Origin of the sequence: Enterococcus sp. AZ101, assembly GCF_050499005.1 — a bacterium.
GTDB classification, from domain to species: domain Bacteria; phylum Bacillota; class Bacilli; order Lactobacillales; family Enterococcaceae; genus Enterococcus_L; species Enterococcus_L ureilyticus.
In genome coordinates this window covers 576,716-692,058 of the sequence record NZ_JBMHEZ010000001.1, presented here as the reverse complement: position 1 = coordinate 692,058, position 115,343 = coordinate 576,716, and the positions used below count along the sequence as shown (strand labels likewise).

Genomic DNA, 115,343 nt, shown 5'->3' with positions numbered 1-115,343 from the left:
AATCACGCATGGAATGCTGCACGACTGCGGCCATAAGATAACCAGATAAAAATTGTGCCACACAATAACCGATCCCTACAATTAAAATCCAAATCAAACACTGGATGATATACGAATAATTTAGTCCTGCCCCTTCAGCCACATTCTTACTAATCTCGGTGATTGGAAGTCCAGAAACATAAGGTAGAGCCGCATTAAAAGCAACTGTTAAAACAGTAAAGATAATCACTAATATAAACGTTCCTTTATATGGATCGATATACTTACCTAAACGTCTAATGGAAGAAAGTGCGTTTTTCATGCTAATTCCTCCTCTGACAATTGAGAAGCGGCAATATCATAATAGATAGGACAATTCTCAAGTAATTCGCGGTGGGTACCGATACCAACAACATCGCCTTCGTTCAAGACGATGATTTTATCCGCATGCATAATTGTTCCAACACGTTGAGCAACGATCAAAACAGTTGATTCTGTTGTTTCCTTTTTCAAACGAGCTCGTAAATTCGCATCAGTTTGGTAATCTAGTGCTGAAAAGCTATCATCAAAAATATAAACTTCCGGGCGACGGATGACAGCTCTAGCAATCGCCAACCGTTGTTTTTGTCCACCAGAAAAGTTTGCTCCGCCTTCTGAAAGAAGCTCGTCATATCCTTCAGGCTTTTGTGAAATAAATTCCGTTGCCTGAGCAATATCCGCTGCTTGTTCCATCTCTTCAATCGTAGCATCTTCTTTACCATAACGCATATTTTCTGCAATCGTTCCAGTAAATAGCAACGCTTTTTGCGGAATATAACCGATTTTTTCACGTAAAGTACTTAGTTTATAGTCACGAACATCTACCCCGTCCAACAAAACTTGGCCTTCTGAAACATCATAGAAGCGAGGGATCAGTTGGATCAATGTTGATTTTCCGCTCCCTGTACTACCAATAAAAGCTACTGTTTCACCAGGAGATGCTGTAAAGCTGACATTTCGAATCACTGGGCTTTCTGAATGCCCTGGATAAGCAAATGTTACATTTTTAAATTCTAAATAGCCTTTTGTTTCTGTTTCAGTTATACCTGCTTCATTTTCACGAATCACAGGCTCCATATCAAAGGCTTCTTGAATTCGGCGAGCAGAAACGGCTGCACGAGGATACATCATGAAAACACTAGCAAATAACATAAATGAAAATAGTGCATGGAAAATGTATTCAATAAATGCTATCAAGTCACCCACTAATAAACTGCCTTGATCGATTTGGAGTGCCCCATTCCAGATAATCAATACCATCACGATATTAAAGAGGAAGAAGAAGCCTGGTTGAGCCGCTGCCATCAAGCGAAAAAGGCTCTTAGAGCTTTTAGTATACTCTTCATTGACTTTACTAAAGCGACTTTCTTCAAATTTCTCATTAACAAACGCACGGATTACTCTTAATCCAGAAAGATTCTCTCTTAAAATTCCGTTGATCCCATCTAAGTTTTTTTGCTGCTTGTTCGATAGAGGTTCTGATATCTTAGCAATTAATACCACTGCTGCCAAAAGAAATGGCAAGGCCCCTAAAACAAACCAACCTAAGGACGGACTCGTCCGCATGACCATGTATAAGCTGACAAAAAACATCATTGGTGTCATGAAACCGATTCGCAAAATATTCCCCATAAACAACATGATTTGATATGCATCATTGGTTGTTCTGGTGATCAATGATGATACACCGATCGTTTCATATTCACGATGGGAAAAAGTCTGTACTTTTTCAAATAAATCATCACGAATATCACGAACAATATTTGTTGTCATGCGTGCGCCAAAATAGCCCAACATAATATTCATTGCTACACCGACAACAGTGATTCCTATCATCAACAAACCTTGCTGCTTTACATAATTATAATCATTGTTTTTGATCCCAACATCGATCATTCGTGCTAAAATCGTTGGTAAACCAAGTTCTATCAATATAAATCCAAACACACAAATGAAATCTAAAAATAATAATTTTTTATATCTCATCGTGTAACGCCACATCAATTTCAATCAATCATCTCCTATCCCAATTTTTAATCCAGTACTCCCACTATAGCATAAAACTAATAGTCAGGTAAATTATATTTAAATAAAAATCAGAGACTTTTCTTCAGAAGAATAAACTGGACAATTTTTACTATGTTATAATAGTAATTACTTTATTTTTTCCAACAATTATAGAATGAAAGTGATGGTTCAATTTAATGAAGAAAATACTTTATATGGCTTTAGGTTGTCTGACCTTCGGACTGGGAACATTAGGCATTTTCCTACCGATTTTACCCACAACGATTTTTTATATTTTGACTGCATTCTTTTGGATGCGCAGCTCTGACTTTTTGTATAGTAAATTTATTGAATCAACTTATTATAAAAAATACATTCAAGAATCAATCATAGAAAAGAAAATCACACCCTTTGGCCGAGTGAAATTATTTTCAACTTTGTTTGTGATCTTTGCGATTCCTTGTTTGCTCGTTCGTAATCTATTCATGACAACGACTTTAGCTATCGTTTTTTTAGCTCATCTGATTGGTTTAAATTTGTATTTTAATAAAAAGAAAATCACACCTTTAAAAGAAGCTAATAAATAATAAGGTTTTCGTTAAAGCAACAAGTCTGATTCTATACTTATTCATTGTTTTGTGATAAAATACCTTTAATTGTTGTACAACACAACACAAGGGACGGTTGAAAGAAAACAAGTTTCCATAAAACAAGTAATGTGGAGCAAAGTCGAGGCTTCATTTCATCATTAACTCCTGTTTCTGATGACAATTGTTTTAAAGGTGGACAACCACCTCGTTTTGTTGTGTTCAAAATTACAGTAAGAAAATATAAAAATAAATATCAACTGCTTTGGCAGATAAAGGAGAAAAAAACTATGATTTATAAAGTTTATTATCAAGAAACAAAAACAAGAAACCCAAAAAGAGAAGATACAAAATCGATTTACGTTGAGTCAGAAAGCGATGTTATCGTTCGTCAACAAGTAGAAGAAAATACCCCATACAATATTGAATACATCCAAGCTCTTGATGAAAATCACTTGGCTTATGAAAAAGAACATGCGGAATTTTCTTTAACGGAGTTTTAACATGAAAGTAAATATAAAAAACAATGAAACCGGCGTTTTTGCAATAGGCGGTTTGGGCGAGATTGGGAAAAATACTTATGGGGTTCAATTTCAAGATGAGATCATCATTATTGATGCTGGGATCAAATTCCCAGAAGATGATTTGCTTGGGATCGACTATGTTATTCCTGATTATAGCTACATCGTTCAAAACTTGCACAAAGTAAAAGCCTTGGTTATCACCCATGGACACGAAGATCATATCGGAGGCGTTCCTTATTTATTGCGCCAAGCCAATATACCGATCTACGCTGGACCTTTAGCTTTAGCTCTGATTACAAACAAATTGGATGAACATGGTTTATTGCGAGATGCTGAGATGCATGAAATCAATGAAGATACTGTGATTCGTTTCCGCAAAACAGCAATCAGCTTTTTTAGAACGACTCATAGTATCCCTGACGCTTTAGGTGTGGTTGTGAAGACACCTTCTGGTAATATCGTTGCAACGGGCGATTTTAAGTTTGACTTTACACCAGTTGGTGAGCCAGCTAACTTGCATCGAATGGCAAAATTAGGTGAAGAAGGTGTTTTGTGTCTTCTTTCAGATAGTACAAATGCTGAAATTCCAACTTTTACCAAGTCAGAAAAAACGATTGGTTCTTCTATTTTAAAGATTTTTGAAAAAATCGAAGGTAGAATCATCTTTGCAAGTTTTGCTTCCAATATTTTCCGTCTACAACAAGCAGCGGATGCAGCTGTGGCAACGGGACGAAAAATTGCAGTATTTGGCCGTAGCATGGAAAATGCAATCGTTAACGGCGAGCAGCTTGGCTATATTAATGTACCTAAAGGAACGTTTGTTGATGCTAGTGAGCTGAACCAATTACCTGCTGGCGAAACAATGATTTTATGTACTGGCTCTCAAGGTGAACCGATGGCCGCTTTAAGCCGAATTGCTAACGGAACTCACCGCCAAATTTCAGTCCAACCGGGAGATACAGTCATCTTTTCAAGTTCACCGATCCCTGGAAATACAACAAGCGTTAACCGTCTGATCAACTTGCTTTCAGAAGCGGGTGCTGAAGTTATTCATGGAAAGATCAATAATATCCATACTTCTGGTCATGGTGGTCAAGAAGAACAAAAATTAATGTTGAGTTTAATGAAACCTAAATATTTTGTACCAGTTCACGGTGAGTTTAGAATGTTGAAAATCCATGCATCCTTAGCACAAGATGTCGGTGTTCCAGCAAACAATTGTTTCATCATGGAAAATGGTGATGTGTTAGCTTTAACTGCTGATGATGCTCGTATCGCTGGGCATTTCAATGCCAATGATGTCTATGTAGATGGTAACGGTGTTGGAGATATCGGTAATGTCGTCTTGCGTGACCGCCGAATTCTATCTGAAGAAGGTTTGGTTTTAGCAGTTGCTACAGTCGATATTAAAAATAAAGAAATTTTGGCTGGTCCAGATATTTTATCTCGCGGATTTGTCTATATGAGAGAATCTGGCGAAATGATTCATGAAGGGCAGCGTTTATTATTCAATGCAATTCGTGAAGCTCTACGTGATGAAAATTGTACAGAAGCAAAATTATGTGATGCGATAACTGCTGCATTACAGCCGTTCTTGTTTGAAAAAACTGAACGTCATCCAATGATTTTACCAATGATCATGACATCTTAAAACTTAGCTAAAGTAAAAAAGCCTGAAACATAACTCAAAAAGCTATGTTTCAGGCTTTTAGTATCCGAATAAACAGTTGGCGCAGAAGCAACTTCTTCTGTCCCAACCTTTTACTTACTGATATTTTTTAACACAAACATTTGTAAATTTTTATTTCCAAGCTTTTCTCTTCCTTCATCGTAATATCTTCTAGTGCAATGAGACATTTTCTTGAGTATGTATAAGATCGAGTATTTGTCACACTGCTATTCTTTATTTAAAAATTTGCCTATTTCTTCTGCAGCTAATCTACTTCCCTTAATTTCACCAAGCTCTTGCTGCAATTTTCTTGCTTGGACAGTGTAACGTTGATTTTTTAATAGTTCGTTGACTTTTTCTTTGAATAGAACGTTGTTTTTTAATTGCTTTTGTTTCATTGAAAGAGCATTTCCATATTCAACGCAACAGCTAATATTATATTCCTGTTCTTTTTGTAAACCAATACCTAAAAAAGGTTTTCCTGATACGCAGGCAGTTTGTACCGTTCCTTCTCCACCATGAATAACAGAGGCTGTAACGGCTTGTTGTACTTCTCTTGCTGGCAACCAATCATAAAGATGAACATTTACTGGAAGTAATGCTATTTGTGTCTCCGTTAAATAACTTTTCATTGGACTGATCACTTCGACTGAAATGCCCGCAAAACTTTTCAATAAGTCAACAATAAGTTGACGATTTGCTGAACTGCCCATACTGCAAAAGATTAATGGTTTTTCAGATGATCCCAGTAACGTTTTTAAACCTAATGGTATTTCTTTTTTTAAGTTCGCGAAAATGGGTCCAACATAAATAGAATTTTTTGGTACGTCAGGGTTTCGAGTCAGGATTACTGGCGTGGTGATGCAATTTAGATCTGCATCTAATACAGCTAACGTATACTTGAATCTATGCTTCACATCATACTCTTTTACAAGTTTTTTGATACTTTTGGGCAGCCATCTTAGGTTTAAAAAGATTGATTGGACTGCTTTCCTGCAGTATTTAGTTGAATGTTTTAGAAATAATGGACTTCGTACATGAGCTTGAGTGTAAGCATACGGTTTTACATAAATCAATGGTGTCTCTTTGACGCGAGCACTTATCAGTAAACTCATTGTAGAGCCAATTATGATCCCATCAGGTTTTAGTTCTTCGATCAATTGAATTTCATTTTCTATTCTTTCTTTTAACATACCGTATGAGAAAGGGAGCTTTATTGTTTTCATTTGATCAAATTTCATAATCATTTTAATCTGCTCTTCCGTAAGCTGAGGTGCTAATAATCGAAAAGAAAACCCCTCAGCTTCTATAAATGGTACAAATTTTGTACTATAGCCCATAAAAATACAATGCGCATTTTCCTGACACTCTTTTGCTACTTCGATCATTCTAGTCGTTTCAGCTAAATTGAATGTTTCAGGCGCAAATAATAATGTTTTCATTGAGTGTCTCCATTTGCTACAATCGTTTGGTAAATTTCTTCAATGCAACAATCGATCTCGCTTTCCTCTTCGTTAGTGAAATTTATTATGTCTGGAATTTTATCAAATAGAGCGACCATTTGTTCATAGTAATCGATTTTATCTTGGAAAAGCTTCTTCTTGGCCGCTATTAATTATTCTGTTTTTTCAATGCAAACACTCGTTGGGTCAATTTGCATCGTATTTAACACTGTCTGCATTTCTTCAAGACTAAATTCACCATATTTCATAACTAATATGTATTTGATCATTAATAGATCACTTTCTTGGTATACTCGATAGCCATTTTCTTCTCTGCTTGGTTTTAGTAAGTCAACTTTGTCGTAATATCTTAATGTTGATTTTGGGATACTAAGTTTTTTCGCTACTTCTTTCACATTTTTGCCCATCATTTCACTCCTCTAATTTCTTTGCTAGTACTATAACATGAAACCAAACTTTAATGTCAATGGCAAAAAAAAGAGACTGTGGCATAACTCTACGAGTCATATCTCAGTCTCCAGGAATCTGACTAAACGGTGGGAGAAAAAAACAGGTCTATTCTTATGTTTCGAGGTTAAAGACTTCTGTCCCATCCTAGTTTTTGATGCGTATTACAAATTTTAAACTACATTATTCACGACTAAAACATTGGCTTTTGTGTGATTAACAACATAAGAAGTCGTTGAACCGACCATCAACCGTTCAAAACCATTCAATCCTGTTCTCCCGATTACAATTAGGTCTATCGGTTCTTTTGACTCTGTAAAATCAGCGATCAACGATTTTGGATAACCATACAGTACATATGTGAAAACTTGAGCTACTCCTTCTTCAAGGGCCTTTGCTTCTCGGTCTTTCATCTCTTCTTCTTCTTTTGTCCGAAGATCTTCCATCAGTGTTCCCATCGACATTGTCAGTTCGCCAAAGTAATTGCCCATCTCTTCAATGACAGATAAAATGTGTAATGCAGCACCGTTGCGCTTCGCAATTTTTATTGCTTCTTGAAATGCTTTATCTGCCTGATCCGAACCATCTACAGCGACTAAAATATTCTTATACGATTCTTCCATGATAAAAACCTCCTTCTCTCTTCATTGTACTACTTAAAACTGCTTTCAACAAAAAATACTGCTAAGTTAAAACTTTCCTCTTTACACATCAAACAAGTCATGTTATAGTAATCATGGAATTTCGTTATCAGATATCGTCGCCTTTCATTAAGAATCAAGAAAGGAGAATTATTATGACATTTGGTAATAAAGTATTAAAATACCGTGTAGCACTTGATACAGAGAAAAATTTGTTTATGGCTATCGATGCAAATAACCAAGCAAATATTGCTTATGGTATCACGATTACACAAGCAGTAAAAGAATTGAAAAAATCTATTTAAGGAGTTATCAACCTAAATGAGCGATTCAAGTTCTAATACGATTTAAAGGCATCCTGTGAATGGTAAATCACGGATGCCTTTTTTGTTTTCTTAAATTTCGCTTAGCCATTCCTCTTATTTTTTAGTGTGGAACATCATTTTGGATAATTAAGATAAATCATTATTAAGCTAACTGCTAACAATACAAAGCCAAATGCGCCTAGTGGAACCACCATACCATTCCACGCTTTTTTATTAGTAAAGGCTCGCCAACGATAGAGAATACTTGCTAACCCAAGAAATGCCCAAGATACAAAAAAGATCGCCAAAGAAAGATTTAACATATTTATCACCTCTTAATAAAGAGTTTACAACTTCTAAAAAAAAAAGATAGTAACAAAAATGTAAGGAAAACCTAAGTTGCTCATCCATCAAACGAATGAACCTTCTCTCCCTTCGTTCGACAAGTACTTTGTATCCTCAGCTCTGCAAGTAGTCGCTTTGATTTAAAATAAAAAAAACACTTAGCAAATTTGCTAAGTGTTTTGGAATGGATGAATTAGTTTTTTACAACGTTAACTGCTTGAGGTCCACGATCTGAATCTTCAACGTCGAAGCTTACTGATTGACCTTCTTCGATTGTTTTGAATCCTTCTCCTTGGATAGCTGAGAAATGTACGAATACATCGCTACCATCTTCGCGAGAGATAAATCCAAATCCTTTTTCTGCGTTAAACCATTTTACTGTTCCTTGTTCCATTCTTTGTTCCTCCTCGTGCTTAAGCACTAAATATTGTAACATTGCCCGTGTACGATAGAGGGTTTTAAAATTAAAACTTCTATATTGTCCCAAACAAGATTACAGATATATTGTACATGTGAACCTTCATTTTTGCAAGAATTCTAGTCAGTCTACAGCAAAAAAATTTTCTTCTCTCATGCTGATGTAAACTTGCTCTCCAATGATGATATGATCCAATACTTCGATCCCCATCATTTTTCCACATTCCTGCATTCTTTGAGTAAAGTGTATATCACTTTCAGATGGTGTTGGATTACCACTTGGATGATTATGTGCGAGGATCAAACGAGCGGCTGAACATTTCACTGCGCTACGGAAAATTTCTCTCGGATGAGCTACTGACTGGTTCAAGGAACCTTTAAACACCGTCTCCTGCTTGATCACTTCATTTTTTGTATTCAAATATAAACAAACTAAATGTTCTTGCTGAAAATCTTGTAATTCATAGATTAAATTTTGAGCAATTTGATAACTAGACGACACCTTGCCAAATTTCAGTTGGGTACTTTGCTGAATTCGATACCCAAACTCAATAGCTGCTCTTAGTTCAATTGCCTTAATTCTACCAACCCCTTTGATTTCCATCATTTCAGTAAGTGTTGCATTTTTTAATTCATATAAATGATTGAAATAATTCAGGAAGTTTGAAGCCACTTCCATAACATTTATATTCTTTGAGCCCGTACGTAATAGAATGGCCAATAACTCTTGATTAGACAATGCCTTCTCTCCTACAACTTCCAAACGTTCACGAGGCAGACAATCTTCCGGCATTTCTCTAATAAATAGTTTCTCTTCTTTAATCAAAAAATCACTCCTTTATACGCTTCTACTACAAGATACGCAAAGGAGTGATTTTTTTATTTTTTTAGATAAGCTGGAACTTGAGTCAAACTATCAAGAATTTCCAGTGTTTTTTCTTTGATTTCATCAGTTGGTGCCAATAAGTCTGGAACCATAATCACAGGAATCCCTGCTGCATCTGCTGCTGTCACGCCATGAAACGAATCCTCAAAGATTAAGGTGCTATCAGCCTTTGTACCGAGATTAGCTAATGCTTTTTGGAATATCTCAGGATCTGGTTTTGCTCGGGTCACATCTTCTGCCGAAACAATTCCAGAAAAACGTTCCTTGATTCCAGCACCTTCTAATAATAACTCGATTGCTGGACGAACATTGCTTGAAGCAACGATTCTTGGAATCTCTTGTTGATCAAGAAAATCGAGTAACGCTAAGACACCCTCTTTTAATGGAACTTCGCCTGACTTAAATACTTGATAGGTCTCGTCATAGGAACGGTTTATAAACTCATTCACTTTTTCCTTACCGAAATCTTTATAGATTCGATGATAGTTTTCTTGGACTTCTTCATCAGACACACCTAAAAACTCTAAATACAACTCTTTACTATAAGGAAAACTCATTGCATCTGCTATTTTTTGAGTTGATTGATAGTAAATCAACTCAGTGTCAAACAATAAACCATCCATATCAAAAATCACACCGTCAATTTTTTTCATCTTTTCCTCCTGATAATCATTAATGAGCAACATTAGATATTTAGTAATAATTCACGTACTTGTGAAACAAAATAAAGCGAACCTGTGACTAACATTAAATCCTCAGAAGACATTTTTTCTAAAATTTCTCCTAAGCCAAATTGCCATAATGAAACAATTTCAGTCTTCTCATCTTCATAATGGGCCATTTTTGTTAATTCGACCGCTCTAGGATAGTCAAAGGTGGTCAAGTATAAATGGACATTCGGTACCTTACGCAAAATAGCAATCATTTGATCGATATTTTTTGATGATAGAGCGGAAAATAGAATGTGGATCTCTCGATTTGGAAATTCCTTTTTTAAATTCTCAGCAAGGCGGCGCATCGCATGATCATTGTGAGCACCATCCAAGATGATCAATGGTTCATTACTGATCTTCTCCATCCGTGCTGGCCACTGTGCTTGAGCTAGTCCGTGATACACATCTCTATCGGTAAAATTGATTTGCCGCATTTGACAATAGAGGTAAAATAATTGAATCGCAACTGCGGCATTTTCTACTTGATGGCGACCTAACAATGGGACTTTGACCTTAGGTAATTTGCCCACTTCTCCATAAAAATCAAAGATTTCACCCCAATTTTTATCTGGATGTAGATAGTTGGCTTTGTAGTCTTGTTCATAACGATAGATTGTACTATTTTTTTCAGTAGCGACTTCACTGATCACGACGAATGCTGTTTCTTCAATATTCCCTGTAACAACAGGAATCTTCTCTTTAATGATCCCAGCTTTTTGAAAGGCAATTGCTTCGATTGTTTCACCTAGAATTTCGGTGTGGTCTTTGCCGATGGTCGTAATCGCTGTTAACATTGGTTTGACCACATTGGTGCTATCTAACAACCCACCAAGGCCAACTTCGATGATGGCAATATCGACTTGTTCATCAAGAAAGTAATCCAAAGCCATTACTGTCAATGTTTCAAATTCTGTTATCCCTGCACTTTCAGGATGCTGATCCATCTCTTTGATCAATGCTTGATATTTTTCTACATACAGGATGATCTGATCATCTGATATCCCTCGTCCATTAATCGCGATTCGTTCATTGAACTGTTCGATATAAGGAGATGTAAACGTACCTACCTTCAAGCCTAGCTCTTCTAGCATGCAACGTAAATAAGTAACCGTAGAACCTTTACCATTCGTCCCTGCAATATGGATCGTTGGCACTTTTATTTCAGGATTATCGACTCTTTTTAATAATTCTTCTACTCGATCAAGCCCTGGTCTAGAGCCAAACAGCAATCTACTATGAATCCAATCGATTGCTTCTTCTATCGTTAATGACATCTTATCAACTCCTCATTCTCTATTATAGCGAAAGCTTGCGTGCTTTTCACTAATTACAATCTTTAATTCCATAAATAATTCATCTACTTAGAAAAGTCATTCTCTAAAAAAGAGTAAAAAATTCTCACAATCCTTTTAAATGACAATGGTTGTGATAAAATAAACAAGACTATATGTATGAAGCACGCAGTGTTTCTTTTACATACACCTTGAATCCATGATAGACTATAAACTTAGAGAAATATTGGATTTATTATTCATTAGTTCTGAATCATATTATTGTTGCAGGTAGTTCGTTTGATTTCGCAAGATTGATTGGACCTTTATCCTAAAACAGTTACAAATTATTAGAATAGAGGAGCAGTTTAAATTATGTCAAAAGTAAAAAAATATGCATTGATTGGTGGAAGTTTTTTGCTGCCGTTTTTATTATTGATCGTACTCTGGTCGATTTTGGGCTTAGCGCCTTTTGGGAATAACAATCTCTTAGTTAGTGATCTAGGTTCACAGTATATGCCTTTTTTAAGTGCCTTTAAACAATTTTTCCAAGGAGAAACGCATTCTCTGTATTCATTTTCTGATGCACTTGGCGGAACGATTTTGCCTTTAAGTGCGTATTATTTGCTAAGTCCCTTTAATCTTATCGTTTTGTTGTTTTCATATGAACAACTACCGATTGCTATATTATTGATCATTACACTCAAGATTTCACTTATGGGGACCTCTATGTTTTATTACCTTCAAAAAACGTATCAACATGCTACAGTTGCCGCTTTACTTTTTTCGACTTCCTATAGTTTATGTGGCTTTGTGACTGTTTATTGTTTGAATTTCATGTGGTTAGACGCATTGATCTTATTGCCTTTACTGGTACTGGGTATCCAACGTTTATGGGATCATAAAAAATATGCGCTATATGCAGCGATCTTGTTTCTATCGATTGTGACAAACTACTATATGGGCTATATGCTCTGTATTTTTGCAGTTTGTTATAGTCTGTATTGGTATTATCAAAAAATAGATGACGCTAAAAAAAAGTCTCTTTGGCAATTTATTGAAAAGGGTCGATTATTTTTTGTCACTTCTCTTCTTACAGGAATTAGTACTAGTTTTATTCTGATTCCAGCTGTTGAAGGCATGTTGGCAACAAAGAAAACAAGCTTTGATTGGCATACGTTTTTACCCACACCAAATTTCGGGTTAAATTTTCTTTCTCAGTTTGGTTTAGGGAATGTTAATTTTGAGTGGCGTTTGGAACATTTACCAACTATTTTTTCTGGGATTCTGATGGTTCTATTGTTCATTGCGTACTTCCAATTATCAAGTATTACTAAAAAGGAAAAACTCGGAGCTGGCTTTTTAATCGGATTTATCTTTTTAAGTTTTTGGTTGGAATTAGTTAATACTATCTGGCATATGTTTCAAAGTCCTGCAGGCTTTCCTTATCGAAATACGTTTATCTTTAGTTTTTTGATAATCAAGTTTGCTTATGAAGCCTTTCTTAAATTAGAGCTTGGGGCAAAAATACCGATTGCTGTTCCGCTTATTTTTTCTGGATTACTGACGATTGGGTTTATTGCTCTAAAATTTTCAAAGGAAAAAATTTATCTGCTATCCGATCATTATTTTATTCTCTCACTATTAGGTATTTGGTTGATTTTCACTTTAATTTTCTTCCTTCAGAACCAAAATGGCGCTAAAAAAAATGGGCTCTATTTTCTACTATTTTTTGTCGTTTGTTCTGAATTAGTGTTTAATTTTTGGATCAGTGTTAAAGATATTCCTTTTGGTAACCAAGAAAAATTTGCCGAGACTTATCAAATTCAAGATAAACTTATTTCAGATTTGCATAATGAAAATAACCATTTATTCCGTATAAAACAAACGATCGATTCAGATGAGGCCGGTTATAATGAAAAAAATAATGGGTATAATAATCCAATTTTATATGGATATGCTGGTGTTTCAAGCTACACTTCTACGCTGGATGCCAAAACACAAGATACATTGCATGCTTTAGGTCTTTATCAAAAAAATGATCGTAGAATCGCATATGTAGATGAATCGAAAGTGATCAATTTTCTTTTAAATGTTCATTATCAACTAACACCAGAAAATAAATTTCCTCAAAAAAACAGGTCAAGTGAACCGTCAACAAATATCTATGAAAATGCTGAAGCGATCGGGATGGGGTACTTAGTCCCACAAGATTTTGCTACTCTAAAACTAGCAAAAAATCAGCCCTTGAAAAATCAAGAAATGATTTTACAACAGATACAGAAAAAACAACAACACTACTTTGAAGAAACACAAAGAATTGTTTGGAGTGAACAACCAGATAATTGTTATACTCTTACTACTAAAACAACAGCCGACGGCGAACTTTATCTCTATGCACCAGAAATCAATTGGAAAAAAATCACCTCATTTAAAGTAAACGGGCAAAAAATCCAGCCGGCTGTTTATATTGTAACCAACCAATTGTTTAATTTGGGCTACTTTGAAAATGATGCCACCGTTCAAATTCAGATCGAGTCTGAAGCTGAACTTGAAGAAAAAACAATCGACTTAAAAACATTACAGCAAGAAGCGTTTGATTCTTTCATTGATAAGCAAAAGTCCCGAGCCATTCAACTTAATGAGGAAGTTTCTGGAAAATTGACTGGTGAAATTACGGTTGATGCTTCAGAAAATTCATTACTTTATCTCGCTATTCCTTATGATAAAAACTGGCAAATCACAGTGGATGGAAAAAAAGTCAAAGCTATCGCTGTATTAGATAATTTTATAGGCATCAACTTAACTTCTGGAAAGCATCAAATCAGGATGGTTTATCAGCAGAAAAATTTTCTTATAGGCGTTTTGATTAGCATTTCTGTTCTTTTGGGCGTATTATTTTATCAACTACTAAAACATTTTGTGTTACGAAAAACAACGTAACAGCGAAAGGAAACTGCAGTCATGGGGAAAAAAATTCTGAAACGAATTATTTATGTCCTGCCTATTCTAGGTGTCCTTTGTTTTACTACTTTAGTGATTTATGGCTATTCTAAAGGTGTTTTTCATTCAGTTCAGTCTTTACAAGATTTTATCAAGCAGTTTGGTGAGTATGCTGTATTCATCTTTATCTTTTTACAAATACTCCAAGTTATTGTGCCGATTCTTCCTGGAGGGATTTCGACGGTTGTCGGTATGCTGATATTTGGTAATATCCCTGGACTACTTTATAGTTATGCTGGCTTGATTATAGGTGAGATCATCGTTTATTGGTTGGCACGCTACTATGGCAAGCCCTTTGCGCGATTGATTTTGACCAAAAAACGCTATTTAAAATTTGAGAAAATGTTGGATCGGCCTGAAAAAGGAATCAAGAAATTAATGATTGTCACGTTATTAGTCCCTTTTGCCCCTGATGATTTAGCTTGCTTAGTTGCAGGACTTGCAGACCTTCCTTTCAAGGAATATATGAAGATTTTGCTACTCTTTAAATTTTGGTCTGTTGCCAGTTATGGCTATGCCATCTTGTTCTTGTTTAACCATTTTTTGATCTATTAGAAATTCACATACGAAAAAACAGCAAGCAGCTCTCCTAGCTTGCTGTTTTTTTGTATTGCTTATATTCCCCCTCACCCCTTAAAAATTCAAAAAGAATAATTTAAATTACTTTAAATATGTTATGATTAACATTGTATGTTTAATTAAGGAGGTGAAAAGATGAAAAAAGATTGGAGAGTTATTGGTATAGTTTTTTTATTACTCGTCTTTATGAGTGCTTGTACAGCAAAAAGTCAAACAGCCACATACAAACTTAGGCAAGATGATGAAAATGTAACGATTCAAAATAGTTACAAAAATGATACGCTACTAAAACAAACGATTACCACCATTATTCAATACGAAACAATGGGGGTAAAAACGAAAAAAAAGGCAGAAAGCTTATTAAAGCCTAGTAAAGAATTATATGTTGATAAAAAAGGACTGAACTATTCAATTATCTTTAAAGAAAAAGAAGCAGTAGAAACGATTGAAGTAGATTTAAAATTACTTTCTAAAGATGATGCCAAAATGTTGCCATTGATCTCTTTACCTGACGGGGATTTTGATTCAGCAAGTGAAAAAGCAAATGCGGAAAAATTAACAAATTTAGGATTTGAGAAAGAAGATTAAGTTACCTAAGGAGGAAATATGAAAAATAACTATCTGATTCAAGGTCTTATACTTGTTGGATTGATTGGGAGCATCGGGTATTCCTCTTCCTCTGTTTTAGCAGAAGCATAAGATAAAACTGTGGAAGAAACGAATTCTAACGAATCAACCGCCTCGGAACAAACGGAAGACACAAACGAAATGGTTCCGACAACAATAGAAATTTTAAGCGAAAAAACTACACTAGAAGTCAATGAGAGCCTTACCTTAACTGCTAAAATCACCTCAGAAAGTAATATCAAAACCGCTATATGGACAACGAGTGATGAAACGATTGCGACTGTTTCTTCTACTGGAATCGTTATAGGGAAAAAAGTAGGAACTGTCTCCATTACAGCAAGCACTTCTAATAAAAAAAGTGTTTCAATGCTTTTGACCATCACTGAGAAAAAAGAGGCCGTTACAGGTACTTATGGAACGGTTCCTTGGACTTGGAACTCGGAAACACAAACGCTTACTTTTGGAGAGGGCAATTTTCCTAGTTCAGATTGGCTAAATGGTATCTTACCCAAAATAGAAAAACTTAATCGCCTAGAAGGAAAAAAAATCAAAAATATAATTTTCACGAAGCCTGTTATGGCCAATAGAAACTCTGATTATCTATTCTATGAGTTAGGAGAATTAGAGTCAATTGATGGATTAGAGCAATTAAACACAAGTAATGTTTTAGGAATGTCTTATATGTTTGGTGCAGGTTTCGGACCTGGAAATAAACTAAGCACAATAAATGTGAGTAACTGGGATACCAGTAAGGTTACGAATATGTCTTATATGTTTGCTTCTGCTGGCAACCTGACAACTCTCGACGTGAGTAACTGGGATACCAGTAACGTGACAAGTATGTTTGCTATGTTTAGAGAGGCAAGTAGTTTAACAACGTTAGATGTCAGTAAGTGGAATACCAGTAAAGTCGCACACATGGCTGATATGTTTCGTGGTGCAAGTAGCTTAATCGCACTTGAGACAGGCAACTGGGATACAAGTAATATAACAGATATGTCTTATATGTTTGCTAATACCAAGAATTTGACAACTCTTGATGTCAGTAAGTGGGACACCAGTAATGTGACAAAAATGTTCAAAACGTTTAATTTTGCTAGTAGTTTGACTGTTCTTGATGTCAGTAAGTGGAATACCAGTAAAGTAACTGACATGACAAACCTATTTTATTGTACAAGCAGTTTGTCCACTCTTGATGTGAGCAAGTGGGATACCAGTAATGTCACGACTATGCCTTACCTATTTGGCTGGACAAATAGTCTGACCGCTCTCGATGTGAGCAAGTGGGACACGAGTCGTGTCACAAATATGCAAGCAATGTTTCTTCACACAGAAGGTCTAACAACACTTGATGTCAGTAAGTGGAATACCAGTAATGTTAAAGATATGTCTTATATGTTCAGAGGGGCAAAAAATTTAGCAATTCTCGATGTGAGCACTTGGGACACAAGTAGTGTCTACGATACCTCTTTTATGTTTTATAATGTAAAAAATTTACCAACGCTTGATGTCAGCAGTTGGAATACAAGCAATATTGTTTATATGCAGAATATGTTTAACTTTGCATCAAGTCTAACAACATTAAATACGAACTCTTGGGATACAAGTAAAGTGAAATACATGGACCAAATGTTTGATCAAACAACCAACTTGACAACAGTTGATGTAAGTAATTGGAACACAACTAATGTACAAAATATGACTAAGATGTTTTACAATACGCGAAATCTAACCGCAATTGACATAAGTAAATGGGATACCCGTAATGTGACAAAAATGGAGCAACTATTTGCTTATACAAATTCATTAAATACCTTAATTTTAGGTGCAAATACAGGAAATATTCTAAAAACAGCTAGCTTTCCAGAGAAAAAAGATACTACCTATACTGGAAAGTGGAGGTTAGTTTCTCCAGATACACAAAATAGTTATTCCAGTAGTGCAGACTTAATGGCAAACTATGATGGAACAAAACCTGGGAAATATGTTCGAGAAAAAGTTGGAGACAGTCTAAAAGTAACTGGGATCGAGTTAACCCCTCCTTCTATAGAATTAAGTGTTTCTGAAGAAATAACCTTGCAAACAAAGATTACACCTGAGACTTCAAAGAATAAAAACGTCACATACACCACGTCAGATAACTCTGTAGCAACTGTCTCAGCAACTGGTGTAGTGAAAGGGCTAAAAAAAGGAACATCTGTGATTACTGCAACAACAGAAGATGGCGGTTTTAAAGCAAGTAGTACTATTACTGTTACAGAGCAGAGTTCTTTCTTACTCGATACCTTCTACTTAGGAATTGACGACTATGTAATTGGGAGTATAGATACTAGTTCTTCAGCAAAAAAAGTCCAATTAGTCATCAATGATGAACTGATTACTACCTCAACAATTTTTAGAGATGGCAGTTTTGAATTAGACACAGATGGACTGATCAAAAATGTAACGGATAAAGTCGAAGTAATCGCATTAGACCGGAAAAATAAGGAATTAGAGCGAGCAACTATGGCTATCGAAGAAAAAGCTTATTCTTTGACTGTGAATCCTTACACCTTATATGAAGATACAACAATCACAGGTGGAACTGATTATTTTCATACGCATGTCGCTTTGGTGATCAACGGCGAAGAAATCGAACGTAAGTTACTATCTTCAACCAGACAATTTACTTTTGATGTTGAAGGTTTGATTGACTACACAGATGACGAAGTAGAAATCGTTGGTTATCGTTATGAAGATGAAATCACTCGAAATGACGTAGGGATTCAAGAACCTACGGTAGAGATGACACTAAGCCCATACAAAATAGATGATACTTTTGTAACGGGTAAAGTAACAGGCAAGTCCGCTACAACTGTTCGTCTCTATGTAAATAGAAGACGGCAACAAACAGTGAAAATAGCCGAAGATGGCACATTTAGCTTATTAGGTGTTGCTATTACCTCACCTACAGATAAAGTTGAGCTAGCTGTATTGAATGATGCTGGTATTGAGATTCAACGATTTACTGTTAAGGTGACGAGCTAGTAATTGAGTGTAAAGAAAAGTGGATCGTTAATCAGATTTTTTTCTGACTAACGATCCACTTCTTTATAATTAATTCACTGTACGCAGTTGCGCAATTCGTTCCTTCACAACCACTTGTTTTTCTAGATAATCTTTTTCTTTTGCTTTCTCAGCTTCTACAACATCATCTGGTGCGTTAGAAACAAAGCGTTCATTAGCTAATTTCCCTTGTACGCGTTTGACTTCTTGCGTCCATTTGTCTAATTCTTTCTCTAAACGGGCAATTTCTTCTTCTACGTTGATCAAACCTGCTAATGGTAAATATAACTCTGCTCCAGTTAGAACCGCTGACATTGCTAGTTCTGGTGCAATGATATCACTTGCAATCGTCAACTCTTCTGGATTACAGAAACGCTCGATATAATTGGTATTGTCGATCAAGAATTTATCCACTGCCTCATCACTTGTTTTGATCAATAATGTGATTGGTTTAGAAAGTGGGGTATTCACTTCCGCACGAATATTACGTACTGCGCGAATCACTTCTTTTAAGACTTCCATTCCACGAGCGGCTGTTTCATCTGAAAATTCTTCGTGCACGACAGGATACTCAACAACAACTAGCGATACACCTTGATGTGGAATGTTTTCCCAAATTTCTTCCGTCACAAATGGCATGATTGGGTGTAGTAAACGTAAAATTTGGTCTAATGTATAGACTAAAATGCTACGAGTTGTTTGTTTAGCCCCTTCATTTTCACCGTACAGAATTTCTTTACTCATTTCAATATACCAGTCACAGAAATCATCCCAGATAAAGTTATATAACTGACGACCCGCTTCACCAAATTCAAAACGATCGAACAAGTCCGTTACACGAGCAACCGTTTCATTTAGACGTGTTAAAATCCAGCGATCTGCTACGGTTTTTTCACCACTGAAGTCAATCTCATCATAAGACATTCCTTCAACATTCATGATCACAAAACGGCTGGCATTCCAGATTTTATTGATAAAGTTCCAAGAGGCATCCATTTTTTCATAACTGAAACGCATATCTTGACCAGGTGTTGAACCATTGGACATAAACCAGCGCAACGCATCTGCCCCGTATTTATCGATGACTTCCATCGGATCGATTCCGTTTCCTAGCGATTTACTCATTTTGCGTCCATCTTCTGCTCGGATCAAGCCATGCATCAAGACATTTTTAAATGGTGCTTGTCCTGTAAATTCTAAACTTTGGAACATCATGCGGCTAACCCAGAAGAAAATGATATCGTAGCCTGTTACTAATGTGCTAGTTGGGAAATAACGCTGATAATCAGCTGCTTCTTCATCAGGCCAACCCATTGTTGAAAATGGCCATAAAGCTGAACTAAACCATGTATCTAATACATCTGAATCTTGAGTCCAATTTTCCGGATCGGCTGGCGCTTCCATGCCAACGTACATTTCACCTGTTTCTTTATGATACCAGGCAGGAATTTGATGACCCCACCATAATTGACGTGAGATCACCCAGTCGTGGACATTTTCCATCCAACGCAAGAATGTTTGATTAAAGCGTGGTGGATAAAATTCTACCGCATCCTCTGTGTCTTGATTTTTGATTGCTTTTTCAGCAAGTGGTGCCATTTTAACAAACCATTGTGTGGATAAACGAGGTTCAACGACAACGCCGGTACGTTCTGAATGACCGACACTGTGATTCATTGTTTCGATTTTAATGAGGCGACCCATTTCCTTTAGATCAGACACGATCAATTTACGTGCAGCGAAACGATCCATTCCTGCATATTTACCTGCTAAATCATTCATAGAACCATCTTCATTCATCACATTTACACGAGGTAAATCATGACGATTGCCCACTTCAAAGTCATTTGGATCATGGGCTGGCGTGATTTTTACGACACCTGTTCCAAATTCCATATCTACATACTCATCCGCAATAATCGGGATTTCTTTGTCTACTAATGGCAATGTGACTGTTTTTCCGATCAAGGCTTGATAACGCTCATCATCTGGATGAATAGCAATCGCTGTATCGCCTAACATTGTTTCAGGACGTGTTGTTGCGATTTCCACAACGCCTGTTCCGTCAGTCAGTGGATAACTCATATGATAAAAGGCCCCTTCGATATCTTTGTGGATAACTTCGATATCAGATAAGGCTGTTTTGGCTTTTGGGTCCCAGTTGATGATGTATTCCCCACGGTAAATCAGGTCTTTTTCGTATAAAGAAACGAAGACTTTACGAACAGCTTGAGATAATCCGTCATCTAAAGTAAAACGTTCACGGCTATAATCTAGTGATAAGCCCATTTTTGCCCATTGTTCACGGATATGAGAAGCATATTCTTCTTTCCAATCCCAAACTTGCTCAACAAATTTTTCACGGCCTAAATCGTAACGAGAAATATCTTGTTCAGCTAATTTTTCTTCAACTTTTGCTTGGGTTGCGATACCTGCGTGATCCATTCCTGGCAACCATAAAGTATCAAAGCCTTGCATTCTTTTTTGGCGGATGATCATATCTTGTAAGGTTGTATCCCAAGCATGACCTAAATGAAGTTTTCCCGTAACATTTGGCGGCGGAATCACGATCGAATAGGGTTTTGCATCTTTGTTGCCATTTGGTTTGAATAGATCTTGATCTAGCCATTTTTGATAACGGCCCTGTTCTACTGCTGTGGGTTGGTATTTAGTTGGCAGATTTTTTTCTTCTGTCATGTAGATTCCTTCTTTCAGTTTTAATTTAAATGAATGGTGAAACGACAAACTAAGGTGACAACGTTTCTTATTAGTCGCCTTGTACTGTTCAACATCAGATTGCTTCACAATCTGTGATGAACATGTAAAAAGCCCTAAAATACTTTCGTATTTTAGGGCGTAAACTTCTGTACGCGGTACCACCTAAATTGTGTCTGACGATCCAGACACCGCTTCATTCGTGAGGTAACGATCACTACTCGAATCATTCTACTCCATTCAAATCATTGACTCCCAAGCTACCTTCTTACTGGTTATGTGAAAATCTTCCACCAAGTGATTTTCTCTCTATAACGATGCCAGTCGTACTCCTCTTGATCATGGTCTTTGGTTTATTTTAACATTGAATAGGAATATAAGTCAATTTGAAAAAAATCAACGAGCTGCTTTGGCTTGTTCTAACGCTTTATCATAATCTGGCTCTTCCGAAATTTCAGTGGAAATTGCTTCATAAGTGATTTTGCCCTCTTTATCGATCACAAAAATACCTCGAGCTAAACGTCCCATTGCCGGAATAAATAAACCATAGGCATTCCCAAAGGTTCCATCTGTATCGTGTAAAATTTCCATATCTACACCTTCAGCTGCACACCAATTCGCTTGTTCGTCTTTTGTATTATTTGATATCGTGATAAATTTAACGCCAGCAACAGTCGCTGCTTCTTGATTGAAACGTTTCGTTTGTAATGAACAGATTCTAGTATCAATATCTGGTACAACGCTGATCAAAACTGGCGTACCAGTGAAATCTGACAAGTTTACAATTTCATCGTTTAAATTTTTTAGTGAAAACGCTGGGGCCTTAGTCCCTACCTCAGGTTGAACACCAATGATTTCTACTACTTCGCCTTTTTTTGTTACGTTCATTATTTTTTCCTCCTCTAATTTAAAAACTGAATACGTCACTTATCATCGAAGAAACATAGGAAAATTCGGCTGTGACATTCTTTGTCACATTCATATTTTATCTTTTTTCCGAGATACAGACTCATAAAGCTAGATATTTAAGTTTCAAGAGCTCAACAAATGACAATTACTGCTCTCTATTTAGTATAGAGGAAGGAGGGCCAGATGACAAAGTTCTTGCCTTCTAAGCTTTTTTACTAGAAAAAGTCTCATCAAAATAAATCAATGTCTGTAGTTCTGTTGTTAAATCAATGTATTGTACATTCACGTTATGTGGAACTGTCACACGGTCAGGTGCAAAATTTAAGATTGCTGTAATACCCGCATCAACAATTTTATCGATTGCTTCTTGTGCAAATTGACTTGGTACAGTTGATATCGCAACTGTTACACCTGTTCGTTTGATCTCATCTTCTAATTTTTCCATTGGCTGAATAACGATATCATCGACCGATAAGCCAATTAATTCTGCTTCTGTATCAAAGGCACAAACAATATTTAAATTTTCATTGCGCCTAAAATTATTTTTTATCAGCGCTTTCCCTAAATTACCACAACCAATCAAAGCAATCCGTTTCTCTTCTTGTGTATTTAAAATATGACTGAACACTTCAATCAAATAAGGGACATCATAACCATAACCACTTCGGCCTAGCTCCCCTAAATGCGAAAAATCACGACGGATCGTAGCAGATGGGACTTGAATCACATCACTGAATTCTTTAGATTTGATTCGAGTCACACCAGAATCACCTAGCATTTTTAGATAGCGTAGATACAACGGCAAACGTTTAGCAGTTGCTTTTGGTATTGTTTTTTCTTTATGTAATTCTTTCATTTCCCGACCTCCTTGTTACTCATTTCACATATATAGTTTAGCATGCTTCGTTACAAGGAGCAACTTGTTTGTGAAATAAATAGCAGATATTAGAAAAACCTAATAATGAAAAGAACAGACTCGATAGCGTTATCAAGTCTGTTTTTTCAACTTTTATAGTAAATCGGAAAATTCTTCATTTTTTTCACTCAACTCAGTTATTTCACTAACTTTTAAGCCAGCTATCGAACGAGCTATTAAACCTTCAATATCTAATCGCGCTTCATATGCTTGGGCCTTGTCTAGTTTTGGTCTTGTTTTGGGTTGAGGGGGAGCAAAAATTGTACAGCAATCTTCAAAAGGCTGGATTGCTAATTCAAAGGTATCAATTTTTTCTGCGATCTCAATGATCTCCCCTTTATCCATTGAAACGACAGGACGAATAATCGGTGTAGTAGTTACTTCATTGATTGCTACCATACTTTGCAATGTTTGAGATGCAACTTGACCTAGTGATTCACCGTTGATGATCACCAATCCTTTTCTTAATTCACGGATAGTATCCGTTAGACGCAACATCATCCGACGCGTCACCGTCATTAGATAGCCTTCAGGTACAACTCGCTTGATTTCTTCTTGAATCTCAGTAAAAGGAACTTCGATGAATTGAATACTACCAGCATACGGTGCAATTTTTGCTGCTAAATCCTTTGCCTTTTGCAATGCTTGTTCACTTGTATATGGCGGACTAGCAAAATGGACAGCCTCGACTTCGACCCCACGTTTCATCGACAAATAGCCGGCAACTGGTGAATCGATGCCTCCAGAAAGCATTAGCATACCACGCCCACTAGTCCCAACTGGTAAACCACCGGCACCACGAAGCGTCTCATATGAAAGATAGGCACCTTCTTTACGGATTTCGACACGAATATTTATATCTGGTTTTTTCATTTGCACAGCAATTTCAGGGAAGACTTCAAACACAGCCCCACCTAATTCTCGATTTAATTCATTTGAATCCAATTCAAAATCATGATCCGAACGCTTAGACGTGATTTTAAACGTTTGCCCTGGTTGATAGGCAGATTGGATGATACTTTGGACCATTTCACGAATTGCCGGCATTGTTTTTTCTACTCGGACACTAGGAGAGAAATTTTGAATACCAAACACTTTTTCTAATTTCGGCATGATTTGTACGCTGTCTTCACCATTTAATAATAGATGCATCCGATCTCGGTCAGCATGTATTTTAACAGCTGGAAAATCACTTAGTACTCTTTTGACATTTTGTGCTAATTGGGAAATAAATAATTTTCTATTTTTCCCTTTTGTTGAAAGTTCCCCGTAGCGAACCATGATTTCAGTATATTTCACAATTTTTCAATCCTTTTCTATGAAGCTTGATTTTTCAACCTATTCTTAGCAAGTCTTTCATCGCCACGTTTAACATTACCTGTTAGTCTTGCATCTATCTTATTGTTGCTCTTCGTCACAAGTCATTTGTAAATCTTCTCCTAGATGTTGAGCTTCTGTTCTTTTGACGATCATCACTTGTTTTCCATCAAAACATTCTATTTGCGACTAATTTATTTAATCCCATCATCTTCACCCACTAAATACTCATTGTTCATCCATTTAACACTAAAAATTTTTTATAGAGTTGATTAAAAATAATCATAAATTGTTCAGCCTCTGCGATTGTATTACTTTCGTCTAAGCTGACACGAACCGCAGATGTCGCTAAAGAGTCTGGTACTTTCATCGCATGTAGCGTACTACTCGTTAGTTTTTTACGGCTTGAACAAGCACTTGTCGTTGAAGTGTAAATTTGCTTTTCTTCCAGCGCATGGACTAAAACTTCCCCACGAATGCCTTTTAAAGCAAAACAGATAATATGAGGAGCAAAATCTGCTGTTTCTTTTGAAAAGACGGTCACATTCTTGTACTCTTTTAAGGCTTCAATCAAATAACGGCGAATAGTTGCCGTATGTTCTGGTTTGTCCATTTTTTTATCTACATATAATCGTAAGGCTTTCGCCATTGAAACAATCCCAGCAACATTTTCAGTGCTACTCCGTTGATTGCTCTCTTGACCACCACCATTTAATAAAGGGGCAAGTTTACGTCCATGTTTCCAATAAATAAAGCCTACACCTCGTGGACCATGAAATTTGTGTGCAGAAAATGTAGCAAAGTCAACACGCGGTGTCAACCACTGCTCTTGGCTTACTTTACCAATTGCCTGAACCGCATCTACATGAAAATGAATCGTTGGGTATTCAGTCAAACAGTCACTGATTGCTTGAATCGGTTGGATCGACCCAATCTCATTGTTCACAGCCATGATCGAAACTAAAATCGTATCCTTACGAATTAATTTAGCTAATTCAGCCACCTTGACAAATCCACGCTCATCAACAGGTGCAACAGAAACCTCAAACCCATTTTCGGCTAGTTGGCTTGCCGTTTCAGAAACAGCCGGATGTTCAATATCTGAAATAATGATATGGCGGCCAAATGCTTTTTTTTCTATAGCTGTGCCTTTTAATACCCAGTTATCGCCTTCGGTTCCGCCACTCGTAAAATAAATCTCATTTGACTGAACTTGAATTAACTCAGCTATTTGCTTGCGTGCTTGTTCTAACAAACGATTTGCTTGATTGCCTAAGTCATGTAAGCTGGATGGATTACCAATAATACGTTGACTAACTTTTACAAAGGTATCTAAAGCTTGGGGATAAATCGGCGTTGTTGCACTGTTATCAAAATATATCATTTTAAAAACCCTCTTCTTTTGAAATTCTTTCCTATTATATACTTTCTATTTTTGTAGTTCAACCTCACAATCCTTCAAATCAAAATAAAAAGGTGAGACACTTGTCTCACCTTAGATGATTAAATCGCATCAAGATTATTGAAGTAAAAATCTTCGATTCTTCTAAATGCACCTGGCTCCACTCTTTCAAGTGCAGTGCCGATCTCATCCAGAGCATCTTGATATCTGTATTCTTTTGAAAATAGTTCTAAGCTATTTTCCATCGCTACACGAATGGCTTCGTGTGTATGACGGTAACGATTAGCGTATTGCATCATTTGTTCTGTTAATGCAGCCGAATTAACTAAATCATTTGTTTTCTTATCTAGTAGTTCTAAATCTTCATTACAAAGATCAGAAAGTTTTTTGATTTCTTCCATGTTGATACGAATTCTGTTTAAAGCTTTACTTAATTCTTCAATGCGGTCTGTCGCAACGAAAAAGAATTCTAAGTAATCAGCTGGTAATCCAGGTAAACGTTGCTTTTCAACATGACGTTTGATATTGCGTAAACGGAAATCATATTGATCAACTTTTTCTTGAGCAGCTTTTTCACCTTTACGTAATTCTTTTAATGAGTCATCGATTTCAAGTTGTTGATTTTCGATGTCATCTAATATTTTGTAGCAATCCTTGAAGAATGCTTGAACTTCTGAAAATGGAATTGTATGCTCTTTTAATTTTGGTTCAAAATCTTCATAGCGGCGAATCAATTCTTCGATTTCCGTTTGGAAGCCTCTTGAGCGACCTAACTCATTATGATTCAACGTATAACTTTGAGATGTATGATCTAATTCGATCATCAATTGACGATTATTTTTCAATGCATGGGCAATATAATCTCCAACTACCTTGTGATTCGTCATGACATATTTCTTAGCGTTGATCTCACGTTCCATGATTTCATACAATGCATCAATTGCATTCGCAGTGTCACGGTTTGCAACTTCTACAGCGTCGACTTCAGTCTTCTCCAAATCAACAGTTGAATTTTTCACACGTTTTTGAACACGTCTTAACTCATCTTCGAAATTCTTTTCAGGGAAAACATAATGATCTGCTAAGAGACGTTTGTATCCTTCTTCGATCTCTTTTAGTTGATCTGGGAAAGTCCGATTCAATTCATCATAAAGTGGTGGAATACGTTTCATCACATCATCTAATTCATAGGTGTGACGTTCAGCATTTTCCAACACCTCACGCGCTTCGATCGGATCGCCTGATGTATTCAATGTAACAAACTGTGTGAATTCGATCTCGATATTTTTGATTTGCTTTTGCAACTCAGGGTAAGCTGAACCAAATTCTGATTTTTCGTCGTGAAGTAATTTACTGATCTCTTCATAAACATCTAGCGCTTTTTGTACTTCAAGTGAATTACGTTCTTCACTTTCACGCAGCTCTTTCAAGCCATTACGAATGATTTCAACTTCTGACTCCATTTCAGTCATCGTCTCGTCAGCTTCAGCAACTGCTTTTTTTGCTTTCATAAAACGGAAGGTTTCATTTAAATTTTCAACTTCAAAAATCTGACTTTCTAACTCTGCAAAAGAGCGAGTATAAATCTCGGTCCAACGTTGATTCCATTCTCTAAACGTGTTCTGACTTTGTCCGACCATGTGCATTTTTTTTACATCGTCGACCTCTTCGATCACAGGCAAGTCGAACAGCGCTTCTTTCCTCTTTTCCAGATCATCGAGTTTCATTTGATTTTTCTTTCTCATAAAATAACCAACTAAATACAAAACAGCTGCGATGATTATTATAGCTAAAACTACGATAATGATCAGATTATTCTTCATCCATGGTTCCTCCGTTTATTAGTCCATATATGATATGCAACAGCGGATAAATAACAAAAACACGACTATCTGCTCTCACAATATTCTCTTATCTACTTAAATTTCTATAAAAACACCTACAGAAAATTATAGCACAAACCACTCAATCAAGCACTAACAATTTATAATTTTTTAAGAAATGTTTTGACTTTGTAATATTGCAACAAATCCGTGCCGACTATTAGTCAGTTTAACCGATTCGCTCTGCTTTTTGCAACTTTTTGCACACATCGCTCAATGTATCTAGTTTTAAATCAGCCAATTGTTGATTCATACCAAAATGAGTATCTTTCAAAGCCCAGACTGCTAGACCAGCATCATGAGCTGAACGAATCCCTTTTTCAGAATCTTCGATTGCTACACAATTCTGAGGTTCAATGCCTAACTCTTGCGCTGTATATTCGTAAATTTCTGGTGCTGGTTTACTTTGTTTAAATTGTGTACCGCTGACGATCACATCAAAATAGCTAGTTAATTGGCCGACCTTCAAGACTTCTTGTATCACATCCATGGCTGAGGAAGAAGCAAGACCAATTCGATAACCATTTCGTTTAAGAAACTGCAAAACGCGTTTTACATCTGGATCGATCAAGTTACTATAATCAATCGGGTACTGGCTTTTGTATTCCTGATATTTCTCACTTAAAAAAGCTTCATCATAGATTGTATCATTAACAGCCAGAATCAGCTCCCATAGACTCCGCATATCTGCTCCGATAAATAGAGGGATTGGAATTTGCTCAATCGATAGATCATACTCTTTAAGAAACGCTTTTCTACGTTGATAATAGAACTCTTCACTATCGACCAACACGCCATCCATATCGAAAATTATGCCATTGTATTCTTGCATTATTTTGGTGCTCCTTTGTGTGACTATTCTTGTTCAGCTCTACTAGTCTAACAAAAGTTTGAAAAAAAATGAAGAAATTTGTTGAAAAACAATTGAAAAGATCGAATAATTGTCATTTTTACGGTTGCTTTTCCGTCTATATTTCGGTATTCTTTTACTATTATAATGAAAAATCTATTAAAATTAGGAGTGAAAAAAGTGAAAGTCATAAAATTTGGAGGCAGTTCTTTAGCATCTGCTACGCAATTAGAAAAAGTTTTACAAATCGTAAAAGAAGACGTTTCACGAAAGTTTGTCGTCGTTTCAGCTCCTGGTAAACGTTCTTCGGATGATATCAAAGTGACTGATTTACTTATTGCGTATTACAATGCTTATTTAAATAACGAGAACACCACCGAAATCATTAGTAAAATTGTTGGTCGCTACGAAGGGATTTTAGATGCGTTAGGCATTAACAAAACCGTTCTAACTGATATCCAACAAGCAATCGAACATTTAGCAACGTTATCTAAAGAAGACAATCCTCATCTTTTTGATGCTTTTTTAGCTAGTGGTGAAGATAACAATGCTAAGCTTGTTGCTTCTTTCTTCCAACAACGAGGCTTAAATGCCTATTATAAGAATCCTCTAGACCTAGGAATCATTGTATCAGACGAGCCTGGCAATGCACGGATTTTACCGTCTTCTTCAAGTAAAATCAATCAATTTAAAGAAACGGAAGAAATTTTAGTAATCCCCGGTTTTTTCGGTTTTACAAAAGCTGGCGATATCTGTACATTTTCTAGAGGTGGTTCGGATATTACTGGCTCGATCGTTGCCGCTGGTGTGCAGGCCGATATTTATGAAAACTTTACAGATGTCAATGGGATTTTTGTTGCTCATCCTGGGATCGTTCATGAACCGAAAACAATCAAAGAATTAACATATCGAGAAATGCGTGAATTAGCTTATGCTGGTTTTGCAGTGCTTCATGATGAGGCATTGATGCCTGCTTATCGTGCGAATATCCCTGTTGTCATCAAAAACACAAATAATCCGGACCATCCTGGTACTTTGATCACAACATCAAGAACTGTACAACATGATCCTGTGGTCGGGATTGCCAGTGACCAAGGATTTGCCAGCATTTATATCAGTAAGTATTTAATGAATAGAGAACTAGGTTTCGGTCGTCGTTTATTACAGATACTGGAAGAATTAGGTCTTAGTTATGAGCATATGCCTTCTGGAATCGATGATATTTCGATTATTTTGAGAGAACGGCAATTAACTATTGAGATCGAAGAAGAATTGATGAAACGTTTGGAAAACGAGCTTGAACCTGATGAGTTGCGAATCACTCATGGCTTATCTATGTTAATGGTGGTAGGTGAAGGCATGCGCCAACGAATTGGTGTCATGGCAGATAGTACGGCTGCTTTAGCTTTCAACAAGATCAACTTGGAGATGATCAATCAAGGTTCTTCTGAGGTGAGTATCATGTTCGGTATTCGGGAAGATCAGGAGAAAAAAGCAATCGAAGCGTTATACCGCACATTCTTTGAAAAATAGTCAATGAGAAACGTCGAAAGAGACCACACCTAATCTAGGTTTGCTCTTTCGACTTTTTACATACTCTTAACATGATTTCACCCCAAAATACTGTTTACCTGTGCTTGTCCTTTTACAGAAAGCATTTCCTTCATTAAGAGTCTGGAGTACAATAAGAATATATGATAACAAAGAAAAGGTGGGAAAGATGATGATTGAATTAGTAAGAGTTAGTAAAAGTTACGGAACAAAACAAGCACTAAATGAGTTGAGTTTAACAATTAGACAAGGAGAAATCTTTGGCTTTCTTGGTCATAATGGCGCTGGCAAATCAACAACGATTAAAAGTTTAGTTAGTATTATTCAACCTTCTAACGGCACTATCACAGTAGATGGTTTAGACTTATCAGAAAATCGGCAAGCAATCAAGAAAAAAATTGCTTATGTTCCTGATACACCTGATATTTTTTTACAACTGACTGCTGGAGAATATTGGGATTTGATTGGGGCAGCTTATGATCTTGATTCTGTCCGAAGTCAGACTCGTTTGAATGAGCTAGTTTCTTTATTCGACATGCAAAGCCATCAAGAGGAAACCTTAGCGAGTTTCTCTCATGGGATGCGGCAAAAAACGATCATCATCGGCGCTTTATTGCCTGATCCTGATATCTGGATTTTAGATGAACCCTTACAAGGCTTAGACCCTCAAGCGGCATTTGATCTTAAAGAAATGATGAAAAGACATGCAGCCAAAGGGAAAACGGTTATTTTCTCGACACATGCATTAGACACTGCCCAACAATTGTGCGATCAATTAGCAATCTTAAAAAAAGGAGAACTCATCTATAATGGTTCTGTGGATGAATTGTTAGCGCAATCGCCAAATGAATCGTTAGAAACGATTTACTTGAAAATGGCTGGACGTCAAGCTGACACACAAGGCTTAGACACTATTGAAGGTGATTCCTATGAATAAAAAACAGCTGCTTGAACTGACACGTGTAAATTTGCGTTATGCTAATCCTCAAGTAACTGAACGTGCTCGCAAAAAAGGGAAAAGCGGAAAAGCATTGACCAGATCCTTGATCAATCAATATCTGCTCTCCGGTGTGTTGTTCTTGATGATTTATGGCGTAACAATGTTCATGATAGATTTTAGTCAGATGCCTGGTTTTTTTACCTATTATGTCGCTTTATTTGCTATTTTAGCTTTTTCACAAGGAATAACGGTTATTTATAATGTTTTTTTTGAAAGTCAGGACTTACCTGCTTACCTTCCTTTACCCTTTCGACAAAGTATGATTTTTACAGCTAAAATCCTGGTCGTGGCGTTGACTGTAGTGCCCTTTGTCTTTCCGATGCTGGTTGTGTTTCTACTGACTGGATGGCGGTCTGGGGTTTTGTTACCAATTACAATTATTTTAGCAATTTTACTTTTCTTGTTAGTTCTAGCTGTGATCTTTGCTTTTTGTTGTCTAATCGTTTTTGGTTTGACAAGAACGACTTTCTTCAAAAAACATAAAAAAGTCGTAACTAGTTTATTATTGGGCATTTCAATGGCCATTGCGATTATCGGGATTATTATGATGAACGGCCAAACCTCTTATTCAGAGACGACTCAAATGGATCGTGTGCCTATTTATCTATTCATTCCGCTTTTCCAAATCATCTCTGAGCCGTTTTCACCAACGGGTCTGCTCAGTTTCATTGCTCTGTTAGGTTTATTGCTACTATTATTACTAGCGATCAAGCTCTTTATCTTGCCTAAACTTTATGAACAATTGACTGATGCTTCTACCGCTAAAGTAAGCAGTCGCCGAAAACGTAAAGAAAATCAAAATTTGAAACAATTGCTTATAAATTATAATACGCAATTAATAAAAGAACCCAACTTAATTATGCAAGTTTTGTCTAATTCTTTATTGATGCCGTTGATTTTTATCGTTACATTTGCACTTGGCGGCTCGCTGAATTTAAATACTTTAGAATTTCGGTTTATTGGAGTCGTTTTTTTAACAGGGATTGCTTTAGCTTGGATGACCATTAACCAAACTTCTTTTATTAGTAATTTAATTTCTCTTGATCAGGAAAATTTCAACTTTATCCAGTCATTGCCTCTTTCAATGCATGGATATATGAAGCAAAAGTTCTTTGTTGGGCTTATCGTTCAATGTCTATTGACGAGTGGCGTTGCTTTGATCGGTGGGATTCTTTTTAAACTGCCATTTTTATTTATCATCAGTTTGCTGCTAGGCTCGCTTTTGGGAAGTTACCTTCTCTGCCTTCGTTTTTTTGCAAGGGATTATCGGTTTATTTTATTAGAGTGGACTAGTATTAGCCAACTATTCAACCGTGGTGGGGGCAATGTGGGGTTAGTCTTAACGATGCTGGGATCGATTTTTGTTAGTTTGATTGTTCTTGTACTTTATGGTGTTGCTGCGATGTATTTACCGTTTTGGCCACTTAATTTATGTGTTTTAGCTCTTCTTAGTCTGGTATCTATTCTGTGGATTCGTTATTACCGAACTCATTTTTGGGCTCTCTTCTCTTAAAAAAACGGATTAGAAAAGGAATTCCTTTTCTAATCCGTTTTTTCATTTACTCAATCTCAGCAGCTCTTTTTTGTCGCTCTAACTCTGCTTTGATCTTTGGCTCTGGAGCAAAGTCTGCCTCCCAGTTGTCAGGTTTTAACACTTTATGTGTAACGGGATGATAATGCGGTTTTCCATCTGGAAAAATTTTCCCCATATTCGCCTCATGAACAATTGAGAAAATCTCTGTTGGATCGACACCTAACAAAGAAAAAGAGCCATACGTAAAATATAACAAATCAATCAGCGCATCAACCTGTTCTACTAAAGGATCCGTTACCTCTTTTTGTTTACTTAGAACTTTTTCTTCTGCTTGATCCACAGACTCTTTCAGTTGATTGACTAACTCTTTAAACACTACTGGATCATTATTGGCTGCCCCAAATAAAAATTCTACTAATTCTTCTGCTTTAAAACCAGCTCTATCTGAAGCTTGTTTAGCAAAAAATGCTGTTGGGATTCTAGGTTTTCTATTATCAAATTTCTGATGAAAGACTTCTGTTTTTTCAAATGGATTCTCGATTTTCATGGGGTTCCTCCTAATCATAAAAGCCTAGCCCATGGAGCTAGATAATTTTATAATACTTCATCGCCTGGTAAATGCCATCTTTTGCATTTGTTTGCGTCACATATTTTGCAATTGCCTTAACTTCACTTTCTGCGTTTCCCATTGCAACCCCAAAGCCTACACCACTCAACATCTCTAGATCATTCCAACTATCACCAAATGCTAGGACTTCATCTAATGTGAAACCAAAATATTCCACACATTTTTGAATTCCAATCAGTTTAGAACCTGACTGTGGAATAATATCTACGGTATAAGGATTAGAGCGTGTGATATGACAATCTGGCAATTGCTCTTTTAACGTCTGCGTCTCTGATGTTGGACTTAATAAAACGCACTGATAAATGGGTTCTTTTACTATTTCTAATTCACGGTAACGTTGTTCTTTCCTGTGAATTGAAAAACGACTGATCAGATTTTTTACAAGCGTGGTGGGAAAGTATTTTGGTAAATATCGTACAATTCTTTTTGCCCATTTATTTTGACCAAAACGCATCAATGAGCTCCCATCTAAACTTCGTCTTGAACCAAACATGATTTGCCGATGATAACGGTCAGAAAAAGAGATGATTCTATTAAGCGTTTCATCTGAAAAATGTGCTGCGTGAATGGTTTCTTCTTGCGTATAAACTAATTGACCATTGTAAGTCACAAAAAAATCAAAGTTCAACGCATCGATTTGCTGGCTCAATTGTACGGGGCCACGTCCAGTTGCAACACCACAGAGAATTCCTTTTTCTTGTGCCAGGGCAATTCCTTTTTTTGTTGATTCCAATGCTTTGCCGTGGTCATTTACTAGTGTGCCATCGATGTCAAAGAATATCGCTTTTATCATGTTTGGTATCCCTTTCTCTATGCAACTTTTTTATGATTAAAACAAGCCCATTTGTTTAGGGTTTAACTGCTCGTATTCTAGGCCTAGAGCTGCTTTCATTTCTAATAGATTCCCTGCTGCATCTCCACCAGAATTATTGTTGAAGATCACCCCGACTTCTTTAGTTTCCCGAGCTATTTTTCCGACGGCTTCACTCAACTCTGCGATTTCTTCTGCGTTATAGCGATAGAGTGTCCGTTTTTTGCGCCAATCTTTATCATTTGCCATCCAACCAGCTGCATTGCGCCCGTGAAAACGAAACAATGCAAATTGATCATTTGTCGCATAAGGAAAAAATGGGACCGGATTAGTTGGAATTTGCGGTTCATCTACAACTACTAGTGAAAAATCATTCTTTTTCATAAATGATAGGGTTTGTTTGATATATTTAGCGGAATACCACGAACCATTCCGTAATTCTATAGCAACTGGAAATCCTGCAAACCAGTGACGAATCTTTTCCAAATATTGGACATTCTCTTTTGTACAACTGAATGTTGCAGAAAATTGAATCAAAAACGCATACAGTTTGCCACTTTCGTACATAGGCGCCATACTTGTCAAAAAGGCCTCAACCATCTCTTCTTCGCTTTGGTAATACTGCTGCCACTCGCCTTGACAGCTGATACCACTATATACTTTCATGACAAAACGAAAATTATTAGGAACTGATTTTGTCCATTCTCTAACAGAATCTTGTTTTGGGATTCCATAATAAGCAGTATCCATCTCAACTAAGGGTAAATATCCTGCATATTCATATAATGTAGAACGTTTTTTCCCAGTTAGCTTATCATGTTCATTAAAAGAAGTTAACCCTAAACGAATCATAATCTCTTTCGTCCTTTCTCTTCCTATTAAAGCAATATTATGTACATATAGTTAAAACAGTCATGCTATGCTTTTATTCTATACCAAAAAAGACTAAGACAAAACAAAAAGTTGTCTTAGTCAAAAAAATAATTTAACCCCATCGTTTATTGACTTTTTTTCCAGTTCATATTCGCTTCACAATAGGTTTGACCAGCGATTTTAATTTCGTGTCGGGTTGCTTTACCGTTTTCAGTATCCAACATTTCATAGTGGCTTTCTACTACTTGACCGTATTCCACTTCCTTATCAAATTTTACATTGATAAATGTTGGTTCATGTGAACTTAAAAAATCGTAGCCTAAAACATCTAGTAACCAATTAAAATAAATGGCATTGTTTACGTGTTGGTTGCCATCAATATCAAAATAACGGACACGATAAGGTAAAAACTCACCGTTTTCAACTTTTTCGATTTTTTCGCCGCGATAAATTTTCTTGATTTTTTCACTTTCGTACGGTTCTATGATTTCGGGTAGCACACTGCTCATTTTGCGATTTTCTTTATCCATCAAGACAAACGTCGACTTGATCAAGACGCATTCGTTTCCTAGCTCGTCATGAATCCAAAAGTTTCGATAACAGAAATACTTATTATAAGCGATCGCTTGAGTCGTAATCGCAAGCTTTTCACCAACTATAGGTAGGCGTGTGATGTGAATCTCATAATTGGTAATGACCCAGCCGAGACCAAACGAAGCGACAAAATCTGCCCCTCGATCTAAGGCATCGCTTTGCTCTTCGGAAGTTTTGATCACAACAGCCAACATTGACGGAATCGTCATTTTTCTTGTAATATCGCCATCATAATAAGCTACTTCATATGGAGTTGTAAATTTTTTTGCCACTGGATCTCCTCCTTTTTGTTGTCTAACTAGTTAAATTATAACATAAGATATCTGACACATAACAAGAATATTGTATGAAAGGATGTTTGTCCCAACCTCCTTCATTTTTCTGTTATACTTTACATAATCATAGTTATTTGGGAGGAGTTCATGGAAAAAACAAGTATTGTGGGGAAACTTCAGGATCTCGTTATTTCCACAACTGAAGGAAATATAAATACGACTATTGCTCGCGTATTACTCAAAAAAGTTGGCCATGATGCACCTGATATTACCATTGAGTCTTTAGCAGATGAGTGTTTTACCTCGACTGCTAGCATCAGCAGATTTTCGAAAAAAATAGGGTACTCAAAATTTTCTGATATGAAACAAGCATTTATCGAGTATCAATCGGACACGGCAAAATTTATCAATAAAAATAATTTTGAGTTGACGATTGGTGAAGCCGATAGTGAGCGTTCGCTTAGTCATTATATCCAAAAAATAGCTCATTCTTTTTTATCATTAGAAGAAAATCTTGATTTAACGCAGATCGATGCCTTATGTCGGCGAATCCATGATACTGAAGATGTTTATTTTTTTGGTACGCACAGTTCCGGCTTATTATTAGAACAATTTCAATATCAATTATTTTCATGCGGAAAATACGTTACATACTTTAACGGGCGGATGAATCAACGAAAAGCCTTCCAACAGATCACCAAAAATAGTTTAGTGATTATTCTTTCTACGGATGGTAATTACTTTTTAAAATTCAGCGATCTTTTATTTGACTTATCTTCAAAGGACAATTACACAGTCCTCATCACACAGAATATTCAGATGAGAATCGCAAATATTTTTGATGAAGTCCTTTATTTGGGACAAAGCTCTATTAAAAAGGCTGCTCCTTATCAAGCCCAATTATTGATTGATATTCTTTATTCTCGTTACTACCACCTTTATTCATAATGATGATTGTTTACTATAAATGACGTAGCTTTTCGTGGGTCATCACGGCCTGTTTATACATCTGCTCCATTGGTCGCAATGACTTTTTGATACCATGAAAAGCTATCTTTTTTATAACGTTTACGGCTACCTTTGCCTTCATTATCTAAATCGACATAAATGAAGCCGTAACGTTTTTTCATTTCACCAGTTCCGGCACTAATCAAATCTATACAGCCCCAAGTGGTATAACCTATTAATTCAACACCATCTTTTACAGCCTCAGCCATTTGTTTGATATGCTGACTAAAGTAATCGATGCGGTAGTGATCATGGATCTGTCCTTCAACAACTTTATCTTCTGCACCTAACCCATTTTCAACAACAAATAGTGGTAGTTGGTAACGTTGATAAATTTCATTGATAGTAATCCGAAAGCCTAATGGGTCGATTTGTCTGCCCCAGCCTGCATCCTTTAAATAGGGATTGCGGACACTTGCCATTGCATTTCCTTCGATAAGATTCTTTCGCAATTCACTATCACTAGTCTCTAAACGACTGGTATAATAACTAAATGCCACAAAATCAACCGTATGTTTAGCTAACAAATCAGCATCTTCTTTTGAAATCGACAGTTGAATGTCGTGCTCTTCAAAGTAACGTTGCGCAAAGTAAGGATAGGTCCCATTGACTTGAACATCAATAAAAAAATACTGTTCTCTCGTACGCTCAATCGCTGCTTGAACATCTTTAGGATTGCACGTATATGAATACACACTCCCTGCTGCCAACATACAGCCTATTTGCATGTTGGGATCAATCTCTTTTGCTACTTTGGTTGCTTCCGCTGATGCAAGTAGCTGATGATGTGCTGCTTGAAAAATGTGATTTTGTCTCTCGCCTTTTTCAGTATCGATCAAGCCGCCTGCTAAAAAGGGATTGCGTAAAATCATGTTGATTTCGTTGAACGTTATCCAATAGTTTACTTTCCCTTGATATCGTTTAAAAATTGTCTCGCAGTATCTTTTATAAAACCCAACTAATTGTTTGCTTTGCCAACCGCCATACTCTGTTGCTAAATAGAGCGGTGTATCAAAATGATTGATCGTAACAATTAGTTCAATCTTATAATTTAAACATTCATCAAAGACCGCATCATAAAATTGAAGCCCGGCTTCATTTGGCTCTAATTCATCCCCATTTGGAAAAATCCTAGGCCAACTGATTGATGTCCGCAAACACTTGATTCCAAGTTCAGCTAAAAGTTTTATATCTTCTTTATAGTGATGATAAAAATCAATGGATTGATGACTAGGATAATAATCGTACGTTTGTTCAAGTGCCTGCAAGGGATCTTTTAACCCACGTTTGCGCGGGGCGCCCACTGGTAAAATATCAATGATCGAAGGACCTTTCCCATCTTTTAAATAGGCTCCTTCTGATTGATTGGCAGCTAATGCACCACCCCATAAAAAATCCTCTTTAAATCTCTGCAATTGAATTCCCCACCTTATCTTCTTCATTTACTGTTAATTCTGTATCAAGTTGTTTTTCTTCAAGCAAGGCCTGCTTATCCGCAGCTTTAAAAAAAGGTAACCACAGAATAATTTGGACCACAATCAATATCGCTTGTACAAGTAGAATCGGCAGTCCTCCTTCTAACCAACCATAGGCCAAAGCGGGTGTTCCAAGCGGCAGCTGAATGCCTCGCAATGTTTCGATTACATGAAAAACCTGTAGTAAATAGGGAATCACAAACATCACGATAGGACCAATGATAAAAGGAATGAAAAAGACTGTGTTCAGTACCATTGGTATGCCAAAGATAACAGGTTCATTGATCCCAAAGAAAGTAGCAGGCAAAGCCATTCTTCCTAACTTTTTATAGCGGTCACTTTTCGCCGTAAAAGCCATCAGAATCGCTAATCCCAGCAAGGCGCCAGATCCGCCTAAATTAGCATAGGTTCCATAGTGTTGATATGTAATCGCATTTGGCAATTGCTCTCCTGCCTCAAAAGCCGTTAGATTTATCAAACTTAATGGAATAAAAACGGTTTGTAAAATAGGACGAATGATCATGTATCCATGGATACCGAAAAACCATAATAGCTGAGCAACAATAATTAACATGATAAATGAAAATGGGCTATTTCCTAATGTTTGTAACGGTCCACCTAAAATAGAGTAAATAAAGTTATTCGCATCTCCATATGAAGTCATTTCAAAGCCGAAACGTACGACTGAAAAAATACCTGTAAGAATAAATGCTGGTGCTATAGAAGCAAAAGATTTGGCAATGGTTGGTGGAACGCTTGCTGGCATTTTAATAATAATTCCTCGCCTAATAATGCCACAATAGATTATCGGAACAATGATCCCTATAATAAGTCCCATAAACATTCCCTTGGCACCTAAGTATTCCGTTGCCAGAGCATTTGAAATAGGGACGATCTCTCCTGTATTCAATTGATGGTCTACTCCATTGGGTAACAACAAGAAAAATAAAACAAGTGAAATCAGTGCTGAAGAGAAAGCATCTTTTTTAAAACCAAGCTTTATCGTTAAATTGTACGCTACCGCGCATACCACATAAAGAGCGATCATATCTGTCGTCACTTTTGATGTGTAGCTTAAAATAGTTGCTAAGTGGGTTACTTTTAGAAAACTTTGATACCATTCAAACTGCATACTTGAGAACAAAGTAAAAATGGCTCCTAGCATCGTAATCGGTAAAATCATTGAAAAACCATCTGAAATTGCGCTCATATACTTATTATTTTGAATGTTCATTGCGACTGGCATGAGTCGCTCATTGATTATCTTTTCAATTTTATTCATTTCCTTCTCCTTTAACCATTTTTTGTAATCGATTACAAAAAACAGCATATCATAGCACTATTGCACTTGTGAGAGCAAAATTTGTACAATTTACAGAAGCTGTTCTTTTTACAAATTTTGAAAGTGAGTGAAACTATACAGTGAGAAAAACTACATCCTATTTTTTAGATAAAATAAAAAAACTTTTCAAATTTAAAGAGTAAAATCTCTCCACTTGAAAAGCTTTCATGCTTAAGCTATTTGTCAAAAAAACACTTCTATTCACTATTTTTTTTACACTAGACGTGCCCAGTATTTCCGTAGCGGATCACTTCATCCAACAAAATTAAAAGCGCTTTCATTTTTATCCCTCCAAAAATTCAGTTGATTCTAAGTGGATAATACCATACTATTATATAAAACTAGAACAATAACGCTTAAACATAGAGGGGAAAAATATGAGAATCAAAGGAGACATCATCCGTTCAGTAAGAAAGCAAAAAAAAATGTCGCAAGTCACTTTGGCTGCTGGAATTTGTACACAGGGAACTGTTAGTAACATTGAAAATAAAAATGTCTGTGATAGTCTTGAGATCCTTGATGCAATCTGCAAAAGATTAAACCTCAGTCTGGAAAGTGTATTAGATGATAATGACGAGAAAAAACTAACGTCCCTATTAAATCATGTAGAAGAATTATGTAATACATTTAAACATAAAGAAGCTTATTCACTTTTACAAGAAAACTCGATTGACGTAACGAATTTCCAAAATAAAGAACTAAAGGTTCGCTGGTTCTATTTCATGGGGATCACTAATTTATTAGGCTACAACAATACAACCGATAGTTTGTATTATTTCTATAGAGCCGATGAGCTTGGTGATTCAAACTCTGTTTACGCGATTCTTTCAGTCAATAGTTTAGGAATCGTCTATGAAATGGTCAATGAATTAGACAAAGCGCAAGTTTACTATGAAAAATCCATCAATATGCTGAAAAAAATGACGGTTAAAATGCCGATCGAAGCCACTAAGATTTTCTTCAATACTGCGAAATTTTACTCATTGATCGAAGACTACAACACAGCTTTTGATCTAGCATGTGAAGGAATGATTTTGAATCGGACCTACCAATCCTTATATATGTTGGACCTTTTGGCGTATGAAGCCGCATTTAACGACTTTATGCGCTCCTCAGATTTGACAGCACCTGATTTTAATAGTGCGAAGGCTTTTGCCACATTCAACGACAATCAAAGCTTGTTAAGTGTGATTGCAAATGATGAAAAAAATTTGAATCGTTAAAACAATAAATGTCAGAATGAATTGAGCTCAATCCATTCTGACATTTTTATCTTTTCATCACATATATATTATTTTAAAAATAATTTCATATCATTTGAACAATACGAAACAACATGATATATTTACCAATGTAAGCGCTACAAAAAATACTTTTAGGAGGAATCACATTGAAAAATACAATGCTCAAAGCAGTCCTTGCACTTGGTTTATTAGCTGGAGGGTTATCTGTTTCATCGACTATTACACATGCTCACGGATATGTTTCATCCCCGGGAAGCCGCGCCTATTTCGGCAGCGCCCAAGGTGGAAAAGTAAATAAGAATGTTGGTCGTGCTGAGTGGGAACCTCAAAGTATTGAAGCCACTAAAAATACATTTACTCCTGGGAAATTAGCTAGTGCTGGGGTTAGCGGTTTTGAACCATTAGATACACAGACCACTGATCGGTGGGTTAAATCGGATATCGCTACAGGTCCACTTTCAATCAAGTGGACACTGACTGCTCAACATCGAACTTCGACATGGGATTACTATATGACAAAACAGGGATGGGATCCAAATCAACCATTAGCGATCAACAACTTTGACTTGATTGGGCGTGTTGATGATAAAGGAACTATTCCTGAAGCTACGGTCAATCATACCATCACAGTACCAACAGATCGTAAAGGCTATCACGTGATTTATGCAGTTTGGAATGTTTTTGATACAACAAATGCATTTTACCAAGTCCTCGATGTTAACGTAAAATAACTAGTTAAGGGCAACTGGAAGGAGCGGCAGAAAGGACTAATGACCTGGTCAGCCAACTGGGACATTGGGACAAACGTAAATGGTGTTTCTTATAATAATGAGTTTGCTACAAGATATACACAAATTGTACAGTAAAAAAGGAAGAGAGCGGCACAAAACTAAAAACAGTTTTGTTTCGCTCTCTATATCCGTATAAACGGCGAGAAAAAAGTAGACTACGCTACGATCCTCTTTTCACTAGCCAATTAGTTTTAAACCGATAACAGACCCTAAAATAACTCCAATAAAAATAATTCTACGCCAATCCTTCGATTCCCCATAAAAAAGCATTCCTAAAACTGCTCCGCCAGCTGCTCCTATCCCTGTCCAAATCGCATAAGAAACACCCATTGGTAGAGTTTTCATAGCTAAATACAGAAAAACGAAGCTTGCGCCAAACGTTAAAAATAACAGAAATAAAGACTGTTTATCTTTTTTCAAATTAAAACGATTGATCGATCCAACTCCCAGCATTTCAAAAGTTCCCGCAATAATCAAAAAGATCCAACTCATTTTTGACTCGCTCCCTTCTCACCTGTAACAAATTTCAAGCCCATCACACCAATAAGTAATATGATGATTAATAGAATTTTAGATAGTTTAAATTCTTCGCCGAAAAAAAGAATGCCTGTAACCACAGTCCCAGCTGTACCTAACCCAACAAACACCGCATACGCTGTTCCAACCGGCAGTGATTCTCCTGCTTTTATCAATGCGTAGAAGCTGATGAGAATGCAAATAACCGTTACTAAAATTTCCCACCAAGTATTACTATGCTTTATTCCAATGACCCACAGAACCTCAAAAAATGCACCAATCATTAATTTTATCCAATCCTTACTCATCTAAAAACCTCCTAAATTTAAAAGCATTGCAGACTCGTATAATCTTATGCAACTAAACGACATAAATAAAAAAAAGTGTCCATCAACAATTCCTTCTAAGGCCTAAGAATTGTTGATCTACACTTTTGCTGATAAATAGCCGGCGCTACCTATCAAAGTTAGTTGATTTAATTTTATTATTTCAATGTATTAACGTCACTTTTCATCCTACTACACAATCCATGATTTGGCAATAGTCGTTCTCTATCTAATTAATTAAATAAATTTTAACAAATAACCTGTCTTACCCATAAAAATAGTCAGAAGTGCTTTTATTTTAGATACTTCTAATTAAATGTCCAAAAACCCAAGCATTTTAGAAAAATTTCTTTCAACAATTCTTCATTAGTTTATTTTAACTTATTAAAAAAACAAATTAATCGAATAATTCTAAAAATATTTGTCTTACGATTTTGTAAATCTAATCAACATATGATACACTTAACTTATCAAAAAAAGATTCCTAGTGAATCAGTTAACGTTGATATTACTTACTTTAGGCGGTAGTAATATCAGCGTCTTTCTTTTGTCTATACAAATTATAACACACTAAAATCTTTTTGAAAATATGCGCATACTTTGGGTAACAAAAAAATCCTAGCTCGGATGAGCTAGGATTTTTTTCTATTTACGCCAAGGCACCCATTGGGTCCCAAGGTGCTAACACTGTTGGCTCTTGTTTCCAGACATTTTGCAATTCTTTCGATAATAATTCTTTCCGGACAACGATTTGATACGTATACTCATCCATCCAAGCATCGCTCATTACAAAGAAACCTTTATCACCGACTTTTTCACCCCAGCTGTTTTCAACTTTCCATTTAGTCGATGCGCCGTCGATCATATCGACACCTGTCAAGACCATTGCGTGCGTCATTAAACTTTCACCAAAATCTAGACGTTGTGCTTTCGTCATTGTAAAATCGATATCAAATAGATCATTCATATCATACGCATCTAAAGACATGATCCCACTATCTCTTGTAGAGGATTGACCAACATCGCAGCCAAACCAAACCGATTCTCCTTGTTCAAGTTGAGCAATAGCTAATTTTTTGAAAGTGGTCATATCCACATTGATGTATTTAACCTCTTTACCACCAACGACATTCCCTAACATTTCGACTGTATAGGTTTGATTATAAGGTTTGTCTGCTGTTGGAGCATTGATTATACTTACATATTCATCTAGATCTACGCCAACGTATTTGTCATAAAATGATTGGGGCGTTAAGTTTTGATCTAAATGGTATTTTTTCTCTTCGTCACGGTATTCAAAATCAAAAGTTTCAGGCGGCGTACCTAATGAAATTGCCAAAAAGTTGTAAACCTCACCCAGCATCGCTTCTTTAGCTGTTTGAATGTCTTGCACTGGTTTGCCACTAGCAATTAACTCACGCAAAATCGTTGCGTCTTTTCTTAATTTTTTGTTTAAATAATTATTCAAATCACGAGAGTTTGAGCTATTGTTGCTTTCAGGCATGGCTGTTTTAGGAACAACACCATATTTTTGGAAAAGTGATACGATCATATCCCATTGTCCACCATCTTGTTGAGGTGTCGTTAATAGGAACGCCACTTTTCTACTATCTAACGCTTGATCAGCCGTCGCAATTATATTTTCATAGAAGTAATTTGATTTTTCATATTTATCCCAGAAAAAAGTATAATTTTGAGATAGTTCAAAATCTTTTAGATTAAAGCTGTTGATCATTTTGTGTCTAAATGTATTTAAGGCTGCAAACATCCAACAGCGGCCACTTTGTTTTTGATTGGCCACTTTTCCAGTTGCAAGATCCACTGAAAAAACAGGTACATTATTGACCTCAGCACGTTGATTTTGTGCCGAAGCTGCAATACCATTTTTTACTACTCCGCGTTGTAAGGCATTTTGTTTATTATTTTTTGTAAATGTATCATGAAACTTTTCTGTAACAGTTGGTTCAATTGCTGACATATTCATTCATCCTTTCACACATCACGTTTCTTTTCTATTATATGCCTGAATTTTCATTCTCTCAAGCATTTCATAAAAATATCATTGCTTTTTTGCATCACGTGTATTATTATATGTAATACAAAGTGAAAAGAGGTGAAATGATGTTATTAGAAATAAATGCCCAAAGTCAGATCCCTATTTATCAACAGATCTGTGATCAATTGATCCTTGGGATTGCCACAAATAAGTTGCAGCCAGGCGAACTTCTGCCTTCTGTTCGACAAATGGCAGACGAAATCGGAGTGAACATGATGACTGTTTCAAAAGCCTACACTTTATTAAAAAATGATGGTTACATTTTGACTGATCGCCGAAATGGAACAAAAGTAGCTGAAAAGCAAGTCAATGAACCGTCATTTCAAAAACGGTTTTCAAAAAGATTGGAACTGTTGTTAGCTGAAGCCCAGATTCATCAGCTATCGGAAAACGCAATACAAGACGAGGTCAAACAGATTTATCAAAAATTTGAACAGTAAAAGGTGTGTTGAAAATGAATTTCTTTCTCTATTTACTACTTGTAGGTGTCAATTTTTTAATGGCTCTTTCTGGCAGAATACCTGCAAATCCGCATAAAAATGTTATTTTGGAAACAACTTTACCGAAAGATAAGCTTCAAGATGAACAAGTTCTTGCTGTTAGTAGGACTTATAAAAAAAGACTACTTCAAGGTGCTTTTATTTTTACTATTCTAGCCTTACCGATTTTAATCATTCCTTACGATTCATTGACGTTGATTTACTTTATCGTGAACGTATTCAGTTTTATTGGTGCATTTTACTATTTGGAAATCTTGTCTATTCGAAAAATGACCGCAGTGAAAGTGAAAAACAATTGGGTATTGCCCGTTCGTCCGATTTTAGTGGATACAAAACTTGTGGCAAATAAGAACCGGAAATTAATTTCTATCTGGTGGTTTTTACCCAGCCTTTTAATCGTTCTTTCGGGCTCTATTTATTCATTCGTAACACTTGGAGCAACAGGTGGGACTTGGCTTTTCTGTCTGCTTGCTGTTCTTATGATGGCGATGTTTTGGCTTTTCTATTATTTTATTGCACGTTTTCCAGTCAAGGCTGTGACAAGTGATGAAGCGATCAATCAAAAAGTCAATGATTCCATGCGCCACCATTGGTCCGTTCTAATGGCTCTTTCAGCTTTTGCTCTAAGTCCACTTGCTTTCATTTCAACGATTTCGATTGTTCTGCCTTATGAGCAAATGCTGATTGTATCCTTGATCTTTGCACTTTTGATTTTGTTTTTTGTGCTCTTTACTTTTTATTATTTGTTCTCCGCTAGAAAAAAACAAGATCAATTGATTGCACAAGCCAAGGAATATCGTTACAGTGATGAAGATCAATATTGGAAGTATGCGATTTATATTAATCCAGATGATAAAAGGATCCTTGTACCGGACCGTGTCGGCATGAATATCTCAACTAATTTAGGTAGACTTGGCGGAAAACTGACGATGGGCATACTGGCCGTTATTGTTATATTTGCTTTGATTGGTGTCAGTATCCCTATGCTGATCAGTGACTTTACTGCTAATCCCTTTCAATTAAGCACTTCTCATATTGGTATTCATTTATCTGCACCGATGACTCAAAGTAGAAAAATCGAGTGGGACGATGTTGAATCTGTGGCATTGATCGACACATTGCCTAAAGATAAAATCCGTCTCTATGGCACAGCGACAGAAAATTATTTAACAGGAGAATTTCGGGTCGATAACAAGCCTGCTTATTTATTGGTTTTAACGCATGAAAAACCAATTTTAGAAATAAGAACGAAGGATAAATTGTACTATTATACGAATAAAGACAGCCACAAAACAAAAAAATATTATCAGGATATCCAAACAATTCGTGGGAAATAGGGTGAGGGTAGGAAAAGTGACTTCGCTTTTCCTACCCTTTTTCTTTATTTTTCATCTGCCTAAGTAATCTTTTTCTATTCTTAAGAGCTTATTTTAGTAAAAACTGAATTTTTTCCAAATTATACTTTGACATATTTCTTTTATGTGATTAAACTAAGCTTAATGAATAGGAGTGAACAAACTAATGACTGGATTCAATTTGAGAAATTACCAGAAATCTGACTTAGAAACGTTACTTGCTTTATTTAACGGAACAATCCAAGCAATCAATAAAAAAGATTATACCCCCCAACAAATAGAGCAATGGGTTCAGCTAACACCTGACTATGAAAAATGGCATGCCAAACTTGACACAAACTATACCGTCGTTGCACAAAATAGAATGCAAATACTTGGCTTCGGAAGTATTTCTGATTCAGGAAAGCTTGATTACTTATACGTCGGTAAGGAATGGATCGGCTACGGTGTCGGAAAATTAATTGCGAACGATCTGATTGCTCATGCATTTAAGGCTGGCGCTAAAGAGATTACGGTCTATTCGTCGATCACAGCTAAGCCCTTTTTTGAATCACTTGGTTTTGAATCGAAAGAACAAAAAATCAATTACCGCAATGGTGTATTGCTGATGAATTACTTAATGGTTTACCGTAAAGATAACGAATAATCGGTTATTTTTACCAATAGAAAACAAAGAGACCCACCATTTTTTTGGGGAGTCTCTCTGCTTTCTATTTATTTTTTTTGCTTTGAACTTTCTTTTTTAGATAGTCGATCAACGACGTGTAATCGACCTTCTCATAATCAGTGACATCTACTTCATGAAGTTCTCCTAATTGAAATTGATCGTATTTTCTTGTTTGAGTGATTTGTTTGAAGTTTTCCTTCGTAATTAGATTGTCTGCCTGACTTCGATCCTCTAATCTGTCTGAAAAATGATAATGAGACATGAGATGGCTGAGATGGCGATCTGGTTCTAAATCTCGTCGGGCTCTTCTTTGCCATAATACTTCAAAATCAGCTACCAACCGGATCGTGATCACTTCATACGCATAAGTATCTGCCAAGTTCGCTAGTGTTTCTTTTTGTTTATCACTAAAAGGATACTCTGAAACAATCACTTGCTTGCCTGCTTCCATATAGAGCGCTAAAACACCATAGTAAAAATGCCAAACTTTTTTCTCCAGCTGCGCTTTTTCGGCAAGCGTATCAAACCCGATTGAATCTGCAAACAATTCTTTTCCTTCATCTGGTGTAATTAGAAAAAGATCAGGAATCTGTTCGCGGATTTTTTGAATGAGATAGCTTTTACCTGTTGCTGGGCTGCCTGCCAGTAGAATTAAATACTTTTTCATTAATCTACCTTACTTGTAATGGACTGTTGGTATTCATAAACAAACCGATTTTGTGTTTCACAATGTCGTGACAAACTTCATTGGCGGGAATCACATTGTATCGTAATGATTTATTTACAGCAGTCTCTTCAAATGACTCTTTGGCCATCTTGGTCCAATTCACTAAAAGTTCCGTCCCAACATTAAATTTGCGGATACCATTATTGATCAGTTCTGGATAATCTTCTTCTTTAACGCCAGTTCCGCCATGAATAACTAATGGAATATCAACAATTGCGTGGATTTCTTTAAGCAGAGGTAGGTTCACTTCGGTTTTAGATTTAAATTGTCCATGATTTGTTCCAATCGCAATGGCTAAGGCATCGATTCCAGTCGCTTCTACAAATGCTAGTGCATCCTCTGGTTTAGTGTAAACTTTGTCATTTTCTGCCACATGGATTCCTTCTTCCGTTCCACCAATCGTACCTAATTCTCCTTCAACAGAAACACCATGTTTATGAGCATATTCGACTACCGCTTTGGTTTTTAGAATGTTTTCTTTGAAAGGGAGGTGTGAACCGTCGTACATAACAGAGGTGTACCCTTGATCGATTGCTTCTTTAATGTCATCAAAATTCCGCGCATGGTCTAAATGAAGGACCGCATCAACCATTTCGTTTTCAGCCATTGTTTTCACCACAGAAACCAAGACCTCGTAGCCAATATACTTTGCTGTATCGACACTAGTTTGGATAATAATCGGAGCCCCCATCTCTTTTGCTGCCCGAATCATTTCAGGCAACATTTCCAAATTATGGGCGTTAAAAGCCCCTACTGTAAAATTCAATTCTGTTGCTGTTGCTGTTACTTCTTTTAAGGTTGTATACATGTGTCCGTCTCCTGTCTATTGATTTTTATTTGCCACCAATCGTAACTTGTTTTGCAATTTGTCGCATCTCATCCATTTTGTTCATCCAGTGATCGATTCCCCCATCATCTCCATTTCTGGCAGCTTCTGCACGTTTTTGATTGTATAAATTGAGCAACTTTTTATAGCCTGCTCCGATACTTTTTTTATAGATTTGGCTTTTTTCTAGCATAGCAATCGCCTGCTCGTCTTCTTTTAGTTGGGCCAATAATAGCCCAAGTTCCTCATATTTTTCAGCTAATTCTTTATCCGCTAATTCTGGAGTATCGATTTCTCGTTTTATTTGTTCGATTTTTTTGCGCATTTCATCTTGCTGCTCTTCTGTTAGTTGCGCTTCAGATTCTGTTTTCACAACAGTTTTCTTTTTGAGAAAATTAAACATGCTGTTCCCTCCTATTGTTAAAAGGCTCTCATGATTGGACTAATGATCCAAGCATATAGAAGCGCTGCGGTAACGGTGTCTACATCGGTCGCTGTGGCATTGACAAAGCCCATGCTGTTGAAGATCGTGACTAACAAGGCTGGTAATAATGTGATGAAAAAGCCATGGGCAATGCCACCAATGATCGCGCCTCTTCTTCCACCTACCGCATTTCCAAAAATCCCAGCAGTTCCACCGGCAAAAAAGTTCGTCAACATACCTGGCAAGATCATTGCTAAGCCAAATGTCGGTAAAATGAACATTGCTAAGACAGCCCCGATCGTAGTTGTAATAAAGCCTAAAATCACTGCATTTGGGCTATATGGGAAAAATACAGGGCAATCTAATGCTGGAATGGCATTTGGTACAAGTTTCATCGCGATCCCTCTAAAGGCTGGTACGATTTCTCCAAGTAATAAGCGTACACCAGCTAATAAAACATACACTCCAACAACAAATTGGATCGCTTGTAGGAAAGCAAACATGATATAATTTTGGTTACCTGATAATGTCGAAGCAAATGTTTCTCCTGCGAATAACACCGTCACGATATATAATGGCACCATCACAACCATTACAGACAAATAGGTATCTTGAAGAAATTCAAAGGATTTCGGTAATTTAAGATCCTCTACTGACTTCTTATTTTCACCACGTTCACCAAAAATCCAAGCGACTCCTGCTTCAAATAGATAGCCAATTGTACAAAAATGACCTAAAGCAATATCATTTGAGCCAGTGATTTTTCTGATAAAAGGCTGCGCGATTGCTGGCATTGCAACGGCGAAAACGCCACCGATAAAGCCACCTACAATGATCAAGGCTATTCCACGAAGACCGGCAAAGTAACCAAAGACTGTCGTCATCGTTGCCATCCATAATATCGCTTGGCCTGTTAAGAAAATATATTTCCATTTTGTAAAACGGGCAATGAGAATATTAAAAACAAAAATAGCTAGAAAGGTCAACGCAATGTCTCGACCTAACCCCAGTTCATTCATCGCTTGGCCGTTGATTGCCTCGATCGATGGAATGATTCCCTGCATATGAAACCCTTCTGTAAAAATCTCACCAAAATACGTCAAACTCCCTACGATAATGCTAGAACCTGAACTCAACACCTGAAACCCTAACAGTGTTTTCAATGAGCCCGATAAAACTTGGCCAATCGATTTTTTTTGTAAGATCAATCCTAACATTGCAATCAAACTAATTGTAATCGAAGCCTGTGTTAAAATATTTTCGATGATAAAATTGACTACCCCCATGTTAAAATCCCTCCATTAATTTTTTGTCGCTAAATTGCGCCTTTTGCTTGTAAAACGGGTGTGATTTTTTCATCAATTTCCACTTTTGATACAATATTTTTCAAATAGATGATCGCTGTTTTTTCCTCATCAATGCTAAATTTCTCGAATTGTGATTGGAAATTTTGAGCAGTGATAATGATATCCGGATTCATAGAAACAGCCGATGAGATATCCGTATGCTCTAGTTTTGCCTCGACTCCTTTTTGATTTAACACATCTTCTGCCGCCATTTGCGCTGCAAAACTACTCCCCAATCCTGCACCACAAACAAATAGAATCGTTAGTTTTTTCATGATGATTTGCTCCTGTCTTGTTTATTTTTGTGTTTCTTTCATACTTTCTTCATACAAAATCGTTTCAAATTCTGTTACAGTCGTACACTGAGCTAAACGGTTTATCTTCGTCTCGTCATTGATCAATTCAATCAAGCTTTTCATAATATTCAAGTGAGAAAATGAATCGACTGCAGCTAAACAAAAAATAATACTTACCGGATCATTCTCCTCATTTCCAAATACAACGGGTTCGGCCATGGTCGCGACACTGATTCCTAGTTTATTCACGCCATCATCTGGTCGTGCATGAGCCAAAGCTAAATGTTTTCCGATCACAATATATGGACCAAACTCTTTGACTGAGGCAATCATAGCCTTGACATAGGATTCTTCAATACTCTTGTCTTTTAACAATGGACGCGCAACGCTTTGAATCGCACACTCCCAATCTGGACATTTTTCTAATAATAAGATATCGCTTTGTTTTAAGACATCTCTCAGCATCGGCTGCAACTCCTTTTTATTTATCTTTAAATTGTTCTTATCAAATGCTTCTTCTAAACTTTGATAAATTTCACTAGAAACGATCCCGCCACTTGTCTTGATCAAATCAAGTACTGCATAAAATAAGTCTGTAGAATCCTTCCCATTATTGATCAAGCGTTGAACTTGTTTATTTCGTTCTAAAAATTCTTGAATGTTTTGACGACTTTCTTCTTTAATGATCGGATCTAAAACTAGAATCGGTAATTCTTGATAGGTCAAGTTGACTGTTGAAAAAATCAAATCGACATCTAGTTTTGAGATCAGTTCCATTTCTCCAGAACTTAAAACAGCTACTACCTCAATGTTGAATAACTCTTTTAGATTTTCTGCTAATAATTTTCCTGTTGCTATTCCGTGGTTACAGATCACAACTGCTTTGTACGTGTATTTCAACTCTTGATTGATCGCACTAACCGATGTAGAAAAATGAATCGTCAAAAAGGCAATTTCATCATCACTCAATTCATTTTTCGTAATAGCTTCGATCGTTGGTGCAAATTTTTTTATGGCTAAATATATCGAAGCATAATAGCGCTTGATGTTTTCTTTTAAAGGATTTAAAAGTTGAATTTCACTTTTGACCCTATTGATCAAACCAGCCATGTGGCGATATAATCCTTCGTGTAGTGATTCTTCTTTTTTTGAAAAGGGTATTTTTGTCGCTTGTTCGACAGATTGAATGAGCTGGATCGATAGCAATTGTGCTTGGACCCATTCAACAGAAGTACTCATACTGCCTGTTTGAATCGTCTCTAACATAAACACAATATAATTTATTTCAGCTGTTGGCGGTCTAACTGCAAGTGTTCGGCATAATTGATCTATAAAAGACCGAATCTTATTTTGAACACTATCCGCTATTTCCCAAGATGACGTCACGATCAACTCCTGCCTAAAATAACGACTCAGCCAAACTGCAGTGAACATAACAGAATGATTTCGATAAATATCTTCTCGTGGAGAAATTGATTGATGGTAGACTTGATCTATTTTTTTTAGTATATTTTTAGGCATGTAACGAAATAACTGCTTTTCTGAAGTTGTCAGTCCCATCTCACTTTCATCAATAAACTGTAAATTGTCTATCGCTTGATTGATCACATCATAAATCATCGTACGAATGGTTCGCTCTGATCCTTTTAAGACGATTCCTTGTTTTGGCATACTCAAAACTTCGATACCATACCTCAAAAGAATCGTTCGAACTCTGCGCATATCTTCATCCATCGTACTTTTCGAAATTTGGTACTCACTTTCTTTTTGGTATAAAAAAATAGGTTGTTCAGACAAAGAAAAAGCCAAAATCAAGTCGAAAATCCTTTCTTCCCGATTTAAATAATCAAATTCATTTTTTTCATCAATCAGAGGTTCCAACTTCGTTCTTTCCTTTAATTGTAAGGCTAAAAACATTCCTCTTTTTCTGATTGTTTTTATTTCTGGTAGTTTTTGATTTGCTAGAAATTCGTTAATTTCCTTAATTTCATTTCTGATAGTTCTGTGACTAATTCGAAAATCTTCACTTAGCTCATCTAAAGTCACTGGATAGTCTGACCAAATAAAGCGTTTTAAGATTTGTATCGTTCGATCCTTCATCTGTTTCTCTCCTTGTCTGATTTCAGTATATAGCTGATTGCTGCAATTGATTAGTAGAGATTGTTGCAACATTTACTTGCAAAAATGTAAGCGCAACCATATTTAAGCAAATAAAAAAAGCTAATTTTAGTATACAAAAAAGAGCATAAAAAAAGTCTAGTTCCATTTTTTTCGGAACTAAACTTTTTTTGACTGTTCGTTACGCTACAGTAAATTTTGTTTCAGAAAGCGAACGCTGTAGCTCATCATTTGAAATTTCTTTGTCACTAATCACGACGGCTGATTTATTTTTTAAATCAACACTAGCTGATTGGACACCTGCAATTTTTTCAAAATTTTCTTTGACGATCGTTACACAACCATCGCATTTCATTCCGTTGATCGTTACTGTTTTTTCCATTGGTAAACACTCCTTATCCTTGTTTTAATTGTACTGCTTTAACTCACTAAATGACACTGACACTGACCAGGAATACAGTTGCAAGGTACTTCTTTCACTGCGGTTTTCTGTTTCTCCTTAAGCAGTGTTTCTAATCGGGTAATATCGTCAACACTCAATAAACTGTCATTGATGATGGATTCAAGAACTTTACCGACTTTTTTGCTACAAACTTTTGTCAACAGCTCTTGTGAAAGTATTTCAATGCTAGAGCGTTCTTCTACTAAAGGAAAATAAATAAACTTATTCCCAGTCCGCTTTGTGCCCAACATTCCTTTATCGACTAAACGGCTTAGCAACGTTTTAACTGTCGTACTTTTCCACTCAGTCTTTTCATTCAGAGCTGCAGTGACTTCTTTACTCGTCGTTTCTTTCGTTGTCCATGCAACACGCATGACTTCCCACTCTGCATCTGTGATCTTTAATGATTTTTTCTTTTCTGACATAAAAAGTCTCCCTTTTACTATTCTCTTGCTTAACAGCACAAAGAACTACATCCGTAGTCAATCACTAAATTAATAATAACTCTTTTTTATACATTTGTCAAAGAGGAGAAAGTCATTTGTGAATAGACAAAAAACTTCTGTTAAATTTTCAGAAGTTTTTCAATCTTGTTTTATTGAAAAGAGAGTTTCTTTATTGTTTCAATCAAATGCTCAGCAGTTAAGCCATATTCTTTTTTCAGTAATTCTGGATCCCCAGATTGGCCAAATCGATCTTGAATTCCGATTTTTATCACTTTTGTTGGATAATGTTCTGAAAGATATTCACAGACAGCTGAACCTAAGCCGCCGATTACGCTATGTTCTTCTGCCGTAATCAGCCAAGGTGTTTCTTTAGCTGCTTGTAAAACAAGCTTTTCATCTAGCGGTTTAATCGTAGAAAAGTTTAAAACTCGAAGATCAATTCCTAACTGTTTCAATTTTTCAGCAGCAATCAAAGCTTCTTGTACCATCAAGCCTGTTGCTATAATGGTTCCGTCAGAACCTGTTGTCAGTGTTTCTCCTTGCCCAATTTTAAACGTATTTTTTTCTGCGTGGACTCTGGTCACCGGTAACCGACCTAAACGTAAATAAACTGGTCCAGTATGTTCCATGATTGCTTCTATCGCAGCTTCTGTTTCTAAATCGTCCACAGGATTGAGGATCGTCATGCCCGGAATCACTCGCATCAATGCAATATCTTCAATTGCTTGGTGTGAGCCCCCATCTTCTCCCACAGTTACGCCTGCATGCGTCGCAGCAATCGTGACACTCAACTGCGGATACGCCACACTATTGCGAATCTGTTCATAGGCCCGACCAGCTGCAAAGATAGCAAAACTACTCGCAAAAGGACGTTTTCCACCTAGTGCTAGACCAGCCGCTGTACCGATCATATCCGCTTCTGAAATCCCCATGTTATAAAATTTGGTAGGACTCTCTTTTGCAAAAATTTCTGTTTTTGTTGCCGCAGATAAATCTGCATCTAGCACAACTAAATCTGGATGTTCTTTTAGTTTTACCAACGTTTCACCATATGCTTGTCTTGTTGCTTTTTTCATTTTATTCAGCTCCCATTAACTCTGCCAAGGCTAATGCTGCTTCTTCATGTGAAGGAGCTTTTCCATGCCACCCGACTTGATTTTCCATAAAACTGATTCCTTTACCTTTGATGGTTTCACAAACAATTACGCTTGGTGACTCAGTTTCTTTTTTTGCCATCTGAATCGCTTGAGCGATAGCTGATATAGTGTGTCCATTTACCTGCTGTACATGCCAATTAAAACTAGCAAATTTTGCTCCAATATCATTAACGCCCATAATCGCCTCGTTGGTCCCATCGATCTGTAAGCCATTATGATCAATCAGCACAATGAGCCGATTCAAATGATAATGAGCTGCACTCATCGCCGCTTCCCAAACTTGCCCTTCTTGAAGTTCTCCGTCACCTAGCAGCACAAAGGTAAAACAGTCACTATCGTTACTTCTTTTCGCTAATGCTAGCCCATTGGCAATTGATAGCCCTTGACCTAATGAACCACTTGATGCATCAACGCCATAGGTTTTATTTTTATCTGGATGTCCTTGTAAGTGACTGCCAAATTTACGTAATGTCATTAAATCACTTTTTGGAAAAAAACCATTATCTGCTAATATCGCATATAAGGCTGGGGCACCATGTCCTTTGGATAAAATGAAATGATCTCGATCTCGTTGTTCATAGTTCTGCGTATTAATCGTCATTTCTTGATAATATAAGGTTGTTAAAATGTCGATTGCTGATAAGGAACCACCGGGATGTCCTGACCCTGCAGCCGCTAATGATTCAATAATCATCCTTCTCAATTCTTGCGCTTTTTTTTCTAACTTTTCCATGCCACACATCCTGCTTTAGTTATTCTTTTTCATTTCTTCGTAAAAAACGTTCAGCAACATCCAAGAAGATTCAGCACCAGGATCTTTGTGCCCTATTGCTCGTTCACCAAGGCGCATTGCCCGACCTTTTTTAGCGATTAATGGAGTAGTAGATTCGGCTCCTTCTTGCATTATTTGAATTGCTTTTTCCATGACTGTCAGATAATCTTCCTCATTTTTATGGGCTTGTAGATACTCAATCCCTGGCAGCAGTGCATCTAACATTGTCTTATCTTGTAGTTCTGCTTTGCCTCGGGCTTGAATGGCATCAATACCAGACTGAAGCATCTCTACAAATTCTGGGAAGGTTACTTCTGTTTTCCCTTCAACCTCTTTGCCCATTTTTATGAAAAAGCTGCCGTATAAAGGTCCTGATGCTCCGCCTACTTTAGACAGTAAAATCATCCCAGATTTTTTGAGTAATGAATGAATATCTTCTGTTGTCTGATCCAGCTCTTCGATTTCTTTAGAAATACCGCGAAAGCCAATGCTCAAATTGATTCCGTGATCCCCATCTCCGATGTTCGAATCCAAAGAAGTCCAATAATCTCTTTGCTCTTCTGATAGCTCTGCCATCTTTATAAGTGAGTTTTTAAAAAAGGTTTTATTTGCGATTACTTCTGTTGTCATAGCTCATTACTCCTATCTAAAATAAAATTCTTTTAGGTATTAAGTAATAATCAGTTAAAACAATTATTACTCAATACCTAGGTCCTTATTTGATCGTATACCCGCCATCGATCACAAGGTTTTCTCCAGTGATCAAGTTTGATGCATCAGCTGCTAAAAAGAGTGCACAAGCTGCCACTTCTTCTGGGTAGCCAAAACGTCCAGCAGGGATTTGTTTTTTCATCTCTTCACCAACTTGACCTGCCCAAGCTTTTTTCCCTAATTCCGTCAAAATCACCGTGGGAGAAATACAATTCACATTAATATCATATTGCGCCCATTCATAGGCCAGCACTTTTGTCATCGAAACGATGGCTCCTTTGCTTGCACAATAAGCGACATGATTATCTAATGCCACGACTGCTGCTTGTGAAGCCATATTGATGATTTTCCCACCATTGCCACTGATTAGTTCATTTCCAACTGCCTGTGCGACTAAAAAGCTGCCTTTTACATTGATCGCAAATGTTTTGTCCCAATATTCTTCAGACAGATTTTCAGCATCATCTAGTAAAGCGACACCAGCCGAGTTGACGAGCATGTCGATTTTGCCGAAATGACTTTTTGCTGTAGCAACAGCTTGGATTACATTCTTTTTATTGGTGACATCTACTTTGATCCCAAGGCCATTTTCTTTGAATTTTTCTGAAACAAGTTGTTCTGTCTCGTCTTTTATATCAAAAATAACGATTTTAGCCCCTTTTTGTGCAAAAAGCGCTGCGATTGCTTCACCGATTCCGCTTAACCCTCCAGTGATGATCGCTACTTTATCCGTTAAACCAAAATTAATATCATATCCTTTATACTCCATTTTTTGTACTCTCCTTTTTTAAAGTTTCATATACGGCGTATCACATGACATATCCAACAATTCTTTCAATTCTTCATCTAATCTAACGATTGTGATCGACATTCCTACCATATCCATTGATGTTGCATAATTTCCAACTAATGGTCTGTGGAGAACGATGCCTTTCTCTGTTAATACTTCTGCCACGTGTCGATAACAGACATATAAATCCATGACAGGTAGCCCGCCTAAGCCGTTGACCATGACATGGTACTCTTCACCAGCCTTCGCCTGTGCATCTTCTAAAATATAGCGCAACAGCTGATCTACGACTTTATCAGCTGGTTCTAATTTACTTCGTTTGATTCCTGGCTCACCATGAATCCCCATGCCAACTTCCATGTCTCCTTCATCCATTTCAAAAATAGCTTTTCCTGTGACTGGTAAGGTTGAAGAGGATAAGGCAACGCCCATCGAATAAGTGTTACTATTCGCCTTTTCTGCTAAAGCTTTGACTTTATCCAAATCGTAGCCTTTAGCAGCTGCTGCTCCGGCAACTTTAAAGACCGGTACATCCCCTGCAACACCACGACGATCCGGTACATTTTTAGCGGAATAGACATCATCTGTAATCAGGACTGTTTCTACTCTGATTCCATCTTCTGCAGCTAATTCTACACCCATATCAAAGTTCATCACATCACCAGCATAATTACCGTACATGAATAAACAGCCTTTGCCACTATCTACAGCTTTGACCGCATCATAGCAGGCATCTGGGGCTGGTGAAGTATTGATATTACCAACAACCGAAGCATCTGCAAAATTTTCTCCAACATAGCCGATAAATAAAGGTTCATGACCAGAGCCACCGCCGACAATCACACGTACTTTAGGTTCTTCACTCATTTTTTGACTAACTAATACTCTTTTATTATCAGCAAATCGAACATACTCTTCATGTGCAGCACAGTAACCTTCTAACATTTCTTCGACAACTTCATAGCCATCGTTTACTAATCTTCTCATCTAAATCTCTCCTTCATTTTATAAAAATAATGACAATAAGAATCCACCAAGAATACCGCCAGAAACAGCTGCTAAGACATTTCTATACGACTTTTTCACATTGCCTCCAGTTAAAGCTGACGCAACCCAAACACCAACTCCGGCTGCTAACCCCATATCGACCCAGGCTGTTCCAGATTGTGTGATCATCGGTGTCGAAATCCCATGATTGATACACCACACAGTTCCCACAACAAATGCCGCTGCCATCCAACCACCAATTGCACCCCACTGATCAACCATTTTTCCCCAGATCATTCGAACGGCAAATGGAAATAAAAAGCCGCCTAAAACTGTTGCAATCCCTAAACTAATCGTCATGTTTGATTCCCTCCTTTATTCTGTTTCTGCTAAACGATCTAATTCTTTTTCTGTCATGCCAGGTTCTGGCGCAGTTGCTTCATGTTCGGTCTCTTTTGCCATGCTTTTTTCAATCGCTGCTGCAACAATTCCACCAATGACAGCCCCAATAATAACTAAACCAATTGTTGGTAACGAAGAGACGAGGCTTTCTGTCCCATTCATAAATGTGTCTCGCATAATACCACAGACCCCAATTGCTAATCCCATATCAACAAACGCCGCATCATCTTCGTTTCCGACTAAGTTAACGAAATGATTCATAAACCACATCGGACCAATAATGATAAACGCGGCTAAGTAGCCACCAAAAATGCCGAATGCCCCCAATTGTCCCCAAACCGCCATCACTATCATGCCCGCAATCGTGTAGCCGATCAATCCTCGTATGAACTTCATTGTTTTGCTCCTTTTCTTTATAAATGACTTAACTCTGCAACAACTAGTTGTTTATTTTGTGAAACGGATGCTTGAACCGCAGCAGCAAAGGCTCCTTCTACTAAAGGGCAATCCATGATTTCTACTTTATCTTTTAGCCCTTCATCCTCAATTAAATCGATCGCTGTTTCCGAACTCAAAATAGCGCTTCCAATATCACAAAAAATTAAAATATGTTCGCAATCCCGACAACTCTCTATATAGTCCATAATCATCACTGAATTTGTTCCTAAACGTCCATCGCCTGTCCCACCTGCTGAAATAACCCGCACACCGTCTAATTCACCTGTCATCTCTTCAATCATTTCTTTTGTGCCATCTGTAATTTTTTGACTATGGGAAACCAAAATTATTCCAAACATCCTTTACCCTCCTTGATCATTTTGACGGTCTTCACAATATTCGCATAGCGCTCAGGATCATGACCAAATCGTCCGACAAAAACCCCATCAACATTTTCATCTGAAACAATCAACTGAACATTTTCTTGAGAAACAGAACCCCCATAAATGATTCGTGTTTTTTGAGCTGTTTCATATGAATATAACTCTGTTAGACACTCTCTAATAATTCCATGAACTGCATGGACGTGAACAGCACTTGCTGCCAACGTTTTTCCGACTGCCCAAGCTGGTTCATAGGCTAGAATAACTTTTTCAGCTTGTTTATGCGGGACTTGATTCAATGCTAGGAATAATTGCTTCAATAACAAATTTTTGATTTCTTCATAATCCTCACTATGTTCCGACTCCCCAATGCAAAGAACGGGTATTACTTTTTTTTCTAAGGCCAATAACACTTTTTGATTGATCATATCATCACTTTCACCAAAAATCCTTCGTCGTTCGATATGTCCTAATTCGACGTAGGTTCCTTCCATATCCAGTAAAGAATCAATCGAAAATTCTCCTGTATAGGCGCCATAAGCAACCGGTGCCATATTTTGTGCACCTAACCCAATGTTCGTTTCACGGAGCAATACAGAGACTGGATAAAGAACCCCCATACCCGGACACATAAATTGCTCAACTGCCTCGACTTGTCCCGTTAACTCAGAGATTTTTTGAGCAAAATGTTGCGCTTCTTTTAATTGATTTTGATACATTTTTAAACTGATTCCCACAATCGGTTTTCTTTTCGTCATCACTCGCTCCTCCTTTCTTTTCATTCGGAATCCTTAAGCTGTCATTACTTAAAGATTCCGAATTCGTTTCTTACTTAGTAAAATTTTCCCAGTCTTTCATAAAGGCTGCAATGCCTGCATCTGTTAATGGGTGTGACCACAGTTTTGGAAAAATACTGCCAGGAATCGTGGCAATGTCTGCCCCTAATTCAGCAACCTCTTCAACATGTTTCAAATTGCGAATACTAGCGGCGATAATTTCAGTAGAATAACCATATTGATCCAATACATTTCTTAAATTTTTGATCAAGGCTAAACTATCTGTTCCAATATCATCCAGTCTACCTACAAATGGACTAATAAACGTTGCCCCTGCTTTGGCTGCCATCAATCCTTGGGCAACGGTGAAAACAAGCGTCACATTGGTTTGGATATTTTCTTTACTCAGAATATGAACCGCTTTCAAACCTGCTTCTGTCATAGGAATTTTTACCACAACATTCTCTGCCCATTTGGCTATATCGCGGGCTTCTTTGAGCATTCCTTCTGTGTCAAGTGCAATGACCTCTGCACTTACAGGACCTTCTACAAGTTCACAAATTTCTATGATGACTTCTTTAAAATTTCGGCCTTCTTTAGAGATGATTGTCGGATTTGTTGTTACTCCATCCACTAAACCCAATTCATTGATTCTTTTAATTTCATCAACATTGGCTGTATCAAGAAAAAATTTCATCTGTCTCGCTCCCTTTCTTTGTGGGTTTACTTGCTAAATTCGGATTCTTTTTGCATAATTTGATCGATTTTTCGTGCAGAATTTCCACCTTCGAATTTTACCGAAAGATATTCTGATACAACTTTTTTTGCCACTTCTATGCCAATAACTTTTGACCCCATGGTAATGATTTGCGCATTATTGCTTAATTGCGCTCGCTCTGCTGAATACGTATCGTGGCATTGCGCTGCTCTAACTCCCGGAACTTTGTTTGCAGCCATCGCCATGCCGATACCTGTTCCACAAACCAAGATGCCACGTTCAATTTTGCCCTCATTAATGCCTTTGGCTACCTCAAAAGCAATATTCGGATAATCTACTTCGTCTGGTGAAAAACAGCCAAAATCGATTACTTCTATTCCTAAGGTTGCAATATAGTCTTTTAATTGATTTTTCATTTCAAATGCATTGTGATCTGAGCCGATCCCGATTTTCATTTTCTCCACCTCTTTCGTTGTCTACATTCATATTAGCTTTTAACCTTCACTTTGTCAACGTTTATTTTCGTTTGTTTTCGTTTTTAATAAAAAAGAAAGTTATCGAAAACAAAAATTAAAAGTAATCTGTCTAGAGATTAGGTCAATATAGCCTTTTTCAGAGAGAACAATTAAACTTTTAGAGTGAATGAATTGTTTCATTTTTTCTTATAAGACAAAAAACGAAAGTAAACGACAACAAATTTGTCATTTGACCCTTAATCCTGTATACTTTAGCTAACATAAGGAGTTAAGGAGGAATAAAAATTGTATACAGACCAAAGAAGAGAGAAGATTTTGTCCCTATTGCAGGAACAAGAGTCTGTATCTGTTAATGGATTAACAGAAGTTTTAAATGTCTCCAGAGCCACGATTCGCTCTGATTTAAACTATTTAAGTAAGAATAATCTTTTGATTCGTACACATGGCGGAGCCATTCGCAGCAAAGAGGATGAAACGCTTAAAATAGACAAAAATTATGATATTCGCAAACAAAAGAATATAGATAAGAAAACACAGATTGCCAAAAAAGCCTTAGCTTATATTCAACCTGGTGAATGTATTGTGTTAGATGCTAGCTCAACTTGTTATGAGTTGGCAAAATTGATCGATCAATCTGATTTAAAATTAACGATTTTAACGAATGGTATCCGGACAGCGTCGTTATTGAAGGAAAATTTTAATTTGACGGTGATTTTAATCGGTGGTGTTGTTAAGGGCTCTTCCAATGCGGTTGAAGGAATTCTAGGGATTGAGATTTTGAAGAAGCTAAATATCGATACCTTGTTTACTTCGGCATACGCGATTTCTTCCTCTGAAGGTTTATCTGATTTTAATTTATATGAAGTGGAATTAAAAAAACGTATGGTAGAAATTGCACCACATACGATCGCATTGATCGATAGTACTAAATTTGAGAAAAAATCAATTGCAACATTTGCTAAATTAAATCAATTAGAAGTGTTGATTACGGATGATCAATTATTGGATGACGTTAAAAAATATTATGAAAATGATGTTAAAATTTTGTAAATCAATTTTTTTATTCGTAATAAAATACCTAGCTTTTGCCTTTGATAGACAGGAGCTAGGTTTTTTTCATATTTGAGAAAATACCTTGAATTACAGTGTTGCTATAACCTATGAATGAGCTTTTGTTGAATAGGTAGTATATACCAGATCATTTTTTTCATATACATGCTCAACTTGTAAACTAACCGGTCCATTCAACTCATTGAATAACCGAATCCCTTTTCCTAAAATCGTTGGGATTGTTGTCAGAATATAGGTATCAATCAAGTTTGCTTCCACTAAAGGTGCAATAATACTAGCGCCACCAACGACCCAGATTGCTTTTCCCTCTTGTTCTTTTAATTCCTGAATCAACTTTACGGGCCCTTGATTTGTAAAAAACAGCTTGTCTGTACTTTTATCTGGATGACTCGTGATGACATAAGATAGCTGTTCTTCATAGGGATACTGCTCTGGAGATAATTCATTGACTACTTGATCATAAGTCGTTCGCCCCATCACCACTGTATCGATCTTTTCCATTAATTCTTGGTAACTAGTATCCTCTTCTACTAATTCAATCCCGCCACCTAAAAAATCAATACTACCATCTGGCTCTGCGATATATCCATCAACACTTGCTGCGATATATAAAATAACTTCTCTACTCACAAAAAAACCTCCATCTCAATTAAACGTTCTCTTACCTCGAACTATTTATTGTACCTGTTTTAACGCTTTCGTCAACTACTTTGTCTAACAAAAGAAGCATAGTTGAGAGGAAGTGCATGCCTTCTTTCAACTATACTTCTCTGCTTTTTTGATTATTGCTTCGTAACCATCTTTTAAAATAGCTTGTCTTGTTGTTTCACCTAAACAGTATAGCATCGGCATTTCTTTTAAGGTTGTATTTTTAAAAACTGCAAAAAAACGTTGCCATAAGGACGGACTTGCTAGATAAACTGAGGTTATTTTGTCGGCCAATAAAAGTGTTTTTAGCTTTTGTTGATTTTTCTGAGGAACGTAATTGTCATACAGAATGGGTGTAAACAATTGATGCCCCTTTGCTATTAATTCGCTTTCGCCAAGGTTATCTGCTAAATTACTTTTTGGATATAAAATTGATGTCGGCTCTCTATTACAAGCTGCCCAAGCTTCAAATAGATGCTTTTTTGTTGGGCGTGGTGCTTGAAACATTAATTTTACGTTATTCGCTAAGAGGACTTGAGCAGTCTTCTCACCGATCACAGCAAATTTTTTCTGTTCAACATCTCTTTTACTTATTTGCTGAAAAAAGAATTCCGCAGCATGCTGACTTGTTAGAAAAACCCACTCACTCTGTTTTAGCATTACTTCAAAAGATTGCCCCATTACTCGTCTTTTTAACTCAAGTAAAGGAATTTCCACTGTTTCAAACCCTTTTTGCTGAAAATAAAGACAATCGTCGACATTATCCTGCGGCAACCGTGTTAGAAGAATCTTTTTCATCGTGATGCCTGATCCATTTCGTTTAGCAAGTCAGCTGCTACTTGCTTTCCAACACCGACTAATTCTTGTACAACAATACTTTTAGTGAATGACTGTTGTAATTCTTTATCGCCTAAGAACCCTGAAAAGTGATAGCCGTTTTGTTTTTGAACAGCATAGGCTCCAATCGGGATGTCACAATTTCCATTTAACATTGCTAAAAAAGCCCGTTCTTCCATAACTAATCTTCTTGTTGATAAATCATCGATTGGTCTTAAAAAGTCGTTCATCGCTTGATCCTGACTGCGACATTCTACCGCTAAAGCTCCTTGTCCTACAGCTGGAATACATTGTTCGCACGTTAAAATATGATAAGGGTGCGTAGGATCAGCAAACCAATTCAATCGCTTTAACCCTGCAACAGCTAAAACAATGCCATCTAGTCCTTGCTCTTCCATTCGTTTCAAACGAGTCCCCACATTCCCTCGAATCGATTCCACTTGAATATCTTCGCGTAAATTTTTCATTTGAAATTCACGTCGTAAACTACTCGTTCCGATTCTAGCAGTGTTGGGCAACTCTGCTACAGAGCTAGCTTCTCTAAAAATCAGACAATCAGCTGGATCACTTCTTTCTGGAATCGCAGCTAGTGTCAAACTATCTGCAACTTTTGCAGGCATATCTTTTAAACTATGGACCGCAAAATCGATCGAGCCTTTCAATAAAGCCTGCTCTACTTCATTGATAAATAATCCTTTTCCACCGATTTTAGACAAACTAACAGAAAGCATTTGGTCTCCTTTAGTTGTCATTGGAACAATTTCAACTGGAAAATCACCATGAGCCTCTTTCAGTAAATCTAATACGATCATTGTTTGTTTCATTGCTAAAGGACTATTTCTGGTACCGACACGGACGGTTTTCATTCAATTTACTTCCTTTTTCTTGACTTCTCTTTTTATCATACTAGATTTTATTTTTTTGACAACTGGCCAGTGCCAACTTTATATGCTAAGAAATAAAGCCCTGCTACAAAGAAACCTCCGCCAATGATATTTCCCAGATAGACACTCACCATATTTTGCCCAAAAGCCGACCAAGTATTGCCGCCTAAAAGAATCCCCATCGGAATCAAAAACATATTTGCCACAACATGTTGGAAGCCACAAATCACAAAGCCCATGATTGGTAGGAAAATCCCTACAATCTTACCAATGAAATCTTTTGCCGCAAAATTTAAATACACGGCTGTGCTGACTAAGAAATTACAGGCAATCCCTGAAAGAAATCCTTGTAAAAAAGTATCTTTGGTTCGACCAAGTGAAACTTGAATTGCTCGTTCAGCAAAATCCCCTTGTAAAGCGCCGCTTAAATAGCCAAAGAAGTAGGCTACAAATAAAGAACCGATCAGATTGAAAAGCGTCACGATCACAATATTTCTCAGCCATTCTTTGCCACTGATTTTTCTAGCAAATAACGCCATCGAAACAACCATCATGTTTCCCGTAACCAGTTCTCCCCCAGCTAACAATAAACAAATCAGCCCAAACGGAAACACAGCTGCACCGATCACATTTACCAGCGACCCCCATTCCTTTGGCATCGTTCCCATTGCTCTAATCATCGCAATCCCTGCAACAGCGATAAAAACACCTGCTAAAAATCCTAATACTGCTAACGTCAAAAAACTAGCACGCGCTTTTTGCACGCCTTTTTCAATTGTAACATCCACTATTTCTGGTGGTTGAAGTGATCCCATATTTACCTCCTTGATTTAAAAGCGAAGTGGGCTCGTTAAACCTTGACTGAAAAATAGGAAATTATGACTGAGGCGCTCTTTGCCTTATTCATAATTTATCTTTTTTCCGAAAGGTTAGCCCATGCAGCTAGATAATACATGGTAACAACGTTCCGCTTCGCTGCACCTTGTACTTTTCAACATCAGTTCTTTTCATTCACTGTGTTTCAAAGCAAAAGCGTAGCGGGCTCGTTAAACCTTGACTGAAAAATAGAAAAATATGTTTGTGACGCTCTCTGTCACAAGCAGATTTTATCTTTTTTTCGAGAGACTAGCCCGCGTAGCTTAATTAATTTGCTCATTTAAAACATCCCATTGATTTTTATACATCCTCGTCAATTCTTGATCCAAATACACAACTTCATCAAAAGAGTGATCACTTAAATACCACTGATGCACCTCATCAAAACGCTGATCACGATGCTCACCAACTTGAATTGCATACACATCAGCTCCTTGTTGTGTATAGGCCAAAATCGTTTCAAAATCGATTTTATCAGTATCGAGCAACAAGATTTTATGTCCAAACAACGGCAATTGTTCAAACCAATCCGCACCCTTCCGACAAGAAACGACCTTTCCTAAAATGATCAACGCTGGATTTTGAACTTGATGCTCTTCAATAGTTGCTACCATCGTTTGAATCGTGGCTGTGATCGTACGCTGACGACCTAAGCTTCCCCACTCAACGATTGCCACTGGTAATTGTGGTGAAACCTCTTGCTCTAAAAGTTTCTGCTGTGTACTTTTGACTTTTTCTACGCCCATATATAAACAAATCGTACCGTTTGCTGTCAGACCTTTAAAATCAATTGATTCGTCCGCTTGACGATGAGCGGTTGCTAGCGTTAATTTACTACTATACTCACGGTGCGTTAGTGGGATTCCACTATAACTACTAGCAGCCGAAGCAGCGGTAACCCCAGGAACGATTTCATAGCTGATTCCTTCACTTTGAAGTGTACTGATTTCTTCTCCTACACGACCAAAAATACCAGGATCGCCGCCTTTCAACCTCACCACGATCTGATCTCGTTGTCCTACTTCTACCAATAATTGATTAATATTTTTTTGCTTTAATACATGATTTTTCGGATATTTCCCGCTATAAATAAAACGTGCCGAATCTTTTGCAAGGTACAATAAAACTGGATGAACCAATCGATCGTAAATGATCACATCTGCTGATTCCAGTACTCTTTTCCCTTTAAGTGTCAATAGCTCAGGATCTCCCGAACCAGCACCAACAAAATAAACTTTTCCCATAAACTACACCACGATATAAACAAGATCATCTTCGACAATCGCTTCATACGCGCGAACGCACCCTTCATCTGGCTCTTGGACTTGCCCATCATCCAAATTGATTTTATAGTCATGTAATGGACAAAATACATAGTCACCAGAAACGGTTCCTTCAGCTAAAGGCCCTTGTTTATGTGGACAAACATTTTCAATTGCTTTGACACGATCATCGCTTAAACGAAACACAGCAATTTTCTGCTGTCCAACGATCACTTCTTTGCCCATTCTAGGTGCTAACTCTTCTAATTGCCCAACATAAATTTTTTTCATTTTTATACTCTCCCCACTGTGTATAACTCTTGCTGTGTTTTATGATCTTCAACCACTTCATCCCAAGGATTGCCGCGACGTCCAGCAACTGCTTCATCAAGTGCCGCTAGCAATTCTTGACGTTTTTCAGCATTTAGCAAGACTTCTTTCACAACCTCAAAGCCCATACGTTCGATCCATGGTGCAGTGCGTTCTGCATAGATACCCGTTTCTCGATAATATTGCAGCATAGCTCCACAAATATCGATCACTTCTTGCTCTGTTTCCACGGTCGTTAGTAATACTGCTTCTTTGACTTCTGTTCCGCCATTTCCACCAACATAGATTTGGAAACCATTTTCCACGCCGATGATGCCAAAATCTTTCACACCACTTTCCACGCAACTTCTTGGACAAGCAGAAACACCCATTTTGAATTTATGTGGGGTATCGATAAACTCATAACGTTGTTCTAGTTTGATACCAAGTCCCATTGAATCTTGCGTACCAAAACGACAGAAATTCGCACCCACACAGGTTTTCACTGAACGAACCGCTTTTGCATAGGCACCAGCTGCTTTCATATCTAGTTCTTCCCAGATTTTTGGTAAGTCTTCTTTTTTCACTCCGTATAAGCCAATGCGTTGGCTACCGGTTACTTTGACCATTGGTACATCATATTTTTCTGCCACTTTGGCAATCAATAGTAATTGCTGTGGATTGGTTTTCCCACCACGCATTCTTGGAATCACTGAAAATGTACCATCGTTTTGGATGTTAGCATATAGTCGTTCGTTGACATAACGAGATTCTTTTTCATCCTCATGTTCTTTAGGCCATGCTACATTTAAATAAAAATTGATTGCGGGTCGGCACTTTGGACAACCTTCTGGATTGGTAAAATCCAGTTCACGATAGACTTCTTCAGAAGAAGTTAATTTTTTTGCGTAGATTTGGGTTACGATTTGATCTCTTGTTAAATCAGTACACGCGCAAATCCCAGTTGGTGCAGAAACGACCTCGCCACCTAAAGCATAAGCCAAGACATCGCCAATCACTGATTTACATTTTCCACAAGAACCGCCTGCTTTGGTGTGTTTGGTCACATCTGCCACAGAGGTCAAGTCTTTTTCATTAATTGCGGTCATGATCGTTTTTTTATCGATTCCGTTACAACCACAGATCACTTCATCATCTGGCCATTCGCTTACGTCAGCGCTAGCTTCTTCACCCACCATATGCAAAAGAGAAACTGGTGTATAGTCTTCAATGCTTTCGTTTTTCTTGAGAATATTATAATAGCGATTGCCTTCACTTGTATCTCCGTAAAGAACAACACCGATAACTTGATTGTCTCGAACAAAAATTTTCTTATAAGTATAATTTAAACCGTCAAACGCTTCGATGCTGTTGATTCCCTCAGTCTCTTTAATCGTTCCAGCAGAATATAAATCGCAGCCAGAGACTTTTAAAGACGTGAAAGTAGTACTCCCTTGATAAGGTTTCGCTTCACGATCTGTCAGCACATCCGCTAATACTTTGCCTTGTTCAAATAATGGTGCAACTAAACCGTAGACATTGCCGTTATGTTCAGCACATTCACCTACTGCAAAAACATCTGGAATATTGGTTTTCATAAAATCATCCACAACGATTCCACGGTTGACTTCGATAGCCGTTGTTTTTGCTAGCGTTGTTTCTGAACGAATCCCGATCGACATCACGACCATATCCGTTTCAATCGTAGTTCCGTCACTAAAAGCTAAACCAGTAACACGATTTTCACCAAGGATTTTTTGCGTAGCTTTTTCCATTAAAAATTTCAACCCTTGTTTTTCTAAATCGGCTTGTAACATCTTCCCTGCTTTTTCATCTAACTGAGTTTCCATCAGCCATTTTTCTAAATGAACAACCGTTACGTCCATTCCTTGATCTAACAACCCTTTTGCCGCTTCTAAGCCAAGTAAACCGCCACCAATCACGACGGCTTTTTGGTATTTTTGAGCTGCTTCAAGCATATTTTCTGTGTCATCGATTGTTCTAAAGCCAACAACACCAGGTAGTTTAGCACCTTCAACAGGTAAAATAAATGCTCTGGAACCTGTAGCTAAAATACATTTATCATAAGAAATTTCTTTCCCTGATTGTGTCGTGATCTTTTTATTCGTAGTATCCATTTGAACGGCTGGATCATGATTGATCAACTCAATCTGATTTTCTTCATACCATTCGAGTGGGTTCGTGATGATTTCTGAAACCGTCATTTTCTTTTGTAAAACATTACTTAGCATGATCCGGTTGTAATTTGGATAGTTTTCTTCTCCGATGATCGTGATTTGATAGCGTTCAGGGACACGATCTAAGATTTCTTCTATTGTACGCACACCAGCCATACCATTTCCAATTAAGACAAGCTTTTCTTTCATTCTATATAAACTCTCCTTTTGTGATTTTTTGAGCAATCCGTTCGATGCTTTGTCTTTTTTAGAATAACAAGAATAAAAGCCGCTGACTATTAGGGAATCACCTAATAGTCAGCGGCTTTTCATGTTCCATTCATTTATTTCTCTAGTTCTTTCTCTTTCAATTTCTGCTCATTCGTTAACTTTCCTTTAGTACTATAGGATTCAAACACCACTAAAATAAGACCCATGGCAATAATCGCTTCTAAAATGAAATTGATAATTTCAACTTCTCTAGATTCTCTGATTCCAACAGAAAATAAACTGATGATCCACAAGAGTACAAACATTACGAGAGCAAGCAGTGCGGCTGCTACGATGAATCCTCGAATCTTACCACCTTGGGTTTGTTTTGTTTCTTCCATATTGCTTTCACGATTGCTTTCACGGTTTTGCTCAATCGATTCTTTATTTTCTGAAGTATTTTCATCTGCGCAATCTTTTGGTGCATACTCTTGCAAGAGCGATCTCAAATAGAGTATAACTTCTTTTTCTTGATAACCTTTGATCGCTTGATAATTGAAATAGACACCGTTTTGGGCTTGAAATTTTTGGTTCAATTTACTTGTCTGGATTCCTAGTTCTTCATAGATCTTGTCATCATTAATAAAAATAACGCCTTGTTCATATGCATAGCTGATACTTTCAATGTTATCCCAAGGAATCGAATACTTTGCTTTGTTTGTAAAAATTGAATAAATCGTTAGTTGTTCTGGTGTCCAACTGATCACCTTTTTCCCTTTAATGCTCAAATAAATTCCTTTAATAAAATAATAGCCAAAGAAAAGAACACCTGCAAAAAAGAGTAACATGATGAATGTTTCATTGATACTCATTAAAAGACCAAATACCATTAGCCAACCAAAAACGCCAAAAAAAGAAATTAAAACGGTTCTTCCTAAAGTTTTGTTTTTCTTTTCTATTAAATACTGTTCACCCATTTTTTTCCTACCTTTTTATTTATTCTTTTTACTCAATAAATTGACTAACGCTTGTTTCTTTCCTTTTAACGCAGCAGGATCTGTCCCATAAGAAGATAGTGCAATCAAATAATCCTCCTGTTCAATCGTACTCATATTATAAAAGTCACTGTTTTCTTTTTGGCTGCAATCATTGACCCATTGATACGCTTTAGCATCTTTGACGATTTGTTGATTGATCGTTTTAGAATCTGTACAGGCAAAAATCAGATGGGCTTCTTTGATCCTTTCAGCAGTGTAAGTTGCTGTGATTAACGTGGTATTCACTAATTCATTGAATTCAGGCAGAAAGGTTGGTGCAACAAGCGTTACTTGTCCATGAGCTTTTAAAATCTCTACTGTTTTTCGTAACGCGATTCTTCCGCCTCCGATGATTACGATTTTCTTACCTGTCAAATTAAGCATTACTGGATACATGCGACGGCCTCATTAACGATTTGTTCCAAATCAAGTAATATTCGTGGATCGAATTCTAACGTTCGTGTGATCGTAATCTCCGTTGTTGGAAAGGTTTCGTTTAACTTATTTTTCATGATCGTAATCAAATGCCCATCAAATAAAAAGAATGGTACGATCACTATTTTTTGCTTCTCTATTACTAGCTTTTTACTATCTAACAAATAATCTTGTTGCCCTTTTAAACTTGTTGGAATAATTGAAAACCCGACTTGCTGCTGGATTTCCTTTGCAATTTCAATTAACACTTGTTGCGGCTCATCCGTTTGCTTTGTTCCATGAGCCACTAACATACCTACTAATTGCTCATCTGGATAAGCGTCGGCGACTTCTTGGAAACGTTCTAATAAGACTTGACGGCTCCCTTTCTTACTACCAAATGTTTCCGTTTGACTAAATTGAACCTCTGGATGCTGTGTTTTGACTGTTGCAAGTGCGGCGGGAATATCCACTAAAGCATGTTTGGCGGCGAATAATAATACTGGTACAACGATTATTTTCGTCACCCCTTTGTTGATCATTTCTGTCGCAACGCTTGGAATCGTATCTGGATGATTTTCTAAAAAAGCTGTTGCTTGGTAAAACTTTGGATCTAGCCTTTTTTCTAATCGTTGAATAAAGTCCATTGCAGCTTGATTTTTTTCAGCTTTTTGACTACCGTGAAAGATATAAAGAATTCCGATCATTTTTCTCACCTCATAAGTCGATTAATTGATGTTTCATACTATATTGCAATAATTCGCTAAATGTTTCAACTTCTAATTTTTTCATTACGTGGGATTTGTGTACCTCCACTGTTTTAACAGAAATAAATAACCGTTCAGCAATCTCTTTGTTGCTATAACCTAAAGACACAAGCGGTAAAACTTCACGTTCTCTTTTGGACAGACGCTTGTATTTCTCATCTTTTTCCTCTTTATCAACTTTTTTTAGCCAATAGTTTTGCTCATACGAACCAAACAATGGATCGATCACAATGTTTCCAGCGGCGACTTGCTGGATTGCCTTTAATAAGACAATATCTTGCGAGCTTTTAAGAATGTATCCCATTGCACCGTATTTTAACGCTGTGCGAATATATTCTTCCTCATCATGCATACTCAAAATAATCGTCTTCACTTGAGGAAAATGCTCTGTAATACGCCGTGTTGTTTGTAAGCCGTTTTCACCTGGTGGCATCCTCATATCCATCAAGACAACATCCACAGGATATTTCTCAAGTAGTAAAAATGCTTCAGTACCATCTGCGGCATCCCCTACCACAGTAATATCCGGTTGGCTTTCTAGTAACAAACGAAGACCACTTCTAACTACTGCATGATCATCTGCTATGATAATGTTCATTTGAGAACCTCCCATTGAATAGGCAAACGCAATATCACAACGGTTCCTTCTGATTTTTCCGAGTGAACTGTTAGATGCCCGCCAATCGATTCTGCTCTTTCCTGCATATTTAAAAGACCTAAACCTTGACTAAATTCGGTCACTTTTTGGATGTCAAACCCTTTGCCATGATCTCGAACAGTTAGAACGAGATGTGCTGCTTGTTCGCTTAGTGTAACAAACAATTCATCTACAATAGCATGTTTGATACTGTTCATGACACTTTCTTGTAAGACGCGGTAGGTAATTGTTTCCACACGATCAGGAAAACGTTTATTTTCGATCATCGGAATAAAATGAATCACTACACCCGTTGTTTCTGTCAAACGATGCAATAAAGTCTCGATTGCTGGAATCAAGCCTAGGTCATCTAAAGCTGTCGGCCGTAAATCCATCGCCAGCTGTTTCACCTCACCGAGTAAGGCAACAAAATCTTCATCGATTTTTTGTAGTTTTATTGATAAGTCCTCTGTTTGCTGACACCATTTTAACTGTCTCGTTTCCAACATCAGACTATAAATACTTTGAGCCAGTCCATCATGCAGTTCTTGAGACAATACGCGACGCTCATTTTCATGGGCTTGATTGACGTATTCAATCAAACGTTTATTTTGAATCACTTGTTGCAGACGATCTTCAACCGCTAAACGACGAATACTCAGCAAGGTCTTACGTTGATCAATCATCGTATAACTACCGCTAAATTGCTCTTGTCCACCTTTTAAGTTTTCTAAAACCAAAGGAAAGGCCGCTTGATCCCAATCAGCTCTTACCTCACAATCTAGACATTTCTCCATCGTAGAATGAAGCATACAGCCTTCTCCTTTAGCAATCTCTAGCACTTTTTCTAAAGGAAACAGATAGCTAGAAGCCAAGTCGTTCGCCGCTTTATTCTGCCTAATACACGTATTTCCATCAATTAAAAAAAGTGCATCTTTAGTTTCTTCAAATACTTTTTCAATTATGCTTATTTCCATTTTTTTCACCTATAAATAAACAACAAGTTCATTTGTTTTGTCTTTAGCAACAGTCAAAAAATCTTCTGTAATAATTGTTTTTTGTCGATAGCCGATGAGCAGAACCCCCTTCACTTCACCATTCTCCAATGCTGGAAAGGCTGCAACCGTTTCTAGTTTTTCCAGCCGTGTAATCGGCAGTTCAATTAATTTTTCCGGTTGCTTTTGTAATTCTGTCGCTTGGTATGCTCGCCCAGTTCGCCAAACAATACCACCAATACCTTTCCCAACTTGCAGCCGAATCCGTTGATAATGTTGATTAGTATTTCCAGCCACATAATTCCAACGGATCACTCGGACTTTAGTCACCTCATTAATTGTGGACAATGCTAAAGCAACAAAATCAACGTGAAGTTCCTCTTTTATTTGCTCGATTCTTCGTTGAATCTGATCCGTCATTTGACTACTCCTATTCCCTAATTTTTGATAAAAAGCTTGTTTTCTACTAAATCTTCTCTTATTCTTAAGCCAACATATCTTATTTTAGAAGGATTTTTTAATGAAAACAACCACTACTTTCAGTTCCAAGCATTTAGTAATGATCATTACGATGACTGTTTTTTCTTTTTCTAGTATGACGACAGCTTTTTTCTTAATGGGCATCAAAGCGTTTCCGTATTTTATCGGTGCAGCTCTGTTTTATTTTATTCCCTATGCTATCATTATAGCAGAATTTACTGGGGTTTATAAAAATCATATTGGCGGATTGTATCACTGGCTGGCTGGTCATCTCTCTGAACAAATTGCGTTTATTGCTGCTTTTTTATGGTATTGTAGTTATTTTATTTGGATGATCAGTTTATTTATGAAGATTTGGATTCCTGCATCGATTTTACTTTTTGGTGAAGATTTAACAAAAAAAAATACGACGAGCTCTTATTTTTCAACGTCTAGCATAATCGGTTTGTTCTCTATTCTAGCAGTTGTAGTAATGCTCTTTTTTGTGAGTAGAGGCTTTAAAGGGATTGCATCTTTATTATATTTAAGCGGAATTATGATGACTGTCTTACTTGTTGCAAGTCTTGGCGGTAATTTATTGCTATGGATCACCAATCGCCCTGATATCCTACCAAACCTTACGGCTAGTTTCAAAGTGATTCCGACAGACTCGTCATCTGAACAAAGCTTGGTCGGGCAGTTGTCTTTTCTGATTTTTGCGATTACAGCCTTTGGTGGTCTAGACACAATTGCAAGCTTAGTTGATAAAACAGGCAAACAAAAAAAACAATTTCCCAAATTATTGATTTTCAGCAGTTTTTTCGTTGTTAGTTGTTATTTTTTAGGTATTCTTTTATGGAGCGGCGGAACAGATTTAGTTCGTTTAAAAGCCAATAATAGTATTCATTTAGGGAATTTAATGTATGAATTAATGGAACAGTTAGGCTATGCTTGTGGTCACGCACTTTCTTTATCAGCTGCACACGTTCAATTATTAGCCCAAGTACTTACTCGTTTTACTGCTTTGACGCTATTACTTTCTTATATTAGTTTATTATCGACGATTTTTTATCTGCCGATTCGAACGCTTGTAGAGGGGACCCCTAAGCATTATTGGCACCCTCGTTTAAAACAAAAAAATAAACATGATATGCCGATTTATGCCTTGCTGATTCAAGGGGGACTGGTTAGTTTGTTTATTTTAGGTATTAGTCTTGGCAGTCACTATGTTGTCTTTTTATATAACCAACTGACGCTGATGACAAATCTTTCCAGAGCTATTCCTTATTTATTAGTGGCGCTTGCATACCCAGCCTTTAAGAAAAAACAATTAAAAGACAAACCAGAAACCGTTCTGATTCATTCAAACGCCTACGCTGTTTTTCTTAGTCGCAGTGTGATCATCAGTATTAGTTTAGCTATAGGCTTCCAACTTTATCAGCCTCTCTCTCAAGGAAATCTACTACAGAGTCTAACCTTATTGATGGGGCCTTTGCTATTTACATTGCTTGCTTATTTTCTTTATCAACGGTTCCACAGAAGAAAAGAATTAACGCAAAACAGTTAGGAAAATTAATTTTCTTTGACTGTTTTTTTTTTAGCTAAAAAAAGTAATAACAAGCGAAATAACTATGTTTCCTGTAGAATACAAAGGAAACATTTTTTCATTTCTTATATAAAAAATGAAGGAACCGTATTTTTTTGTACAGGGGGAATCTTTTTGTTTGATTTAGAAAAAGTCCAGTCGTTAAATGAGCTAGAAATTCTTCTTTATCACTATGTTTTGGAACATATGGATAATATTCCAAAGCTGACGATTCGTCAACTTTCCACAAATGGTCATGTATCCACTTCAACGATTCTACGTTTTTGTTCAAAAATGGGCTTTGATGGTTTTTCTGAATTGAAATACGCTATCAAAAATGGCGAAGAACAACAACCTTTTTTGACCAATTTTACGCTGCTACGATACACGTTGATTCTTTTTTAAAGCGCCTTAATCAACAAACGTACTATGAAACATTGAAACTTGCAATCACGATGATCACCTCCGCTCGTCATGTCGTTTTTTCAGGAATTGGCACCAGTGGGATTTTAGGAACATACGGCAGTCGCTATTTTACAAATATGGGTATCAATGCTTATAGTATCGGTGATCCATTTACCCCAATTCCTCAAAGAGGTTTTGAAAATACGTTAGTAATCATTTTATCTGTTTCAGGAGAAACCTCTGAGCTCATTAAACAGGTCACTGATTTTAAACGGTCAGGAGCTAAAATACTCAGTATTACTAATGATGAGCATTCAACGATAGCTTGGTTGGCTGATTACAACATTTCTTATTACATGCCTGATGAACGATCGATTTACACAGATCCGTATATCAATATCACCACACAAATTCCAGTTGTGGCCTTGATTGAATTACTAGCTCACCAATCAAGTAAAGAGCTTGCTGAAAAATCTGATTAAAACAGAAACTTGCCTGACTAAAATTTTGACAAAATGAAGTAGAATTGCTATGGTTTCTGAGATGATGTACCTCCTGTTTTTAGCAAAACCTAAATCAGTCGTTAAAGTACATCGGACTAATATAAAAGAGGAGCGTGACGATCTATGTCTTTTAGTATCGAGTATTTGAATAGCCAAGAAATCACTGGAAAACAGTACAAGTTCGCTATTCCTAAAACCCCTGAAGATTTTACTGAAGTCAATAATCAGAAATTAGAGATTTTACCTACTGATAAAAAGAAGATTCAGGCCTTTATTATGAATGATCCCGATAAACGTAACGGTACGTATAAATACTTTATCCAAGATAATGACGGAAATCGAACCTTTACATTAGCTGGTGGTACATATGCAGTCTTCACAAATCCTTGGGAAACGTTAGCAGATATCGATCATTTTATTGGTGCCTGCTATGGTGAGCTTTATCAAACCATTGAATATGATATTGGCGGAACAACTAACATTCAGTTACTTGATTTTGAACATAAAAAAATCACCTTAAAACTCCCTGTAGTTAGAAAATAACTATACGACCTGAAAGAAAATGGCTTTTTACTTTTTCTTTCGGTCGTATTTTTGATTGCGTTTGTTTTTTTACATGGTACATGTTTCTCAATAGGCTCAACCTATTTTCAATACGTAAAAATTCTTTTATAGTATAATTGTAAACGTATTCGCAATAGTTAGGTCATAGCGGCCGCTTATTGAAAAAACTACTACAAGCAATTATTTTCCGTCACTTTAGTTAACCAAAGGAGAGGTTTAGAATGAATGAATGGATCAATGAAAAAGTTCTACCACCTGTTTTAAAATTCGTTAATACGAAATCGGTTACAGCATTAAGAAATTGGTTTACCTCGCCTTCAACTCCTCCTCTTTGAATCTCTTCAATCCTTTTCGGTACAATTTTCTAGATTTTGGAACGCAATTCACGTTTTATTGATCTTTTTTTGAGAATTTCATCAGCTTCATCCTGACTTTTAACTATGGTTACGTTTTTTGACAAGGAAGATTTAAACGGCTCATATTCACCTATTTCATTAACAATGACTTTTTTTATCTTTTAATACTGTTTTTAAAGCATTCATTTTTTATCATCACCTTGTAGCCATGTCTAGGCATGCTGACCCAAAGCATATTCCCAAAGATAAGAGTGCTATTAAATTATTATTCTTTTTTTCTTCATGTTGATTCCTCCTTAATCATCGTAAAGGTTCATGCTGAAAAAACTTAAAACAGATTAATATTTTTTTCATTGATTTTGGTCGATCACTAGGAGAAAAACTGGATACTCAAATGCTCCTTGATTCTGCACTGGTTTTAGAATAGAAGAAAAAAGCAAAAAAGGAGCCTTAGCATGAGTATAAAAGCATTAGGTCAATGTAATTTAAAGTACCTATAGACACTTATAATCGTAGCTTGACTTTTTTGTTGAATATGATTGAGGAGAATTGATAGGAAAAGTTTATATGAAACCCTACTTTGATTGTCCAACTTGTAAGCGTAGATATGCACCATCTGAAGGAAGTTACATAGAAACCAAAAAATAAGAAAAAGAGGGACTGTAAAGAATTTTGTTTAAGTTCTTTACAGTCCCCTATAGATACTATGAAAGGAGCAAATATTCTTTTTTGATGGTATTTGCTCCTTTCAATTTTTTACGAAATACTTACTAAATTTCATATTTACTTTTAAAAATATAAATATTAAATTTTCTTAAATCATGTAGTTAACTTTTTTTCCTTATCAAAAAGATACCACCACTAAATAAAATCATCAAAATGCCTAATATAGAGATACTTTGATAAATTTCATCACCCATTTTAGGAAGATCTTTAGAAAATGTTTTTCCTTTAGATATCTCCCCACCTGTATTTACTTGGTCGCCTGCTGTTGGTTGGTTAATTGTTGGTTTGTGTGAATCTGGCGTTCCTATGTTGCCTGTGTCTCCTTCACCGGTTTCACTTTTTGGTAATACCGTTACTATCGTTGGCGTGCCTACATTTTCTCCTGTACTTGGCGTTGCCGTGATTACTTCGCCTGCTTCTAGTGGACGGTTTGTATCGATCTTGATACTGCCATCTTCTCCTACTGTACCGGTTCCTAATTCAGTTCCACCTTGATCAGTAATCACGATGGTATCTCCTGGGGTTCCTGTACCAGTTACTACTTGGTCGCCTGCTGTTGGTTGGTTAATTGTCGGTTTGTGTGAATCTGGCGTTCCTATGTTACCTGTGTCTCCTTCGCCGGTTTCACTTTTTGGCAATACCGTTACTGTTGCTGGGGTTCCGATATTTTCACCTGTACTTGGTGTTGCCGTGATCACTTCGCCTGCTTCTAGTGGACGGTTTGTATCGATCTTGATACTACCATCTTCTCCTACTGTACCGGTTCCTAATTCAGTTCCACCTTGATCAGTAATCACGATGGTATCTCCTGGGGTTCCTGTACCAGTTACTACTTGGTCGCCTGCTGTTGGTTGGTTAATTGTCGGTTTGTGTGAATCTGGCGTTCCTATGTTGCCTGTGTCTCCTTCACCTGTTTCACTTTTTGGCAATACCGTTACTGTTGCTGGGGTTCCGATATTTTCACCTGTACTTGGTGTTGCCGTGATCACTTCGCCTGCTTCTAGTGGACGGTTTGTATCGATCTTGATACTGCCATCTTCTCCTACTGTACCGGTTCCTAATTCAGTTCCACCTTGATCAGTAATCACGATGGTATCTCCTGGGGTTCCTGTACCAGTTACTACTTGGTCGCCTGCTGTTGGTTGGTTAATTGTCGGTTTGTGTGAATCTGGCGTTCCTATGTTACCTGTGTCTCCTTCGCCGGTTTCACTTTTTGGCAATACCGTTACTGTTGCTGGGGTTCCGATATTTTCACCTGTACTTGGTGTTGCCGTGATCACTTCGCCTGCTTCTAGTGGACGGTTTGTATCGATCTTGATACTACCATCTTCTCCTACTGTACCGGTTCCTAATTCAGTTCCACCTTGATCCGTGATCACGATGGTATCTCCTGGGGTTCCTGTACCAGTTACTACTTGGTCGCCTGCTGTTGGTTGGTTAATTGTTGGTTTGTGTGAATCTGGCGTTCCTATGTTGCCTGTGTCTCCTTCACCTGTTTCACTTTTTGGCAATACCGTTACTGTTGCTGGGGTTCCGATATTTCCACCTGTACTTGGTGTTGCCGTGATCACTTCGCCTGCTTCTAGTGGACGGTTTGTATCGATCTTGATACTGCCATCTTCTCCTACTGTACCGGTTCCTAATTCAGTTCCACCTTGATCAGTAATCACGATGGTATCTCCTGGGGTTCCTGTACCAGTTACTACTTGGTCGCCTGCTGTTGGTTGGTTAATTGTTGGTTTGTGTGAATCTGGCGTTCCTATGTTGCCTGTGTCTCCTTCACCTGTTTCACTTTTTGGCAATACCGTTACTGTTGCTGGGGTTCCGATATTTTCACCTGTACTTGGTGTTGCCGTGATCACTTCGCCTGCTTCTAGTGGACGGTTTGTATCGATCTTGATACTACCATCTTCTCCTACTGTACCAGTTCCTAATTCAGTTCCTCCTTGATCAGTGATCACGATGGTATCTCCTGGGGTTCCTGTACCAGTTACTACTTGGTCGCCTGCTGTTGGTTGGTTAATTGTCGGTTTGTGTGAATCTGGCGTTCCTATGTTGCCTGTGTCTCCTTCGCCGGTTTCACTTTTTGGCAATACCGTTACTGTTGCTGGGGTTCCGATATTTTCACCTGTACTTGGTGTTGCCGTGATCACTTCGCCTGCTTCTAGTGGACGGTTTGTATCGATCTTGATACTACCATCTTCTCCTACTGTACCAGTTCCTAATTCAGTTCCTCCTTGATCAGTGATCACGATGGTATCTCCTGGGGTTCCTGTACCAGTTACTACTTGGTCGCCTGCTGTTGGTTGGTTAATTGTCGGTTTGTGTGAATCTGGCGTTCCTATGTTGCCTGTGTCTCCTTCGCCTGTTTCACTTTTTGGCAATACCGTTACTGTTGCTGGGGTTCCCACTTTATCTCCTACGCTAGGAGTCACTGTGATTATTTCCCCTTTTTCTAACGGACGATTCGTAGCAATTTTGATACTGCCATCTTCTCCAACAGTACCCATTCCTAACTCAGTACCTCCTTGATCGGTGATAACAATCGTATCTCCTGGTTGACCCGTTCCAGATATTTCTTGCTCACCTTCAGTAGCTGGTGAAATGGTTGGTGTTTCCGGCGTAGCAGCTATTCGCTCAACTTGTATCGCATTAATTTTATCAATCCACTCTTGTGCTTTGGTAGAAATGGCTGTTCCTTCTGAAGCAAATACTTCTGCTTTAGCTTGAGTAAGATAATCTGCTACTTTTTGATTTGCTTCTTCCTTTCCACCTGGAACAGCATCTGTGATTGCATTAATTTCAGTTGTTTTATTTGCAACTGTTGTATTTAATTCACCAAACCATGTATTCTGGTCTTTTTTATCTGATAACATCGCATCTAAGACAGCTCCATCTGGAAAATCGGGTGAAATAATAGTGTCATTTTCAGGATACAATAAATTGGCTTCGTAACTATTTGCTAATTCATTGGCTTTGGAAACATAAGCCTCGTTCGTTTTGATTTTATAGTTGTCATCAAAGTTATTTAACGAATTAATCTGTCTTTGAAGTCGCCTGATAGCTATTTCCATCTCTCGAATTACATCACTAGTCCCAATAGAAGTCTTAGAGGTAGTCCCATCTGTATAAGTAAATATTATAGGATTACGAACATAACTATCTTGTGCTTGACTTGTAGGGTTCACAGTTAAGGGCGGTTGACTCGTTAGAATTGTATAACTGTCTGATGAAGAATCTTGAACAGGTGATGTAAAGGAACTAAGCGTTCTTTGTCCAGAGCCATTACTAAACGTCACTGATCTAATTGTTTTCCCTAGACTATTAGGAACTCTAATTTCCATACTTACACCAATAGTACCACCACTTATAATTATTGGATTTCCATTATAATAATAATAACTTGGCGTATACTGGCTACTTGCTTCATCAGCATATGCAAGAATACTATGTCCATTAGCGAAGTAATCCATCATAATATTCACACCAAAAATAGTTGTGACGGCATACGAAAATACCCATATTTTTTTTACTTTTCTCATTTTAAATCGATTAACTTTTTTTATAGGTCTTTTTTTCAATATTTCTTTCATACGTTCAATTTGATAAATTCTCTGTTTTTTATCCAAAATAATTACCTCCAATGTTATATTCAATCTTTTTTTAGAAATAAATACTCAATTATTTCAATAGAAATACGCTTACTTTACAATAATTATGTATGTAATACAAATAAAAAGATCAAAAAGATGGTTTTATTTAAATTTTTCTAAAAAATATTTTGTTTAAATAGAAATTTAAAATAAAAAAAAAGTCTATTTTGTAACAATAGAGTTACAACAATAGAAATTTTTTAGGAAAATTTTCTTATGACCAATTTTACAACAGAAATTATGAAACCACTAATTGCCAAAGATGATTGATTTGCGGCTTCTATAGTAGATTATAATGAACAACTTATCCATATTTTCATTATAGGAGCCGAGAAACACTATAAAGTTTAGAGCCTATTCCCCTTCTCTAGCGTAAAAATCTTATCATAAGAACAAGGAGAAATGCGGGAAAAAGAGGATATTGGATCAGTCACCCTATAAAGAAAAGATTCGTAAGTTACTTTTTGAAGAATAGTGGTCTCCAGAACAGATAGCCAATAGAATTAATTTAGAAAACAATAGATCTATTATTAGTTATCTTACTATTTATCGTTCAATCTATAATGGTCTATCTAATCAAAGTTTTCTAAAGGAAGTCCTGCGGTTAGAAAATTATTAAGACGAAAAGGAAGAAAATCAGTGAATGAAGAATTGGTGATTGTCGTAGAAGATTCACGGATGTGGGAACGATCCATGAACGTCCAGCAAAGGCTAAAATAGAGAAGAAATTGGTCACTGGGAAACCGATACTGTCCTGGGAATCCGAGGAAAATCATGCCTTATAACACTAGTTGGTCGGAAATCTCTTTTTTTGCTAGCTGGTAGAATCCATAAAAAGAGAGTGTAAAATGATGATTTTTATTCCTATTTTTCATTATTATAAGATACTGTTTACTTATATCAAATAACCCTAACAAAACATTTTCTTCTTTTTTAACTCTTTTTCCTACCTTCTCCCTAAGGTAGGTCTTTTTTGTTTACCAGGAGTTAACCATCCTTTTTGAGAAATATTTTTTTTAAGTAGTTTACAGGTTTTGAAACTTCTATAACTGAAGTTGCTAACATGAAATCTGTATGTTCTTCTGGATCTAAAGTTATTTCTTTTTCACCTTCAATACTCCCTTCATACACCAATCTAGTAAAAATAGTTTCCTTTCTTGAATCATAATTACTATCTTCATGAATAATTTTCTCAATATAAATTTTTAGACCTGTTTCTTCATATGCTTCTCTTATAGCAGTTTGCTTTGGTGTTTCTCCTTGTTCGACTGTTCCTCCTGGTATATCCCAAAAACCTGCTAAAAATTCTCTTCTCCTCGTTTTATCGTTGACCTCTTTATGAAAAGATATTTATCGTCTATTTTCAATAGTATATGCGCAATTAATTTATTTTTTACCAAGTATTCATCCTCCGTAAGTTTATTTTTTGAGTTTGGCCCTTGTCTTGGCATTGTTGCTCATTCGTTTCTAAGTGTATTTTCCCTAGTGGATCTCACTATGGAGCCGACAGCAATCAACTACTTTCTCAAACGATCCTTTTTGTGAGAAACTAGATATCTTGACTAATTGACTCTATGAATTCAAACCTTCCATTTGAATATTCAAATTTTAAAATACAGCAGTTCGTAAATTTAATTGTTTTAATTTGTTCTTGAGATAACCATTTTTGTATAAATCGATACATTGAACCTCCATGACTAACACATAAAATATTCTTATGACTTTCTTTTTTCATTATTTCAGTCAAAGTATCATTCATTCTTTCTTGTACTATTTCGCTAGATTCTCCACCATAATCTACAAAAAAATCTCCATAAGAAGTTTCACCGGGTTTAATCTTGGGATTTAACTCTTCACTTTCACCTTCAAATAAACCAAAATTCCACTCTTTTAATCCTTTTAATCGAACAACATCTTTATGTTCACAAACTATCTCAGCAGTATCAACTGCTCTTTCTTGTGTTGATGAATATACATGGTCAAACGTAATTTCTTTATCTTTAAAATAATTTTTTGCAATATTCGCCTGTTCGATTCCCATCTCAGTTAAAGGAGAGTCACAAGCCCCTTGAATTTTACCTCTTAAATTAAATAATGTTTGCCCATGTCTCATTAAATATAGCGTTTTAATTGTCATTTCCTCCTATTTTTAGATATATTTTATTTATCATTTTTTTGAGAATCTATACCTATCATTTCCAATTTATACTTGATTCACTATAATCTATCTTCAATTTTTTATTTCTGTAAGTATATTCAGTTTAAATAACCTCTAGATTTGATTTCAAAATACTATATAAGTTCTTCCCTTTATTTTGATGTTGCTTGCGATTAATGATGTTTTTTATTCATTATTCTAAGGTACTATTTACTTATACCAAACAACCCTAACAAAACATTTTTTCCTTTTTTAACTGCTTTTCCTACCTTCTCCTTAAGGGAGGTCTTTTTTGTTTACCAGAAGTTAACCCTCCTTTTTGAGAATCGCACCTTATGCACCTAACTGTCATTATTCTTAAAGTATGTAGCTAAGTCTGAAGCAACAGGAACAAATCAAAACCATTGAATATTAAATGTACTCATTCCACAGTCCTTATCACCTGAAGTAAAGAGAAAAACTTCTTACTCTTCAATCATATCTTCTACCAACTTCAATAAAGTTATATTTTCATATACATACTTCGCTTGATCATCATCTTCCATCATAATACATAAAGCTTTTTCCATAATACTTCCTCCTTCAGTTCTATTGGTTATTAAAAGCAGTAGGAGACTTGCATGCGATAATTTTCAGGTGTTGCATTTTCAATGTTTTGGTTGTTGAACATAATTGAACCTTTCGTTGTTGTCAGTATAAAAGCCAATATTTTAAGAAAGGTACTTTTCCCACTGCCTCATGGTCTAGTGATAATTGTGTGGCTACCTTTTTCAAACGATGTGGTGATATCGTTTAGGATTAATTGTTTTTCGTGTTGAAAAGAAGAGTGAGCATTTCTTTTGATTGTTATTAAGAACGTATACCCATTTTTAATTATTTTTTCAGTAAATATTCTTCCTTATTATCTTGCCAGTCGGTCAGCACTTCTCATAAGACTATTTTACGCTCCTTGAGTTCATTTGTTAATCAAATAAATTCATTTTTTTCAATTTTTCACCAAAATAAGTAGATAAACCCACCCTTATACACCTCTCAGACAGATTTAATTTCTGCTGAACACAAGGACAGAGTAAAAATGTTATGCATAAAAAAAGTCGCACAAAAAAACTCTATACACACCTTGACTAAATCTATCAAGATGCGCAGAGAGATCTCTATTATTTTAAATATGCCCACGTGGCTTCAGTTTCTTTTGAAAACGAAATAGTGGTTTGTTCTGATTCTAAGAAGACCCTAAAACTAAAAACACGTTCGCCTTCATTCAAATACAGTTCTATAAAACTATTATCAACAAACACATCAACTGTGATATTATTTGCTAATTCAGCTATTTCACATGTTCGTTTCATACCATATTCGGTATCAATTTTTTTGGCTAATTGGCCACGATCAATTGTTACTGTTTCTTTTTTTTCATCTAAATTCAATTGCCAAAAATCATCTTTTGTACCAAAGCAAATAGTCGACTCTTGTTCTTTGTTCAATTCAAATTGAAGATGATAATAGGGATATTCTAAAAGAAGTTGGTTAGTTCTTATTGTTTGTTTATCAGTAAACTGTTTTTGTACTTCTTCTGTTGGAAAACGTCTTAATTTTCCATCCACTAGTCTCATTTCTTGTGCAGTTGTCAATCCATGTTTCCAACCCTCAGTATCAATTGGATACACTTGCTCACCACAACCAAACCAGCCAAAAGTTAACGGCAACTGATTCTTTCCATAAAATGATTGTGGGGCATAATAATCAAAGCCAGCATCCAACTCATCCACGTGCTCTAATTCAAACGTTCTTTTTTCAACATCCAATTGTCCTACTAAATAAATTGAGGAAAAACGATTTTGGTAACGATACGTTTCTTTCTCATAGCCCATCGGTGATAGAAATAAAACATCTTTTCCATCAATCGTTACAAGGCTCGGACATTCTAACATATAACCTTTATCGATCGGTAAATCAATCGTTCCTTGATACGTCCAATCCACTAAATTAGTACTCTTATACAAAAGCAATTCACCAATGTCACCGAAACCTGTTTGTTCTCCCTCCAAAAAACGACCTCCGCCAAGTAACATATAAAAAGAACTGTTACGCTCAAAAACAAAAGGATCTCTTAATTCTTGACTAAATCCTTTCGGTGCACCCTCAAGGATTGGATTCTTCGGATATTTAGTAATCGTTCCTTTTTTATCCATGATCGCCAAAGCTTGCTTCGCTACTTTCCCTGTGTCTGTTTTATAGTTCGCTGTATAAAACAAATAGAGTTCGTCATTGTATTCGAAAGCATTACCAGAATATGCACCATTTTTTTCATATTCTTCATCAGGAATAAGAGCAAAACCTTCATCCTTGAATTTAACTAAGTCTTCTGAAGTAGCATGTCCCCAATGTTTCATTCCATGAAAAGAATCAAATGGAAACCATTGATAAAATACTTGATACTTGCCATTAAAATAGCTCAAACCATTTGGATCATTCATCAAGCCTGTCTTGGGGTATAAATGATACTTTGGGAGATAGGCGCTCTCTTTTATTTTTTCTTCTAATTGACTTAAATGTTCTTGCCATTCCGTCGTATAAAATGTATATTTTTCAATTTTTTTACTCATCAATTGCTCTCAGACGTCCCTTCTTTTTATAAGGTACTACCTTTTCCTATTTCTGCTCCTTTTACCCCTTTAACACGATTCCAAACAATCAAAATAATAATTGGTAAAATAAATGCCATTAAATTTCCGATGATATAAAAGATCAATCTAGGTGGGTATACGATCGTCAAACCTGGTAGACCTGTTAAAGCAAAACTTGTTGCTTTGACATCAAATATTTTCATAAAAGCACCACCGATCCCTGCTGAAAATGAAGCAGCAAGAAATGGAATAATCGAGTCACGTAAATTGACTGCAAAAATAGCTGGTTCTGAAATACCAAATAATGTTGGAACAAAGCTAGACATTGCTGTTTCACGACGCTTAGAATTTTTCTTCGCAAGGAAAAACATGCCCAATGCTGCTCCACCTTGTGCGATGATTGAAACGGACCATAATGGTTGAATGTAGTTGAATCCTGTAGCTACCACTAATTGCGCTTCAATAGCCTGGATCGCGTGTTGTGTGCCCGTTACAACAAGTGGCTGAAGCAATGCTGCAAAAACAAAGGCACCCACAAATCCTGTTTTGTTGTATAGAATATCAATGATCCATCCTAATCCCGTGCCGATTGCATTACCGATCGGACCAAATACTAAGAATAAAGCAAGAGCAGAGAATAAAATCGTAACTGTCGGTACCAAAATAAAACTCAACGCTTGTGGTGTTTTTTTCTTCGCAAATGCTTCTGTTTTTGATAAGAACCATGCTGTTAAAATTGCTGGAAACACGCCACCCTGGAACCCAACTTGTGGGATGGATAACCCAAATACATGCCAAGAGGATAAGGTATCATAATTGCCCAAGACAAAGTCATTACGATTCATCAAATCTGGTGTAATCATCACAAAACCTAACACTAAACCTAAGATTGGATTTCCACCAAATCGTTTGGTTGCTGAATACATGACTAAGACAGGAAGATAAGCAAATGTTGTCGCAATAACGCCTAGAAAACTAGCTAAATCTTGCGCCCAAAGCCATTCCTCCGCCATTGAGCCGCCTAAAAAGCCAAATTGTGTCGTTAATAGTGACTTCAATCCTAAGATCATCGCTGCCCCAACAAAAGCCGGAATGATTGGAATGAATATATCAGAGAATACTTTAAATGCTTGTTGTAATTTATTCTGTTGCTTCGTTCCAGAGGCTTTTACATCTTGCAATGAAGCTTCCTTTATCCCTGAAACTTCTTGAAATGCAGCAAAAACCTTTTCTACTGTTCCTGTACCAAAAATAATTTGTAGTTGTCCACTATTAAAAAATACTCCTTTAACGCCTTCAATATTTTCTAATGTTTCTTTATTATAATTATTACTATCATTCAATACTAAGCGTAAACGCGTAACGCAATGAGCAGCATTCGCTATATTTTCTTTTCCCCCGACACCTTCTAAGACTTCTTTAGCAATTTTTTTATAATCCAAACTATTCATCTCCTTGATTGTTTTAGAAAAACCTTTTTTGGAACGTTCCATATATAATTATTATAATACTTGGAACGTTCCAAAAAAGCAAGGGCTTTCAAACAAAAAAAATTGGATTTATTTTTCATCCAATTTTCTAGTCGTCTTAAATGCTGTAAACTTCACTGGTAATATATGTTTCTTTTGTATAGCTAAGCTATCATCAAATTCCACTAACTCTTTCACACTTAAATGAGCAATCTCGCGTACATCCTGAGACATTGTTGAAATAGTCAATGACTGATTAGAAAAGCTTCTAGCACCATCGAAACCAACTAATTGTACATCTTCTGGAATCGACCAAGGTAAATGTGCAAATGTATTAAAAACAAATTCTGCATATCGATCTGTTACAGTAAAAATCCCATCAAAAGGACAATTCTCTGAAAATTTTTCAGTTAGAAATAGATCTAGTCTTTTGGGAAAATCAATTGAGTTTCCTTTATCTAAATAAACTTCATATTCTAATTCATTATGAGTACAATAATCAATAAAACCATTCATTCGTTCAAAAATACCTAAATTATTGGGTAACTCTCTTAAAATCAACAGCAGTCGTTTTGAACCTCTTTTATGCAATTCTTCTGCTGCTTGTCTAGCGCCACCAAAATTGTCACTTGTTATAAATGGGATAGCACTATTAAAATAACGCTCAATTGAAACAATCGGTATGTTTGAAATAAGATAGGGTTCTATATCACTGTAGGAAATAGTCAAAATTCCTTTGACTTTCTGTTCTTGCGCCATTTTTATATAGTCTAACTCCAAATTATAATCATTTTGAGAATTACATAATAACATTTTAAAATTTTGAATTTGTAATTCTAATTGGATATAGTATGCTAATTCAGAAAAAAATGGCGTCCATATCGTTGGTAATATAAATACAATGATGTCACTTTCTTGTTTTTTTAATGATCTAGCCGCTTGATTTGGTATATAATTCAACTCTTCAATTGCTTTTTCTACTCTAGCAGCTAATTCTGGCTTGATTTTTACGTGATTGACATAATTGGATACAGTTCCTCTAGAGACGTTTGCTTTTTTTGCAACATCATTCATATTGACCATTCACCTTCACCTCATTAGATAGTATATCATAATAAAAAATGTGGCATGATTATTTTAAGCTGTTATTCATGTTCATTAGCAGAAGATTAAACATTTTTTGATAACAAAAACGATTTTTTTTGGAGTAATCGCTTAATCCTTTTGTCACAATACTTCTCTACTGATCTTTTTAAAAACATGAATCGTTTTTTTACTCCTAAGCTAACAATTTTTTTCGCCTTTTCTTGATTAGATAGAAAATACTCAACATTATCAAATAACATGCAGGTACTATTACCCAAGACATATACAAAAATAATCCGATTCCCAGCATAAATCCCTCAGTTATTCTAGCAAATAGAAATGGGTAAATACCATACCAATCTACCACATAACTAATCACCCCTGATAGCAAACCTGTTATATATAAGTTTGGTCCAAACTTTAAATTTTTCCATACTCTGTTCGTTAAATAATAAATCAAAATATGAATTATACCTATTTCTACAAATACAAGAAAAGGAATGAATGGAATAATCATTATTAATCTCCTTACTTTACTGATCGCTTTTGGTAAATCTAAAACTGCGAGCTCTCATAAAAGTTGTTATGGGAGCTGGTGCAGGAGCAAACCAATAATCTGTATAGTCGGTAACTAGAACATCATCTTCTGTAACGACTATTTTTACTGTATTGTATTTTGTCCAATACCCTTTCTCAAAAAATTCAATCAACACACTATCTCCATCATTCAATGGTTTTCCATTTCTATCTCGATAACCGCTATATTTACTATCCACTTGTTTACTCCTTTAGTGATCGTTTTTGGGAATTCTATCTTCTTTTTTCTGTAAAGCTTTATATCTGTTCATTAGTTTTCCTATTTGTTCCAATTTCTCTAAGTCTTTGTCAACATTCCCTGAAAGAGCCTTTGAGATTTTTTCTCTTTCAACTAGAATTTGTACTTGTTCATTTGTAAGTATAGCCAGTTTTAATAACTTCTAGATTTGATTTCAAAATACTAAATAGGTCCTTCCCTTTATTTCGAAGTTGTTTGCGATTAATATATAAGACAACTTTTTCATTACTAAAATCATGGTTCAGTTTTATGTTACCTTTTGTCCCTGAAATTCCATCGGAAAATCTAAACGGTTTTGATTGTCGAATGATTTTTTTTATTGGAAGGGCATTTTTATAATTAAGTTTAGCATACTTGTTGGATACAGTTATTCCAATTATATATTGGGAAGAAAGACTTCCTGGGATTGAAACATTTTCATCAAAAATAGTTAATATCTCGGACCAAGGCACAAAAATTGTTTTTCTAGAAAAGTTGCTTACCACTCCGTCAGGTAGTATTTGAATTATTGGTTTTCCTTTCATAATTAAATTTATTACAAAATTGCCATAGAAGTTCTTGGTGTATAGCTCAGTTATTTTTCTATTTCTTGCTTCTCCCATAACTACAAAATTCCTTCCATGTTATTCTTAGGAGTATTAGCTATATTGATTGATTTTGTTTTATTTTCCATACAACACTTATCCTCTCTTAGTTGTTGATCCTTTTTGGTATAACTCATCTTTTTTTATCTGGAAATAGGATTTCCGACAATGTAATTACTATCAACAAAATTACTGATAGTTGGATCGTTTTAAGAAAATCTTTTTCTTCTACGAAAAAATACAATCCTACAAAAAACAAGAAAAAAAACACCACATATCTTATTATTTTATTTTTCACAGTATTCTCCATATTACTCTTTTTTAATATTATTTACTTTTTCTTATCACTATACATTGCTAGTGCTACGGAACTAAAAAAATCTCCAATTGTTGCAAATAAACCTTCCATATGATTCACCTATTTTTCTTTTCATAGTTTGAGATTTCATACATGTAGCTATCGATCCTTTTTGAGGAATTTTTTTTTTATTTCAGAAATTCTATACTAATTCATCACAATTAATTCAAATTTGAATTGTATTATTTACTCATACCTAACAAACAACCCTAACAAATAAAACTTTTTCATTTTTAACTCCTTTTCCTACCTTCCCCAAAGGTAGGTCTTTTTTAGTTTATAAAGAGTGAATCATCCTTTTTGAAAAGTAGTACTCCGGAAACACGCAATAGTACACAAAGAATTATTATCACTATTGAAACAGCTCCAACCACTTCACTATACATTTTCTAGATGCTCTTATAAGAGTGAATAGACCCCACATAACTACACCTAAAATTAATAAGCTCAATTAAAAAAATACTATTTCGTTTACCTTCAGATATTTTGGTACATAATGCATGTTGCTATTTTTACCGAAAAAAGGCAATGTGTCAAAATACCATTAAAATTGAACATTTTTTAATTTTCAGAAATCATATTAATCAAAGTAGCCCACATACCAAGAGATATGTGGGCTACTTTAGTTAATCACGATTATGTTTACAACTGTGTTAAATGACGATATTAGTTACTTTTTTTGCGTTTAAGAGTTAATACATAAGCTCCACCTGCTAGTAATGCCATAGAACCAATTACTGTTAGCAATGGTGAGTTCGTTTCTCCTGTTTGTGGCAATCCAGCAATTGCAGAAGCTGAACTAATTGGTGTTGTTTTACCTGTTGGTTTGGTATATGCTCCAGGTGAACTAGTCGTATTTGTAATTCCCGTTGAACTAGAGCTACTAGTTGTAGTTGAAGAAGTAGTATCTGTAATGCCTCTATTATTAATCGTTAGTGTAATAGTTTCTTCTGCTAAATAACGTTTTTGACTAGCACGTGTGGTGGACTCTACATAATATCTAATTTGGTGAACACCCGGTTCAGCTAAAGTATTTCCCACTTTATATACTTGAATTGGGTCACCAATAACTTCAAAACCAATTTTTAAACCATCCACATTTTCAAATGTCGCCCAGTTCAAAATATCTTCTTCTGTTAATTTATCACCGACATACATTGTTTTATCTGAAACATTGATAGTTGGTTTAAGTTCTTCAGAAGTGCTAGAGCTTGTAGAATCTGTACTTGATGATTCAGATCCAGAAGTGCTAGAACTTATAGATTCTGTACTTGATGATTCAGATTCAGAAGTGCTAGAACTTGTAGATTCTGTACTTGATGATTCAGATTCAGAAGTGCTGGCGCTTGTAGATTCTGTACTTGATGATTCAGATTCAGAAGTGCTAGAGTTTGTAGATTCTGTACTTGATGGTTCACTTACGTCTAAGGGAGAAGATTTTACAAGTTCTAATGCACTATTGATGGCATCAATATGTCCTGGTAGAGTAGTCTCTGAAATATATCCATTAGTGATGTCACTTTCAGCAAATCCTATATACATACTTAACGTATCTACAGGTCCTTTTTCATACTTGGTATAGTCTACATAAGGTTTAGCTCCATCAATAACAGCTTGTAATTGTGCGACTAAATCATTAGTTGATGTCGAATCTGATGTGGATGCTCCTTCTGCAAATACTTTAGACGGTAACGTAACAGTTGTAGCTAGCGCTGAGCTACATAATAAGGTAACCCCTAATAAACTTAATTTCTTTTTCATAAAATAACTCCTTTTTTTCATTAATATAATTAATTTTACCACTTAATATTATATATTCAATAGTTTTAGAAGAAATTAATTAGAAAAAAATGAGATTTATGCAAAACTAGCAATCAATATAAATTTCAACTTATATTAGTTATGAACTTAATAAAAGTAGGTAAGACACTTATACCAAGTAAGTATATTTAGCTATATCAAAAAAACAAAAGTTCTTGGAACTACTAAAAAGACACTATGATCTTATTCATAGTGTCTACATTCTGAGAGTTACTGCAATGATTTGCAAGCAACTCTTTTAATCATTCGAAAGAATCAAAGTACTTTTCAACTTTTTCCAATTCTTTATCATCATATTTTTCATATTTCTTTGCTTCATGAAGAATCTTTTTGATTTCGTGAATTGCTTTCTTCTCTGCAAACCATTTTTTCATTTCATGTTTTTTATCCACATCTTCATCTAATGTGTCAATTTTTTCAAGATCAGTATCAAGCTTCTCTACAGCTTCCGCAATCTTTTCAAGAACTTTATCTTCTTTTTTTTCGTAATCTGTCATGCTAAATTACCTACCTTTCTTTTATTAATATAATAGTATCACACTTCTACATTTTTGGTTAACAATGTATACCAATAATTTTGCATCAAAAACGAATATTTTTGGGAATCACACATTTCTTTGCATCAGCTCTATTATTGTTCAAATTATGATTGTAAGTTTTGATAGCGTAATTAGCAGAAACAAAAAGGATAATCAGCTAAGGTTGGCTCTATACTGTCTGATGGTGGTAAGAACTCACCGACATCTTTTTTAATAAAAAATAATAGAAAAGGCACCCTGATATCCTTTAGAATTAAGTCGACGAAAACCAATCAAAAGGGGAAATCAAGATGTCCTATACAAATCTTATCAAAAATACCTTAGATATTCTAGACTTAAACATTACTTTCAATGAAAATTCTTTAAAAAAAGAACGCATCAAAGGACGAATCTACCACGTATTTTCTGGTACCTTGGATTATTTCGCTCACTCCTGTCCTCATTGTGGTACTAATGAAAACGGATCGATTATTCTTTGGAGTTTTATAACCTGTCCGATTTTTTTACTACTTGTTCTTTAAACGCTGTTAGATTCCCACCTTTGATCCGGTTCAATAGATTAGTGAATTGTAAAAAAGACACCTCTTGTTCATCCTCTTCATCGACTACTCCATCTGCTTCTAGTTGTAAATACACGATTTTACTAGTCTTAGTTTGGATCTTAGAAACGACCCAAATCAAGGCACTAATTTGTTATTCTTACTCCTGATTCAATACTTCGTCTTGCATCATCCCACTCGCTTTCATAAACATATACGTCACAACAGGACCTACAAAAGTAAAGCCATGCTTTTTCATATCTTTGGCTACATTTTTAGATAGTGGCGTGACATTTGGTACTTCATATGCTTCTTCATACACATTCAACTGCGGAACACCGCCAACAAAATCCCACATATACTCAGCAAAACTACCATATTCTTTTTGTACAGCTAAAATCGCTTGCGCATTTTGGATCGTAGCATTGATTTTTCTTGGATTGCGGATCATTTCGGGATCTTGCATGATTTTCTCCACATCATCCGGCATCATCCCTGCAACTTTTTGGATGTCCATATCATGGAAGTTTCTTAAAAAAACCTCTAATTTCCCAGCTGCTGCTTTCCAACTTAAACCAGCTTGAAAGGTTCCTACCGTTAACAAGATAAAAAGGAATCGATCATCATGTGTGGGGTTGCCCCACTGGTTATGGTACCAGTCGAATTTTGACGGTTGGCTCTTTTTCATATCTTTCTCCTACACATAACTTTTTGCTTATCATACCATAAAAATGAAAGGTGATAGTTTAACTATAACTAAAAATATTCTATTGACTATTAAGACGAGTGGTGATATATTTATAACCAAGTTACAAATATATCACCAGGAAGGATGTACTACTTATGAAAACTAAAATGAATCTAACTGGAAAAATCTATACAATTGAACTTTTGAGCGGAATGATTTTTTACAGCATAGGAATTCTATTTATTACGCCACCAACAACTCCAGAAATCACAAAATATCTAGCAATAGGTTTAATGATTCTTGTCTTGTTAATAATAATGGTCGTAACTATTCTTACTAATACGGAAAAACTGGATGAACGTGCATTAAATAATTTTTATAAATCTAGTAACATAACTTTTTTCTTCATTTTAATAGTTTTACTTATAGGAGGAGTAATCACACAGTTTATCCCAATAGACATTAAACTTTCAACTTCTATAATTTCATTTATACTCGCTGTAGTTCTAATACTTCATGGTTCAACCTTTAGATCCTTAGAAATATCAGGTAAATAACTCATGGGCAAAATAGAAACTACTTTAAAACAATACAGAGAAGAAAAAGGTCTCACTCAAAAAGAACTTGCGGAAAAGGTTGGTGTTCGACGGGAAACTATCCTTCATTTAGAAAACAACAGATATAATCCATCCTTAGAGCTAGCTCTGGAAATAGCAAGTGTATTTGGTGTAACTGTTGAAGCACTATTCAAATTAAAATAGCGAATCTCTAAATCCACTAGTAATACTAAAAAGCCATGTAAAATTTGCACGACTTTTTAGTATTACTTCTTAATTTTCTTCATTCCTTCAAAAAACTAATCCAACAAATTCATCATTGCTTTTGAAATATCGATAGCTTTCAATCTATAAATTTCTTTTAAAAACGCTATCTTACCCACTTGACCAAACTGTTCCTTTATCCCGATTCGTTTCATTTTTACCGGATGATTTTCAGCAACGATCTCAGCTACCGCACTCCCTAATCCACCGATCACATTGTGATTCTCTGCCGTTACGATCGGTCCTAGTTTGGCTGCTTCGATCACGATATCTTCATTCATTGGTTTGATTCTAAATAAGTCAATCACTTGAACTGAAATTCCTTGTTTCTCTAAATCGTCGGCTGCTTGAAGGGCTTCTTCTACCATAATGCCACTAGCAAAAATCGTCCCTTGTGTTCCCTCTTTCAACTTGTAGTAACCTTTAGAAAAATCTTCCTTTCCATTATAAAGTGGTTTTGCTTGTTTACGAATCGTTCGAATGTAAAACAATCCTTCAGCCGTATGTGCATATTCTAACATCGCTTTAAACTGATACGGATCTGATACTTCATAAATATGATTGTTTGGAATGACCCGCATCAATGCAAGATCTTCAAATGGCATATGGGTTCCACCATTCATCTCAGCCGTTACACCAGGATCTGTTCCCACGATGACAGCATGATTTTGAGCATAACCGAGTGACAGGAAAACTTGATCAAAGGAACGTCTCGTTGCAAATGGCGCAAACGTATGGATAAATGGAATAAACCCCGTTACAGCCAAACCAGCGGCTGCCCCCATTTCTTCTGCCTCCATGATCCCCACATTAATGTATCGTTTACCTAGTTGCTCTTTCAATTTACTGGTTCCCATTGAACTCGCTAAATCTGCCTCTAAAGCGACAACTCTCTGATCTTTTTCTGCTAATGCTAGAATTGTTTTTGTATAGACTTGCCTCATCTCTAAGTCTTTCATCCCTGATTCACCTCGATTTTTTTAGCCAACTTGGCGATGGCTTCTTTAATTGCTTTTTGACCAGCTTCATCTGGTCGAACATGATGATTGTCTACTAATGTTTCAAAATAAGGAATACCTTGCCCTTTTACTGTCTCTAAAACGATCGCTGTTGGTTTTCCCTTTAGCTGTTTCGCTTGAACGATTGCTGCTTCAATCGCATCAACATCGCTACCATCTACACGCCAACTGCTAAAACCAAAGGCCCGCATTTTTTCGACAAAATCAAACGGATCACAAATATCAGTTGTATAACCGTCTAATTGTTTCTTATTATCATCGATCAATACAATCAAATGATCCAACTTCTGATGTGCCGCAAATTGAAAGGCTTCCCAGCATTGTCCTTCATTTAATTCTCCGTCACCCACAATCGCAAAAGTATAATTCTCTTTGCTCAACAATTGATTGCCTTTCGCAATTCCTGTCGCAGCTGATATTCCTTGCCCAAGAGATCCTGTCGTCATATCGACACCTGGCGTTTTGATTCGATCTGGATGAGAGGGTAAATTAGTGCCATTTTGATTTAGACTAAAAAGGAACGCTTCATCAAAATAGCCTTTTAAAAACAATGTAGCATACAGCGCAGGTCCCGCATGTCCTTTTGATAAGACCAAATAATCACGGTCTGGATCATCTTTTCTTTCTGGTGAAACATTCAAGACCTTTTCATATAAAACAGCCAACGTTTCAACGATAGACAAGCTACCACCAAAATGACCAAAACCTAAATTATCCAGCTCCCGCATTGTATAATAACGAATTTGATCCGCAAACTTTTGTGTATCCATTATGCTACCTCCTTCGTTTCACTTCTCTTTTTCTTGCCGAAAACCGTTAACCCGATCAACAACGCCAAGACCGCCAACACTCCAGCAATGACTGCGATTTGACCGCCCATATCAGCTAATTTTCCAAGGAAGATCCCTGTCACACCATAATCTGTATCAGAAAAAGTAGAGCCTTGGAAACCTAAATCACCCATAACAGGCATTAATAAAATCGGCATAAAACTAATGATCACCCCATGAATAAACGAACCCACAACCGCTCCTCGAACACCACCTGTAGCATTTCCGAAAACGCCAGCCGTCGCACCACAGAAGAAATGTGGTACCACACCTGGAATAATTACAGTCGTACCAGTTGCGATCATAATAAACAAGCTCACGATCCCACCAACAAAACTAGTTAAAAAACCAATCAAAACAGCATTTGGTGCATAAGGAAAAACGATTGGGCAATCCAATGCTGGAATCGAATTTGGCACTAATTTTTCAGAAATCCCTTTAAACGCGGGTACGATTTCAGCTAAAATCAATCGAACCCCTGCCAAGATCACAAACACGCCAGCAGCAAACATCCCTGCTTGCTGCAAGGCATAAATAATGTAATTCGTTCCATTACTAAGATTTTCAGCAATAAACTCATTTCCTGCAAATAAGGCTACGATCGTATACACAATCCCCATCGTCAGCGTGATACTAACCGTTGAATCACGCAAGAATGACAAGCCTTTTGGAAAATTGATATCTTCGGTTGATTTTTCTTTATTTCCTACATATTTTCCGATGAATCCACTAAGCGCATAGCCAAAATTTCCTGTATGGCCCAAAGCCACTGAATCATTTTTAGTGATCTGTTTGGTAAACGGCTGAGCAATCGCAGGGAAAATCGTATTCGCTAACCCTAATGCCAACCCACCAACTAAAACTAACGGTACCGCGCTCAATTTTGTCACACTCATAATGACGGCAATCATACAGGCCATATAAAGAGTGGCATGACCTGTTAAATAGATATATTTAAATTTGGTTATGCGCGCAATCAATATATTGAACGCCATTCCTGCTAACATAATAAGTGCTGTATACGTGCCATACTTGGTCAACGCCAACGCAACGATCGCTTCATTATTTGGCACTACACCTTGCATGTTAAACGCATGCTGGAACATTTCTCCAAAGGGCGCTAATGAGCCCTCGATCACACCTGCTCCAGCTGTTACCACTAAAAACCCAACAAAGGTTTTGATTCCGCCACGAACAACATCTGAAATCGGCTTTTTCTGTAACCCTAAGCCAAGAACAGCGATCAATGCTACTAAAATTGCTGGCGTACTTGCAATATCGATCAATATATTTAAGATACTATTCATATTTTTCTCCTACCTTCTTTAGACTTTAGAGCAATCCTTCTTTAACACAGACAGCTTTCACTTTTTCTCTCAACTCATCCATATCGATGATGCTATCTAACACAACCACATTCCCTAAATGCTGCGCACTATCTGCTAAATCCCCACCAACAAAAAAGACATCTGCCAAATCAGATGTGGCGCTCCCCATATCATAATGCGCTACCTCAACCCCTGTTACCTCTAATTCATTCAATACACTATTGATATTCATTTCCACCATAAAACTAGATCCTAATCCAGATCCACAAACGGCTGCCATTTTCATAATGATTCTCCTTCCTTTAATAACTGAATAATTGTTGCCTGGTCTTTTGCAGTTAATAATTTTTCCAAATTTTCTTTATTAGATAAAATTTTAGTCAAACTTGCCAACGCTTTTAAATGCATCTCATTATCTACAGCTGCTAAACAGATAAAAATCGTAATATCGTGCTTTGGATCATCTAAGAGCAATACTGGCTCCTCTACTTTTAGAAGGGACATCCCTAATTGTTTAACCCCATCCTCGGGTCTTGCATGAGGTAAGGCGATTCCTTTACCGATATGAATAAAGGCACCGTAATCTTTGACCTTTTGGATCATTGCTTCAATATAGTCTTCTGTGATTTTGCCTTTATTTTTCAAAGGTTGGGCTGCATAAGCGATCGCTTCTTCCCACGTTAATTTTTTATCCGTCAACTGAATCATCTCTGTCGTTAGCAACTCTGATAGCATTGGCTTCTCATCTTCTTTCACTTTTAATTTCTTAATCATTTTTCGATTTAAGATCCGGTACATTTTTTCTTTAGTAACGCCTCTTTTTAATTCGATATACGGTAATAACGTTTCAATAATTTCGTCTATGGATGGAACAACGATTCCCGGAATCAATAGGTCTTCTTGCACAGAACGAATCAAATTATTCTTTTCCAATTGTGACATGATGGGATTGACCAGATAATTTTTCTTGGAGGTGTCTAACGGAACACTGGAAAAAATCACGTCATAATCAGATCCAGAAATACTTTCAAGTTGATCAACGGTTGTGGTTAAACTAAAATCAATCGTTGGGAAAAGTTCCTTCAATTCTGACTGCATGATCAAAGACGAACTGATGCCGCTTGGACACAGTACCAACGCCTTATAGCGGATCACTCGATTTAATTCTCGCTGATTGCCGATTTCACCACCGAATAAAATCGTAAAATAGCCAACTTCTTCATCGGGAATTTTTTTACCGATCAACACTTCCAAAGGATGTAAGGCTGTTTTTGTCAAGGTGAACAATTCCCCATATTGTTCTTTGATTTCCTCGGTCAGCACATTTGCCAGTGCAAAATGGTACTTGATTCTAAAAAAAGCTGGTACCAAATGATAAAAAAGATCAAGTAATAATTTTCGATAAGCTTTAAACTCAACTGCTGCCAATCGCTCCATCTCATGAATGATCTGACTCGCACATTCCAATAAAAATTCCAGTGCTGTATCGCGAATTTCTCCTTGTGTGATTGTCATAAGAATCAGCGCGAAATAGCCTTGTTCATTTTCAATAGTGACCATTTCTGGAAATTGAGCTAAAAATCGCTGACTTGCAGAAAAAGCATTTAGCTCTTTCAATATCGCTTCTGCATGACCATCCAATCGAAATGAATGTCTTTTAGTACGTCTTAAAACATAAGCCATAAAGTAAATCGTTTCTTCGATTCGGCTTGGCACAATGACCAGTTCACTCGCTTTGATGGTTTCAAATAGATAAGAACGAACATCTGCTTCAAAAATTTTGGAATATTTCATCAAACCCTTTTTTAGGCCCCATTTCCCTGGAATCGATGCTACTAATTTAGAGATCATTTGATGTGCCTGAATCCGAATCTGTGCTTCGCGACCGAGTAAATAAAAACCAGTTTTGCGTGAATATTCCAACGTGATTTGTTGCTTAGCTAAACAGAAGCGCAACTTTTTGATATCTGCCAAAATCGTATTTTTACTCACTCGAAAAAATTCTTGATAATGATAAACAGACAGGTCCTCTTCAGCAATAAACGTCAAAAGATAAAGCAATGCTTGTCTTTCGTGTTCTGAATAGAAGATTTCTGTTTCCTGTACCCCAAAATGAAGTTCCAACCACTTATCCGATACTTGTTTAGTAAAATAAATTTTATCTTCTTCCCAACAAATTTGTGCGTAGGAAAATCGCTGCAGCTGCTCATTGAGTTTCCCTAATTGATCGATTACTGCTTCTGTATACAATCCTGTGATCTCACTGATTTCTTGAATGGTGTAACCCACTCTTTGTACCCTATTGATAAGATAACTCATTCGATAATCAATCATCTTGTTCCTCCTGTACTCACTATATAATGTAAACGCTACAAATCAAAGAAATGTTGGGTCTAATCTGTATTTGACTTTTCAAAATAATTGGACTCAATTAAAAAATAACAAAATAGCTATGAAAGTCAATGAACTACTGACTTCATAACTATTTTGTTATTTTTTAACTATTTCTATGCATGTTCAAATGGTAGGCTTCTCTATTTTTTTGTATGCTACAACTTTTGAATGTTTATTTTCAGCGATTTCTTTTGCTCTTTTTAAAGCATTCTCTTTTGTATCGAACGAGGCAGTTGCTTTCTTCGCATTTTTAGTCTGAACATACCACTGATTTTCCCTGTAATAAACTAAAACATCGTTGTCTAACAAGTCCGCATTCATTTTTTTATCGCTATGTTGATCTGTCTTTTTTGGATTAGCTTCTTTTTTTAGAGCAGCTTTTTCTGTAGCCGTTGCCTCATCTAACCACTTCTTAGCTTGGGAAATAGCAATTGGGATCGCTCTGTCTTCTGGGTAGCCTTCACTGACTAGCGCATTAGCGATTTCAATGGTTTTCTTTTTTAGTAACGGTGCAAAATTTTTGAACGAACTGGGATAATCCTTTAAATCCCATGGCATCATTCTTCATCTCCTTAAATCATAAGATTAGTTAAGCAAAGAAGCTGCCTCCTGTAATTGAATAGACTTGTCCGGTAACATAACTTGCCTCATTAGATGCTAAAAATACATAGACAGCAGCTAATTCAGCTGGTTGACCTGCTCTACCGATCAATTCTTGCTGACCAAATTCAGGTATTTTTTCAGCAGGCTGTCCACCACAAATTTGTAAGGCCGTCCAGATTGGCCCTGGGGCAACTGTGTTCACACGGATTCCTGAAGCAGCTAATTGCGCAGCCAGGCCTTTACTAAATGAAGTGATTGCGCCTTTTGTTGCGGCGTAATCTAATAAGTTTGAACTTGGCTCAGCACTTTGAATTGAAGTCGTTGTGATGATACTACCGCCTTTTGGCAAATAATCTAACGCTTCTTGAACGGCCCAATACATCGAGATGATATTGGTCGTATAGGTATCCATAATTTGTTGTGTTGATAAATCTTTGATTTTTGATACTGATTGCTGCATGCCAGCATTTAATACTAAAATATCTAAACCACCAAGTTTTTCAGCAGCCTCATGAATGAGTTTTCGCGTAAATGTTTCCTCTTTTAAATCACCTGGTACTAATACGGCTTTACGCCCTTGAGCTTCAATCAGTGTTTTGACTTCCTTAGCATCCGCTTCTTCAAAAGGTAAATAGTTGATTGCCACATCTGCTCCCTCTCTAGCATATGCAATCGCTGCAGCTCGCCCGATTCCGGAATCGCCACCTGTGATTAGTGCTTTACGTCCAGTCAATTTTCCCGATCCTTGATAAGAAGACTCACCACAATCAGGTATAGGGTTCATCTTTTGTTGTAATGCGGGTGCTTCTTGCGCTTGTTTTTCAAATTTCCCGTCATAGAATCTTGTCAACGGATTTTCAATCTTGTCTGTCATCTTGATTCCTCCTCTAAATTTGTTCTCAACATAAAAGTAACAAGTAGCTTACTCTTTTACACTAATACAAATAATGAACAATGCCAAATCATATGTTTTGCTATAAATATACTTTTTAACAGTGGTTCCTTGGCTTATATGAAAAAAAATATTATAATTAGAAGGTACAAGCGAATCTATTTATAAAAAATAGGTCTTAAGATGGATGTTTGAACATTTCAAAAGTATTACAATATCATTACCATCTAGTTTCATAAACTAGTTAAACTTTATGAGGAGGAAATAACTATGAAAAATGGTAAAACAAAATTTGGATTGATTGCATTGATCGTCATCGTTTTAATCGGCATCTTTGGCATCAGTCAATACAATGGATTAGCAAAGAAAGAACAATCGGTTGAATCCCAATGGAGCCAAGTAGAAAATGTGATGCAGCGTAGAGCTGATTTAGTGCCTAACTTGGTCAATAGTGTAAAAGGTAGTATGCAACAAGAGCAACAAGTTTTTGGAGATATTGCAAAAGCTCGTGAAGCATACGGTTCTGCCAATAATGACTCTGACAAAATCAAAGCTAGTCAAGAACTAGACCAATCAGTAGGTACTTTGATCAATGTCATCAATGAAAATTATCCTGAACTAAAATCAAATGATAATGTTCAAACCTTAATGACTCAATTAGAAGGAACGGAAAATCGTATTTCAGTTGAGCGTAAACGGTACAATGACGTTGTGAAAGAATATAATGAACAAGTTGTTTCATTCCCTAAAAATATTTTTGCTAATATGATGGGCTTAGGTAAGAAAGATTACTTCAAAGCTGACCCAACTGCTAGCTCAGTTCCTTCTGTAAATTTTGATAATTCAACCACTTCAAGTAGCGGGAAGTGATGACGAATGAAAAATTTTAGACGAGGGTTATTACCTAGTGTACTATTCTTCCTTGTCGCCTTTTTCATCAGTTTCCAAACACCAGTATTCGCGGAACAATTACCCGCTTCACCTGATCGTTTCTATTTAGATCAGCCGGGAATTCTTGATGAGACGACAAAAAAGTTAGTTGATAATAAAGGCGAACTTTATAAACAAAAATCAGAAGCGCCTCAAGTTGTTTTAGCTGTGATCAACTCAACGGATGGGGACAGCATCGACAGCTACGCCCCCGATTTGTTGAAAAAATGGAAAATTGGTAATCCTAAGGAAGATAACGGTGTTTTGATTCTCTATGCTGTCAACGGTGGGGATCGAAATGTTCGAATCGAAGTCGGCTATGGCTTAGAGGATGTCATCACAGACAGCATTGCTGGAAATATTTTACAACAAGCCAAAGACGATTTGAAGTCAAGTAATGATGCTTCGATCAATAAAGGGCTGCAATATACATTCAACGCAGTGACTACCTTGATTGACAAACATTATGAATATCCAGCAGATAAAAATGCCTTGTCCGATAGCGAATTGGAAGAAGTGGCATCAGAAGATGATACTGATTTCATGGATATTTTCGCGATTTTCATTATCCTGATTCCAATTTTATTCTTTGCCTTTGGTAAAGGAGGTCGTGGTGGCCGCGGTGGCGGTGGTCCTTGGTATTGGGGCGGCGGTGGTTACGGCGGCAGCGGTTTTGGCGGCGGCTCTTCTAGTGGCGGTGGCGGATTCGGCGGTGGCGGCGGATTCTCTGGCGGTGGCGGTTCTTCTGGAGGCGGCGGCGCAAGTATTTAAAATAAGTATCATTATTTTAATCTCTCAATTCATAAACAGAGTAAAACATTAGTTGTTTTACTCTGTTTTTTTAGGTTTCAAAGCAAAAAAAGATATTCTTAAAAAATAAAAGTATAGACATTTATATAATAAGGTGGTATATTTATTTTTGTAATCGATTACAAAAAAATCAAAGGACTGATTATTATGAATGGTTTTATGGACTCTCTTGGAGAAAAAATTATGCCCCTAGCAAATAAGCTTGGGCAAAACAGATATCTTTCTGTGCTTCGAGATGCTTTTATGCTGTCATTTCCATTAACAATGTTTGGCTCGATCATCGTGGTCATCAATAATTTACCTTTTTTCAGTGATGCCACAAAAGGAACCCTCTCTTCACTCTTTGGCAATGGACAAAACGCAACAATGAGTATTATGGCTGTCTTTGTCACGTTTGGTATTGGCTATTATTTATCTAAATCTTATGATGTTGAAGGAATTTTTGGCGGAGCTGTTTCATTCGCAAGTTTTCTGTTATTGACTCCTTTTATGATGACACTTGAAGACGGGACAGAAGTTTCTGGTGTCTTGTCTTTAGATCGTTTAGGTGCGAAAGGAATGTTTATCGGAATGATCGCCGCTTTTCTTGCTGGCGAATTTTATTGTCGCATCACTAAAAAAGGCTGGCAAATCAAAATGCCTGACGGTGTTCCACCAGCGGTCGCTAAATCTTTTGCTGCATTGATTCCTGCCATTTTGACCTTATCTGTCTTCCTTTTCTTAAATGCTATCGTCACCGGTCTCTTTAATACAAATCTTCATGACGTTATTTATGAAATTATTCAAAAACCATTAGTTGGTTTAGGTAGTAGTTTACCTGCTACGCTCATTGCTTTATTCTTTGTTCAATTTTTGTGGTTCTTCGGGCTGCATGGACAAATTATTGTCAATTCTGTAATGGACCCCATTTGGAATACCTTAATGTTGGAAAATTTAGATGCTTATAAAGCTGGGGACAAATTGCCTCACATCATCACAAAACCATTTATGGAGACATTCACAGTGGGGCTTGGAGGTTCGGGGATGACACTCGCTGTTATTTTGATTATGGCTTTTATCATGAAGAAAAAACAATACCGCGACATAGGTCGTTTAAGCTTAGCTCCAGGAATTTTCAACGTAAATGAACCAGTCATCTTCGGTTTACCGATTGTTTTAAATGCAACCATTTTAATTCCATGGGTCTTAGCGCCTCTTATTGTAACTGTTCTGAATTATCTAGTCATGGCAGCCGGCATCATTCCAGCGCCAACCGGCGTGTCTGTTCCATGGACAGTACCGATCTTCTTCAGTGGGATGTTAGCAACCAATTCGATTTTAGGCGGGATTTTACAGCTTGTTGATCTGGTTCTTGTTGCTCTCATTTGGTATCCATTCCTACGTTTATTGGACAAAGAAAAAGAAAGTGCGATTTAATTGCACTTTCTTTTTTCTTTAATTGTCTATACATTCGCAATCAGGTACAATACAAGGGAGGAGGTCTTACTTTTATGAAACCAAAATACGAAGAAATCGCAGATACTTTGCGTGATCGAATAAAAAATAACATCTACCAAACAGATACACTTTTACCTAACCAAACAGACTTAGTGAAAGAATTCAACGTTAGCCGAATGACTATCAAAAAAGCCATCGGTATTTTAGTGATGGAAGGTCTGCTCTACTCGCAACGCGGTGCTGGAACAAAGGTGCTTAATCGCTCTTTTTGGGATAAAGACACATCTCCAGTCAATGAATATGATGGTCTTAGTAAACAAATGCATGACCGCCATAAAGAATTGAAGAGTCAGGTTATTTTATTTGAAGTAGAATTTCCTTCTCAACAAGTCCAAGATCGTCTAGCCATTTCAGCAGAACAGCCGGTTTATAAAATCATTCGTCTCAGAATTCTCGAAAACGAACCTTTTATTTTAGAACATACTTATATGCCTTGTGATTTGATCCCTGGTTTAACGACAGATATTTTAAAAAAGTCTATTTACACTTATATCAAAGACCAACTATCGCTTGATTTTGCTGGTGCCTATCGAAACATCCAAGCGGATAAGTCTGATCAATATGATCAAACATACTTAAACTGTAAAATAGATGATCCTGTTCTTGAGGTGCAACAAGTCGTATACTCAAAAGACGGACGACCGATTGAATTTTCCTGTAGTAGAAATCGATACGATCAACGTAGCTACTCTGTTTTAAACGTTGACTATAATTAAAAAAGGATAAAGCATAACGAAACCGCCGTTTTGCTTTATCCTTTTAATTATTTGTTATCTAGCGTATTCGTTTGCGCAATTGTTTTAAACCAATGACCTGATTTCTTGATTGTTTTAATTTGCGTGTGGATATTGGTAGAAATCAATCCATAACGATTTTTATAGGCATTTGCCCAAGACCAACAATCGATTGGTGTCCATAAATGATAGCCAAAGCAATTAGAGCCTTCTTCAATTCCTTGGTGAACCCATTCTAAATGTTCTCGAATAAAGTCAATTCGATAATCATCCTCAACTACACCAGCTTCGTTCATAAAGCGTTCTTCATTTGATATACCCATGCCATTTTCAGAAACAAACCAGGCAATATTTTTATAGTTATCACGAATGTTGATCGCAATATCATATAGTGCTTTAGGGTAAATTTCCCAACCACGATCAATGTTCATGCGACGACCAGGCATATTAAACTCATCAAAATAGCGATTTGGCAGCCATGCACCTACACTGTTTGGTGCTACGTCGGGTGCTTTTACACGATTCGGATGATAGAAATTGACCCCTAAAACATCGATCGTATTTTCTTTGATCACCGCTAATTCTTCTGGCGTACTTTCCCAAAGAACCCCATCTTTTCTAAATAGTTCGACTAATTCCTTTGGAAACTCTCCGTGTACTGCTGTATCTAAAAACATTCGATTATTAAATAACTCAGCAATGTTCGCTGCGGCTAAATCTTCTGGTGAATCAGAGGCTGGGTAAGTTGGTGTTAAATTCAAGATGATTCCGATTCTTGCGCCATCATTTTGCAACCCCATTTTTCTAAAAGCTTGAATCGCTTTAGCAGAAGCTAAATTCAAGTTATACGCTACTTGTACCGCTTTTTTTCCATCCACGATTTTTGGATAATGGAATTGATGTAAATATTCTCCTTCAACGACAACGATTGGCTCATTATGGGTAAACCAATCTTTGACACGATCTCCGAATAATTCGAAACATTTTTCCGCAAACTTCACATATAAATCTACCACATGTTTTGATTCCCACCCGCCATACTTATCATATAGAGCTACTGGTAAATCAAAATGATGTAGATTCATTATAGGACGAATACCTGCTGAAATAAACTCATCGATAACGGCATTATAAAAACGGACAGCATCTTCATTGACTGCTCCAGTTTCAAAGTCATCTACCAAACGTGTCCATTGAATCGAAGTCCGCACGCTGTTTAAACCAACTTCTTTCATTAATGCGATATCTTCTTTAAAGCTATTGTAAAAATTAGAAGTCACATCTGGTCCAACTTGGTCATAAAAATCAGTTGGTTCGATTTCATACCAGTAATCAAACACATTCGCATGTTTTTTATTGAATCTACCTTCACTTTGTGGCCCGGATGTCGCTGCACCCCACCAAAAATTATCTGGAAATACCTTTTGCATTTCAGTCCCTACTCTCATTATATAATGGTCATCTATTTTAATTATAAAGCTACAACCATAAAATGTCTATACTTTTCAAAATAAAGTATACAAAAAAAGGCAAAACTGAATTGATTTGCCTTTAAACAATTAAACTAAATTATTAACTGCTTTTGTGTATTGTAATAACTTTTGTAAGCTAAATACGTTGCAATAACCGAACCAATGCTCGTTGCAGACAGCAACATGAACGTAACCATAATTTGATATTTGATGGCATGAACTGGATCAACACCGGCAAAGATCAAGCCTGACATCATCCCAGGCAAGCTGACGATTCCAACCGTCTTAGCAGAATCAATCGTTGGGGCCATACCCGTTCGAATACTCGCACGCACGATGTCGCGTGAAGCTAGTTTGATATCTGCACCTAAAGCTAATTTTTCAAGAACGGCCTGACGTTGATCATGAAATAAACTATCCATATTACGATAGCATAAGCCGATAGCGATCATCGCGTTACTTGCGATCATACCACTGATAGGAATAATTTGAGAGGGTGTAAATTGAATCGCTCCTGAAAGAACTAAAACACCAATTGTTACCCCTGTACTGCAAGCGATCGCCAACAAAGAAATCAAAAAACCGTTTTTCAAATGATTACTCCGCTTACTAGCATTGAGTGCCGCATTGATGATAATGACGCCAGCCATTACAATCGTTAATAGTTTGCTATTGACTTGAAAGACATATTTAAGTAAATAACCGACTAAGATCAATTGAATGATCGCTCGAAAAACGCTAATGATAATATCCTTAGTAAACCCTAATTTTTCTTTATAACTGATCAATAAAGCGACAAACACCAACATCGCTGCAAATAATAAGGAAAGATCGTTCACTGCTAAATTCATTGCCCTTCCTCCAATCTACCTGCTACGATTTTCTTCACAACAGTCGATTGCGTTATTTCTTCTGTATCATGAGTCACACGAATCAACGTAATATTCTGTTCTTGATTCAATCGCAATAACCACTGATTGACAATTCGCTTACTTTTTTCATCTAAGCCTGCCGTTACTTCATCTAGAAGTAAAACTTCGGGTAGAAATATCACATTACGGATCAATGCCACTCGTTGTTTTTCACCACCAGATAATTCAGTGATTTTCTTATCCAAATATGACTTTGGTAATTCAACTTGTTCCAAAAGAGTCAACACATGGCTTTCCTGAAATACTTGTTTGCGAACCTCATAAGGAAATACAAAATTATCCCTTACCGTTTCGCCAAATAAAGTTGGTTGCTGAAAACAGTAGGATACCTGCATACGATAGCTTTCAGGTTGCAGGTTGATGATATCCTGTTCATGAAAAAGCACCTGACCATTTGTCGGTGTTATCAACAATGCTAGTATTTTGAGTAAGCTACTTTTCCCACTGCCCGAAGGTCCAGTAATGGTTGTTCTGCTCCCTTTTTCAAATGATAATGTAATATCCTCTAGTATATTTTGCTTCTCAAGTTGAAAGGATACCTGATCAACTGCAATAATTTTATTCAGTCTTTCTCACTCCATTTCTTTTCGCCTTCCTTATTCTTCCTCTTCTTACTATCAAAAATCCCTGCAGCTCCGATTGCTACACCTATTGCAATTCCTAACGTTAAATTATCAAAAATCAAACCAAATGTGACGCCCAAACAAAGCCCTATTGAGATAGAACTACCATTATCCTTACTCATTCTTTCCCCTCCCGTTTCATCGTAATACTTTATAGTAACAATTAATAATTATTGAGCGTAAAAATAAGCAGTAAAGGAGAGAGAACACTAAGAAAAAGCAATAGGATTAGAAAGTAAGCAAATTTTTTCGAATAATATTTTGCCAAGCCGATCGTTATTATCATATATAAAATGGCTACTATTGCATAGATAGCTGTTCCTTTTCCTGCAAAGTCATTGTCACTGACTTTAGTTAATATACGTAAAATACCAAATGAGATTAGCAAAGCTACTATTCCCCAAAATAGACCAAAGATTCTCTTACTATTCAAAGCTGTTACCTCCATGTTTCAATTCCCCTTTTAGAAACTGCTTGATTGAAAAATTTCTGCTATTTATACTATCTACTATTCATTTTAAACCTTTTATACATTCTTCTGTTTCAGATCAGAACTGATCCACTTCTGATAAATTTTGACTAATAACAGCTTTTCCCCCAACCAAAACTTGTTTAATTTTTTTATTGTCGGCACTAATTTCAACGATGATCTGCCCAGTCTGGTCTGAACTTAGTCGTCCTTGCTTAAAGATGTAAGATGCGTCACCTATTCTTTGAGTTGTTTGAAATAGGTAGCAAGCTAGGGCCCCGTTAGACGTTCCTGTCGCATATTCTTCTTCAATACCAACAAAAGGGGCAAAGTTGCGACAATGAATTGTGGTCTTTGCTGGAACAAAAACATGATAGCCAATAATAGCTAATTTTTTTGAGATTGCTTCTATTTCCCTTGTATTGGGCTTAATGGCTTGCAAAATAGTTGTATCTTTGACTGGAATCATTAAATCCTTTAATCCTGTTGATACGACTTTTAATGGCATCTCTTCTGAAAAATCAGTAACATCTATTCCCAAAGAACGAGCAACGGCAGCATAATCTAGTTTTTCTGTATAAAAAACCGGCAAAGCTTGTTCCATAAAAACGGTACCATCTTCCAATAGTAAAATCGTTAATTTCCCAGCTTGCGTGTGGATCGAATATTCTCCCGTAGTCAATTTTTCTAATTTCTTCAACAGACAAAATGCTGCAATGGTTGCGTGTCCACATAAGGGCACTTCAGTTCGTGGTGTAAAATAGCGTACCTTAAACTCATTCGAAGCTATAGGTTGAACAAACGCCGTTTCAGCATAGCCCAATTTGTTTGCGAGCAGTTGCATTTGCTCTGTTGACAGATGTTCTTCTTGTTTTAGTAATCTGACACCAGCTAAATTACCGCCCTGATCCTGATAAGTGAAGCTACTGACCTCAAATAGTGATTCTTTGTTTTCCACTCTAGGCTTCCTCCAGTCAAAACTTTTTCCAATCAATTTTCGATTGATTATTTCCCTATTTATACTAGTTCATACTCTCTATTTTGGCATATTGGCGTAACACTATCAATACTTTTAAGTATTGGCTAAATACCAAAAACAAGAAGTAAAACCGCACTACGACGACATTAGCCCACGAAAAAACCCTGGAGAATCCGACTTCTCTAGGGATTTAGTGTTATACTTGATCTTCATTTACACCTTAAGTATATCATATTTTTTAAATTTGTAATGCTTGCGTTTTTTATTGATCCTTTTTAGGAATACTATTTGAAAACCAATTAATTTAAGATTAGAATAACTGTCTTACTCAATATCTAAAAAATTGAAAGTTCCTTTTGAATTTCAGCATTAACTTCGTCGATATTAAGATTTTCAATAATTCTTTTTAGATCAGAAGCCCCCTCCTTAAATAAAAAAGTCAAAAAAAAAAACAGTTTTTTTTGTTAGATACATAGAATTTCCCCACCTTCAGTTATTGATAAAAACAGGTATTTATATGAGTAATATTAGAAAAAATCAAAGAAATATAGGCAATAAGATAGGAATAATTCTGCAAGATGTTGAGTTAATTGATTCAAAAGAGCCAGAGTATCGTCACAAACTTCAGCGTACGTTATCGATAATAGAGCATAACTATACGGAATATGAAAAAAGATGATCCTGAATTTTTTTCATATGTATTTTATATAATTTATGATCTTACCGAAGTTCTAAATGAGTTTTTTTAATGATACGAAATAGCCCGATACTTCAAAATTCAAATGTAAAAAAATATGTTTATAGCATTCTCAAAAACGAATGTTTTTGGTACAAATAAAACATCTATAAATTCCATGTATTTTTATCTATTTTCAATCATGTCTTGTTTGTTGTAAAATATAAAGAAGTATATTTTAATAAATCGCATTATTCTAATCTATAGTTTATGATTCTAATTATATAGCAGTGAGTTAATCATAAATAAAAAAAATTTAAATAAGCCCTTTTTTCAGAACTTCTTCTATTAAAGTTTTTATTGCCTCTATATCATCTAAAGAGTTAGGTAATGTATGAATGACTTCCTCATCTAATCTAATACTATTTTTTTTTATTGAAAAGGGATAATTTATTGAAATATTATTTCTTTTTGTGGAAATAGGTTTCTCCATTATATCTTTTGAGTAAATATAGGAATCAGTAATAGCAAGTCCATAGTGGCCTGCTAAAGTTGAATCTGTAATCGTTAAAATTATAGATTCTGTTTCTTTAATGTCAAATTGTTTTCTGATTTTTTTTAGCTGTTTGTCATTCTTCTTATCACTTCCTAATTTTAGGCTGTATTCTTTTTGTAAATTTAAGTCAATTATTCTTCCTATCAAAGTAGTTGATTCCTCAATTACTATTTCCTTATTATTATCTCCAATCACAACATTATAATTTTCATCAAAAAATATAATCTTATTGTATTCTTTTTTTTCCATTACTATTTTTATATTATCTAATATTTCCCAATAGCTAACTCTAAATTTTCTATCATTGTCTAAAGCTAATAAGGCAAAATCAATAATATGACGACTTTCATAACCCCAAACTAATGGTCTACTATCAAAATCGCTCCAACAATTTTTAATAGGACCAAAGAAAGGATTGAATAGACTAACACAAGGAACTTTTTCTCCTATTGATAAAAATGATCCTGATATTTTATTAATTTTCACTTTTTTACAACCAAAAATCAAATTATCATCATCACCATTATTCATAGGAGCTAAATATAGTATTTCTACCTTATCAGATTCAATAGCAGTAATTATAGCTGGTGTAATCAAACCATTTTTATATGAATCAGTTGGGCTAATGTACGTAAACCGTCTAAATAAAAATAATATAATTGGCAAAATTGTTATTATTATTCCAAATATATAATGGTTTTCAACCATAAGTCTTATGCCTATAAGGAAGATTATAAACATTGGAAAAGTAAATTTAGAAACGTCATTTATACCGAATTCATCATATTTTTTGATTCTGTCGATATCTGCTTCTCTATTAACAGAAGAACTAGCTTGAGATAAATTAAATTTTTCTCCTTTATTACCAATATGTTGTGACAACATAATCACTCTCCTTAAGATATTATATGTATAATAAGGTAATTAGATTCCATTGCAAAGTTTTTAAAGTCGTCTAAAATAAATAACTTTTTTGCAATTTAACATAATATGGCCTTATTCAAATCTAATAAAATTGTTTGTCATTCAATTTTTTTCATTTTTCTTGGTAACGAAAAAAAAAATGATAAAGAAACATAATACTAATTGAACAATTGAAGCAGGCAGAACTCCTATAAATTCATATAACCAACCGATAAACTTCGGAACTTGAAAACTATCAGGTAATTTATCAGCTAAGTAAAAAATCATAGTAAAGCCTGCACTTAAAAACCATAAAGTTCTAAAAATTATACCTATCCAAATAGTCTTTTTACGTGTCACAAAAAAACTCTTTCCAAATTAATTTAGGAAGCAAATAAATAGCAAAATAAGTTTGAAATATTATCAACGAATAGCCAAGCTTATTTGTATCTGTTATATAAAGAAGAAGTTCACATAATCTCGATTCCCCCAAGTACCCTATGTATCAACCGATACATAGGGTTTCTTTGTGAATTAAAACTGTTCTGTCTAAACAGCTAATGGTATCCCTCACTTTATCTCCAAGAACTGCTGTAAAATTTGAGAATTTGGAAATCACACATTTCAAAACTAAAACACAAGAAATAATCATCAGAACATTGGCCGTTCTCTTTATTTCTTTTGGTTGTTTCACTAATAAATAAATCGAAAATCCTAACAACACCATCGTTAGGATCCTAAATAAGTCGAAAAAACTACCTATAATTGGAACGGCTGTAATAATGCCAATAATAGCAACAGCCATATAGAAATTCGATAATTTTTTATACAAACTAAACATCCTCCTGCTCTATCTATTTTCTAAGTTATTTAGCTTTTGTTGCATCAATTGATACAAACATTCATTCACCAGACGCGATTACATCTTTAGGAATGAAAAATGCTTAGTTCTCATTTATTCTTTTCAACTCTTTCATATTTTTCTTATATTGACTAAATCTATAGAGAAAATAACCTAAGAATATAAATGATAACAGAAACATCATAACTGTAGTCCATATAGGACCAAAGGTGTCGAAAAACCAACTTAATATTCTAGGAACATTATAATAGTAAATACCAAAATAATTTTCACTCAACAGTTCACGTACATTATAAATTGCATAAATGAAAATCATTCCTCCTATCAATAAAAAATAGGACGCATCAACTAACTTTTTTCTATAAACACTTTTTTTCTTCTTTATTTCTTCAATTAGCTCCATCTCTTCGTTCAAAGTAACTACCTCCGCATTTCATAATTAAAAAAAGTGTCAATCAAGTTACATCTCTGTAACAAAGGTTCGAACCAACCAGACGATGATTAAAACTACTTAAATAGGAACTCTCACTAGTTTCTTATTTTTCTGAATCATTCTCAGGGCTTTTGGTTTCTACAGGATGTACACCATATATTTCGTTTTTTATCTAGTTTCAAGCTATATTCATTATTCACTTGAGGAACTAGTTCGGCTTTTTGTGTTCCATATAAGTGCAAAAAATCATTGGCATTGCGCACTCATAACTTATTCTTTATTATTTATTTTTTTGAATCCAGATGCTTCAAAATTTTTGGTCAACGTATCTAACGAAACTGTTCCATCATCATTCGCATTAATTGAATACAATACTGGCAGTGATTCTTTTGACACATCTTTTACTATTATTTTCAGTGTTTCTTTTGCTTCCTCATTTCCGTATTCAATTGTATCTGTTACTCCAGACATATCCTTATACATGGTTGAAGCTTTTTCAATATATTCTTTTACTTGCTCTTTGTTCATGCCCATTTCTTTATAGTTATACGTATTCTTCGTAATAGTTTCTTGAACATGTTTATCTTTGTCATATTTAATTTCCATGTTCAAGGTTACACCATTTGTTGAATCCATTCCGTAGGTAACCGTTTCTAATTTACTTTCACTAGCTCCACAACCAGTCAATAAAACCACTACTAAAACATAAAGACTAAAAATTTTTTTCATTATACTACTCCTCCTACTATATAGTTCAAACAATGTTTGTTTCATTGGCTCGTACACTACTTCTATAAATTGGGTTCTCCAACATCTTGAAGTAGTTCTTTTACCTCTTTCAACTGTTCTTCTGTTAACATTTCTTTATAGGAGGTAAGCAATTCTTCTTTCGTTTCTTTATCTAATGAACCTTTCACTCCTTCTAACGTTTTTTTCAGTTCATTAAACTCTGTCTCTGTTAACATTCCAGTTGTTGTTTCGGACTCTCCTTCTAATCGCGCAAGTAACTCCTTCACCTTTTCTTCTGATAAAATAGCTTCTTTTTTAGGTAAGTCGATTGTTGGCTTCTTCTCACTATACGTGACGGACGATTCTACCACCATTGACTGGATACTTGATTCCGCCTCTTCTTCTGCCTGTTTGATTGTCCACACACTGCTTGTTTTCTTTTTCTTTGTATC

Annotated in this window: 114 protein-coding genes, 5 pseudogenes and 1 other annotated feature (2 of these 120 running past the window's edge); of the genes and pseudogenes, 29 read left to right on the top strand and 90 right to left on the bottom strand. The window is 36.3% G+C overall.

Going from position 1 to position 115,343, the window contains the following annotated elements; all coding sequences use genetic code 11:
* Together efrB and IGJ50_RS03170 are read right to left on the bottom strand one after the other, a co-directional pair.
* Nucleotides 1-301, bottom strand: the 5' portion of a protein-coding gene (efrB, locus tag IGJ50_RS03175; RefSeq protein ID WP_429948876.1) for a multidrug efflux ABC transporter subunit EfrB. 1,466 nt of this gene lie to the left of the window's left edge; the window shows 301 of its 1,767 coding nt (coding positions 1-301); the start codon lies at nt 299-301; its stop codon lies beyond the left edge, outside the window.
* The gene (locus tag IGJ50_RS03170; protein WP_069639056.1) at nt 298-2,028 is read right to left on the bottom strand and encodes an ABC transporter ATP-binding protein; all 1,731 of its coding nucleotides are present in this window, start codon (nt 2,026-2,028) and stop codon (nt 298-300) included. The genes efrB and IGJ50_RS03170 overlap by 4 nt, the downstream gene beginning before the upstream one ends.
* Nucleotides 2,029-2,222: 194 nt before the next feature.
* Between IGJ50_RS03170 and IGJ50_RS03165 the strand changes: the two genes are divergently transcribed.
* The 3 genes from IGJ50_RS03165 (at nt 2,223) to rnjA (ending at nt 4,787) form a co-directional block, all read left to right on the top strand.
* The gene (locus tag IGJ50_RS03165; RefSeq protein WP_069639055.1) at nt 2,223-2,612 is read left to right on the top strand and encodes a YbaN family protein; all 390 of its coding nucleotides are present in this window, start codon (nt 2,223-2,225) and stop codon (nt 2,610-2,612) included.
* Nucleotides 2,613-2,902: 290 nt separating this feature from the next.
* Nucleotides 2,903-3,115 (top strand): DNA-directed RNA polymerase subunit epsilon, encoded by a 213-nt coding sequence (locus IGJ50_RS03160; RefSeq protein WP_069639054.1) that lies wholly within the window; start codon nt 2,903-2,905, stop codon nt 3,113-3,115.
* Nucleotide 3,116: 1 nt separating this feature from the next.
* Complete coding sequence (gene rnjA / locus IGJ50_RS03155; RefSeq protein WP_069639053.1) at nt 3,117-4,787, top strand: ribonuclease J1; 1,671 nt, start codon at nt 3,117-3,119, stop codon at nt 4,785-4,787.
* Between the two features lie 245 nt (nt 4,788-5,032).
* On the opposite strand, the gene IGJ50_RS03150 is transcribed toward rnjA, so the two are convergent.
* The 3 genes from IGJ50_RS03150 to IGJ50_RS03140 form a co-directional block, all read right to left on the bottom strand.
* Nucleotides 5,033-6,247 (bottom strand): glycosyltransferase, encoded by a 1,215-nt coding sequence (locus tag IGJ50_RS03150; RefSeq protein ID WP_429948873.1) that lies wholly within the window; start codon nt 6,245-6,247, stop codon nt 5,033-5,035.
* 173 nt (nt 6,248-6,420) lie between these two features.
* Nucleotides 6,421-6,678, bottom strand: coding sequence for a MerR family transcriptional regulator (locus IGJ50_RS03145; protein WP_429948872.1), 258 nt, complete (start codon nt 6,676-6,678; stop codon nt 6,421-6,423).
* Between the two features lie 210 nt (nt 6,679-6,888).
* Nucleotides 6,889-7,338: a universal stress protein gene (locus IGJ50_RS03140; protein WP_207121085.1), complete on the bottom strand. Its 450-nt coding sequence runs from the start codon at nt 7,336-7,338 to the stop codon at nt 6,889-6,891.
* Between the two features lie 173 nt (nt 7,339-7,511).
* On the opposite strand from IGJ50_RS03140, the gene IGJ50_RS03135 reads away from it, so the two are divergent.
* Complete coding sequence (locus IGJ50_RS03135; protein WP_167351501.1) at nt 7,512-7,661, top strand: hypothetical protein; 150 nt, start codon at nt 7,512-7,514, stop codon at nt 7,659-7,661.
* A gap of 134 nt (nt 7,662-7,795) precedes the next feature.
* Here IGJ50_RS03135 and IGJ50_RS03130 read toward each other — a convergent pair whose 3' ends face one another.
* From IGJ50_RS03130 to IGJ50_RS03110, 5 genes are all read right to left on the bottom strand, one after another.
* Nucleotides 7,796-7,984: a hypothetical protein gene (locus tag IGJ50_RS03130; RefSeq protein ID WP_069639049.1), complete on the bottom strand. Its 189-nt coding sequence runs from the start codon at nt 7,982-7,984 to the stop codon at nt 7,796-7,798.
* 215 nt (nt 7,985-8,199) lie between these two features.
* Complete coding sequence (locus tag IGJ50_RS03125; RefSeq protein WP_010760372.1) at nt 8,200-8,400, bottom strand: cold-shock protein; 201 nt, start codon at nt 8,398-8,400, stop codon at nt 8,200-8,202.
* A 147-nt stretch (nt 8,401-8,547) separates the two neighbouring features.
* Nucleotides 8,548-9,216 (bottom strand): RadC family protein, encoded by a 669-nt coding sequence (gene radC, locus IGJ50_RS03120; RefSeq protein WP_069639110.1) that lies wholly within the window; start codon nt 9,214-9,216, stop codon nt 8,548-8,550.
* 86 nt (nt 9,217-9,302) lie between these two features.
* Nucleotides 9,303-9,962, bottom strand: a complete 660-nt coding sequence (locus IGJ50_RS03115) for an HAD family hydrolase (protein WP_069639048.1) — start codon at nt 9,960-9,962, stop codon at nt 9,303-9,305.
* A gap of 32 nt (nt 9,963-9,994) precedes the next feature.
* Complete coding sequence (locus IGJ50_RS03110) at nt 9,995-11,296, bottom strand: bifunctional folylpolyglutamate synthase/dihydrofolate synthase (protein WP_429948869.1); 1,302 nt, start codon at nt 11,294-11,296, stop codon at nt 9,995-9,997.
* Nucleotides 11,297-11,668: 372 nt separating this feature from the next.
* On the opposite strand from IGJ50_RS03110, the gene IGJ50_RS03105 reads away from it, so the two are divergent.
* The 4 genes from IGJ50_RS03105 (at nt 11,669) to IGJ50_RS03090 (ending at nt 18,529) form a co-directional block, all read left to right on the top strand.
* Nucleotides 11,669-14,236 (top strand): YfhO family protein, encoded by a 2,568-nt coding sequence (locus tag IGJ50_RS03105; protein ID WP_429948867.1) that lies wholly within the window; start codon nt 11,669-11,671, stop codon nt 14,234-14,236.
* A gap of 21 nt (nt 14,237-14,257) precedes the next feature.
* Nucleotides 14,258-14,851 (top strand): TVP38/TMEM64 family protein, encoded by a 594-nt coding sequence (locus IGJ50_RS03100; protein WP_069639045.1) that lies wholly within the window; start codon nt 14,258-14,260, stop codon nt 14,849-14,851.
* Between the two features lie 159 nt (nt 14,852-15,010).
* Complete coding sequence (locus IGJ50_RS03095) at nt 15,011-15,463, top strand: DUF1307 domain-containing protein (RefSeq protein ID WP_429948865.1); 453 nt, start codon at nt 15,011-15,013, stop codon at nt 15,461-15,463.
* 120 nt (nt 15,464-15,583) lie between these two features.
* On the top strand, nt 15,584-18,529 hold the full coding sequence (locus IGJ50_RS03090; protein WP_429948863.1) for a BspA family leucine-rich repeat surface protein: 2,946 nt from the start codon (nt 15,584-15,586) through the stop codon (nt 18,527-18,529).
* A 69-nt stretch (nt 18,530-18,598) separates the two neighbouring features.
* On the opposite strand, the gene IGJ50_RS03085 is transcribed toward IGJ50_RS03090, so the two are convergent.
* The 7 genes from IGJ50_RS03085 to IGJ50_RS03055 form a co-directional block, all read right to left on the bottom strand.
* A complete protein-coding gene (locus IGJ50_RS03085; RefSeq protein ID WP_429948861.1) occupies nt 18,599-21,244 on the bottom strand; it encodes a valine--tRNA ligase in 2,646 nt (881 codons plus the stop codon).
* Nucleotides 21,245-21,394: 150 nt separating this feature from the next.
* Nucleotides 21,395-21,614: a binding site (T-box leader), on the bottom strand.
* Between the two features lie 44 nt (nt 21,615-21,658).
* Nucleotides 21,659-22,150, bottom strand: coding sequence for a thiol peroxidase (gene tpx, locus IGJ50_RS03080; RefSeq protein ID WP_069639041.1), 492 nt, complete (start codon nt 22,148-22,150; stop codon nt 21,659-21,661).
* A 223-nt stretch (nt 22,151-22,373) separates the two neighbouring features.
* Nucleotides 22,374-23,027: a redox-sensing transcriptional repressor Rex gene (locus IGJ50_RS03075; RefSeq protein ID WP_069639040.1), complete on the bottom strand. Its 654-nt coding sequence runs from the start codon at nt 23,025-23,027 to the stop codon at nt 22,374-22,376.
* Nucleotides 23,028-23,180: 153 nt separating this feature from the next.
* Nucleotides 23,181-24,386 carry a tRNA uracil 4-sulfurtransferase ThiI gene (gene thiI / locus IGJ50_RS03070; RefSeq protein WP_069639039.1) on the bottom strand — a complete coding sequence of 402 codons (1,206 nt, stop codon included), beginning with the start codon at nt 24,384-24,386 and terminating at the stop codon, nt 23,181-23,183.
* 253 nt (nt 24,387-24,639) lie between these two features.
* Nucleotides 24,640-25,788 (bottom strand): cysteine desulfurase family protein, encoded by a 1,149-nt coding sequence (locus tag IGJ50_RS03065; RefSeq protein WP_069639038.1) that lies wholly within the window; start codon nt 25,786-25,788, stop codon nt 24,640-24,642.
* Nucleotides 25,789-25,907: 119 nt separating this feature from the next.
* Nucleotides 25,908-27,629 (bottom strand): septation ring formation regulator EzrA, encoded by a 1,722-nt coding sequence (ezrA, locus tag IGJ50_RS03060; protein ID WP_207121079.1) that lies wholly within the window; start codon nt 27,627-27,629, stop codon nt 25,908-25,910.
* Nucleotides 27,630-27,858: 229 nt separating this feature from the next.
* On the bottom strand, nt 27,859-28,521 hold the full coding sequence (locus tag IGJ50_RS03055) for an HAD family hydrolase (protein WP_429948858.1): 663 nt from the start codon (nt 28,519-28,521) through the stop codon (nt 27,859-27,861).
* A 198-nt stretch (nt 28,522-28,719) separates the two neighbouring features.
* Between IGJ50_RS03055 and IGJ50_RS03050 the strand changes: the two genes are divergently transcribed.
* From IGJ50_RS03050 to IGJ50_RS03040, 3 genes are all read left to right on the top strand, one after another.
* Complete coding sequence (locus IGJ50_RS03050) at nt 28,720-30,072, top strand: aspartate kinase (protein WP_429948856.1); 1,353 nt, start codon at nt 28,720-28,722, stop codon at nt 30,070-30,072.
* A 190-nt stretch (nt 30,073-30,262) separates the two neighbouring features.
* The gene (locus IGJ50_RS03045) at nt 30,263-31,027 is read left to right on the top strand and encodes an ABC transporter ATP-binding protein (RefSeq protein WP_069639034.1); all 765 of its coding nucleotides are present in this window, start codon (nt 30,263-30,265) and stop codon (nt 31,025-31,027) included.
* Nucleotides 31,020-32,603: an ABC transporter gene (locus IGJ50_RS03040; protein ID WP_069639033.1), complete on the top strand. Its 1,584-nt coding sequence runs from the start codon at nt 31,020-31,022 to the stop codon at nt 32,601-32,603. Before IGJ50_RS03045 ends, IGJ50_RS03040 begins: the two co-directional genes overlap by 8 nt.
* Nucleotides 32,604-32,649: 46 nt before the next feature.
* Here IGJ50_RS03040 and IGJ50_RS03035 read toward each other — a convergent pair whose 3' ends face one another.
* The 4 genes from IGJ50_RS03035 to IGJ50_RS03020 all read right to left on the bottom strand — a co-directional run bounded on the left by IGJ50_RS03035 (nt 32,650) and on the right by IGJ50_RS03020 (nt 35,802).
* Nucleotides 32,650-33,171 (bottom strand): HAD family hydrolase, encoded by a 522-nt coding sequence (locus IGJ50_RS03035; protein ID WP_429948854.1) that lies wholly within the window; start codon nt 33,169-33,171, stop codon nt 32,650-32,652.
* A 37-nt stretch (nt 33,172-33,208) separates the two neighbouring features.
* Entirely contained in the window at nt 33,209-34,045 is an 837-nt protein-coding gene (locus IGJ50_RS03030; protein ID WP_069639031.1) for a Cof-type HAD-IIB family hydrolase, read from the bottom strand.
* 36 nt (nt 34,046-34,081) lie between these two features.
* Nucleotides 34,082-34,915 carry a DUF72 domain-containing protein gene (locus tag IGJ50_RS03025; protein WP_207121075.1) on the bottom strand — a complete coding sequence of 278 codons (834 nt, stop codon included), beginning with the start codon at nt 34,913-34,915 and terminating at the stop codon, nt 34,082-34,084.
* A gap of 146 nt (nt 34,916-35,061) precedes the next feature.
* Nucleotides 35,062-35,802, bottom strand: a complete 741-nt coding sequence (locus IGJ50_RS03020) for an acyl-ACP thioesterase domain-containing protein (RefSeq protein ID WP_069639029.1) — start codon at nt 35,800-35,802, stop codon at nt 35,062-35,064.
* Between the two features lie 150 nt (nt 35,803-35,952).
* Here IGJ50_RS03020 and IGJ50_RS03015 point away from each other — a divergent pair, with 150 nt between their 5' ends.
* Nucleotides 35,953-36,753: a MurR/RpiR family transcriptional regulator gene (locus IGJ50_RS03015; protein ID WP_429948852.1), complete on the top strand. Its 801-nt coding sequence runs from the start codon at nt 35,953-35,955 to the stop codon at nt 36,751-36,753.
* A 53-nt stretch (nt 36,754-36,806) separates the two neighbouring features.
* Here IGJ50_RS03015 and IGJ50_RS03010 read toward each other — a convergent pair whose 3' ends face one another.
* Both IGJ50_RS03010 and IGJ50_RS03005 read right to left on the bottom strand, forming a co-directional pair.
* The gene (locus tag IGJ50_RS03010) at nt 36,807-38,255 is read right to left on the bottom strand and encodes a 6-phospho-beta-glucosidase (protein WP_429948850.1); all 1,449 of its coding nucleotides are present in this window, start codon (nt 38,253-38,255) and stop codon (nt 36,807-36,809) included.
* Complete coding sequence (locus IGJ50_RS03005; protein ID WP_429948848.1) at nt 38,215-39,570, bottom strand: PTS sugar transporter subunit IIC; 1,356 nt, start codon at nt 39,568-39,570, stop codon at nt 38,215-38,217. Before IGJ50_RS03005 ends, IGJ50_RS03010 begins: the two co-directional genes overlap by 41 nt.
* A 437-nt stretch (nt 39,571-40,007) precedes the next feature.
* Here IGJ50_RS03005 and IGJ50_RS03000 point away from each other — a divergent pair, with 437 nt between their 5' ends.
* The 3 genes and pseudogenes from IGJ50_RS03000 to IGJ50_RS02990 form a co-directional block, all read left to right on the top strand.
* Nucleotides 40,008-40,853, top strand: a complete 846-nt coding sequence (locus IGJ50_RS03000) for a helix-turn-helix domain-containing protein (protein WP_069639027.1) — start codon at nt 40,008-40,010, stop codon at nt 40,851-40,853.
* Between the two features lie 167 nt (nt 40,854-41,020).
* Nucleotides 41,021-41,605 carry a lytic polysaccharide monooxygenase gene (locus tag IGJ50_RS02995; protein WP_429948845.1) on the top strand — a complete coding sequence of 195 codons (585 nt, stop codon included), beginning with the start codon at nt 41,021-41,023 and terminating at the stop codon, nt 41,603-41,605.
* A gap of 30 nt (nt 41,606-41,635) precedes the next feature.
* A pseudogene (locus IGJ50_RS02990) lies at nt 41,636-41,740 on the top strand (chitinase); the annotation flags it as partial.
* A gap of 102 nt (nt 41,741-41,842) precedes the next feature.
* On the opposite strand, the gene IGJ50_RS02985 reads toward IGJ50_RS02990, so the two are convergent.
* The 3 genes from IGJ50_RS02985 to IGJ50_RS02975 form a co-directional block, all read right to left on the bottom strand.
* Nucleotides 41,843-42,157, bottom strand: a complete 315-nt coding sequence (locus tag IGJ50_RS02985; RefSeq protein WP_069639026.1) for a DMT family transporter — start codon at nt 42,155-42,157, stop codon at nt 41,843-41,845.
* Complete coding sequence (locus IGJ50_RS02980) at nt 42,154-42,489, bottom strand: DMT family transporter (protein WP_069639025.1); 336 nt, start codon at nt 42,487-42,489, stop codon at nt 42,154-42,156. Before IGJ50_RS02980 ends, IGJ50_RS02985 begins: the two co-directional genes overlap by 4 nt.
* A gap of 667 nt (nt 42,490-43,156) precedes the next feature.
* On the bottom strand, nt 43,157-44,485 hold the full coding sequence (locus IGJ50_RS02975; RefSeq protein ID WP_429948844.1) for an aminopeptidase C: 1,329 nt from the start codon (nt 44,483-44,485) through the stop codon (nt 43,157-43,159).
* 143 nt (nt 44,486-44,628) lie between these two features.
* Here IGJ50_RS02975 and IGJ50_RS02970 point away from each other — a divergent pair, with 143 nt between their 5' ends.
* The 3 genes from IGJ50_RS02970 to IGJ50_RS02960 all read left to right on the top strand — a co-directional run bounded on the left by IGJ50_RS02970 (nt 44,629) and on the right by IGJ50_RS02960 (nt 47,064).
* Complete coding sequence (locus tag IGJ50_RS02970) at nt 44,629-45,003, top strand: GntR family transcriptional regulator (protein ID WP_069639023.1); 375 nt, start codon at nt 44,629-44,631, stop codon at nt 45,001-45,003.
* A 14-nt stretch (nt 45,004-45,017) separates the two neighbouring features.
* Entirely contained in the window at nt 45,018-46,400 is a 1,383-nt protein-coding gene (locus IGJ50_RS02965; protein WP_207121069.1) for a PH domain-containing protein, read from the top strand.
* Nucleotides 46,401-46,584: 184 nt separating this feature from the next.
* Nucleotides 46,585-47,064, top strand: a complete 480-nt coding sequence (locus tag IGJ50_RS02960) for a GNAT family N-acetyltransferase (protein WP_069639021.1) — start codon at nt 46,585-46,587, stop codon at nt 47,062-47,064.
* Nucleotides 47,065-47,128: 64 nt separating this feature from the next.
* On the opposite strand, the gene IGJ50_RS02955 is transcribed toward IGJ50_RS02960, so the two are convergent.
* The 19 genes from IGJ50_RS02955 to rpiB form a co-directional block, all read right to left on the bottom strand.
* Entirely contained in the window at nt 47,129-47,752 is a 624-nt protein-coding gene (locus IGJ50_RS02955) for an AAA family ATPase (RefSeq protein WP_207121068.1), read from the bottom strand.
* Nucleotides 47,753-47,756: 4 nt separating this feature from the next.
* Entirely contained in the window at nt 47,757-48,620 is an 864-nt protein-coding gene (locus IGJ50_RS02950; protein ID WP_207121067.1) for a class II fructose-bisphosphate aldolase, read from the bottom strand.
* A gap of 25 nt (nt 48,621-48,645) precedes the next feature.
* On the bottom strand, nt 48,646-49,041 hold the full coding sequence (locus tag IGJ50_RS02945) for a tetratricopeptide repeat protein (protein WP_207121066.1): 396 nt from the start codon (nt 49,039-49,041) through the stop codon (nt 48,646-48,648).
* A gap of 17 nt (nt 49,042-49,058) precedes the next feature.
* The gene (locus tag IGJ50_RS02940) at nt 49,059-50,348 is read right to left on the bottom strand and encodes a PTS sugar transporter subunit IIC (RefSeq protein WP_429948841.1); all 1,290 of its coding nucleotides are present in this window, start codon (nt 50,346-50,348) and stop codon (nt 49,059-49,061) included.
* 29 nt (nt 50,349-50,377) lie between these two features.
* Nucleotides 50,378-50,683, bottom strand: coding sequence for a PTS sugar transporter subunit IIB (locus tag IGJ50_RS02935; RefSeq protein WP_069639016.1), 306 nt, complete (start codon nt 50,681-50,683; stop codon nt 50,378-50,380).
* A 21-nt stretch (nt 50,684-50,704) separates the two neighbouring features.
* Nucleotides 50,705-52,804 carry a BglG family transcription antiterminator gene (locus tag IGJ50_RS02930; RefSeq protein ID WP_429948838.1) on the bottom strand — a complete coding sequence of 700 codons (2,100 nt, stop codon included), beginning with the start codon at nt 52,802-52,804 and terminating at the stop codon, nt 50,705-50,707.
* Nucleotides 52,805-53,003: 199 nt separating this feature from the next.
* Nucleotides 53,004-53,204, bottom strand: a complete 201-nt coding sequence (locus IGJ50_RS02925; RefSeq protein ID WP_207121064.1) for a heavy-metal-associated domain-containing protein — start codon at nt 53,202-53,204, stop codon at nt 53,004-53,006.
* Nucleotides 53,205-53,242: 38 nt separating this feature from the next.
* Nucleotides 53,243-53,689: a CopY/TcrY family copper transport repressor gene (locus tag IGJ50_RS02920; protein ID WP_429948835.1), complete on the bottom strand. Its 447-nt coding sequence runs from the start codon at nt 53,687-53,689 to the stop codon at nt 53,243-53,245.
* Nucleotides 53,690-53,859: 170 nt separating this feature from the next.
* The gene (locus IGJ50_RS02915; RefSeq protein ID WP_207121062.1) at nt 53,860-54,786 is read right to left on the bottom strand and encodes a transketolase family protein; all 927 of its coding nucleotides are present in this window, start codon (nt 54,784-54,786) and stop codon (nt 53,860-53,862) included.
* A 1-nt stretch (nt 54,787) separates the two neighbouring features.
* On the bottom strand, nt 54,788-55,600 hold the full coding sequence (locus IGJ50_RS02910; RefSeq protein ID WP_429948833.1) for a transketolase: 813 nt from the start codon (nt 55,598-55,600) through the stop codon (nt 54,788-54,790).
* A gap of 15 nt (nt 55,601-55,615) precedes the next feature.
* Entirely contained in the window at nt 55,616-56,269 is a 654-nt protein-coding gene (gene dhaL, locus IGJ50_RS02905; RefSeq protein WP_429948832.1) for a dihydroxyacetone kinase subunit DhaL, read from the bottom strand.
* 85 nt (nt 56,270-56,354) lie between these two features.
* Nucleotides 56,355-57,119 (bottom strand): SDR family oxidoreductase, encoded by a 765-nt coding sequence (locus IGJ50_RS02900; RefSeq protein WP_429948830.1) that lies wholly within the window; start codon nt 57,117-57,119, stop codon nt 56,355-56,357.
* A gap of 18 nt (nt 57,120-57,137) precedes the next feature.
* On the bottom strand, nt 57,138-58,127 hold the full coding sequence (locus IGJ50_RS02895) for a dihydroxyacetone kinase subunit DhaK (protein ID WP_429948829.1): 990 nt from the start codon (nt 58,125-58,127) through the stop codon (nt 57,138-57,140).
* An 18-nt stretch (nt 58,128-58,145) separates the two neighbouring features.
* Nucleotides 58,146-58,487, bottom strand: coding sequence for a Lin0368 family putative glycerol transporter subunit (locus IGJ50_RS02890; protein WP_069639007.1), 342 nt, complete (start codon nt 58,485-58,487; stop codon nt 58,146-58,148).
* A gap of 15 nt (nt 58,488-58,502) precedes the next feature.
* Complete coding sequence (locus tag IGJ50_RS02885) at nt 58,503-58,925, bottom strand: Lin0368 family putative glycerol transporter subunit (protein ID WP_069639006.1); 423 nt, start codon at nt 58,923-58,925, stop codon at nt 58,503-58,505.
* 17 nt (nt 58,926-58,942) lie between these two features.
* On the bottom strand, nt 58,943-59,326 hold the full coding sequence (gene dhaM / locus IGJ50_RS02880) for a dihydroxyacetone kinase phosphoryl donor subunit DhaM (protein ID WP_069639005.1): 384 nt from the start codon (nt 59,324-59,326) through the stop codon (nt 58,943-58,945).
* On the bottom strand, nt 59,314-60,108 hold the full coding sequence (locus tag IGJ50_RS02875) for a triose-phosphate isomerase family protein (protein WP_429948826.1): 795 nt from the start codon (nt 60,106-60,108) through the stop codon (nt 59,314-59,316). The genes dhaM and IGJ50_RS02875 overlap by 13 nt, the downstream gene beginning before the upstream one ends.
* A 70-nt stretch (nt 60,109-60,178) precedes the next feature.
* On the bottom strand, nt 60,179-60,823 hold the full coding sequence (gene fsa / locus IGJ50_RS02870; protein WP_069639003.1) for a fructose-6-phosphate aldolase: 645 nt from the start codon (nt 60,821-60,823) through the stop codon (nt 60,179-60,181).
* A gap of 26 nt (nt 60,824-60,849) precedes the next feature.
* Nucleotides 60,850-61,299, bottom strand: coding sequence for a ribose 5-phosphate isomerase B (gene rpiB / locus IGJ50_RS02865; protein WP_069639002.1), 450 nt, complete (start codon nt 61,297-61,299; stop codon nt 60,850-60,852).
* A 306-nt stretch (nt 61,300-61,605) separates the two neighbouring features.
* Between rpiB and IGJ50_RS02860 the strand changes: the two genes are divergently transcribed.
* Nucleotides 61,606-62,370 (top strand): DeoR/GlpR family DNA-binding transcription regulator, encoded by a 765-nt coding sequence (locus tag IGJ50_RS02860; protein WP_429948824.1) that lies wholly within the window; start codon nt 61,606-61,608, stop codon nt 62,368-62,370.
* 108 nt (nt 62,371-62,478) lie between these two features.
* Here the strand turns inward: IGJ50_RS02860 and IGJ50_RS02855 are convergent, their stop codons facing one another.
* The 13 genes from IGJ50_RS02855 to IGJ50_RS02795 all read right to left on the bottom strand — a co-directional run bounded on the left by IGJ50_RS02855 (nt 62,479) and on the right by IGJ50_RS02795 (nt 73,864).
* The gene (locus tag IGJ50_RS02855; RefSeq protein ID WP_069639000.1) at nt 62,479-63,021 is read right to left on the bottom strand and encodes a dihydrofolate reductase family protein; all 543 of its coding nucleotides are present in this window, start codon (nt 63,019-63,021) and stop codon (nt 62,479-62,481) included.
* A gap of 126 nt (nt 63,022-63,147) precedes the next feature.
* Nucleotides 63,148-63,837, bottom strand: coding sequence for a uroporphyrinogen-III synthase (locus IGJ50_RS02850; protein ID WP_207121055.1), 690 nt, complete (start codon nt 63,835-63,837; stop codon nt 63,148-63,150).
* Nucleotides 63,834-64,742, bottom strand: coding sequence for a hydroxymethylbilane synthase (hemC, locus tag IGJ50_RS02845; protein WP_207121054.1), 909 nt, complete (start codon nt 64,740-64,742; stop codon nt 63,834-63,836). Before hemC ends, IGJ50_RS02850 begins: the two co-directional genes overlap by 4 nt.
* A gap of 47 nt (nt 64,743-64,789) precedes the next feature.
* Entirely contained in the window at nt 64,790-65,575 is a 786-nt protein-coding gene (locus tag IGJ50_RS02840; protein ID WP_207121053.1) for a formate/nitrite transporter family protein, read from the bottom strand.
* A gap of 324 nt (nt 65,576-65,899) precedes the next feature.
* On the bottom strand, nt 65,900-66,880 hold the full coding sequence (cobA, locus tag IGJ50_RS02835) for a uroporphyrinogen-III C-methyltransferase (protein WP_429948822.1): 981 nt from the start codon (nt 66,878-66,880) through the stop codon (nt 65,900-65,902).
* A 3-nt stretch (nt 66,881-66,883) separates the two neighbouring features.
* On the bottom strand, nt 66,884-67,189 hold the full coding sequence (gene nirD, locus IGJ50_RS02830; protein WP_429948820.1) for a nitrite reductase small subunit NirD: 306 nt from the start codon (nt 67,187-67,189) through the stop codon (nt 66,884-66,886).
* 2 nt (nt 67,190-67,191) lie between these two features.
* On the bottom strand, nt 67,192-69,594 hold the full coding sequence (gene nirB, locus IGJ50_RS02825) for a nitrite reductase large subunit NirB (protein ID WP_429948818.1): 2,403 nt from the start codon (nt 69,592-69,594) through the stop codon (nt 67,192-67,194).
* A 134-nt stretch (nt 69,595-69,728) separates the two neighbouring features.
* Nucleotides 69,729-70,571, bottom strand: a complete 843-nt coding sequence (locus IGJ50_RS02820) for an STM3941 family protein (RefSeq protein WP_429948816.1) — start codon at nt 70,569-70,571, stop codon at nt 69,729-69,731.
* Between the two features lie 15 nt (nt 70,572-70,586).
* Nucleotides 70,587-71,027 (bottom strand): precorrin-2 dehydrogenase/sirohydrochlorin ferrochelatase family protein, encoded by a 441-nt coding sequence (locus IGJ50_RS02815; protein ID WP_069638992.1) that lies wholly within the window; start codon nt 71,025-71,027, stop codon nt 70,587-70,589.
* A complete protein-coding gene (locus IGJ50_RS02810; protein ID WP_429948814.1) occupies nt 71,015-71,752 on the bottom strand; it encodes a sirohydrochlorin chelatase in 738 nt (245 codons plus the stop codon). The genes IGJ50_RS02815 and IGJ50_RS02810 overlap by 13 nt, the downstream gene beginning before the upstream one ends.
* Before the next feature lie 10 nt (nt 71,753-71,762).
* Nucleotides 71,763-72,410, bottom strand: coding sequence for a response regulator transcription factor (locus tag IGJ50_RS02805; protein ID WP_069638990.1), 648 nt, complete (start codon nt 72,408-72,410; stop codon nt 71,763-71,765).
* A complete protein-coding gene (locus IGJ50_RS02800) occupies nt 72,407-73,426 on the bottom strand; it encodes a sensor histidine kinase (RefSeq protein WP_429948812.1) in 1,020 nt (339 codons plus the stop codon). The genes IGJ50_RS02805 and IGJ50_RS02800 overlap by 4 nt, the downstream gene beginning before the upstream one ends.
* Before the next feature lie 9 nt (nt 73,427-73,435).
* Nucleotides 73,436-73,864, bottom strand: coding sequence for a GAF domain-containing protein (locus IGJ50_RS02795; protein ID WP_069638988.1), 429 nt, complete (start codon nt 73,862-73,864; stop codon nt 73,436-73,438).
* 100 nt (nt 73,865-73,964) lie between these two features.
* Here IGJ50_RS02795 and IGJ50_RS02790 point away from each other — a divergent pair, with 100 nt between their 5' ends.
* From IGJ50_RS02790 to IGJ50_RS02780, 3 genes and pseudogenes are all read left to right on the top strand, one after another.
* On the top strand, nt 73,965-75,470 hold the full coding sequence (locus tag IGJ50_RS02790; protein WP_429948810.1) for an amino acid permease: 1,506 nt from the start codon (nt 73,965-73,967) through the stop codon (nt 75,468-75,470).
* Nucleotides 75,471-75,623: 153 nt separating this feature from the next.
* A pseudogene (locus tag IGJ50_RS02785) lies at nt 75,624-76,375 on the top strand (MurR/RpiR family transcriptional regulator).
* 144 nt (nt 76,376-76,519) lie between these two features.
* A complete protein-coding gene (locus tag IGJ50_RS02780; RefSeq protein ID WP_207121044.1) occupies nt 76,520-76,939 on the top strand; it encodes an effector binding domain-containing protein in 420 nt (139 codons plus the stop codon).
* 1,204 nt (nt 76,940-78,143) lie between these two features.
* Here the strand turns inward: IGJ50_RS02780 and IGJ50_RS02775 are convergent.
* The 11 genes and pseudogenes from IGJ50_RS02775 to IGJ50_RS02725 all read right to left on the bottom strand — a co-directional run bounded on the left by IGJ50_RS02775 (nt 78,144) and on the right by IGJ50_RS02725 (nt 93,130).
* Entirely contained in the window at nt 78,144-81,671 is a 3,528-nt protein-coding gene (locus tag IGJ50_RS02775) for an Ig-like domain-containing protein (protein WP_429948808.1), read from the bottom strand.
* 1,011 nt (nt 81,672-82,682) lie between these two features.
* Nucleotides 82,683-83,146: pseudogene (locus IGJ50_RS02770) on the bottom strand (NUDIX hydrolase).
* Nucleotides 83,147-83,244: 98 nt separating this feature from the next.
* A complete protein-coding gene (locus IGJ50_RS02765; protein ID WP_242550990.1) occupies nt 83,245-83,832 on the bottom strand; it encodes a histidine phosphatase family protein in 588 nt (195 codons plus the stop codon).
* Nucleotides 83,833-84,451: 619 nt separating this feature from the next.
* Nucleotides 84,452-84,577, bottom strand: a pseudogene (locus tag IGJ50_RS02760) (spermidine/putrescine ABC transporter ATP-binding protein); the annotation flags it as partial.
* A gap of 433 nt (nt 84,578-85,010) precedes the next feature.
* Complete coding sequence (locus tag IGJ50_RS02755) at nt 85,011-86,459, bottom strand: glycoside hydrolase family 32 protein (RefSeq protein ID WP_429948806.1); 1,449 nt, start codon at nt 86,457-86,459, stop codon at nt 85,011-85,013.
* Nucleotides 86,460-86,485: 26 nt separating this feature from the next.
* Nucleotides 86,486-87,922, bottom strand: coding sequence for a PTS transporter subunit EIIC (locus IGJ50_RS02750; protein WP_429948804.1), 1,437 nt, complete (start codon nt 87,920-87,922; stop codon nt 86,486-86,488).
* A 117-nt stretch (nt 87,923-88,039) separates the two neighbouring features.
* Nucleotides 88,040-89,032, bottom strand: coding sequence for a LacI family DNA-binding transcriptional regulator (locus IGJ50_RS02745; RefSeq protein WP_429948802.1), 993 nt, complete (start codon nt 89,030-89,032; stop codon nt 88,040-88,042).
* 536 nt (nt 89,033-89,568) lie between these two features.
* Nucleotides 89,569-89,811, bottom strand: a complete 243-nt coding sequence (locus IGJ50_RS02740) for a hypothetical protein (RefSeq protein WP_429948801.1) — start codon at nt 89,809-89,811, stop codon at nt 89,569-89,571.
* Between the two features lie 169 nt (nt 89,812-89,980).
* Nucleotides 89,981-90,472, bottom strand: coding sequence for a hypothetical protein (locus IGJ50_RS02735; RefSeq protein ID WP_429948799.1), 492 nt, complete (start codon nt 90,470-90,472; stop codon nt 89,981-89,983).
* A gap of 1,006 nt (nt 90,473-91,478) precedes the next feature.
* On the bottom strand, nt 91,479-92,573 hold the full coding sequence (locus tag IGJ50_RS02730) for an LPXTG cell wall anchor domain-containing protein (protein WP_429948797.1): 1,095 nt from the start codon (nt 92,571-92,573) through the stop codon (nt 91,479-91,481).
* A 302-nt stretch (nt 92,574-92,875) separates the two neighbouring features.
* Complete coding sequence (locus IGJ50_RS02725; protein WP_069640214.1) at nt 92,876-93,130, bottom strand: hypothetical protein; 255 nt, start codon at nt 93,128-93,130, stop codon at nt 92,876-92,878.
* A 332-nt stretch (nt 93,131-93,462) separates the two neighbouring features.
* Between IGJ50_RS02725 and IGJ50_RS02720 the strand changes: the two are divergent.
* Nucleotides 93,463-93,678 (top strand): annotated as a pseudogene (locus IGJ50_RS02720) (ISL3 family transposase); the annotation flags it as partial.
* On the opposite strand, the gene IGJ50_RS02715 reads toward IGJ50_RS02720, so the two are convergent.
* Both IGJ50_RS02715 and IGJ50_RS02710 read right to left on the bottom strand, forming a co-directional pair.
* Nucleotides 93,656-93,808: a hypothetical protein gene (locus IGJ50_RS02715; protein ID WP_429950065.1), complete on the bottom strand. Its 153-nt coding sequence runs from the start codon at nt 93,806-93,808 to the stop codon at nt 93,656-93,658. The pseudogene IGJ50_RS02720 and the gene IGJ50_RS02715 sit on opposite strands and share 23 nt — an antisense overlap.
* A 63-nt stretch (nt 93,809-93,871) precedes the next feature.
* The gene (locus tag IGJ50_RS02710) at nt 93,872-94,399 is read right to left on the bottom strand and encodes a DNA-3-methyladenine glycosylase I (RefSeq protein WP_069640213.1); all 528 of its coding nucleotides are present in this window, start codon (nt 94,397-94,399) and stop codon (nt 93,872-93,874) included.
* Between the two features lie 155 nt (nt 94,400-94,554).
* Here IGJ50_RS02710 and IGJ50_RS02705 point away from each other — a divergent pair, with 155 nt between their 5' ends.
* Nucleotides 94,555-94,956 (top strand): hypothetical protein, encoded by a 402-nt coding sequence (locus IGJ50_RS02705; protein ID WP_069640212.1) that lies wholly within the window; start codon nt 94,555-94,557, stop codon nt 94,954-94,956.
* A 3-nt stretch (nt 94,957-94,959) separates the two neighbouring features.
* The gene (locus IGJ50_RS02700) at nt 94,960-95,160 is read left to right on the top strand and encodes a helix-turn-helix transcriptional regulator (protein WP_069640211.1); all 201 of its coding nucleotides are present in this window, start codon (nt 94,960-94,962) and stop codon (nt 95,158-95,160) included.
* Between the two features lie 95 nt (nt 95,161-95,255).
* Here the strand turns inward: IGJ50_RS02700 and IGJ50_RS02695 are convergent, their stop codons facing one another.
* The 7 genes from IGJ50_RS02695 to IGJ50_RS02665 all read right to left on the bottom strand — a co-directional run bounded on the left by IGJ50_RS02695 (nt 95,256) and on the right by IGJ50_RS02665 (nt 102,268).
* Entirely contained in the window at nt 95,256-96,179 is a 924-nt protein-coding gene (locus tag IGJ50_RS02695; RefSeq protein WP_069640210.1) for a transketolase family protein, read from the bottom strand.
* Nucleotides 96,176-97,009 carry a transketolase gene (locus IGJ50_RS02690; protein ID WP_429948794.1) on the bottom strand — a complete coding sequence of 278 codons (834 nt, stop codon included), beginning with the start codon at nt 97,007-97,009 and terminating at the stop codon, nt 96,176-96,178. The genes IGJ50_RS02695 and IGJ50_RS02690 overlap by 4 nt, the downstream gene beginning before the upstream one ends.
* Complete coding sequence (locus IGJ50_RS02685; RefSeq protein ID WP_069640208.1) at nt 97,009-98,376, bottom strand: PTS ascorbate transporter subunit IIC; 1,368 nt, start codon at nt 98,374-98,376, stop codon at nt 97,009-97,011. Before IGJ50_RS02685 ends, IGJ50_RS02690 begins: the two co-directional genes overlap by 1 nt.
* A 25-nt stretch (nt 98,377-98,401) precedes the next feature.
* Complete coding sequence (locus tag IGJ50_RS02680) at nt 98,402-98,683, bottom strand: PTS sugar transporter subunit IIB (RefSeq protein WP_429948792.1); 282 nt, start codon at nt 98,681-98,683, stop codon at nt 98,402-98,404.
* Nucleotides 98,680-100,731 (bottom strand): BglG family transcription antiterminator, encoded by a 2,052-nt coding sequence (locus tag IGJ50_RS02675; protein WP_429948791.1) that lies wholly within the window; start codon nt 100,729-100,731, stop codon nt 98,680-98,682. The genes IGJ50_RS02680 and IGJ50_RS02675 overlap by 4 nt, the downstream gene beginning before the upstream one ends.
* A 183-nt stretch (nt 100,732-100,914) precedes the next feature.
* Nucleotides 100,915-101,349, bottom strand: a complete 435-nt coding sequence (locus IGJ50_RS02670) for a DUF2188 domain-containing protein (protein ID WP_429950016.1) — start codon at nt 101,347-101,349, stop codon at nt 100,915-100,917.
* 31 nt (nt 101,350-101,380) lie between these two features.
* Complete coding sequence (locus IGJ50_RS02665) at nt 101,381-102,268, bottom strand: SDR family oxidoreductase (protein ID WP_429948789.1); 888 nt, start codon at nt 102,266-102,268, stop codon at nt 101,381-101,383.
* 288 nt (nt 102,269-102,556) lie between these two features.
* Here IGJ50_RS02665 and IGJ50_RS02660 point away from each other — a divergent pair, with 288 nt between their 5' ends.
* The 4 genes from IGJ50_RS02660 (at nt 102,557) to IGJ50_RS02645 (ending at nt 106,239) form a co-directional block, all read left to right on the top strand.
* A complete protein-coding gene (locus IGJ50_RS02660) occupies nt 102,557-103,156 on the top strand; it encodes a LemA family protein (protein WP_207120853.1) in 600 nt (199 codons plus the stop codon).
* 6 nt (nt 103,157-103,162) lie between these two features.
* Entirely contained in the window at nt 103,163-103,987 is an 825-nt protein-coding gene (locus IGJ50_RS02655; protein WP_069640203.1) for a TPM domain-containing protein, read from the top strand.
* A gap of 186 nt (nt 103,988-104,173) precedes the next feature.
* Nucleotides 104,174-105,442, top strand: a complete 1,269-nt coding sequence (gene celB / locus IGJ50_RS02650; RefSeq protein WP_429948787.1) for a PTS cellobiose transporter subunit IIC — start codon at nt 104,174-104,176, stop codon at nt 105,440-105,442.
* Nucleotides 105,443-105,516: 74 nt separating this feature from the next.
* A complete protein-coding gene (locus IGJ50_RS02645) occupies nt 105,517-106,239 on the top strand; it encodes a GntR family transcriptional regulator (protein WP_069640201.1) in 723 nt (240 codons plus the stop codon).
* A gap of 47 nt (nt 106,240-106,286) precedes the next feature.
* Here IGJ50_RS02645 and IGJ50_RS02640 read toward each other — a convergent pair whose 3' ends face one another.
* From IGJ50_RS02640 to IGJ50_RS02585, 12 genes are all read right to left on the bottom strand, one after another.
* On the bottom strand, nt 106,287-107,687 hold the full coding sequence (locus IGJ50_RS02640; protein ID WP_429948786.1) for a glycoside hydrolase family 1 protein: 1,401 nt from the start codon (nt 107,685-107,687) through the stop codon (nt 106,287-106,289).
* Between the two features lie 134 nt (nt 107,688-107,821).
* Nucleotides 107,822-108,580, bottom strand: a complete 759-nt coding sequence (locus IGJ50_RS02635; protein WP_429948784.1) for an ABC transporter permease — start codon at nt 108,578-108,580, stop codon at nt 107,822-107,824.
* Nucleotides 108,577-109,227 (bottom strand): ABC transporter ATP-binding protein, encoded by a 651-nt coding sequence (locus IGJ50_RS02630; RefSeq protein ID WP_429950015.1) that lies wholly within the window; start codon nt 109,225-109,227, stop codon nt 108,577-108,579. The genes IGJ50_RS02635 and IGJ50_RS02630 overlap by 4 nt, the downstream gene beginning before the upstream one ends.
* Nucleotides 109,224-109,406: a hypothetical protein gene (locus tag IGJ50_RS02625; RefSeq protein ID WP_069640197.1), complete on the bottom strand. Its 183-nt coding sequence runs from the start codon at nt 109,404-109,406 to the stop codon at nt 109,224-109,226. The genes IGJ50_RS02630 and IGJ50_RS02625 overlap by 4 nt, the downstream gene beginning before the upstream one ends.
* Nucleotides 109,407-109,447: 41 nt before the next feature.
* Nucleotides 109,448-109,732, bottom strand: a complete 285-nt coding sequence (locus IGJ50_RS02620; RefSeq protein WP_429948782.1) for a hypothetical protein — start codon at nt 109,730-109,732, stop codon at nt 109,448-109,450.
* Nucleotides 109,733-109,832: 100 nt separating this feature from the next.
* Complete coding sequence (locus tag IGJ50_RS02615; RefSeq protein WP_069640196.1) at nt 109,833-110,711, bottom strand: PhzF family phenazine biosynthesis protein; 879 nt, start codon at nt 110,709-110,711, stop codon at nt 109,833-109,835.
* A 1,013-nt stretch (nt 110,712-111,724) separates the two neighbouring features.
* The gene (locus tag IGJ50_RS02610; protein WP_429948780.1) at nt 111,725-112,849 is read right to left on the bottom strand and encodes a DUF3239 domain-containing protein; all 1,125 of its coding nucleotides are present in this window, start codon (nt 112,847-112,849) and stop codon (nt 111,725-111,727) included.
* Between the two features lie 141 nt (nt 112,850-112,990).
* Nucleotides 112,991-113,227 carry a hypothetical protein gene (locus tag IGJ50_RS02605; protein WP_429948778.1) on the bottom strand — a complete coding sequence of 79 codons (237 nt, stop codon included), beginning with the start codon at nt 113,225-113,227 and terminating at the stop codon, nt 112,991-112,993.
* Between the two features lie 145 nt (nt 113,228-113,372).
* Nucleotides 113,373-113,699: a hypothetical protein gene (locus tag IGJ50_RS02600; RefSeq protein WP_429948776.1), complete on the bottom strand. Its 327-nt coding sequence runs from the start codon at nt 113,697-113,699 to the stop codon at nt 113,373-113,375.
* 112 nt (nt 113,700-113,811) lie between these two features.
* On the bottom strand, nt 113,812-114,144 hold the full coding sequence (locus IGJ50_RS02595; RefSeq protein ID WP_429948775.1) for a hypothetical protein: 333 nt from the start codon (nt 114,142-114,144) through the stop codon (nt 113,812-113,814).
* Between the two features lie 288 nt (nt 114,145-114,432).
* Nucleotides 114,433-114,891 carry a DUF1307 domain-containing protein gene (locus IGJ50_RS02590; protein ID WP_429948774.1) on the bottom strand — a complete coding sequence of 153 codons (459 nt, stop codon included), beginning with the start codon at nt 114,889-114,891 and terminating at the stop codon, nt 114,433-114,435.
* Nucleotides 114,892-114,953: 62 nt separating this feature from the next.
* Nucleotides 114,954-115,343, bottom strand: the end of a protein-coding gene (locus IGJ50_RS02585; RefSeq protein ID WP_429948772.1) for a hypothetical protein. Its footprint extends 759 nt past the window's final position; the window shows 390 of its 1,149 coding nt (coding positions 760-1,149); the start codon falls outside the window, past its right edge; the stop codon is at nt 114,954-114,956.

Excerpts from the sequence above, each read along its gene's own strand:
- hemC (WP_207121054.1), bottom strand. The coding sequence starts at position 64,742 with ATGAAAACCGTCCGTGTCGGTACCAGAAATAGTCCTTTAGCAATGAAA.
- IGJ50_RS02710 (WP_069640213.1), bottom strand. The coding sequence starts at position 94,399 with ATGAAAAAGAGCCAACCGTCAAAATTCGACTGGTACCATAACCAGTGG.
- IGJ50_RS02940 (WP_429948841.1), bottom strand. The coding sequence starts at position 50,348 with ATGGGGGTAGTCAATTTTATCATCGAAAATATTTTAACACAGGCTTCG.
- ezrA (WP_207121079.1), bottom strand. The coding sequence starts at position 27,629 with ATGAAGAATAATCTGATCATTATCGTAGTTTTAGCTATAATAATCATC.
- IGJ50_RS03030 (WP_069639031.1), bottom strand. The coding sequence starts at position 34,045 with ATGATAAAAGCGATATTCTTTGACATCGATGGCACACTAGTAAATGAC.
- IGJ50_RS03040 (WP_069639033.1), top strand. The coding sequence starts at position 31,020 with ATGAATAAAAAACAGCTGCTTGAACTGACACGTGTAAATTTGCGTTAT.
- IGJ50_RS02970 (WP_069639023.1), top strand. The coding sequence starts at position 44,629 with ATGTTATTAGAAATAAATGCCCAAAGTCAGATCCCTATTTATCAACAG.
- IGJ50_RS02800 (WP_429948812.1), bottom strand. The coding sequence starts at position 73,426 with ATGGAAATAAGCATAATTGAAAAAGTATTTGAAGAAACTAAAGATGCA.
- IGJ50_RS02810 (WP_429948814.1), bottom strand. The coding sequence starts at position 71,752 with ATGATCGGAATTCTTTATATCTTTCACGGTAGTCAAAAAGCTGAAAAA.
- IGJ50_RS03115 (WP_069639048.1), bottom strand. The coding sequence starts at position 9,962 with ATGAAAAAAATTGACGGTGTGATTTTTGATATGGATGGTTTATTGTTT.
- IGJ50_RS02625 (WP_069640197.1), bottom strand. The coding sequence starts at position 109,406 with ATGAGTAAGGATAATGGTAGTTCTATCTCAATAGGGCTTTGTTTGGGC.
- IGJ50_RS02725 (WP_069640214.1), bottom strand. The coding sequence starts at position 93,130 with ATGACAGATTACGAAAAAAAAGAAGATAAAGTTCTTGAAAAGATTGCG.
- IGJ50_RS02930 (WP_429948838.1), bottom strand. The coding sequence starts at position 52,804 with ATGAAGGATCGAACGATACAAATCTTAAAACGCTTTATTTGGTCAGAC.
- IGJ50_RS02620 (WP_429948782.1), bottom strand. The coding sequence starts at position 109,732 with ATGGAGGTAACAGCTTTGAATAGTAAGAGAATCTTTGGTCTATTTTGG.
- IGJ50_RS03085 (WP_429948861.1), bottom strand. The coding sequence starts at position 21,244 with ATGACAGAAGAAAAAAATCTGCCAACTAAATACCAACCCACAGCAGTA.
- IGJ50_RS03000 (WP_069639027.1), top strand. The coding sequence starts at position 40,008 with ATGAGAATCAAAGGAGACATCATCCGTTCAGTAAGAAAGCAAAAAAAA.
- IGJ50_RS03005 (WP_429948848.1), bottom strand. The coding sequence starts at position 39,570 with ATGAATAAAATTGAAAAGATAATCAATGAGCGACTCATGCCAGTCGCA.
- IGJ50_RS03135 (WP_167351501.1), top strand. The coding sequence starts at position 7,512 with ATGACATTTGGTAATAAAGTATTAAAATACCGTGTAGCACTTGATACA.
- IGJ50_RS02965 (WP_207121069.1), top strand. The coding sequence starts at position 45,018 with ATGAATTTCTTTCTCTATTTACTACTTGTAGGTGTCAATTTTTTAATG.
- IGJ50_RS03100 (WP_069639045.1), top strand. The coding sequence starts at position 14,258 with ATGGGGAAAAAAATTCTGAAACGAATTATTTATGTCCTGCCTATTCTA.
- IGJ50_RS02945 (WP_207121066.1), bottom strand. The coding sequence starts at position 49,041 with ATGTTTAATTTTCTCAAAAAGAAAACTGTTGTGAAAACAGAATCTGAA.
- IGJ50_RS03130 (WP_069639049.1), bottom strand. The coding sequence starts at position 7,984 with ATGTTAAATCTTTCTTTGGCGATCTTTTTTGTATCTTGGGCATTTCTT.
- IGJ50_RS03035 (WP_429948854.1), bottom strand. The coding sequence starts at position 33,171 with ATGAAAATCGAGAATCCATTTGAAAAAACAGAAGTCTTTCATCAGAAA.
- IGJ50_RS02985 (WP_069639026.1), bottom strand. The coding sequence starts at position 42,157 with ATGAGTTGGATCTTTTTGATTATTGCGGGAACTTTTGAAATGCTGGGA.
- IGJ50_RS02675 (WP_429948791.1), bottom strand. The coding sequence starts at position 100,731 with ATGATTGATTATCGAATGAGTTATCTTATCAATAGGGTACAAAGAGTG.
- IGJ50_RS02935 (WP_069639016.1), bottom strand. The coding sequence starts at position 50,683 with ATGAAAAAACTAACGATTCTATTTGTTTGTGGTGCAGGATTGGGGAGT.
- IGJ50_RS02920 (WP_429948835.1), bottom strand. The coding sequence starts at position 53,689 with ATGTCAGAAAAGAAAAAATCATTAAAGATCACAGATGCAGAGTGGGAA.
- IGJ50_RS03125 (WP_010760372.1), bottom strand. The coding sequence starts at position 8,400 with ATGGAACAAGGAACAGTAAAATGGTTTAACGCAGAAAAAGGATTTGGA.
- IGJ50_RS02795 (WP_069638988.1), bottom strand. The coding sequence starts at position 73,864 with ATGACGGATCAGATTCAACGAAGAATCGAGCAAATAAAAGAGGAACTT.
- IGJ50_RS02850 (WP_207121055.1), bottom strand. The coding sequence starts at position 63,837 with ATGAAAAAGATTCTTCTAACACGGTTGCCGCAGGATAATGTCGACGAT.
- IGJ50_RS03145 (WP_429948872.1), bottom strand. The coding sequence starts at position 6,678 with ATGATGGGCAAAAATGTGAAAGAAGTAGCGAAAAAACTTAGTATCCCA.
- IGJ50_RS02915 (WP_207121062.1), bottom strand. The coding sequence starts at position 54,786 with ATGAAAAAAGCAACAAGACAAGCATATGGTGAAACGTTGGTAAAACTA.
- IGJ50_RS02610 (WP_429948780.1), bottom strand. The coding sequence starts at position 112,849 with ATGTTGTCACAACATATTGGTAATAAAGGAGAAAAATTTAATTTATCT.
- IGJ50_RS02885 (WP_069639006.1), bottom strand. The coding sequence starts at position 58,925 with ATGAAGTTCATACGAGGATTGATCGGCTACACGATTGCGGGCATGATA.
- IGJ50_RS02665 (WP_429948789.1), bottom strand. The coding sequence starts at position 102,268 with ATGACAGACAAGATTGAAAATCCGTTGACAAGATTCTATGACGGGAAA.
- IGJ50_RS02890 (WP_069639007.1), bottom strand. The coding sequence starts at position 58,487 with ATGACGATTAGTTTAGGGATTGCAACAGTTTTAGGCGGCTTTTTATTT.
- IGJ50_RS03150 (WP_429948873.1), bottom strand. The coding sequence starts at position 6,247 with ATGAAAACATTATTATTTGCGCCTGAAACATTCAATTTAGCTGAAACG.
- IGJ50_RS02815 (WP_069638992.1), bottom strand. The coding sequence starts at position 71,027 with ATGTATCCAGTAATGCTTAATTTGACAGGTAAGAAAATCGTAATCATC.
- IGJ50_RS02805 (WP_069638990.1), bottom strand. The coding sequence starts at position 72,410 with ATGAACATTATCATAGCAGATGATCATGCAGTAGTTAGAAGTGGTCTT.
- IGJ50_RS03165 (WP_069639055.1), top strand. The coding sequence starts at position 2,223 with ATGAAGAAAATACTTTATATGGCTTTAGGTTGTCTGACCTTCGGACTG.
- IGJ50_RS02780 (WP_207121044.1), top strand. The coding sequence starts at position 76,520 with ATGTCTTTTAGTATCGAGTATTTGAATAGCCAAGAAATCACTGGAAAA.
- IGJ50_RS03065 (WP_069639038.1), bottom strand. The coding sequence starts at position 25,788 with ATGATATATTTTGATAACAGTGCAACAACGCCGATTTATCCCCAAGCT.
- IGJ50_RS02895 (WP_429948829.1), bottom strand. The coding sequence starts at position 58,127 with ATGAGAAGATTAGTAAACGATGGCTATGAAGTTGTCGAAGAAATGTTA.
- IGJ50_RS02640 (WP_429948786.1), bottom strand. The coding sequence starts at position 107,687 with ATGCAAAAGGTATTTCCAGATAATTTTTGGTGGGGTGCAGCGACATCC.
- fsa (WP_069639003.1), bottom strand. The coding sequence starts at position 60,823 with ATGAAATTTTTTCTTGATACAGCCAATGTTGATGAAATTAAAAGAATC.
- IGJ50_RS03095 (WP_429948865.1), top strand. The coding sequence starts at position 15,011 with ATGAAAAAAGATTGGAGAGTTATTGGTATAGTTTTTTTATTACTCGTC.
- nirB (WP_429948818.1), bottom strand. The coding sequence starts at position 69,594 with ATGAAAGAAAAGCTTGTCTTAATTGGAAATGGTATGGCTGGTGTGCGT.
- IGJ50_RS02790 (WP_429948810.1), top strand. The coding sequence starts at position 73,965 with ATGAAAACAACCACTACTTTCAGTTCCAAGCATTTAGTAATGATCATT.
- IGJ50_RS02840 (WP_207121053.1), bottom strand. The coding sequence starts at position 65,575 with ATGGGATCACTTCAACCACCAGAAATAGTGGATGTTACAATTGAAAAA.
- IGJ50_RS03160 (WP_069639054.1), top strand. The coding sequence starts at position 2,903 with ATGATTTATAAAGTTTATTATCAAGAAACAAAAACAAGAAACCCAAAA.
- IGJ50_RS02635 (WP_429948784.1), bottom strand. The coding sequence starts at position 108,580 with ATGAATTTAGCAGTGAACGATCTTTCCTTATTATTTGCAGCGATGTTG.
- IGJ50_RS02685 (WP_069640208.1), bottom strand. The coding sequence starts at position 98,376 with ATGAATAGTATCTTAAATATATTGATCGATATTGCAAGTACGCCAGCA.
- IGJ50_RS02735 (WP_429948799.1), bottom strand. The coding sequence starts at position 90,472 with ATGGGAGAAGCAAGAAATAGAAAAATAACTGAGCTATACACCAAGAAC.
- IGJ50_RS02745 (WP_429948802.1), bottom strand. The coding sequence starts at position 89,032 with ATGGTCAATATGAATGATGTTGCAAAAAAAGCAAACGTCTCTAGAGGA.
- IGJ50_RS02700 (WP_069640211.1), top strand. The coding sequence starts at position 94,960 with ATGGGCAAAATAGAAACTACTTTAAAACAATACAGAGAAGAAAAAGGT.
- IGJ50_RS02950 (WP_207121067.1), bottom strand. The coding sequence starts at position 48,620 with ATGTATACAACCTTAAAAGAAGTAACAGCAACAGCAACAGAATTGAAT.
- tpx (WP_069639041.1), bottom strand. The coding sequence starts at position 22,150 with ATGAACGTAACAAAAAAAGGCGAAGTAGTAGAAATCATTGGTGTTCAA.
- IGJ50_RS02680 (WP_429948792.1), bottom strand. The coding sequence starts at position 98,683 with ATGAAAATGGCAGCCGTTTGTGGATCTGGATTAGGATCTAGTTTTATG.
- IGJ50_RS03140 (WP_207121085.1), bottom strand. The coding sequence starts at position 7,338 with ATGGAAGAATCGTATAAGAATATTTTAGTCGCTGTAGATGGTTCGGAT.
- IGJ50_RS02925 (WP_207121064.1), bottom strand. The coding sequence starts at position 53,204 with ATGGAAAAAACAGTAACGATCAACGGAATGAAATGCGATGGTTGTGTA.
- celB (WP_429948787.1), top strand. The coding sequence starts at position 104,174 with ATGAATGGTTTTATGGACTCTCTTGGAGAAAAAATTATGCCCCTAGCA.
- IGJ50_RS03110 (WP_429948869.1), bottom strand. The coding sequence starts at position 11,296 with ATGTCATTAACGATAGAAGAAGCAATCGATTGGATTCATAGTAGATTG.
- IGJ50_RS02660 (WP_207120853.1), top strand. The coding sequence starts at position 102,557 with ATGAAAAATGGTAAAACAAAATTTGGATTGATTGCATTGATCGTCATC.
- IGJ50_RS03075 (WP_069639040.1), bottom strand. The coding sequence starts at position 23,027 with ATGAAAGAATTACATAAAGAAAAAACAATACCAAAAGCAACTGCTAAA.
- IGJ50_RS03045 (WP_069639034.1), top strand. The coding sequence starts at position 30,263 with ATGATTGAATTAGTAAGAGTTAGTAAAAGTTACGGAACAAAACAAGCA.
- IGJ50_RS02590 (WP_429948774.1), bottom strand. The coding sequence starts at position 114,891 with ATGAAAAAAATTTTTAGTCTTTATGTTTTAGTAGTGGTTTTATTGACT.
- nirD (WP_429948820.1), bottom strand. The coding sequence starts at position 67,189 with ATGAAAAAAATTTATGTTGGGCAATTAGAAGAGTTAGCACCTAGAATG.
- IGJ50_RS02695 (WP_069640210.1), bottom strand. The coding sequence starts at position 96,179 with ATGAAAGACTTAGAGATGAGGCAAGTCTATACAAAAACAATTCTAGCA.
- IGJ50_RS02755 (WP_429948806.1), bottom strand. The coding sequence starts at position 86,459 with ATGAGTAAAAAAATTGAAAAATATACATTTTATACGACGGAATGGCAA.
- IGJ50_RS02670 (WP_429950016.1), bottom strand. The coding sequence starts at position 101,349 with ATGCCATGGGATTTAAAGGATTATCCCAGTTCGTTCAAAAATTTTGCA.
- IGJ50_RS02655 (WP_069640203.1), top strand. The coding sequence starts at position 103,163 with ATGAAAAATTTTAGACGAGGGTTATTACCTAGTGTACTATTCTTCCTT.
- rnjA (WP_069639053.1), top strand. The coding sequence starts at position 3,117 with ATGAAAGTAAATATAAAAAACAATGAAACCGGCGTTTTTGCAATAGGC.
- IGJ50_RS03055 (WP_429948858.1), bottom strand. The coding sequence starts at position 28,521 with ATGCAAGAATACAATGGCATAATTTTCGATATGGATGGCGTGTTGGTC.
- IGJ50_RS03105 (WP_429948867.1), top strand. The coding sequence starts at position 11,669 with ATGTCAAAAGTAAAAAAATATGCATTGATTGGTGGAAGTTTTTTGCTG.
- IGJ50_RS02765 (WP_242550990.1), bottom strand. The coding sequence starts at position 83,832 with ATGACAATTAAAACGCTATATTTAATGAGACATGGGCAAACATTATTT.
- IGJ50_RS03010 (WP_429948850.1), bottom strand. The coding sequence starts at position 38,255 with ATGAAGAAGATAAGGTGGGGAATTCAATTGCAGAGATTTAAAGAGGAT.
- IGJ50_RS02820 (WP_429948816.1), bottom strand. The coding sequence starts at position 70,571 with ATGGGTGAACAGTATTTAATAGAAAAGAAAAACAAAACTTTAGGAAGA.
- rpiB (WP_069639002.1), bottom strand. The coding sequence starts at position 61,299 with ATGAAAATCGGGATCGGCTCAGATCACAATGCATTTGAAATGAAAAAT.
- IGJ50_RS02955 (WP_207121068.1), bottom strand. The coding sequence starts at position 47,752 with ATGAAAAAGTATTTAATTCTACTGGCAGGCAGCCCAGCAACAGGTAAA.
- IGJ50_RS02875 (WP_429948826.1), bottom strand. The coding sequence starts at position 60,108 with ATGACGAAAAGAAAACCGATTGTGGGAATCAGTTTAAAAATGTATCAA.
- IGJ50_RS02975 (WP_429948844.1), bottom strand. The coding sequence starts at position 44,485 with ATGTCAGCAATTGAACCAACTGTTACAGAAAAGTTTCATGATACATTT.
- dhaL (WP_429948832.1), bottom strand. The coding sequence starts at position 56,269 with ATGACAACAGAAGTAATCGCAAATAAAACCTTTTTTAAAAACTCACTT.
- IGJ50_RS03015 (WP_429948852.1), top strand. The coding sequence starts at position 35,953 with ATGGAAAAAACAAGTATTGTGGGGAAACTTCAGGATCTCGTTATTTCC.
- IGJ50_RS02690 (WP_429948794.1), bottom strand. The coding sequence starts at position 97,009 with ATGGATACACAAAAGTTTGCGGATCAAATTCGTTATTATACAATGCGG.
- dhaM (WP_069639005.1), bottom strand. The coding sequence starts at position 59,326 with ATGTTTGGAATAATTTTGGTTTCCCATAGTCAAAAAATTACAGATGGC.
- IGJ50_RS02645 (WP_069640201.1), top strand. The coding sequence starts at position 105,517 with ATGAAACCAAAATACGAAGAAATCGCAGATACTTTGCGTGATCGAATA.
- IGJ50_RS02705 (WP_069640212.1), top strand. The coding sequence starts at position 94,555 with ATGAAAACTAAAATGAATCTAACTGGAAAAATCTATACAATTGAACTT.
- cobA (WP_429948822.1), bottom strand. The coding sequence starts at position 66,880 with ATGGGAAAAGTTTATTTTGTTGGTGCTGGTTCGGGAGATCCTGAGCTA.
- IGJ50_RS02910 (WP_429948833.1), bottom strand. The coding sequence starts at position 55,600 with ATGGAAAAGTTAGAAAAAAAAGCGCAAGAATTGAGAAGGATGATTATT.
- IGJ50_RS03025 (WP_207121075.1), bottom strand. The coding sequence starts at position 34,915 with ATGATTCGTTTAGGGTTAACTTCTTTTAATGAACATGATAAGCTAACT.
- radC (WP_069639110.1), bottom strand. The coding sequence starts at position 9,216 with ATGCCGGAAGATTGTCTGCCTCGTGAACGTTTGGAAGTTGTAGGAGAG.
- IGJ50_RS02900 (WP_429948830.1), bottom strand. The coding sequence starts at position 57,119 with ATGGAGTATAAAGGATATGATATTAATTTTGGTTTAACGGATAAAGTA.
- IGJ50_RS02960 (WP_069639021.1), top strand. The coding sequence starts at position 46,585 with ATGACTGGATTCAATTTGAGAAATTACCAGAAATCTGACTTAGAAACG.
- IGJ50_RS02730 (WP_429948797.1), bottom strand. The coding sequence starts at position 92,573 with ATGAAAAAGAAATTAAGTTTATTAGGGGTTACCTTATTATGTAGCTCA.
- IGJ50_RS02980 (WP_069639025.1), bottom strand. The coding sequence starts at position 42,489 with ATGAGTAAGGATTGGATAAAATTAATGATTGGTGCATTTTTTGAGGTT.